Genomic DNA, 112,975 nt, shown 5'->3' on the forward strand with positions numbered 1-112,975 from the left:
AGCCAAAGTGCCGAGGATCGTCGCCAGCGTCGCCGAGACGAAACCGAGGCGGATCGAGAGCCAGGCGGCATCAAGCAGCGGCTGGTTCTGCATCAGCGCGCCGTACCAATGGGTCGAGAAGCCGCCCCAGACCGTCACCAGCCGCGAAGCGTTGAAGGAATAGGCGACGAGCGTCAGGATCGGCAGGTAGAGAAAGGCGAAGCCGACGATCAGCGCCAGGATCAATCCGGGACCGAGCCGGCTCATGCCGCCAGCTCCCGCTGCAACCGCGCGCGCTGGAGCAGGACGAGCGGCAGGACGAGCACGACGAGCAGCACCACCGCCACGGCCGAGGCCAAGGGCCAGTCACGGTTCGAGAAGAACTCGCTCCAGAGCAGCTTGCCGATCATCACGGTGTCGGGGCCGCCGAGCAGGTCGGGGATAACGAATTCACCCACCGCCGGAATGAAGACCAGCGCGGAACCCGCGAGGATGCCCGGCAGCGAGAGCGGCAGCGTCACTGTCAGGAAGGCCGTGACCGGCGTGGCGCCGAGATCGGCAGCCGCCTCCAGCAGACCGCGGTCAAGCTTCTCCAGCGCCGCGAAGAGCGGCAGCACCATGAAGGGCAGGTAGGAATACACCATGCCGAGCAGCACGGCCGTCTCGGTATTGAGCAGACGCAGGGGCTCGCCTTCGAAGCCGAGCAGGCCGAGCGTCGCATCGAGCAACCCCTCCGGCCTCAGGATGCCGATCCAGGCGTAGACGCGGATCAGGAAGGAGGTCCAGAACGGCAAGATGACGAAGACGAGCAGGAGGCCGCGCCAGCGCGCGGGAGCCGCGGCCATGGCATAGGCGAGCGGATAGCCGATCGCGAGCGCGAAGACGGTCGTCAGCGCCGCGATGCGCAAGGAATAGAGATAGCTCTGCCAGTAGAGCGGATCGTCGCCCAGCAGGCTGAAATTCGTGAGGTCGAGCTGCGAGAGAAACTCGCCGAGCCGGGCGAGGCCTTCCCAATGCGGCGCATAGGGCGGCAGAGCCATCGCAGACTGCGAGAAGGCCATGCGCAGCACGATGGCGAAGGGCGCAAGGAAAAACAGCGCCAGCCAGAGATAAGGCACGGCCACGACGAGCCGGCGAAGCCGCTGCAGCGAAGCGACCGCGCTCATGGCGGCAGCACTACGCCGGCCTCGACATCCCAGGAGAGCCAGACCTTGTCGTCCCAGGCGAAGGGGCGGGCCATCCGGCGCGTGCGGTTGGCGAGCGCGACCTTGACGAGCTGGCCACCCTCGCCGCCGAGCATGACCTGGATCATGGTGAAGTCGCCGAGATAGCCGATATCCCAGATCTCGCCCGCAACCTTGTTGACGGCCTGCCCCGGCTCGTCATGACCGATCTCGATCTTCTCGGGCCTGATGCCGACGACAAGCGGCTCACCCGGCTTCAGCGCCAGCGCCTCCTCATCGAGCTCGACGGTGCCGACATGCGGCATCTCGGCCCGGACCAGCTCGCCGTCGACGGCTGCGATCCGACCCTCGAAAATATTGATATCGCCGACGAACTCCGCGACGTGGCGGTTGGCTGGCGCCTCGTAGATCACGTCGGGCGGGCCGATCTGGACGAGCTTGCCGTGGTCCATCACCGCCATGCGGTCGGCCATGGTCATGGCCTCGTCCTGGTCGTGGGTGACGACCATGAAGGTGAGGCCGAGCTCGCTCTGCAGGTCCATCAGTTCGAACTGGGTCTGCTCGCGCAATTTCTTGTCGAGCGCCGCCATCGGCTCGTCGAGCAGCAGCAGCTTCGGGCGCTTGGCCAGCGACCGGGCCAGCGCGACGCGCTGGCGCTGGCCGCCGGAGAGCTGATGCGGCTTGCGCCCGCCAAGGCCCGAGAGCTTGACCAGCGCCAGCATCTCCTCGACGCGCCGGTCGATCTCGGCGCGCGGCAGCCCTTCCCGCTTCAGCCCATAGGCGATGTTGCCGGCCACGCTGAGATGCGGGAACAGCGCATAGGACTGGAACATCATGTTGATCGGCCGCAGATGCGGCGGAATGCCGGTGATGTCCTGCCCGTCGAGCAGGATCGTGCCGGCATCCGGCGTCTCGAAGCCGGCGAGCATGCGCATCAGCGTGGTCTTGCCGCAGCCGGAAGGCCCAAGCAGCGCGAAGAACTCTCTGCGGTAAAGCGCGAGCGAGAGATCAGCCACGGCCGTGACGTCGCCGAAGCGCCTGGTCACGCCCCGGAACTCGACCAGCGGCTTCGCCGCCGGGTCGTTCCAGGGCTGGAAGGCCCGGCGCACGCTGCCGGGCGAGGTCTTCTTCATAGTGATCGCGACCTGTCGGGAGCCGGTCACTTGCCGGTCTTGACGCGGGTCCAGAGCCGGTTCACCAGCCGCTGGGACTTCTGGTCATAGGGCGTGATCGTGTAGAGCCGCCCCATCACCTCGTCCGACGGATAGATGCCGGGATTGTCGCGCACGGCTGCCGAGAGGAACGGCTTCGAAGCAAGGTTGCCGTTGGCATACTGGATGAAGTCCGAGTTCTTTGCGGCCATCTCCGGCTTGTTGACGAAGTCGATGAACTTCATCGCTGCATCGACATTGCCGGCATCCTTCGGGATCACGAAGGAGTCGAACCACATCAGCGCGCCTTCCTTCGGGATGGAATAGGCGATCTGGACACCGTTCTTGGCCTCCTCGGCGCGCTTCTTGGCCTGAAGGATATCGCCGGAGTAGCCGACGGCCAGGCAGATATCGCCATTCGCCAGCGCGTTGATGTATTCCGAGGAATGGAACTTCTGGATATGCGGGCGGATCTTGCGCAGGAGTTCGCCGGCCTTGTTCAGATCGGCCTCCTTCTTCGAGTCGGGATCGAGCCCGAGATAGCGCAGCGCCGCCGGGAACATCTCCTCGACCGCATCGAGCACATGCACGCCGCAATTCGACAGCTTCTTGAGCTGCTCGGGCTCGAAGACGATCTTCCAGGAATCGACCACCGCATCGGGGCCGAGCCGCTCCTTCACCTTCGCGACGTTGTAGCCGATCCCGGTGGTGCCCCACATGTAGTTCACGGCGTATTTGTTGCCGGGATCGTACTTGCCGAGCCTGGTCTGGATTTCCGGCCAGATATTCCTGAGATTCGGCGCCTTGTCCTTGTCGACCGGCTGGTAGAGGCCAAGCGGAATATGGCGCGGCAGGAAGGAAGCAGTGACGACGATCAGGTCGTAGCCGGTCTTGCCGGCGAGAAGCTTGGTCTCCACCGTCTCCATCTGGTCGAAGGTGTCGTAGACGACGGTGATGCCGGTTTCCTTCTTGAAGGCGTCGAGCACCTCCGGATCGACATAGTCCGACCAGTTGAAGATGCGCAGCTGCTTGTCCTGCGCGGCCACTGGTGTGGCCAGAAGTCCCAGTCCGATCGCGCAAGCCGCAATCGCCTCGGTCAATCGCTTCGCCGTCCTACCCAATCCGCCCCTCCATCGTGTTGGCGCGCGCACGCTACCAGCTTTCCCCCCGGCATCAACCGCCAGCGGGCGCGACCGAACGCCCGCGCACAGGCAAGCTGCGCCTGACGCAAGCGTGAACGACCGCATCCTTGCCGGCTCGCGCCGCCATGCACATACCGTACCGCATGCGCCTGTTCCGCCGCTTCCTGCTGTTCTTCGCGATCGCCTTCCTGCTGCCGCTCGCGAGCCATGCGGGCTGGTGGTACTGGCAGACGCACGCGCCGGACTGGCGACGCGCCGACTGGACGAGCGCAAAGCTGCTGCCCGCGGCTTCCGTCGAGCCCGAAGCGACGGTGCATGTCTTCGCCGCCCGCGTTGGTCGCTGGCGCGGCATCTTCGCCCATCATTCCTGGATCGTAGTGAAGGAGCGCGGTGCCAGCGCCTATACGCGCTTCGACGTCGTCGGCTGGGGCGCGCCGCTCAGGGTCAATCACCGCGAGGCCGATGGCCGCTGGTTCGGTAACATGCCGGAAGCCGTCTTCGAAATCCGGGGCGAGGCAGCGGAGCGCCTGATCCCACGCATAAGGGCAGCCGTGGCGGATTACGCCTATTCCAGCCCCGGCAGCTATCTCGCCTGGCCGGGGCCGAACTCGAACAGCTTCGTCCAGCATGTCCTGGCCGAGGTGCCCGAGCTCCATCAGGCGCTGCCGCCGACAGCGCTCGGCAAGGACTGGCGCGCCGACGGCCTTTTCGCCGGGCTGACCGCCAGCCGCACCGGCATCCAGGCCTCGCTCTACGGCCTGGCCGGCGTGACCGTGGGCTGGGTCGAGGGCATCGAGATCAACCTGCTCGGCCTCGTCGCCGGGGTCGACCTGCGCAGCCCGGCACTGAAGCTGCCGGGCTGGGGACGGGTCGGGGTTTAGCGCCACGAAGCGATCAGACCGCCTCGAAGGCCTGCGCCAGATCCGAGATCAGGTCCTCGATATTCTCGATGCCGACCGAAATGCGGATCAGCGCATCGGTCAGGCCGATCTCCTCGCGCAGTTCGCGAGCGACGCCGGAATGGGTCATCGCGGCCGGGTGAGAGACCAGCGTCTCCGTGCCGCCGAGGCTGACCGCGAGCTTCATGATCTGGAGATTGTCGAGCACAGCGAAAGCCTCCTTCTCGCCGCCCTTGACGTCGAAGGCGAAGGTTGAGCCCGCCGCCGTGCACTGGCGGTCGAAGACGGCCTTGCGCGGGTCGCCGTCCTTGAGGTTGCCGAGATAATGCACCCTGGCGACCTTCGGATGGCTCTCCAGGTATTCCGCCACCAGCTTGGCGTTCTCATTGGCCCGGCTCATGCGGATGTCGAGCGTCTCCAGCGAGCGCATCAGCATCCAGCAGGAATTCGGATCGGCCTGCGTGCCGAGCGAGCCGCGCCAGGCCTTCACCTGCCGTACCAGCGCCTCCGAACCGCTGATCGAGCCACCGACGAGATCGGAATGGCCGCCGACATATTTGGTCAGCGAAAGCAGCGACAGGTCTGCACCCTGCTTCAACGGCTTCTGGTATTTCGGGCCGAGCATGGTGTTGTCGACGACGACCGGCGGGCGATGTCCCTGTGACTTCTCCAGCTCGTCCGCAATCATCTTGCAGGCGGCGAGGTCGACGAGGCCGTTGGTCGGGTTGGCCGGGGTCTCGACCAGGATCATCGCAACGCGGCCCTTGGCGGCGGCGGCGCGCGCGACCTCACGCATCTGCTCGATATCGAGACCATCGGTGAAGCCGAAGGGCGTGACGCCGAAGGCGCCCATCTGGTTCTTCAGCAGCGTCTCGGTGCCGCCATAGAGCGGGCGGGAATGCAGGATCGTGTCGCCCGGGCGCAGGAAGGCGAAGCAGGTCGTCGCGATCGCGGCCATGCCGGAGGCGAAGACGGCGCATTTCTCGGCCTCGTCCCAGATCGCCAGACGATCCTCGAGGATTTCCATGTTCGGGTGGTTGAAGCGCGAATAGACGAGGCCGGGCTTCTCGCCGGGCTTGGGCTGGCGCCGGCCGGAGGTGAAGTCGAAGAAGTCCTTGCCCTGCTGGGCGTTCTCGAAAACGAAGGTCGAGGTCAGGAAGACCGGCGGCTTCAGCGAGCCCTCCGACATGGCCGGCGAATAGCCGAAGCCCATCATCAGCGTCTCGGGATGGAGCTTGCGGTTGGCGATCCGATCCTTGTGGTAGTTGTCTGCGCTCATGGCCGTCTCCCTTGCGATCCTGCGACGCAGGCCGGTTTCTGCCACCAGATTATTCCCATCATGACGCCATTGCTTGGCCGATCAGCATCATCCTACTATGTCACGAGCAGCTTTCTGCTCAATTTCATTCCAGATGGAGCATATCATGCTCGACAGCATCGACCGCCGGATTCTCGCCGTGCTGCGCGAGGACGGGCGCATCACCAACCAGGACCTGTCACAGCGCGTCGGGCTGTCGCCGACACCGTGCCTCAGGCGGCTGAAGCGGCTGGAGGAGACCGGCGTCATCCAGGGCTACACGGCCTTGGTCGATCCGAAGGCCTATGGGCTGCCCTTCAGCGTCTTCGTCTCGGTGCGGCTGACCCAGCAGAACCAGGAGCAGATATCCGAGTTCGAAAAAGCCGTCGAAAGCTGGAGCGAAGTGGCCGAATGCTACCTCATGACCGGCTCGCAGGATTACCTGCTGCGCGTCGTCACGGACGGAATCGAGGGCTATGAGCGCTTCCTGAAGCAGAAGGCGACGCGGCTGAAATGCATCCAGTCGGTCGAATCCAATTTCGCGCTGGCGACGATCAAGAAGCGCTCCGGCCTGCCCCCGGTCTAGACGCTATCAACGGACGCCGAACAGCTCGGCTCCGGCAGCCTCGGCCATGCCGCTCTGCTGATGCGCCACGCCCGGCACGACGACCTCGCGCCAACGAAACGTCACTCCGAGGCGGCGCGCTTCGTCGCGGGCCGCGGCCATGAAGTGCTCTCCGCGCGCAAAGCGGGTCGGCCCCTGCTCCTCGGCACCGCGGGATTTGTTGAGCTGGGGATGGTCGGGATCGGTGTCACGGTCGCCAAGCATCACCAGCATCGGCTTCGACAGCGCGGCTGCGAGCGTGGCGTCCACAGCCGGGGTGCCCTTCAGCGAATAGGGATAAGCGCGCGCGCCAGCGAGAACCGGCAGCGTGTAGTAGCCGGCATTCGCCACGGCCGCCGTCGCAATCCTCGCATCCGGCATCAGCATGACCATGCGGTGGACGAACTGGGCACCGGCGGAGTGGCCGAAGATCGTGTAGCTACCTCCGGCGACGCGGCCGCTGGCGCGGGCGACATCGAACAGCCTCTCGATCAGGCCGAATGTCCATTTCGCCTTGTCGGGCTCGCCGCGCGCATTGCCTTGCTGGAAGCGGCGGCTGGAAAACTGCTCCTTGTCAAAGCGTGGGGCGAGGACGAGGAAACCGCCTCGGTCGGCAGCAGCCTTCCAGGCGTCGCGGGCGCCTCTCGCATTGCGGCCCATGCCGTGGATCGCAATCAGCAGCGGGCAGGGCTTGGCCGCGCAGGCCGGCGGCGCATAGGTCGAAACCGCGACGGTGGCCGGCAGCGGATCGGCATAGCTGCTTTCGGCCGGCCCGGTCCCGGCGAAGAGCGGCGGCGTCTCGGCAAAGGCCGAGGAGAGGCCGAAGCCCTGCGCAAGCACGACGACCGCCAATGTCCCGATCAGCCGCAGCATTCTGCGCTCCTTCAGGCGCCGCCACGGTCCATGGCGCGGCGCACGACCTGGGTGACTTCGCTGTTGGACAGGAAGAGATCGTGACGCAGCATGCTCCAGCCCCGGCCGGAGGTGTCCGCGACCCGGACGCCCAATGCTTCCAGCCGCGAGCGATCCGCGGCGCCGGCCCGCGCGACGCCGCCGGCGATGCGGGCGGAGACGGCCAGTGCCCGGTCACCGGGATCGATGATCACGGTCATGCGCTGGGCCAAGGGGCCGATTTTCTTCACCGTCTGCTCGAAAGCGTCGATATCGACATCGGGCGAGGCCAGCACGACCGAACCGATCCGGGCGTAGATTTCCCGCGAATCGCGCAGCTCGCGCAAGCCTTCCAGGGTCAGGAAGGTTCCCATGGAATGGGCAACGATGTGGATGCGGCCGACGGTCGGGTTGGCGACAAGCGCCTGCAGCGACTGGACGAAACCGTCGCGCGACCAGAGCGCGCTCTCGCGGTCGTAAGCGTAGTCGAAGAGCTTGCCGCCGGAGGGCCAGGTGAACAGGACCGTGCGACCCTGGAACTCCAGCGAATGGGACAACTGGCCGGCGCTGCGGGCGGCCGTCTCGAAGCTCTCGTTGAAGCCGTGGATGTAAAGCAGCACATCGCGCCCGTTCACGGCGTCCGAGAGTGCCCGCGTCGCGTCCGCCGTCGTTTCATGCGAAATGCCGAGCACGGCCCAGTCGCCGCTCACCGCCGAGGAGACACGCCCCGCGATGCCGCGCCCGGGCGGCGACAGTTGCGCCTCGGCGAAGGTCAGCGGGCCGCGATCGGTATTGAAATAAGGCGTCGCGCTGCCGGTCGAGCGGCGCGTCGTCATGACGAGCAGCCGCGGGTCCTTGCCGAGCGCCGAGGTATCGGCGCGTTCCGGCTCGGAGAAGGGCGACACGCTCGCCTCGCTCTGCGCGCAGGCGGCAAGCCCGAGCGGGAGGAACGCGGCGAGCGCCAGCGAACGGCATGAGAAGGCGCGCCTTGTAACGGGCATGGAGAGAGGCATCCGGTCAGAATTTGAGGGGCCGAACTGGCAGCCGCACCTCTAAAGGCAGGCCAACGCGGCCAGAATGGGGCGAGAGTGCTGCCGCCTGCACGAAGCAGCACCCGCGTTGCACCAAGGCGACATCACTGCGTGGCGCCGGAGATGATGGTGATCGGTGCGGTGACGACGAGCCCGACGGTCGATCCCACCGTGCCCATCACGCCGCCGGCGACGTCTCCCAGCCTGTCGCCGAATTGCGGCCCCGCAAAGCCGATGCCCTTGTCCTGCTGCAGCCGCTGGCCGATCATCTGCACGACCTTCGGCGAGGACGCGAATTTCGCATGGTTGAGGCTGTCGCCGGAGGAGACCTCGGAGAGGTCGATCAGCCGCACGCCAAGCTTTTCCAGCTCGGCGATCGTCTCGGTATCCTTGCTCGACACCGCGCCCAGCCGCTTCTTGTCGCCGGCGAAGCGCCGGGAGAAATCGAGCGCCCGGTCATCGGCCGAGACGAAGACCGTCACCGGCCGCCGGATTTCGCGCATCTGCGTCTTGAAGACGTCAAGATCGACGTCGGGCGCTGCGAGCATGACATCGCGCAGCTTGCCGCCAAAGGTCCCGTCGCCGCGGATTGCAGCCTGGCGGAGCGTCTCCAGCGTCAGCAATGTGCCCATTGAATGGGCGAGGATGTCCATGCGCGACGGGCCGAGATCCCGGGCGATGGCCCGCAGGTTCAGCTCGAGGAAATCGCGCGAGTAGAAGGCGCTTTCGCGATCATAGGGATAAGCAAGGAGCTGTCCGCGCGAGGGCCAGGTGAACAGCACCGGCACGCCCTTGAAGCCGGAATCATAGACGATCTGGGCGAAGCGATAGGCCGCATCGGCGAAATTCGTGTTGTAGCCGTGGACGAAGACCAGCACGTCGCGCTGGGAGGCTGGCCGCCGCGCCAGTTCCTTGCGCACGTCGGAAACGATCGGCGCGAGATCGAGCTTCTGGAGGTTGGTCGCGGTGAAATGCTTCGCCGGGTCGCCCGGTCCCGAATCGGGCAGTTCCAGCTCACCGGGCTTGTGATTACGCGGCACGGTGATGTCGAGGCGGGCGAAGGAGAGCTTCGGCCCGCGCTCGCCGCTGAAATAGACCGGCTGCGCCGAGGCCTCGCGCGTCGTCGCGACGTAAATCTGGACAGTCCCTGCGACCTCCGCCTTCGGAGCGGAGCTCAGCTCCAGCACGCGCGGCGTGCCGCAGGCTGCGAGCGCCAGCGGCAAAAGCAGGACCAACAGGAAAACACGAAGCCGCATCGCCACGCACATCATCGCCAAGTCGTCTCACTGCAACAGCGAATTCACAAGATGCGCACATGACACAGTGATGAAGCAAATGAGACGGCAGGACGCCTTGTCGCCCGCTCCCGCGACTTGCTAACTGGCGGCATGGTCGACAGCAGCAGCTCCCCATCCGACACCCTGCGCGATGCCATTCTTGCCGGCGAGCGCGCTGCGCTGGCCCGTGCGATCACGCTGGCGGAATCGCGCCGCGCCGATCATCGCGAGCAGGCGCAGACCCTGATCCAGCAGTTGCTCCCTCACACCGGCCGAGCGATTCGGGTCGGCATCACCGGCGTGCCCGGCGTCGGCAAGTCGACCACGATCGACGCGCTCGGCAGCCACCTGACCGCAGCGGGCCACAAGGTTGCCGTGCTCGCGGTCGACCCCTCGTCTTCCCGGACCGGCGGCTCGATTCTTGGCGACAAGACGCGGATGGCCCGGCTCGCGGTCGATCCCAACGCCTATATCCGCCCCTCCCCCTCCTCGGGCACGCTCGGCGGGGTCGCGGCCAAGACGCGCGAGACCATGCTGCTCTGCGAGGCGGCCGGCTTCGACGTGATCCTGGTCGAGACGGTCGGCGTCGGCCAGTCGGAGACCGCCGTCGCCGACCTCACAGACTTCTTCCTCGTGCTGATGCTGCCCAATGCCGGCGACGAATTGCAGGGCATCAAGAAGGGCATCATCGAGCTCGCCGACATGATCGCGGTCAACAAGGCGGACGGCGACGGCGCCATGGCCGCGCGCGCAGCCGCCGCGCAATACAAGGCCGCGCTCCATATCCTCTCCCCCGCCTCCCCCCTGTGGAGCACGCCGGTCGTGACGATCTCGGGGCTGACGGGGCTCGGGCTCGACAAGCTCTGGGCCAGGATCGAGGACCATCGCGCCCGCTTCGAGGCCAAGGGTCTGATCGCCGAAAAGCGCCGCCGGCAGGATGTGAAATGGATGTGGGCGATGGTGCAGGACAGGCTGCAGGCCAGGCTCCGGCACGACCCGGCCCTGAAAGCCCGCACGCCGGAGCTGGAGGCGGCCGTCGCTGCCGGAAAGCTCCCCCCGACATCCGCCGCCGACGAGATCGCGCGGGCGCTGGGGCTGTGATCCCGGCGCGGCGAACCTCGGTGCCAGATCGGCACAGGTGAAGCTGGCACAGAGCTTGATCCGCGCCGGCCGAACAGGAGCTTTCATGGTGCTGTCCCGACGCAACGTGCTGGCGATGGGCCTTTTCGGCACGGCCTCGGTCGTTCTGCCGGCCCATGCCCAATCGCGCGGCGCGACGACCGGCCCGCTCGGCCATCTTGGCCTAGATGCCGGCCAACTCGGCTTACGGCCCGGTGCCGCGGAGGATCAGTCGCGGCAACTCCAAGCTGCTCTCAAGCAAGCTGCTGCGCGCGGCGCGCCGCTTCTCCTGCCGCCCGGCCGCTACCGGATCGGCGGCGTCGCCCTGCCCGAGAACGCCCGGATGATCGGCGTGCCCGGCGAGACGCATCTCGTCACGGCCAGTGGCCAGCCCCTCCTGATCGCCCGCAATATTGGGCGGGCCGCGCTCACCGGCCTGAGCTTCGACGGGCTCGACATCCCCGCTGCCCAGCGAAGCGGGTTGCTCATGGCCGAGAACGTCGGCGAGATCACCATTTCCGGCTGCGCCTTTGCCAAGGCCGGCTCGGTCGGCCTGACGCTTGACCGCTGCGGCGGGCGCGTCACCGCGAGCCGGTTCCGCGACATGCGGGACGCAGCGCTGTTCGCGATCGATTCGAAGGGCCTCACGGTCGAGCAGAACCGGGTCGAGGATTGCGGCAATAACGGCATCCAGATCTGGCGCAGCCAGCCCGGCGACGACGGCTCGATCGTTCGCGGCAACCGTGTGCTGGGGATCAGGACCGATGGTGGCGGCAGCGGCCAGAACGGCAACGGCATCAGCGTCTTCCGCGCCGGAGGCGTGATCATCGAGGGCAACCAGCTGCGCGACTGCGCGCTGAGCTTCATCCGCAACAATTCCGGCTCCGGCGTCCAGATCCTCGGCAACCAGGGGCGGCGCTGCGGCGAGGTCGCGCTCTACAGCGAGTTCGCCTTCGAGGGCGCAATCATCGCCAACAACCATGTCGAGGACTGCGCGTCGGGCGCCTCGATGACCAATCTCGACCAGGGCGGGCGCATGGCAGTCTGCGCCAACAACATCATCCGCAAGGCGACGCGCAAGGCCGTGCCCTACAGCAAGGAGCCGACCGGAGGCTACGGCATCCATGTCGAGGCGGAAGCGGCGGTGACCGGCAATGTCATCGAGGACGCCAGCGATATCGGCATCGCGCTCGGCTGGTCATGGGGCATGCGCAATCTCGCCGCCACCGGCAACGTCATCCGCAAGACCGGGATCGGCGTCTCGGTCTCGCTGGTGCCCAAGGAACGCAACGCGCTGATCGCCAACAACGTCATTTCCGAGGCCCGCGACGGCGCCGTGATCGGCACCGAATACGGCAAACCGGTCACCGGCGACCTGACAAAGGCTCCCGACGCGAGAGCCTCCGGCATCGTGGTCGCGAACAACGCGGTGCGCTGAGGCCTCAGGCCGCCGGCGCGCGAATCCGGCCGACCTCGATGCCGTTCCAGTTCTTCAGCACGGTCTCACGCAGCGGCGCGAAGGCTGCCTGCGTGGCACCGTCCATCGGCAGGAAGCGTGCGATCAGGGCGCCAAGCGCGATCTCGGCGGCACGACCGGCGCCGTCATCGCATTTCAGGGCGATGCCGTAGCCCAGTTCCGGAAGCGCGGCGCAATACACCCCCTCCGCCCCGGTCTTGGTGAAGGCGCGCGCGCCGAGCAGGTCCATCAGGCGGGTGTCGTAGCGGCCCGTGCCGGCGACCATGAAGGGGTGGGCTGCAGCGGCCGCCCGGATGCGCGCCGCCGCCTTTGCCCGCTCCGGCCCGAAGCCACGGCCGGTGCCGAGCCGGGCGAAACCCAGCGCCAGCGCCGAAAGCGGCACGGCGTAGGACGGGATCGAGCAGCCGTCGGTTCCCATCCGCTCGGCGCTATGGACGGCCCCGGTCACGGCTTCCAGAGCGCCGCGCACGGCCTGCTGCACGGGGTGGCTCGCCTTCACATAGCCGGCAGGGTCCTCATCCATGTTGCAGGACAGGCAGACGAAGCCGGCATGCTTGCCCGAGCAATTGTTGTTGAGGGCGCTCGGCTCGGCGCCAGACTTTGCCAGGGCGCGGGAGACGACCTCGTTCGACGGCCAATGCGCGCCGCATTCGAGGCAGCCGGCATCGCGGCCGGCCTTTTTCAGCATCGCCAGCGAGGTCTGCGCATGCAGCGGCTCACCGGAATGCGAGGAGACGGCGAGCGCGATCTCGGCCTCGGTCAGCCCGTAGCGGTCGGCTGCGCCGCTCTCGATCAAGGGCAGGCCCTGGATCGCCTTGACCGCCGAACGCGGAAACACCGGGCGCTCGACATCGCCGGCCGCGAAGACCACACCGCCATCGGCATCGACGACGATCGCCGCGCCGCGATGGCGCGATTCGACGACATTGCCGCGCGTGACCTCGGCGAGAACGGGATTTTCCATGGCGACCTCCATTGCCCTTTGCGCCGGGCTTGCCGCCTTTTGGCGCTGACGCGGGGTCCTGTCAAAAGCGCTGGCGCGAAGGGCGCCGGGCTGCCACGGTGCGGCCCAGCCAACCCACGCCCTTCAGCGATGGAAGATCGATGTCGCCGGACTACGAGACCGAGTACAACAACCGCGCCCGCGTGCCGGAACATCCGGGAATCATCGCCGGCTGGCAGGCCGATGCCGCCGCCTACCGTGCCGAGGCCCTGCGCGAGCTGGACGTCTCCTATGGCGAGGGCGAGCGCCAGGCCTACGACCTGTTCAAGCCCGAGACGATCCGCGGCAACGCGCTGGTGATGTTCATCCATGGCGGCTACTGGCAGGCGCTCGACCGCAGCTATTTCTCGCATATGGCGCGCGGGCTGAACCGGCTCGGCCTGCCGGTCGCGGTCGTCGGTTACGATCTCTGCCCGCAGGTCCATCTCGGCCACATCGTCTGGGAATTGCAGCAGGCGGCTGCGGCGCTGTGGCGGCGCTTCGGCCTGCCGGTGATCGCGACCGGGCATTCCGCCGGCGGCCATCTCAGCGCCTGCACGCTTGCCACCGACTGGAAGAATGTCGACCCGGACCTGCCAGACCAGCTCGTGCCGGCAGCCTATGGCATCTCCGGCCTCTACAACCTGAAGCCCCTGACCGAGACCAGCATCAACAAGGCGCTGAATCTCGACCTGGCTGCCGCGGAACTGGAAAGCCCGCTGTTCTGGCCGGCGCCGTCGCGGCTGACCATGGATGCCGTGGTCGGCGGCGCCGAGAGCGACGAGTACCACCGGCAGAGCCGCCGCCTCACCGATGTCTGGGGGCTGGAAGGCGTGACGACGCGCTACGAGGAAATCCCCGGAGCCAACCATTTCACCGTGATCGCCGGACTGACCGATCCGGAGAATGCGATGACCCGACGGATCGCCGCGCTCGCCGGCGCTTGATCTTACCACGCAGAGGATTCTATCCAGACCCAACAGAGTTTCGGAGCGCGCGATGCAGACCTTCTTCGTCGAGATCAAATGCAGGCTCGGCAAGACCTATGAGGTCGCCAGCGAACTGGCCGATCGCGAGATCGCCTCGGAGATCTATTCGACCGCCGGCAACTACGACATCCTGGCCAAGTTCCACGTCGCGGCCGATGTCGATATCGGCCATTTCGTCGCGCAGAAAGTGCAGTCGATCCCCGAGATCGCCGACACCCATACGATCATCACCTTCAAGGCGTTCTGAACTTCGCGCCGACGGCGCTGGGGATTTATCGAATCGTTTCCGGCGCTTGCGTGCGGATTCTCGCATGCCGATTCAGCATCTTGCCAAATTGATTCAAGTTCGCAGCCGCCTCATCCTTTCCGCCCCGGCGAAACTGCTGGCGGCGCCGACGGCTTGACGGCGTGGGGGCTTTCGCGCGACCAGCATCCTTCGGACTGCAGGGATCCTCGCGCCATGAAAAGCACGCTCTCCACTGATCTGCGCTCGGGCGCGCTCGTCTATCACCGCCAGCCTCGGCCGGGTAAGCTCGAGATCCAGGCGACCAAGCCGCTCGGCAACCAGCGCGACCTGGCGCTCGCCTATTCGCCCGGCGTAGCCGCCGCCTGCGAGGCGATCGTCGACGATCCCTCGGAAGCCGCCGAGCTGACCTCGCGCCAGAATCTCGTCGCCGTCATCACCAACGGCACCGCCGTGCTGGGGCTGGGCGATATCGGTCCCCTCGCCTCCAAGCCGGTGATGGAGGGCAAGGCCGTCCTCTTCAAGAAATTCGCCGGCATCGACTGCTTCGACATCGAGGTCGAGCAGAAGAACATCGAGAAATTCGTCGAGGTCGTTGCGGCGCTGGAACCGACGTTCGGCGGCATCAATCTCGAGGACATCAAGGGGCCGGAATGCTTCGAGATCGAGGAGCAGCTCAAGGCCCGGATGCAGATCCCCGTCTTCCATGACGATCAGCACGGCACGGCGATCATCGTCTCCGCCGCGGTGCTGAACGGGCTCGACCTCGCGGGCAAGAAGATCGCCGACGTCAAGATCGTCGTCTCCGGCGCCGGCGCCGCCGCGCTCGCCTGCACCAACCTGCTGGTCGAACTCGGCGCGCAGCGCCAGAACATCTGGCTCACCGATATCGACGGCGTGGTCTACAAGGGCCGCAACACGCTGATGGACCGCTGGAAGGAGGTCTACGCGCAGGAGACCGATGCCCGGACGCTGAGCGACGTCATCGGCGGCGCCGACGTCTTCCTCGGCCTTTCCGCAGCCGGCGTGCTCAAGCCCGAGATGGCCAAGCAGATGGCGACGAAGCCGCTGATCCTGGCGCTGGCCAACCCCAACCCCGAGATCACGCCGGAAGATGCGCTCGCCGTGCGCCCCGACGCGATGATCTGCACCGGCCGCTCGGATTATCCGAACCAGGTCAATAACGTCCTGTGCTTCCCCTATATCTTCCGCGGCGCGCTCGACGTGCAGGCGACGACGATCAACGAGGCGATGAAGCTCGCGGCGGTGCGCGCCATCGCCTCGCTCGCCCGCGAGGCGACGTCCGACATCGCGGCCCGCGCCTATGGTGGCGAGGCCTCGACCTTCGGCGCGAACTCGCTGATCCCGAACCCGTTCGATCCCCGCCTGATCATGCGCATCGCGCCGGCTGTCGCCGAGGCGGCGATGGTGACCGGTGTCGCCCGCAAGCCGCTGGTCGATGTCGAGGCCTATCGCGAGCAGCTCTCGCGCTTCGTCTTCCGCTCCGGCTTCCTGATGAAGCCGCTGTTCCAGAAGGCCAAGGCCGACCCCAAGCGCGTGATCTACGCCGAGGGCGAGGACGAGCGCGTGCTGCGCGCCGCCCAGGTCGCGCTGGAGGAAGGGCTCGCCGTTCCGATCCTGATCGGCCGCCCGAGCGTGATCGAGACGCGCATCCAGCGCTTCGGTCTGTCGCTCAAGCCCGGCGTCGATTTCGAGGTGGTGAATCCCGAGGACGATCCGCGCTATCGCGACTATGTCCAGACCTATCTCGACATCGCCGGCCGGCGCGGCATCACGCCGGAGGCCGCCCGCTCGCTGGTGCGCACCAACAACACCGTGATTGCCGCGCTCGCCGTCGCCCGCGGCGAGGCCGATGCGATGATCTCGGGCCTCGAAGGCCGGTTCATGTCCCGCCTGCGGCATATCAAGGACATCATCGGCATGGCGCCCGGCGTCTGCGACCTTGCGGCGATGACCCTGATCATCACCAACAAGGGTGCCTTCTTCATGTCGGACACCCATGTGAAGCACGATCCGACGGCGGAGGAGATCGCCGACATGACCGTGCTGGCGGCGAGCCATGTCCAGCGCTTCGGCATCGACCCGAAGATCGCCCTGCTGTCGCATTCCGATTTCGGCGCGGCCGACACGCCCTCCTCGCTCAAGATGCGCAAGGCTCTGAAACTGATCCGCGAGCGGGCGCCGCATCTCGAATGCGACGGTGAGATGGAGGCCGATACCGCCCTCGTGCCCCTGATCCGCGAGCGCGTGCTGCCCTCCTCGACGCTGAAGGAGATGGCGAACGTCCTGATCTTCCCCAATCTCGACGCGGCCAACATCTCCTACCAGTTCGCCAAGGTGATGGCCGACGCATTGCCGGTCGGGCCGATCCTGATCGGCACGGCCAAGCCCGCCCATATCCTCACGGGATCGGTGACGGCGCGCGGCGTGGTCAACATGACGGCCGTCGCAGTGGTCGAAGCCCAGGAAAGCGCGGCGGAAGCGGCCAGCCGTTGAGCCTATAGCCACCCCCTGACAAACAACGAGCGAAAACCGCGGCCTCGCCGTCGTTTTCGCGCTTGGCAGACTCAATTCGACAGGGTCTACTCCCCCTGAAGTCGGGCATCGCTCGCAACGACGCCCGGCTTGAGGGAGGTTGCCATGCTCGACGTCACGCGCCGCCATGCCCCTTTGGCCTTCGCCGCCATCCTGGCCGCGACCCGCGCCGCCGCCCAGGGCCGGATTGTCTTCCACCGCGGCAATGACGGCGATCCCGAGACGCTCGATCCGCACAAGACCTCCACCGTCGCCGAAGCGCATCTGCTGCGGGACCTGCGCGAGGGCCTCGTCATCCACAATATGATGGGCGAGGTCGTACCCGGCGTCGCCGAAAGCTGGACAATGAGTCCGGACGGCAAGAGCTGGCGCTTCAAGCTGCGCGGCAACGCGAAATGGTCGAACGGTGACCCGGTCAGGGCCTCGGATTTCGTCTATTCCTTCAGGCGTATCGTCAATCCGGAAACCGGTGCGAAATACGCCAACCTGCTCTTCCCGATCCGCAATGCCCAGGCGATCCACAAGGCCGCCGCCGGCTCCTCGTTGGAAACGCTCGGCGTCACCGCTCCCGACGAGAGCACGCTGGAGATCGCACTGGAGCAGCCGACGCCCTACCTGCTCGAGCTCCTGACCCATCAGAGCGCCCTGCCCGTGCACCCACCCAGCGTAGCCAGGGCGGCGCAGGAGCCCGAGCGGCCGGAGAACTGGATCACCAACGGCCCCTATATGCTCAGGGAACTGGCGCCGAACTCGCATATCCGGCTCGACCGCAACCCGCATTTCCATGCGGCCGCCGATGTGCAGATCGATACCGTGATCTTCTATCCGGCGTCCGACCTCGCGGCGGCGGTGCGGCGCTTCCAGGCCGGCGAACTGCATCTCACCACGGACATCCCGGCCGACCAGTTCAAGAGCCTGAAGGAAAAGCTCGGCGACCAGGTCCGGATCGGCCCCTATCTCGCGACCTATTTCCTGATCATCAACAGCGCCAAGCCGCCCTTCGACGACGAGCGCGTCAGGCGGGCGCTATCGCTGCAGATCGATCGCGAATTCATCGCCGACCGGATCTGGGGCGGCACGATGCTGCCGGCCTATGGCGTGATACCTCCGCATATCGGCAATTACGGCGAGCGTGCCGAACTCGATTTCCGCCACGCTTCTGGGCTCGAACGCGAGGACGATGCCAAGCGCCTGCTCGCTTCGGCCGGCTTCGGCAGCATACCGCTTCAGGTCGAGTTCCGCTTCAACACCACCGACAACAACCGTCACACGGCCGAGGCTATCGCAGAGCAATGGCGCGCGATCGGCGTCGAGACCCGTTTCGTCCAGACCGATTTCCGCACGCATTTCGCCTATCTGCGCGATGGCGGCGATTTCGACGTCGCCCGCTATGGCTGGATCGGCGACTATTCCGACCCGCAGAACTTCCTCTTCCTGTTCGAGAGCGACAATGCCGGCTTCAACATCGGCAAGTACAGCAATCCGCAATTCGACGCGTTGATGAAGCTCGCGACCGAGGAACTCGACATCGCCCGGCGCGCCGCGATCCTGCGCGAAGCCGACAGCATCGTCATCCGCGACGAGCCGTGGATTCCGGTACTGCACTACTCGACCAAGAACCTGGTCTCGCCGAAGCTGGCCGGCTTCGAGCAGAACCTGCGCGGCGCGATCCCGACGCGGTTCCTGAGCCTGAAGGCCTGAGGCTCGGCCCTGCACCAGACGCCGGGCCGTTTCCACGCCTTGAGGCTCGCAACCGGCGCCAAGCTTCGCTAGGAAGGTCCGGCGTTCCCTTCCAATCAGCGAGTCCGCATCGATGAGCCGCATCGTCTACGTCAATGGCGCCTATCTTCCCGAGGAAGAGGCCAAGATCTCCGTTTTCGACCGCGGCTTCATTTTCGGCGACGGCATCTATGAGGTTTCGGCCGTGATCGGCGGCAAGCTCGTCGATTGCGAGGCGCATCTCGCGCGCCTCGAGCGCTCCTGCGGCGAAATCCGCCTCGACCTGCCCTGGTCGAAGGCCGAGCTCGTCGCGATCCATCAGGAGCTGATCAAGCGCAACAATCTCGATGAGGGCGGCATCTATCTGCAGGTCTCGCGCGGCGCTTCCGATCGCGATTTCCCCTTCCCGAAGGATGTCCAGCCGACGCTGGTGATGTTCACCCAGGCCCGCAACTTCGTGAATGCGCCGACAGCCAAGACCGGCATCAAGGTCGTCTCGACGCCGGACCTGCGCTGGGCCCGCCGCGACATCAAGAGCGTCAATCTGCTCGCCCCGGTGCTGGCCAAGCAGTTCGCGCTGGAAAGCGGCGCGCAGGAAGCCTGGCTCACCGAGGACGGCGTGGTGACCGAAGGCGCCTCTTCCACCGCCTGGATCGTCAAGGGCAAGACACTGATCTCGCGCCCACTCTCCAACAAGGTTCTGCCGGGCATCACCCGCAAGGCGGTGCTGGCCTATCTCGCGGAATCCGGCTTCACCTTCGAGGAGCGCGAGTTCACGCTGGAAGAGGCGCTCGACGCCGAGGAGGCCTTCATCACCTCCGCGACCAGCCTCGTCATGCCGGTGACCACGATCGACGGCCACACGATCCATAACGGCGCCCCCGGCCCGACGGCGCTGCGCCTGCGCGAGATCTATATCGACTACGCCCGCAAGGGCGGCGTGCTCGGCTGAGGCATCGGGCCCGTTCAACGGCGTCATGCTCGCCCTTGTGGCGAGCATCTACGTCTTGGACAGCGCCCTCGATAGGCGAAGGCGTGGATGGTCGGGATAAGCCCGACCATGACGGATGGCGCTAGGCGCCGCCCGGGAATGACGAACCCGCGGCCAATTCCCCCATCACATAGGTCGCGGCGACATTGCGCTCGTCGCCCAGCGTGACGAGCACGAAGAGTTCCTCCGCGAGATCGCGCACCGTCTCCATGCGATGCGCCATCGCCCGCGTCGCGCCCGTATCGAGCACGACCACATCCGCCTCGCGGCCGGGCTCGAAGCTGCCGATCAGGTGATCGAGGCCGAGTGCCACCGCATTGCCCCGCGTGATCGCATGCAGGGCGCCCAAAGCCGACAGGCTTTGCCCTTGAAGCTGCAGCACCTTGTAGGCCTCGGCCATGGTCCTGAGCATCGAATAGGAGGTGCCCCCGCCGATATCGGTCGCGACCGCGACCTTGACGGCGCGCTGCCGGGCATGCGCCCAGTCGAACAGCCCTGAGCCGAGGAAGAGATTCGAGGTCGGGCAGAACACCGCGACCGCGCCGGTGTCCGCAAAGGCCTGCCATTCATTGTGGGTCATGTGGATGCAATGGCCCATCAGGCTTTTCGCACCGAGCAGACCATAACGCCGGTAGATATCCGCATAGTCCGCAGCTTCGGGATAAAGCTCGCGGGCAAAGGCAATCTCGGCTCGGTTCTCATCGATATGGGTCTGGACATGACAGCCGGGATGCTCGGCCGCCAGCCTCCCCGCCGCCGCCATCTGCTCCGGCGTCGAGGTTATCGCGAAACGCGGGGTGATCGCATAAAGCTGGCGGCCCTTGCCGTGCCAGCGCGCGATCAGCGTCTTGGAATCGCTATAGCTGCTCTCGGCCGAGTCGGTCAGCGCTTCCGGCGCATTGCGATCCATCATCACCTTGCCGGCGATCATGCGCGTGTTGCGGCGCTCCGATTCCGTGAAGAAGGCCTCCGCCGATTGCGGATGGACCGAACAATAGACCGCCGCCGTGGTCGTGCCGTTGGCGAGCAATTCGTCGAGAAAAAAGCGCGAGAGCTTCTCGGCATGGCCCTGCTGAGCGAGCTTCTGCTCCTCGACGAAGGTATATTTGTTCAGCCACTCCATCAATTGCGCGCCATAGGAGGCGATCACCTGGGTCTGCGGCATGTGGATATGGGCGTCGATGAAGCCCGGCATGATCAGATGCGGGCGGTGGTCGACGATCTCAGCACCGGCCGGCAGCGTCCGCAGCAGGTCCCGCGCCTCGCCTGCCGCCTGGACCAACCCGCTCTCGATGACGAGCAGCCCGTCCTCGACATAACGATGCGCGGCCTCGCCCGCGGTCTCCGGATCGTCGACGAACCAGAGCAGGCGGCCGCGCAAGGCGCGCAATCGGGTGGAGGTGGTCACGTCGGGCGGCTCCGGCACAATTCCACATCACATCTGCACCAAATCGAAGCTTCCGGCCAAGGCCGGATCATGCCTAATCTGCGGGCATGATTTGGCTTTGCGAGTGGAGCGAGAGGGATGCGTGAGAGCTTGCGCTTCCTGCTCGGCGACAGACTGGTCGAGATCGACCCCTGCGATCCGACGCTCACCGTGCTCGACTGGCTGCGCCTCGACCAGCGCATGACCGGCACCAAGGAAGGCTGTGCCGAGGGCGATTGCGGCGCCTGTACCGTCGTCGTCGGGCGACTGGATCGCGGGCGGCTGCGCTACGAGGCGATCAATGCCTGCATCCGCTTCCTGCCGACGCTGGACGGCTGCCAGCTTCTCACCGTCGAGCATCTGAAAGGCGCCGACGGCAGCCTGCACCCGGTCCAGCAGGCGATGGTCGAGTGCCATGGCTCGCAATGCGGCTTCTGCACACCGGGCTTCGTGATGTCGCTGCTGGCGCTGAGGCTCAACGAGGCCGAGCCGAGCATCGGCCGCATCGAGGATGCGCTCGCCGGCAATCTCTGCCGCTGCACCGGCTACGAGCCGATCATCACCGCCGGCCGCCGCATGGACGAGATCGCGCCGCGCGAGGCGGATCGGTTCCTGCGGGAACGGGAGGCCGTTGCGACGCGGCTTGCCGCCCTGGATGATGACGAGACGCTGTCCCTGCAAGGTGGAAGCGGACGCTTCTATGCACCCACGACGGTGGAGGCGCTGGCCGATCTCGTCGCGGCGCATCCGCAGGCGACGCTGGTCGCCGGTGCCACGGATGTCGGGCTCTGGGTTACCAAGGCGATGAAGCGGATCGATCCCGTGATCTATCTCGGGCGGATCGAGGCGCTGCGCGCGATCACTGACGAAGGCAGCCATCTGCGCTTCGGTGCGATGGCTGGTCATATCGATGTCCGGACGGCGCTCGCCGCCCTCTCCCCTCAGCTCGACGAGTTGATGCGCCGTTTCGGCGGCGAGCAGGTGCGCAATGCCGGCACGATCGGCGGCAACATCGCCAATGGCTCGCCGATCGGCGACCTGCCGCCTGCCCTGATCGCGCTCGATGCCACGCTGGTCCTGGCAAGGCGCGGGGAAACCAGCCTCGAACGCCGTAGCATCCCGCTCGAAAGCTTCTTCATCGAATACCGCAAGCAGGACCGGCGGCCCGGGGAATTCGTCGAGGCTGTGCTGGTGCCAAAACTTGCGGACGGCATGCTGTTCCATGCCTCGAAGGTCTCGAAGCGCTTCGACGAGGATATTTCCGCCGTCTGCGGCGCCTTCCGGCTCGCGCTGGCCTCCGATGGCCGGGTCAGCGACGCCCGCCTCGCCTATGGCGGCATGGCCGGCATCCCGAAGCGGGCGAAGGCGGCCGAAGCCACGCTCGTCGGCCAACGTTGGGACGACAAGGCCGTCACAGCCGCCATCGCAACCCTCCCGCAGGATTTCACACCGCTCGACGACATGCGCGCCTCGGCGCATTATCGACTCAAGATCGCCGGCAACCTGCTGCTGCGCTTCCTGATCGAGACGACGGAAGCTGAGACGCGAACGCGGGTCGCCGGCCTGCTGGCGGAGGTCGCCCATGGCTGACGCACGCCGCAAGCTCGATATCGGACTGGAGAGCGGGCCGGTCGGCAGCTCCCGCACCCATGATTCCGCGCCCAAGCATGTCGCGGGCGAAGCTGTTTATATCGACGACATCGCCGCGCCCGATGGACTACTACACGCCTATCTCGGCACGAGCACGATCGCCCATGGCCGGCTGCTCTCGCTCGACCTCGATGCTGTCCGCGCCGCGCCGGGCGTCGTCGCGGTGCTGACGGCAGCGGACATCCCCGGCGCCAACGACATTTCCTCGACGCATCTCCATGACGAGCCGCTCTTCGCGACGCAGGCTATCCTGTTCCACAGCCAGCCGCTTTTCGCGGTCGTGGCTGAAACGCGCGAGCAGGCGCGCCATGCCGCGACGCTGGCGAAGGCGGATTATGCCGAGGAACCGCCGCTGATCGACATCGCTGCGGCGCGCGAAGCCGGGGGGAAACTCGTCACCGAACCGCTCAAGCTCGAACGGGGCGATGTCACTACCGCCATGACCGCGAGCCCGCACCGGCTGAAAGGCGCGATGGCGATCGGCGGGCAGGAGCATTTCTACCTCGAAAGCCAGGTCGCGCTCGCTATCCCCGGCGAGGACGAGGACATGGCCGTGCTGGTCTCGACCCAGCATCCGAGCGAGGTCCAGCACATGGTCGCGGCCGTGCTCGGGGTCGGCTCGCATGCGGTGACGGTCGAGGTCCGCCGCATGGGCGGCGGTTTCGGCGGCAAGGAGACGCAGGCCAATCTCTTCGCCTGCGTCGCGGCAGTCGCAGCCCGCAAGCTCAAGCGGCCGATCAAGCTCCGGCCCGACCGCGACGACGACATGGCGATCACCGGCAAGCGCCATGATTTCATCTGCGATTACGAAATCGGCTTCGACGACGAGGGCCGCATCCATGCGCTCGACGCCGTCTATGCGGCGCGCTGCGGCTGGAATGCCGATCTCTCCGGGCCGGTGACCGACCGCGCCCTGTTCCACATGGACAATTGCTATTTCTACCCGGCGGTGCGCGCCCGCTCGGAGCCGCTTTTCACCAACACCTGCTCGAACACCGCCTTCCGCGGCTTCGGCGGGCCACAGGGCATGGTCGGGGCCGAGCGCTTCATCGAGGAGATCGCCTACGCGACCGGTCTCGACCCGCTGGAGGTGCGCCGGCGCAATCTCTATGGCGGCGCCGGCCGCGATGTAACGCCCTATCACCAGACGGTCGAGGACAATATCGCAGCGGATGTCATCACCGAACTGGAGCGGCGCTGCGACTATCAGACCCGCAAAGCGGCGATCCGCGAGGCCAACAGGACAAGCCCGATCGTCAAGCGCGGCATCGCGCTGACACCGGTGAAGTTCGGCATCTCCTTCACCGCGACTTGGTTCAACCAGGCCGGTGCGCTGGTGCATGTCTATACGGACGGCACGGTCGCGCTGAACCATGGCGGCACCGAGATGGGGCAAGGGCTCTATATCAAGGTGGCGCAAGTGGTGGCCCATGCCTTCGGCATCGGACTCGATCAGGTGAAGATCACCGCGACGACGACCGGCAAAGTGCCGAACACATCCGCTACGGCCGCTTCCTCGGGCTCCGATCTCAACGGCATGGCGGCGCTCGACGCCTGCGAGACGATCAAGAAGCGATTGTCGGAGTTCGCCGCGAAGCATTGGCAGGTCGAGGCGGAGGATGTCGCCTTCTTGCCGGGACGCGTGAAGATCGGCACCCGCGAGATCGCCTTCAAGGAACTGATCGCCGCCGCCTATATGGCCCGCGTCCAGCTCTCGGCGACGGGCTTCTACGCGACGCCCAAAATCCACTGGGACCGCAAGGCCGGGCGCGGCCACCCGTTCTACTATTTCGCCTATGGCGCAGCGGCGGCCGAGGTCGCAATCGACACGCTGACCGGGGAGTACAAGGTCGAGCGGGTCGATATCCTCCATGATTGCGGACAGTCGCTGAACCCGGCGATCGACAAGGGCCAGATCGAGGGCGGCTTCGTGCAGGGCATGGGCTGGCTCACCACCGAGGAACTGGTCTGGGACAAGAAAGGCCGGCTCTGGACCCATGCGCCCTCGACCTACAAGATTCCCGTCGCCTCCGACCGCCCGCAGATATTCAACGTGCATCTCCTGGAAAATGTGCCGAACCGCGAGCCGACGATCCATCGCTCCAAGGCGGTGGGCGAGCCGCCTCTGATGCTGGCGATCTCGGTGCTGCACGCACTGTCGGATGCGGTGGCGAGCGTCGGCGATCATCGCTTCTGCCCGCGCCTCGATGCCCCTGCGACGCCGGAGCGCGTGCTGGATGCGGTCGAGCGGGTCAAGGCGGAGGCCACATCATGACCCTCGCCGCCTTCCTGGTAGCCCATCAGCGCGACGGCATCGTCCTGGTCCGGATCGAGGCGGCGGAAGGCTCGACGCCGCGCGAAGCCGGGGCTTGCATGGCGGTCAGCCCGAACGCCATCGCCGGAACCATCGGCGGCGGGCAGCTCGAATTCCACTGCATCGACATCGCCCGGCACATGCTCACCGAGGGCGCCGAGGATCAATTGCTCGATATCCCGCTCGGGCCGCAGATGGGGCAGTGCTGCGGTGGGCGGGTGCGTGTGTCGCTCCGCCATGCGGGAGCGGCCGAGATCGCCCTGTTCAGCGCCCGCGAGAAGGCCGAAGCCGCGACGCGGCCACCGGTGCTGATCTTCGGGGCCGGCCATACCGGCCGCGCGCTGGCAAAGGCACTGGCACCGCTGCCCCTCTCGGTCTCGCTGATCGACGATCGAGACGACGTCATGAGCGGGCTGCCGGCAGCCGTCACCTGCATCCGCATGGCCGATCCCGCCGATGCGATCGCGAGCGCTCCGGCAAAAGCCGCCTTCGTCGTGCTCTCGCATAGCCACGCGCTCGACTACCGGCTGGCGGAAGCGGCGCTGGCCCGTGGTGATGCGGCTTATGTCGGCATGATCGGCTCGGCCACGAAGCGGGCCCGCTTCGAATCCGGCTTCCTGCGCGCTGGTGGTCGGCGTGAGGCTCTGGCGCGCTTGACCTGCCCGATCGGCGGCTGCGATGTGGACGACAAGCGCCCGGAGGTGATCGCGGCCTTGACGGCAGCCGAGCTGGTGCGTTGCTTGCTTGGCCGCCGGGAACCGGCGAAAGGGAGACGGTCGCGACATGAATCAGCCGCGTGAGCAGAAGGTGCCGCCGCGGCTGGCGCTCGCCCATGTCTCGAAGAGCTTTCCCGGCGTCAAAGCCAATGAAGACATCAGCCTGAGCGTCAAGCCGGGCGAAATCCACGCGCTGCTTGGCGAGAACGGCGCCGGCAAGTCGACGCTGGTCAAGATCATCTACGGCGTCCAGCAGGCCGACGAGGGCGCCATCTCCTGGAACGGCTCGCCCGTTGCGATCCCCTCGCCCAAGGCCGCGCGCAAGCTCGGCATCGGCATGGTCTTTCAGCATTTCTCGCTGTTCGACGCGATGACGGTGATCGAGAATATCGCGCTCGGGCTCGACGAGGCGGTCGATCGCGAGGAGCTGAAGGCTCGCGTCGCCGCGATCCTGCAATCCTATTCGCTGCCGCTCGATCCGGAGCGCGAGGTTCATACGCTCTCGGTCGGCGAGCGCCAGCGCATCGAGATCGTGCGCTGCCTGCTGCAGAAGCCGAAGCTCCTGATCATGGACGAGCCGACCTCCGTCCTGACGCCGCAGGAGGTCGAGCGCCTGTTCGCGACGCTCAGGCAGATCGCGACCGAGGGCTGCTCGATCCTCTACATCTCGCACAAGCTGCACGAGATCAAAGCACTGTGCGACAGCGCCACGATCCTGCGCGGCGGGCGCGTCGTCGCGACCTGCGACCCCAAGGTCGAGACGACCAAGCGCATGGCCGAGCTGATGATCGGCGCGGAACTGCGCAAGATCGAGCACGGCAAGGCGGCTGGCTCCGGCGCCATCCGGCTGGAAGTCAAAGGACTGTCGCTGCCGGGTGAGCCCCCCTTCGGCACGGATCTGGAGAGCGTTTCCTTCGAAGCCCGGGCCGGCGAGATTCTTGGGATCGCCGGCGTCGCCGGCAATGGACAGGCGGAGTTGCTGACCGCCCTCTCGGGCGAGCAACTCGCGACCGGCTCGGAGGCAATCAAACTCGACGGCAAATCCGTTGGTCTTGAGGGCGCCGGCACACGCCGGACGCTCGGCCTCGCCTGCGTGCCCGAGGAGCGCAACGGCCACGCTGCCGTGCCGGATTTCTCGCTCGCCGATAACGGGATCCTCACGGCGCGTCACCGGCTCCCGCTGGCGCCGCATGGCTTCATCAGCCGCAGCAGCGTGAAACGCTTTGCAGATGGCGTCATCAAGCTCTTCGACGTCCGGACCACCGGCAACGCCGCGCTCGCCCGCTCGCTCTCGGGCGGCAACCTGCAGAAATTCATCATGGGCCGCGAAATCGGCCAGCAGCCGGCCGTTCTTGTCGTCTCGCAGCCGACCTGGGGCGTCGATGCCGGTGCGGCCGCCGCGATCCGACAGGAACTCGTCGACCTCGCGGCCAAGGGCTCGGCCGTGGTGGTGATCTCGCAGGATCTCGACGAATTGCTGGAGCTCGCCGACCGGCTCTGCGTCATCAACGAAGGTCGGCTCTCTGTGCCGCGCCCGGTCGCGAGCCTCGGCATCGACGAGATCGGCCTGATGATGGGCGGCGTCCATGGCGCGGAGGCAGCCCATGCTTGAATGGCGCCGCCGCCGCGAGCCCAGTCTGCTGATGCTGGGCCTGAGCCCAGTGATCGCGATCGGGCTCACCATGCTCATCGGCATGATCGTCTTCACCGCCATGGGCTATGACGGCTTCCACGCGGTCGGCAGCATCTTCCTGACCCCCTTCCTGGAGCCGCAACGCTGGGGCGATATCGGGGTCAAGGGCGCGCCGCTCGTCATGATTGCACTCGGGCTCGCCATCGGCTTCCGCGCCAATGTCTGGAATATCGGCGCCGAGGGGCAATACGTCATGGGCGCCATCGCCGGCACCGGCGTCGCCCTCCTGACCTATGACATGACGGGATGGTGGATTCTGCCCGCCATGGTGCTCGCCGGCATTCTCGGTGGTATGGCCTGGGCCGCGATCCCGGCCTTCCTGCGCGTCAAGCTGCAGGTCAGCGAGATCCTGACCAGCCTGATGCTGACCTATGTCGCGGTGCAGTTGCTGTACTTCCTCGTGCGCGGGCCGTGGAAGGACCCGGGCGGCTTCAATTTCCCGCAGACGCGGATGTTCACCGCCGATCAGACGCTGCCGACAGTGCTGGAAGGGACGCTCGTCCATCTCGGCATTCCGGCCGCGCTGGTGCTCGCGATCATCGCCTGGCTGCTGATGGAGAAGACCACGGCAGGCTACGCGATCAAGGTCGTCGGCCTGGCGCCCGCAGCCGCCCGCCATGGTGGCTTCAGCGCGGCGCGCACGACCTGGGCGACCATGCTGATCAGCGGCGCGCTGGCGGGTCTCGCCGGCCTGTTCGAGGCGGCCGGTCCGTTCGGGCAGCTCACGCCGCAATTCCCGGTCGGCTACGGCTTCACCGCGATCATCGTCGCCTTCCTCGGCCGGCTGAACCCGCTCGGCATCGTCTTCGGCGGCATCGTGCTGGCGGGAACCTATGTCGGCGGCGAGATCGCGCAATCGACGGTGAGGCTGCCGCAGGCCGCGACCGGCCTGTTCCAGGCAACGCTGTTGTTCATGCTGCTGGCAACCGACGTGCTCGTGCGTTGGCGTATCGGTTTCAAGCGGAGGGCGGCATGACCTCCGCCATGTTCATCTCCATCCTGATGACGCTGATCGCGGCTTCGACGCCGCTGCTGCTCGCATCGCTCGGCGAGCTCGTCGCAGAGAAGGCCGGCGTGCTCAATCTCGGCGTCGAGGGCATGATGTTGTGCGGCGCCGTCGCGGGCTTCGCGGTCGCCTTCTCCACCGGCAGCACCGGCATCGGGCTGGTCGCGGCGGCTTTCGCAGGCGTCGCGGCCTCGATGGTCTTCGCCGTGCTCGCGCTCTCGCTGATGGCCAACCAAGTCGCCACGGGGCTTGCGCTGACGATCTTCGGCATCGGCGCCTCCTCGCTGATCGGCGCGGGCTTCGTCGGGCGCACCGTCACGCGGCTTCAGCCGGTGTTTCCGGAAGCGCTGTCGGAACATCCGCTGCTGCGGGTGATCTTCGGACACGACATCCTCGTCTATCTCTCGCTTGCGCTCGTTGCCGCCGTGAGCTGGTTCCTGCGCCGGACGCGGCCGGGCCTGATCCTGCGCGCCGTCGGCGAGAACGACGCCTCGGCCCATGCGATCGGCTATCCCGTGATCGCCATCCGCTACGGCGCCATCGCCTTCGGTGGCGCCTTGGCAGGTCTCGGAGGCGCCTATTTCTCGCTGGCGTTGACGCCGATGTGGGCGGACCGGCTGACGGCCGGCCGCGGCTGGATCGCACTTGCGCTCGTCGTCTTCTCGGCCTGGAAGCCGGGGCGGCTCCTGCTCGGCGCCTACCTCTTCGGCGCCGTCATGACGCTCGAATTGCAGGCCAAGGCGGCCGGCGTCAGCTGGCTCGCGCCCGAGGTTCTGGCGATGGCCCCCTACCTTGCGACGATTGCGGTTCTGACCATGATGTCGCTAGGACGAAAGACCGGCCGGCTCGACGCGCCCGCCTGCCTCGGCAAATCCTTCTCGGCGTCCTGACGCCGCAACCGACAACGGGGAGTTTTAGGACATGACCAGCATCATCACCCGCCGCAAGCTGACATTCGGCGCCGCCGCCGCCTCGACCCTGCCACTGCTCGGCCGCGGCGCCTCGGCGCAGGCCCCGCTCGGCGTCGGCTTCATCTATGTCGGCCCGATCGGCGACCACGGCTATACCTGGACGCATGACCAGGGCCGGCTGGCGCTGGAGAAGGAATACGGCGCCAAGATCAAGACCAGCTTCATCGAGAACGTCGCCGAGGGTCCGGACGCCGCCCGCGCGCTGCGCCAGCTCGCCCAGGCCGGCAACCAGCTGATCTTCGCGACCTCCTTCGGCTTCATGAACCCGACGATCCAGGTCGCCAAGCAATTCCCGAAGATCAAGTTCGAGCATGCCACCGGCTATATGCGCGCCGAGAACGTCGCGACCTACGATGCGCGCTTCTACGAGGGCCGCGCCGTGATCGGCACCATCGCCGGACACATGTCGAAGACCGGACAGGCCGGCTACGTCGCCTCCTTCCCGATCCCGGAAGTCGTGATGGGCATCAATGCTTTCCATCTCGCCGCCCGCAAGGTGAACCCGAACTTCAAGACCAAGGTCGTCTGGTGCTCGACCTGGTACGACCCCGCCAAGGAGGCCGACGCCGCCAAGGCACTGATCGACCAGGGCGCCGACATGATCACCCAGCACACCGATTCCGCCGCCCCGCTCCAGGCGGCCGAGCAGCGCGGCGTCTTCGCCTTCGGCCAGGCCTCCGACATGAAATCCTTCGCGCCCAAGGCCCATCTTTCGGCCATCGTCGACGACTGGTCGGGCTACTACATCAAGCGCGTCAAGGAGGTCATGGACGGCAATTGGAAGAGCGGCGCGGTCTGGGGCGGCATCAAGGACGGCTTCGTCAAGCTCGCGCCGTATAACGATGCGATCACGCCGGCCGCCCGCGCCGCCGCAGACGAGGTCACCAAGGCCATCGTCGCCGGCACGCTCCACCCCTTCACCGGCGAGCTCAAGGACCAGAAGGGTGAAGTCCGCCTGAAGGCCGGCGAGAAGGCCAGCGACGAGATGCTTTCGAAGATGGACTGGTACGTCGACGGCATCCAGGCCTGACGATGAATTCTCGCTGCGGCGGACTGCTCGCGCCGCCGCAGCGATTCGCAGGCTCCACCCGCCTGACGCTACGTCAATCCACCCCGTCAACCTGTTTTCGTTCTCAACTGGGCCGTTACCGGCCTGAAACCGATGGAACGAAGGCGTTTCCTGTGCGTATCTACCGCCGCGGCCATCGTCTTTCCGCGGTAACCGTGGCAACTGCGTGAGTTGCGCGCCGCGAATGGCATCCATGTGTCGCGGTCGCTCGTGTCGGAAACGAGCATGAACGGCCGTCATCCAGCACGCGACGCCTGAACCACCTTCTCTAGGAGGAATTCATGACCAAGAACGAACTGATCGCCGCCATTGCCGAAGAGACCGGGAAGACCAAGGCCGACGTCTCGGCCATCCTGGCCTCTCTCGGCGCGACCGTCGCCAAGACCCTCAAAAAGGGCGACGACGTCACGCTCGGCGGCATCGGCAAGCTCTCCGCCGCCAAGCGCGAGGCCCGCGAGGCCCGCAACCCCTCGACCGGCGCGACCATCAAGGTGCCCGCCAAGACCGTCGTGAAGTTCAAGGTCACCAAGGACCTCGCCGACGCGGTGGCGTAAGGCCATCATCGGGCTCAGGCAGCGTTCGCGCATGAAACGTGGACGCTGCTTGACCCTGCGCCCCATGCCCTCACATTAGCGGCATGTTTCTCCGTCTCTTCACCGATCTGCGCGCCGCCAAGGTCCCGGTGACCTTGCGCGAGTACTTGACGCTGCTCGAAGGGGTGGAGGCCGATCTGGCCGAACACAGGGTCGACGAGTTCTACTATCTCGCCCGCGCCACTCTGGTGAAGGACGAGCGCCATCTCGACAAGTTCGACCGCGTCTTCGCCCAGGTGTTCAAGGGCATGGAGACGCTGCAGCAGGCGATCGAGGAAGCGGGCATTCCCGAGGAATGGCTGCGCAAGCTCGCCGAGAAATTCCTGACCGACGAAGAGAAAGCCCAGATCGATGCGATGGGCTGGGAGAAGCTCTGGGAGACGCTGAAACAGCGGCTCGACGAGCAGAAGGGCCGCCACCAGGGCGGCAACAAGTGGATCGGCACCGCCGGCACCTCGCCCTATGGCGCCTATGGCTACAATCCCGAAGGCATCCGCATCGGCCAGGACAAGAACCGCAATTTCCGTGCGGTGAAGGTCTGGGACAAGCGCGAGTTCAAGGATTTCGACGACACGCGCGAACTCGGCGTTCGCAACATGCGGATCGCGCTCAGGCGCCTGCGCCGTTTCGCCCGCACCGGCGCGGCCGAGGAACTCGACCTCGACAACACCATTTCCGAGACCGCCCGGCACGGCTATCTCGACGTCAAGCTTCGCCCCGAGCGCCGCAACGCCGTGAAGGTGCTGCTCTTCCTCGATGTCGGCGGGTCGATGGACTGGCATATCGAATTGGCCGAGGAGCTGTTCTCGGCGGCGCGGGCCGAGTTCAAGCATTTCGAGCATTTCTACTTCCATAACTGCCCCTATGAGCGGGTCTGGAAGGAGAACCGCCGGCGCCACGACCAGCAGATCGCGACCTGGGACGTGCTCAGGACCTATCCCTCCGACTACCGGCTCGTCTTCGTCGGCGATGCCTCGATGAGCCCCTACGAGATCGCGATGCCCGGCGGCTCCGTCGAGCACTGGAACGAGGAGGCCGGCGAGGTCTGGATGGAGCGCCTGGCGACCAAATTCCCGAAATCGGTCTGGCTCAACCCGGTGCAGCAGAACCTCTGGAACTACACCCAGTCGGTCCGCCAGATCGGCGGCTTGATGGGCGGGCGCATGTTCCCGCTGACGCTCGACGGACTGGATGGCGCGATGAAGGTTCTGGCGCGGTGACGAAAGCGATCATGGACGAGGACGACGACGGCCCTGCCCCGAGCTGGCGCCAGCGCCCCAAGCCGGTGGGCTTCGAGATCGCCTACAAGCTCGACGGCGACACGCTCGAGGTCGATCGGACGCGCCGGGTCGACAGCATCCGCCTGAGTGCGGTCGAGCAGGTCCGCTTCGTCTATGCGCCCGGCAATATCTCTTCGAAGGGCTACAAGACGCAACTCCGGCTCAGCGACGGCCGCACCGTGACCTTCGGCAACCTGTCCTGGCGCTCGCTCACCGATCTCGACCGCGACGATCCGCGCTATCGCCGCTTCGTCACCGCACTGTCGGCCGCGATCGCGCGGGCCAATCCGCGCGCGCGCTTCGTCGCCGGACGACCCAGGCCGATCTGGCTCGGCGTCGCCGCTCTCGGCGCGCTGTCGCTGCTGATGCTCGCGGCCTTCACGCTGCGCGCCTTCCAGCAGGGCGCGAACAGTGCCGGGCTGCTCGGCATCCTGCTGATCGCCGCCTCGTTCTGGCAGGTCTGGCCGCTGGTCAGTCTCAACCGGCCGCGCGAACTCGCGACCGGCGAGGTGCCCGACAGCCTCGTTCCGGGACGGACGAGCTGAGGCTCAGCGGACGACCAGCACCGAGCATTTCGCCCGGCGCACGATGGCCGAGGCGTTCGAACCGATGACATAGGCGAGCATGCCGGGCTCATGCGAGCCGATGACGATGAGATCGGCGCCGCTGGCGTCGGCCTCGGCCAGCACCTCGCCATGGACGGAGCCGATCAGGACCTTGGCCGAGACCTGCTCGGCGGGAAGATCGACCTTCGCTGCGATCTCGGCGAGCTTCGCCTCGGCATCTTCCTGCTGCTCGGAATCGAAATCAGCCGGCACGAACTCCATGTAGGTGACCGGGATGAGCGAGCGGACATAGACCAGACGCAGCCTCCCGCCCGAAGCCTTCGCGAAGGAGACGGCCGCTGCGAGCGCCGGCTGGGCAAGCTCGGCTTCGGCGAGATCTACGGGGACCATGATCGATCTGTACATCGCATCCTCCTAGGCATCGGACCGAAAAATGGGCGCCACTTTTCGGGAGTCCGGATGATATCACAAATGCCTGGGTCGCTGTTGCCGCGCCTGGTGGAATGCGCGCCGATCCAGGCGGGGTGTGCAATCATCATGGAGTTTTGCCAGCATCGGCGCCATGATCCAGCGCAAGATGCCGGATGCGGTGCGATGCCGCGCGGGTCTAGCCCTGGCGCTCGGGCGTACGGACGATCAGCCCGTCGAGATCGTCGCGGATGCGGATCTGACAGGAGAGGCGCGAATTCGGGCGAACGTCGAAGGCGAAGTCCAGCATATCCTCCTCCATCGGCTCGGCAGGGCCGACCGCCGCGGTCCAGGCATCGTCGACATAGACATGGCAGGTGGCGCAGGCGCAGGCGCCGCCGCATTCCGCCTCGATGCCAGGAACCGCGTTGCGGATCGCCGTCTCCATCACGGTCGAGCCGGTTTCGGCCTCGACGGTGCGGCTCTCTCCATGAGCGTCGATGAAGGTGATGTTAGGCATGGGAAACTCCGGCGGCGCGATCTCCGGCACCGCTTAGAGCATTTCAAAGCGGCACGGAACGGGTTTTCCCGCCGCAGCCGTGCTCAGGCGGCGCAGTCGGAGCGCGCGATCACCGCCCTCGCCTCGGCCGCCGCGAGGGAGAGCGCATCGAGAGCGCTTTCGCTCGCCTTCTGCTCCGGCCCGGCAAGACCCTCCTCGATGCGGTCGGCAGCCTCGGCGACCTGCCAGGCACCGACGGCGCGCGCCGCACCCTTCAGGCTGTGGGCGGCATCCATCCGCACCTGCCGGTCGGTGCTGCCGTGGATGGCTCGCAGATGGACGACGCATTGCTGGGCGAAGAGCACCAGCAATTCGCGCTCCAGCTCGTGGTCGCCTGCGGTCTGGCGGGAAAGATAGGCGAAATCGATGGCCTTCTCGGTCATGTCAGGAACTCTTCGACATCGGTCATCAAATGGCCGCACGGGCCGGTCTCATGCCCTTCAGGAAGCGCCCGGATGGTGAACGAGGCGTTAACGACGTTTGTGAATCGCGTGGTCAAATGGGTTTCCAAGGGTCCAGGGGTCCACTACCCTTCCAATTGGTAAATGATGGGCGCAGTGTCTCCGTTCACCCGGCCAGAGGCGGCATGGGGCGACGGTGGTCATCGTACGCGCCCATCGTCAGTAGCGTGACGAGGCGGCAACGATGAATCGACCCAAGAAGCTCCAGGACCCCACTGAAGCTGCGATGTCGGCGATCGAAGAGGCTCTTCGCCTTGACCAGTCCAAGGACGGCGCCGAGACGCCGGTCGAGACCGAGCCGCGACTGCCCTCGACCAGCGAGAACGACCTGAAGCTCGAATTGCCGCGCGTCGAGCCGGCTCCGGCGTCGCCTCCGCCGGCCCTTGCCACTCCTCCCCAGCAGCCGGCGCAGCCGCGCGCCGCGATCGCGCCCGATACCAGCCGCGTCGCCAATGACGACCGCCGCGATTCCAGCTCGCTGGTCCAGGCCTTCGCCGTGCGCCCGTCGCGCAAGCCCTACTGGTTCGCCGCGCTGTCGTCGCTGGCCTGGCTGGGAGGCGCCGCCTTCGTCCTGCTCGGCCGCTACGGCTCGTTCAGCAACGGCCTGCCCGAGCCGGTCGCCAGCTTCGGCATCGGCGAATGGACGCTGCTCGCGCTCTCGATCGGTGCGCCGGTCGTGTTCTTCTTCGTCCTGGCGGCGCTCTATCGCCGCACCCAGGAAATGCGCCTGATCTCGCGCGCTATGACCGAGGTCGCGCTGCGCCTGGCCGAGCCCGAGGTCGCCGGCGCCGATTCCGTATTGTCGCTGAGCCAGACCATCCGCCGCGAGGTCGCCGCCATGGGCGACGGCATCGAGCGCGCGGTTGCGCGGGCCGGCGAACTCGAAACCATCGTGCGCGGCGAAATCTCGACGCTGGAGCGCGCCTATGCCGATAACGAGATTCGCCTGCGTTCGCTGATCGACGAGCTCGTCACCCAGCGCGAGGCCGTGGTCGGCAATGCCGAGCGCGTCAAGCTCGCCATCAGCGGCGCCCATGACGGGCTCGCCAAGGACCTCGACAGCGCCAGCCGCGCCATCGCCGAGGCCGTCTCGCAGGCCGGCGACCGCGTCACCGGCTCGCTCGGCGCCAAGGGCGACCAGATCACCCAGGCGCTCGGCCGCGCCGGCGAGAAGATGATCGAGGAGATCAGCGGACGCAGCCACGACCTGGTCGAGCGCCTGCAGGTCACCTCCGGCGAGGTTTCCGAGCGGCTGGCCGGAGCCAGCGACAATCTCTCGACCATGCTCGACGGCCGGGCCAAGGAAATCGCCGGTTCGCTGGAGCGCACCGGCGCCGTCCTCACCGAGGGCCTGACCACCGGCGCCCAGGACGTCACCCGCGCCATCAGCGAGACCGGCAACCAGGTCGCCGAAACGCTGACCGGCCGCGTCGAGACCGTCAACGAACTGCTCAAGAACACCGGCGAGACGCTCGCCCGCGACATCTCGGCGCGTGGCACGGAAGCGGCCGAGCGCTTCGAGGTCAGCAGCCGCAGCATGGTGGCGCTGATCGAGAGCCAGAGCGAGGCCCTGCAGGCGCGTCTGGCGGAATCCGGCGAAGCGCTGCGCAGCGCGCTTTCCGACGAGGGCGAGAGCGTCACCACCCGCCTCGCCGAGGTCGGGCGCGGGGTCAACAGCCTGCTCAACCGCCAGAACGAAGCCATCGCCACCCGCCTCACCGAGGTCGGCGAGAACGTTCACGGCCTGATCGGCACGCATGGCGATACGCTGGTCAGCCGCCTCAACGAGACCGCTCGCACCGTCGACGACGTGCTGCGCGAGCGCAGCGAGGCGATCATCCTGCGCGTCAACGATGCCAGCCAGTCCCTCAGCGAGTCTGTCGCGCAGCATGGCGACGCGCTCACCGGCCGCATCACCGACGTCGCGGGCCAGGTCAACGGGCTCTTCACCGACCAGGGCAGCAAGCTCGTCGACCGCCTGAACGAAACGGGCCAGACCGTCCATACCCTGCTCGACCAGCAGGCCGAGAAGCTGGTCGGCCGCGTCTCCAGCGCCGGCAGCGAGCTCGCCGATCTCGTCGGCCAGCAGAGCGACGGCGTCGTCGAGCGCGTCGCCGAAGCCGGCCGCAACCTCGCCAGCCTGATGGGCGAGCACAGCGACGCAACGGTCTCGCGCGTCTCCAATGCCGGCGCCGATGTCGCCAAGCTATTGTCGGAGCGCAGCGAAGCTCTGGTTTCCAGCGTCTCGGGCGCCGTCAACACCGTCGAAACGCGCCTGCGCGACGAGAGCGAGCTGCTCGTCAGCCGCCTCACCCAGGCCGGCCAGGAGGTCGGCACCATCGTCGGCAACGAGAGCGAGCGCCTGATCACCGGCCTGTCCGAGACCGGCATGCGCGTCAGCGCCCTGCTCGACGAGCAGGCCGGCGCGATGACCGTCAAGGTTTCGCAGGCCGGGCTCGAGATCAAGGATCTGCTCGGCAACGAGAGCCAGGCCCTGGCCAGCCGCGTCGCCGATGTCGGCCGCTCGGTGCATGGCATCCTGTCGGAGCGCAGCAACGCCCTGATCTCCCGCCTGGCCGAGACCGGCGCCAGCATCGACCAGCAGCTGGACGAGCGCGGCGCCCATCTGGCCTCCCGCATCACCGGCAGCATCGAGGCGGCGCAGAACGCCCTCGAACAGCAGCAGACCGGCTTCCTCGCCAGCGTCAGCGACACGGCCGAGAAGGTCGGTTCCCTGCTCGGCGAGCAGCGCGAGACCATGGTGCGCGACCTCGTCAGCACCGGCCGCGAGGTCCACACCCTGCTCGGCGAGCAGAGCGAGGATCTGGCGCGCCGCATGACCGAGGCAACCCGCACGCTCACCGAGACGATCAATGTCGACGGCCGCCATGTCGCCGACCGCGTCACCGAGGCGACGCAGGGGCTGCGCGACACCTTCACCGTCCATGCCGAGGACGCCCGCACCCTGCTCGCCGGCACCGGCCGCGAGATCGTGCTGGCGCTGACCCAGCAGGGCGGACGCGTGAACGAGGCGCTCTCAGCCAATGCCGAGTCGATGCTGCGTTCGGTCGAGGGCCGGGCCCAGGCGCTCAACGAGGCGCTGGCGCTGCGCCACGACGCGCTGACCAAGCTCTTCGACGAGCGTGGACATGAGATCGAAACCGCGCTCGGCGGACGCCTCTCGGCGTTTGCGGCGCTGTTCGACACGCAGGGCCGCGACGTCGAGAATGCGCTCGCCGCGCGTCTCGGTGCCTTCGAGGACCTGATCGTCGTCCAGGGCGGCACCCTGACCGCCAAGATTTCCGGCGATGCTCAGCAGCTCACCACTGCGCTCCATGCCGGAATCGCGCAGGTCGAGAAGCTGATCTCCGAGGACGGCGTCGCGCTGGCCGACAAGGCCGGGACGCGTGCTCTCGAGGCAGCCGAGCTGCTCGCCAGCCGCACCCGCGAGGCCGCGGACGCGATGGAGAGCCAGATCAAGCTGTTCGAGGATCGCTCCGGCGCCAAGAGCGCCGAGATCGCCGGCACGCTCGACAGCCTGATCGCGCGCATCGACGGCAGCCTCGGCTCGCGCGCCACCGCCCTCAACGAGGCGCTGGTCGAGCGCACGGTCGACATCGCCCGCGTGCTGGCCGAAGGCGGACGCGAGGTGACCAAGGCGCTCGCTGCCAAGGCCGACGAGATCGGCGAGGTCGTCACCTCCAAGAGCGAGTCGCTCACCCGCACGCTCAGCGACAAGGCCGATACGATCAACGCGACGCTGGGCGGCCGGGCCCTCCAGATCGCCGACACGCTCGACCAGAGCGTCGCGCGCTTCGAGGAGCGCGTCGTCAACCGGCTCGACACCGTCTCGCATACGCTCGACACGCGCGGCGACGAGATCGCCACCACGCTGCAGGGCCGGTCCGAGGCCATCGCCTCCGTGCTCGCCGAGCGCGCGCAGGAATTGCGTGCCCTGTTCGACGACCAGGGCGGCGGCATGGTCTCGGCGCTCGCCGGCCAGAGCGAGGCCATCGCGGCCGCGCTCACCGAGCGAGCCGAGCAGTTGCGCACCCTGTTCGACGATCGCGGACTCGGCATCGTCGCGGCGCTCGGCCGCCGTGGCGACGCCATCTCCGGCGCGCTCGACCAGCGTGCCGAGCAACTGCGCGCGATCTTCGAGGGCCAGGGCGCCGGCCTCGTCACGGCGCTGGAGCGCCAGGGTGCGGCCGTGGCCTCTTCGCTGGAGGAACGGACGAGCGCCCTGCATGCAGCTTTCGACGCCAGCGGCAGCGGCCTCGTCGCTGCCCTCGGCCGCCAGGGCGAGACGATCACGCAATCGCTCGACGAGCGCGTCGATGCTCTCCACGCAGTCTTCGACGCCAAGGGCAACGGCCTTGTCGCCGCTCTCGGAGAGCAGGGTGCAACCTTCAGCCAGTCGATCGACGAGCGCATCGCGGCACTGCGCGCCGCCTTCGACGCCAAGGGCAACGGTCTCGTCGCTGCGCTTGGACAGCAGGGTGCGACGCTCACCCAGTCGATCGACGAGCGCGTCGAGACCCTCCGCGCCGTGTTCGATGCCAAGGGCAACGGTGCCGTCGAGGCGCTGAACGAGCGCGGCGAGGCCTTGGCCAACGAGTTCGCCACGGTCGGCGAGACGGTGGTGCGCGCACTCGAAAGCCGCGGCAACGCCCTCGTCGCCGGCCTGCGCGATCGCGGCACGGCCATCGCCAACGCGGTCGAGGCCTCGTCCAATGCCCTGCGCGAAACGCTGGAATCCGGCTCGAAGCAATCGGTCGACGCGCTGGTCGGCACCAACGAGCAGCTGCGCGAGGAACTCGGCGGCATGCTCGGGCGCCTCGGCGAGGCCAACAAGCTGATGCAGCAGATCGTCAACGGCGCGAACAAGAACCTCGCCGCTGTCGAGAACAGCCTGTCTACCCGCGTCGGCGAATTGCAGACCGTCATCGGCACCGTGATGGCCGAGGCCGGCTCGGCCTCGCAGCAGGTCACGACGCAGATCGCCGAGCTGAAGAGCTTCTCGGAAGGCACGCTGCGGGAGACGACCGCGCTGATCGGCCAGCTCGACGATCGCGGCACCTCGCTCAACGAGGCGACCCAGGCCAGCAGCGCGGCGCTCAACGCCGTCGCCGGCCGGCTGGAGCAGATCGAGGGCCGCGTCGGCAAGGCGCTGTCCGAGCGTCGCGAGGCGCTGGAGCAGTTGCACGGGCTCATCGCCAACCGCACCGACGATGTCGAGGCGATTACCCGCTCCTTCGCCTCGCTGATCGACGACTCCCTCAACACAGCGGAATCGCGGGCCCGTCAGATCGGCACGGTCCTGTCCGACTCGGCGGAATCGACGACGAACGCGATCGCTCAACAGTTCGAGGCGATCCGTTCCGCCACCGGCCAGGAGCGCGAGCGCACAGCGGAGGCCCTGCGTGCGGCCTATGCCCAGGTCTCGACCGAGATCGGCGGCGAGATCGCCAAGGTGACCGAGCGCTTCCAGAAGGCGGCGCAGGACATGCGCGGGATCACCGGCGACATCCAGCGCGAGCTGGAGGCGACCCGCGCCGAACTGAAGCGCGGCGTGCTCGAACTGCCGGCGGAAGCCCAGGAATCGACCTCGGCCATGCGCCGGGTCGTGGCCGAGCAGATCAAGGCGCTGAACGATCTCACCGAGATCGTGACGCGCGCCGGCCGGCGCGGCGATGTCTCGCTGCCGATCGACCATGTCGCCAACCGGCGCTCGGCCGCGACTGCGGCTGTGACCGCCGCCGTTGCCGCCCCTGCCCCGGCAGCTCCGGCCCGGCCTGCCCAGGTGCTCTCGCCTGTAACCCAGCCCGCCCCGGCCGCGGAGGAACCGCTGCTGCGGCCGTCCCTCGATGCCACGGCAAGCGAGCCCGAACAGCCCGCCACGCCGCGCGGGAGCACGCGCGCCGAGCCGGCGCCAAGCCGCACGGCTCCGATGCAGGAAGCGCCGCGCCGCCAGCCGGAGCCGGTTGCGCAGCCGCCCAAGGCGGGCTGGCTCTCGGACCTGCTCACCCGCGCCTCGCGCGAGGACAAGCAGCCGGAGCCGAGCAAGACGACGACGCATTCGATCGAGAAGCTCGATTCGCTCTCCGTCGATATCGCGCGGATGATCGACCATGACGCCGCGGTCGAGTTGTGGGACCGCTACAAGCGCGGCGAACGAAACGTCTTCACCCGCAGGCTCTACACGCTGCAGGGCCAGCAGACCTTCGACGAGATCCGCCGCAAGTATCGCCGCGATGCCGAATTCAAGGATACGGTCGACCGCTATATCGACGAGTTCGAGCGCCTGCTCGGCGAAGCCGCCAAGGACGACCGCGACTCGATGGTGGCCAAGACCTACCTGACCTCGGAGACCGGCAAGGTCTACACGATGCTGGCCCATGCCAGCGGGCGCTTCGAGTAAGCGTCCGCCTCCCCGCTAAATCGAGAAAGGCCGCCCGAGAGGGCGGCCTTTGCTTTTCCGGGGCGCGACGAAGGCGCCGAACGGCTGCCTAAGCCGCTGCCTGGAAACGTGCCTCGCCCCGGTTCACGAAACAGGTCTTGTCGAACAAGGCGAGGTCGAGCGGATTGGGCAATCGCACATCCGCGATCTCGGGAAACGGCTTGCCCGAGGCTTCATAGGTGCGGTCGATCTGCGAGATGAAGACGAGGATCAGGCCCCTCTCCCGCGCGAAGGCCTTCAGCGCCTTCACCTGAAGCGCCAGCTCCGGTGTGTCGCGGCGCTGGTCGAGCAGTTGCAGATAATCGATCACCGCCACCGTGCCGCGCGGCGCGTTGCCGAGGGCCGCGACGATATAGTCCGCGCTGATCGCATCGGAGCAATCGCAGTCGAACCGGTCCGCGAACTCACGCGGCTCGATATTGATCGCGCGCAAACGGGACAGCACATCCGCCGGCGTATATTCGAGGGTGAGGAAGACGCCCCGGCGCCCTGCCCGCATCGCCTCCGCCAGCAGGGCAAGGCTCGCCAGCGTCTTGCCCTGCCCCGGTCGCCCCGCCATCAGGACGAGATCGCCCGGTTCGAGCAGGGGCCAGAGCGCGCGGACGGATGTCATCCCGGGCTGCTTCGCCGCGAGCAGGCTCCAGCTGCGATAGCCTTCCTGAGCCGCGATGCGATCAAGCACGACGTGGAGCGGGATGCGTTCTGCGCGGCTCTGCAGCTTGGCCTTGCGCTTCAACTCATGGATCGGGGCCGACAAATTCATGACGTGAACCTCCTATCGCGAGCAGCTGGCGCAATCCCTCCTCATGCGTGATGCCCGGACAGTCGGTCAGGTCGTCGGAAATGCCCCGCATGATGATGCTGCCCCGGCTGGAGGGGGGAGGCTCGGGCCGAGCCGGAATCAGAGCCTAGCGCAGAGGCGCAGTGAAGGAAATCGCGACCTGCCGGCGAGAGGCGCTCAGCGCGCCCAGCGCACGATCTCGACCAGCACCTGCGACAGCGCCCGGTCCAGCGCCTGGGTCGCGCCCGGCCCGTCGACCGTGCCGGCGGCGACACGGGCGGAGAACAGCCGCGCCCGCTGGATCTGCCCCGTGCGGTCGCCGACGATCCGGGCGGTGATTTCGACGACAGCCGTTCCCGTTGCAGCGTCGATGTTGAAGCTGCGGATATTGGTGTTGAGCTGGACATCGGGCGAGATGCGCTGGCCGGGACCTGAGACCGACCCGACCCGGCCGGCATTCTCGAAGGTCTGGATCAGGCGGGCCTGCACCAGCGCCGGAACCCGGTCCGCCCATTGCGCGCCGCCGACGAAGGAGAGCGCGCCGCTCGAATCCTTGACGATGACGCGGTCGGAATCGAGCGCCTGGACCGCCGTCGGCTCGGCCACGACCATCGCGCCCCGCGAACCGCCGACCTTGCCGAAGCCTCCGGGCGCCGAGAGGTCGAAAGTGGTCGGGGTCGCCCCGCCGCCGCAGCCGGCAAGGAGCGCGGCCGCAGCCAGAGCCAGGGCCGGGAGGAAGCGGCGTGTCCGGCGGGCCGGAGGAAGCTGAACCTCGGTCGTCATGGGGCTAGCGGGATCCGTTGTATTGGGGGAGCGGCGGCTTGCCACCGAAAATGAACTGCTGCGGGTTGCGTTCGAAATTCCGCAAGGTGCGGTTGAGTTCCGTCAGGGTCTTCTTGCCGTCGGCAGCCAGCGACTCGACATCGCGCAGGCCCGGCCCGGTGAAGCGGCTGATGCCGGCCGTGATCTCGGCCGTGCGCTTGTCGAGGTTGTCGGCCAGCGTCCGGATCGACTTGGCGGCATCCGCGACCTCCTGGAAGGCGCTGCGACCATCGGGACCAGATCCGGATTCGAGGAAACCCTTCGCCGCCTGCAGCACGCCCTCGACCTGATCGGCCGCCTTGTCGAGCTTGGCCGAGATCGAGGCCGCGTCCTTGACCACCTTCGCGACGTCAGCGCTGGAGCCGCCGAGCGCGCCGGTGAACTTGTCGACATTGGCAATGATACTGCTGACCTTCTCGCGATCGACCGAGCGGACCACGGCGGTCAGCTCCTCGCTCAGCGATTGCAGCTTCTGCGAGAGCGGCTGGATCGTCTCGGCGATGTTGCCGAAGCCGGCCATCAGCTTGTCGAGACCCTCGGCATTGTTGCCGAGCGCCTGCGAGAACTTCTCGACATTGCGGACGGTGTTGTTGATCGGCGTGGCGTTCTGCTTGATCAACCCGTCGAGCGACGTGAGCATCCCATCGGCCCTCTGCGCAACGTTGCGGACCGTCTCGATGATATCCTGCAGTTCGGAGCGCTCGGCGATGATCGTCGGCATCGGCTCGCCGGGCTTGGCGATCAGCACCGGCGCAGATGGATCGCCGCCGATAAGCTGCAGCGCGACCACGCCGGCCAGGCCCTGAGCCTCGATGCGCGCGCGCGTGTCGTCGCGCAGCGGCGTCGTGCTGGCGACCTGGATCACCGCGTAGATGCGGCGCGGATCGTCCGGCTGCAGCTCGATACTGGTGACTTCGCCGACCCTCAAGCCGTTGAACAGCACGCTCGACCCACGGCCCAGCCCCGTCACCGTGCCCGTGAAGATGACGCGGACATTTTCCTTGCGCCCGGTTCCGCCGCTGTTGAACCAGTAGACGAAGCCGAAAGCCGCCGCGAGGACCGCGAGCGTGAACAGACCGACGAGTGCGTAGTTGGCGCGCGATTCCATCGTCTAGCTGCTTTGTCCCTGCTCTCCCGCCGGCAGCCTGGCCATGGCGCGCTCCCCGCCGAAATAGGCCTTCAACCATGGATGATCGGACGCCAGCATCGTCGCCAGCGTGCCGACCGCGATCACCTTCTTGTCCGCCAGAGCGGCGATTCGGTCGCAGGCATGATACAGGCTGTCGAGATCGTGGGTTACCATGAAGACGGTCAGCCCCAGCGTCTGCTTCAAGGTCATGATGAGGTCGTCGAATTCGGCGGCGCCGATCGGGTCCAGCCCCGATGTCGGCTCGTCCAGGAAGACGATCTCGGGATCGAGCGCCAGCGCGCGGGCCAGCGCCGCCCGCTTGATCATGCCGCCCGAGAGCTCTGACGGTGCCTTGTCGGCGGCGTCCCGCGGCAGGCCGACGAGATCGAGCTTCACCATCGCCAGCTCGTCGAGCAGATCGGGCGAAAGGTGAAGGTATTCCCGCATCGGCACCTGGATGTTCTGCTTGACCGTCAGGGCCGAGAACAGCGCGCCCTGCTGGAACATCACGCCGAAGCGCCGCTCGAGCACGCGGCGCTGCTGCAGGTTGAGATCGTCGACATCCTCGCCGAAGACCTCGATCGTCCCGCGTCGCTTGCGCACGAGGCCGAGGATCGTGCGCGTCAGCACCGACTTGCCTTGGCCGGAGCCTCCGACGAAGCCAAGGATCTCGCCGCGCAGCACGTCGAGATCGAGCCCGTCCATGATGACCTTGTCACCAAAGGCGACCTTGAGGTCGCGAACGCGAATGACGGTCTCGGACTCGCCGGGTGCCTGAATCCGATCGGGAGGAGGCATGGTTTGTTGCGCCATCGTCAGAACTCGATCGAGGCGAAGAACATGGCGAAGAGCCCGTCGACGACGATGACCATGAAGATCGCCTTCACCACCGAGGCCGTGACCTGACGGCCGAGCGATTCCGCCGAGCCCTTGACCGCGAGCCCCTCGATCGAGGCGATCAATCCGATGACGAAAGCCATGAAGGGCGCCTTGATCAGGCCGACAGCGAAATGCTTCCAGGTGATGACCGATTGCAGCCGGGCGAGGAAGGTATCGACGCCAATGCCGCCATAGAGCCAGGCCACCAGCCCGGCGCCGACCAGTCCCGACATCGCCGAGATGAAAGTCAGGATCGGCAGCGAGATGATCAGTGCGAGGATGCGTGGCACGATCAGCACCTCGATCGGGTCCAACCCCATCACGCGCAAGGCATCGATTTCCTCACGCATCTTCATCGAGCCGATCTCGGCGGTGAAAGCCGAGCCCGAACGCCCCGCGATCATGATCGAGGTCAACAGCACCGCGAGTTCGCGCAGGATCAGGATGCCGGTCAGGTTCACGACGAAGGCGGAGGCGCCGAATTGCTGGAGCTGGAAGATGCCCTGCTGCGCGACAATGCAGCCGACGAGGAACGAGATCAGCATGATGATCGGCGCGCCGTTGAAGGCGATCAGCTCGATCTGGTTGACCAGCGATGGCCCCCGGAACTTGCGCGGGCCGAGGACGACGCTGGCCGAACCGACCACGACCTCGCCGAGGAACATGGCACCGCCCACCATGTCGCGGCCGAAGCGCACCACCCCCTCGCCGATATCGACGAGGACATCGACGATCCTGAAATGCCGATGCGGCTTCGGAGGGTCGTCATCATGGACCTGGACCTCGGACAGGAGGATACCGTGCTCGGGCCTGCTGCTGACGAGCTCGACCGCTGCGCCGTCCCTCTCCTGCCGTGCCTTCAGGCGATTGAGGACATAGGCGCCGAGCGTGTCGAGCCGCGTCACCTCCGACAGGTCGATGCGGGCTCCGGGCGTTTCGTTCAGGCGCTCGGTGATCTCGCCGACCAGCTCTTCGATGCGGGGCCCGCGGTCGGCGCTCCACGAGCCCGAGAGCGCCACCGCGAGCGTGCCCGCATCATCGCGGAAGGTCGCCTGCGGTTCGGCGGTATCGAGGCTCGCCATGTCGCCGTGAGGTCCTTGTCCCTGGCCAAAACAGCCTCGTGCGACCGCGCGTCGCCGGCCGCACCATCCTCCACCCCATGCCCTGTATTGCCGTGCCGCGCCCACTTGGCAAGCATCGGGCATTCCAGCAGCTTCCGCTCCGTTGCCGAAGCCCCGGAGGCACGCGAACCGGCCGCTTCGCCGGCGGTTTGTTCCAGATCCGGGCGCGGGCAGCAATTCCTTAAGAAATCGCAAGGCAGGCTCGGGCCATCCCGTCACGACCGCCTTGCTGATTCGGCCGGTCCTTCGAAGGCAGATTCGTCATGGGCGACGCGCGCTCGCTGACACCGTTGACCGAGGCGGATTACGAGGCGATCGAAGCCGCGGTCATGGAGACGGCGCGTGGCCGCTGGTTCATGGTCGAATATGCCAAGCGCAACCGGCAGGCGGATACGCTGCAACTGCTCGGCGCGATCCAGCGGATCGAACGGGTCGTCGGGCTCGGCGTGCAGGAGACGAGCCGAGAGACCAACCTGATCGAGGCGGCCGCGCTGATCAGCGACCTGCGCACCGATCTCGAACGCATCAGCGGCAAGGCCGAGGCCCGCTCGTCCGGGCTCGCCGCCCAGATCGAGAAGGCTGCCGGCTCGGTGCTCGCCGCGACCGAGAGCATCCAGGAGGCCGCCTGGGGCCTGCGCGAGACCGGAGCGGACGACGAGGCCTGCGACGCGCTCGACCGCCGCGCCGCCGAAATCTCGACGGCGATCGGCATCGTCGACAGCGTGGTCCAGCGCATCGACAAGATCGCCGACACCATCGCCATGCTGGATTCGAGCCTGCGGGCCTTCGGTGAAGCCGCGCGCGAGAGCAGCGTGAGCTTCGAGGCGATGGCTGCCACCGCGGAAGCGATGACCGTGCCGGCTCCCTCCTCCGCGCCGCGCCATTATGAGGATATCGACGTCGCAACCGGGGGCCGCGAGCCGGTCCCGCTGGAGTTCACCGGCCGGATGGCGGCCGAAGCGCGTTTCGCCACCGTTCCGTTGCTCGACGACGATATCGTCTTCAGCGATCCGGTCGACACACAACCGGAACCCGCACGCCCGGCGGCGAGCCCCCGGGAAACCACCCTGCGCGAGATCGACGCTCTGCCGGCTGATCGCAAGCTCGCCTATTTCGTCTAGGTCCGGCTGCCAGCAGCTCAGTTCTCGCGCCGGATCGCGCTTTCGTGCCAGCGATGCAGCAGCAGGTGCGATATCAGGCTCGTGGCCAGGAAGATCGCGACGCCCGAGAGCGAGATCATCACCAGCGCCGCGAAGACGCGGGGAATCTTGAGCTGATAGCCCGCCTCCAGGATGCGATAGGCCAGCCCCGAAGCGCTGCCGCCGGTGCCGGCGACGAACTCCGCGACCACCGCGCCGATCAGCGCGAGGCCGCCTGATACCTTCAACCCCGCCAGAAAGTACGGTAGCGCCGCCGGCAGCTTGAGATAGCGCATCGTCTGCCAGCGTGAGGCGCCGTAGAGCTCGAACAGGTTGACCAGATTGTGGTCGGCCGAATTCAGCCCGAGGATGGTGTTCGACAGGATCGGGAAGAAGGCGACGATCCAGGCGCAGATCAGCAGCGACAGGTCGATATCGTTGGCCCAGATGATGATCAGTGGGGCGATGGCGACGATCGGCGTGACCTGCAGGATGACGGCATAAGGGAGCAGCGCCATTTCCAGCCATTTCGACTGGCTGAACAGCACCGCTAGCGTCACGCCGACGACGACCGCCGCGGCGAGCGCCATGAAGGTGATCTTCAGCGTGACCCAGAGCGAGCCGGAGAGCGTGCCCCAGTCCGCGACCAGCGTCTGGCCGACCAGGATCGGCCCCGGCAGGACATAATGAGGAATATCGTTCCAGCGGACCGCGAACTCCCAGAGCGCCAGCACGGCGACGCCGATCACCAGCGGGGCGAGGATACGCGGCCAGACGCTGACCGGCAGGCCGAGGATGCGGGCCCCTGCCATGGCGACGGGCAGTGCCTGCGCATCCGTGCCACCGGACCTCGGCGTTTCGACGGGCACGCTCATTGGCCGATCGCCTCCTTCAGCTTGGTGGAGGCGACGCGGCAGAGATGGGCGTATTCGCCGGAGGTCCGGAACAGGTCGTCGCGGGGATAGGCAGCATCGACCGAAAGGTCGGCCATGACCCGGCCGGGCCTGGCCGCCATCACCACGATACGCTGCGAGAGATAGACGGATTCGAAGACCGAATGCGTGACGAAGACGGCCGTGAAGCGCTCGCGCTCCCACAAAGCCAGCAGGTCGTCGTTGAGGCGATGGCGGGTGATCTCGTCGAGAGCCGCGAAGGGCTCGTCCATCAGCAGGATCTTCGGCCGCATCACCAGCGCACGCGCAATCGAGACCCGCATCTTCATGCCGCCGGATAGCTCGCGTGGGTATGACTTCTCGAAACCCTTGAGCCCCACCAGCGCCAGCATCTCGGCGGCGCGCGCCTCGGCCTCGGCGCGGGCGACGCCCTTCAGCTTGAGCGGCAGCATGACGTTGGCCAGCGCGCTGGCCCAGGGCATCAACGTCGGGTCCTGAAAGACGAAGCCGAGATCGCGTCCGCCATGGCCGGCGTTCCCTTGCGCCTCGCCGGTCTCGCCCGGCCAGGTGATCGCGCCGGTTGTCGGCGCGCCCAGCCCTGCGATCATGCGCAGCAGCGTGGACTTCCCGCAGCCGGATGGACCGAGCAGGCTTATGAACTGCCCTGCCCCGAGTTCGAGATCGACGTCGCGAACGGCAAGCGTGCCGTTCGCGAATTGCTTGGAGACATGCCGGACCGCCACCAGCGGAGTGCTCGCGGCGGATTGCGGCTTCGTCTCATCCATCGTCGCAGTCATCTTTTCAGCAGCGCTCGTCCGGCTCAGCCCTTGCCGATGCCCTTGTTGACGAAGTCGAGGCTATAGGCCTTCTTCACGTCGACGCCGGCCGGAACCACGCCGGCCTCGCTCATCGTCTTGTAGAAGCTCGCCCAGCGCGCATCGGTCATCGCGCCGATGCCGAGCGTCTTGGCGTCGCCGGAGACGACGATGCCGCGCTCGTTCATCACCTTGAGCGCGTAATCGATCTTCTCCTGATCCATGTCGGGATTGTCCTTCAGTATCCGGGCATTGGCGGCTTCGTTGCCGGGGCCGCCCTTCATGTACTCGGCCCAGCCCTCCAGCGTCGCGTCGGTGAAGCGATGCACCACGTCCTTCTTCTCCTGCACCATCTTCCGGGAGAGCGTGATCGTGGTGTTGTAGTTCTCGAAGCCGGCATCGGCGAGGAGATGCACCACCGGATCGACGCCCGCCTTGCGGATGACGAAGGGCTCGGAGGAGAGGAAGCCCTGCTGCGTCAGCTTCTTGTCGGCCAGGAACGGCGCCATGTTGAAGGTGTAGGGGCGGATCTGCTCGTCCTGGAAACCGAATTTCAGCTTCAGGAAGGGCCAGAAGCCGACGCGGGCCTGCGCCGCGATCAGGATCGGCTTGCCCTTGAGATCGGCGAGCGTGTCGTTGCCCTGGCCGGGATGCGAGATCAGGACCTGTGGGTCCTTCTGGAAGATCGAGGCGATGCAGAGGAAGGGCAGGTTCTCGTGGGCGAAGCTCAGCGCCTCCAGCGAGTTGCCCATGATCATGTCGACGCGGCCGCCGAGCAGGAGCTGGGTCGGGTTCTGCTGCGGGCCGCCGGGGCGGATCTCCACGTCGAGCCCGTATTTCTTGTAGATGCCGTTGGTGGCGGCGAGATAGAAGCCGCCATGCTCGGTCTGGGCGCGCCAGTTGGTCTGGTAGCTGACCTTGTCGAGCGTCTGCGCGTTGACGCGCGCGCCCGGCACGGGGATCAGCAGCGACGCGGTGGAGCCGCCGATCAGCCCGAGCGCGGCGCGCCGGTTCACGCGATATTTCATCGTCGTCATCTCGCTCTCTCCCCTCACGCTGCGGCCGGCCCGGCCACTGGCCCGTCTCCTTATCCCATGCGATAGGACGACGGGACAATGCAACGCCGTGCCGCCGGGTTTCTGCACAGAAACAAGGCGATCGCATCGGCTCCTGACAGGCCTGATCATGACCGCACGTTTCTGGGGCGACCTGAAGAGCTCCGACTTCGCCACGCTTTCGCCTGACCGCACCGTCGCGGTGCTGCCGCTGGCGGCGATCGAGCAGCACGGCCCGCATCTGCCGGTCTCGGTCGACACCACCGTGATGAACGGGATGCTGGAGGAGGCGATGCCGCTGGTGCCTGATGATCTCGACGTGCTCGTGCTGCCGACGCAGGCCGTCTGCAAGTCGAACGAGCATCTGCATTCGCCGGGCACGGTCACGATCGGCTGGGAAAGCGCCGTCCGCTCCTGGATCGAGATCGGCGAGAGCGTGAAGCGGGCGGGCCTGCGCAAGCTCGTGCTGATCACCTCCCATGGCGGCAATGTCGACCCGATGAAGATCACGGCACGGGAGCTGCGCGTCGACCACGGCATCCTCGCCGTCTGCACGGCCTGGATGTCCTTCGGCCTGCCGGACGGGCTCTATGGCGAACTCGACATCCGCCACGGCATCCATGGCGGCGATGTCGAGACCTCGCTGATGCTGCATTTCCGGCCGGACCTCGTCGACATGAGCCGGGCTGCGCTGTTCAAGCCGCATACGGTGACGATGGCCGAGGATGGCTATACCCATCTGCGCCCGACCGGCCCGCATGCCTTCGCCTGGATGGCGCAGGACGTGAACCGCGCCGGTGCGGCCGGCGATGCCAGCCTCGCGACCGCGGCGAAAGGCAAGGCGACGGCTGCGCTGCAGGCGAAGGGCTTCGCCCAGTTGATGGCGGATGTCGCGCGGATGCCGCTCGATACGCTCTACAAGGCGGGCTGAGCCTCACTCCGGATCGAGGAGGCGCGGCCCCGGCCCCTCCTCGGCCAGGCGGTCGAGCGGATTATGCAGCGGACAATCCCGCACCGAGAGACAGCCGCAGCCGATGCAGCCGTTGAGCTGATCGCGCAGCCGCGTCAGGCGGTCGATGCGGCGTTCCAGCTCCTGCTTCCAGGCCGACGAGAGCCGCGTCCAGTCGGCGACGGTCGGCGTGCGCTCCTGCGGCAGCGCCTTGAAGGCCTCGCGTATGGTCTTCAGCGGAATGCCGGCGCGCTGCGCCACCTTGATGATCGCGACCCGGCGCAGCACCTCGCGGGCATAGCGACGTTGATTCCCTTGCGTACGGTGGCTGCGGATCAGCCCTTCCGCCTCGTAGAAATGCAATGCCGAGACGGCGAGCCCGCTGCGGCGCGCGACATCGCCGACGCTGAGCTCGCCCGGCAAACGCGCCTGCTGGGACATCGGAAACGCCTCTTGACCTTAACCTTACTTGAGGTTCTATAAGCCCCGCTCCCGTGAAGCAAACCGGAGCGTTTCCATGCACCAGAAGGTCGATACGCGGATCAGGCTCGCCCTGATCTATGGCAGCAGCCGCGAAGGCCGCTTCTGCGACAAGGTCGCCGGCTGGGCGATCTCCCAGATCGCGGGCGACGGTCCGTTCGACCTCGCGGTCGTCGACCCCGGCGAGATCGACCTGCCCCCGCGCCATGTCAGCGGCAAGCACCCAGCGCTTGAAGAGCTCAGGAGCATCATCGGCTGGGCCGACGGCTTCGTCGTGGTGACGCCCGAGTACAACCGCGGCTATCCGGCGATCCTGAAGTTCCTGATCGACGCCGTCGGGCCGGAATGGCGCGGCAAGCCGGTCGGCTTCGTCTCCTATGGCGGGATATCGGGGGGCCTGCGCGCCGTCGAGCAGTTGCGCCTCGTCTTCGGGGAATTGCATGCCGCGCCGATCCGCGACGGCGTCGCCTTCGCCGATGTCTGGAGCCGCTTCGACGCGGAGGGCGCCTTGCGCGATGCCGACCGGGCCGAACAGGCGATGGCGACGATGCTGGCGCAACTCCACTGGTGGGCGAGCGCGCTGCGCAAGGCACGCGAAAGCGTGCCCTACGGCCAGTTCGCCGCGGCCTGATACGTCACGCGAACGTGGAAAGAGCTTCACAAATCCGAACTGGTCTCACCGTGGCGGGATGCGGAACAATGCCTGCCCCTGGGACGAGGAACGGATATGAAGCTCAAACTTCTCCGCAACGCGACGCTGAAACTCGATTTCGGCGGCAGGACCTTCCTGATCGACCCCGATTTCGGGCCGCGGCACAGCCGCCGCTCCTTCACCGGGCGGTCGCAGAACCCGATGGTCGACCTGCCCGAACCGATCGAGGATATCATCGCCGGCGTCGACACCGTGATCGTCTCGCATCTCCATGCCGACCATTTCGACGAGGTCGCCAAGGAGCGCATCCCGAAGAACCTGCCGATCATCTGCCGGCCCGGCGACGAGGCGGCGATCGCGCAGGCAGGCTTCTCCTCGATCACGGCGGTCGACTGCTATGTCAGGCTGGGACCGATCATCCTGAAGCGGCACGCGGCTCAGCATGGCACCGGCTCGGTCGTCGAGAAGATGGGGCCGGTGATGGGCCTGAGCTTCGAGGCGCCGGGCGAGCCGACGCTCTACTGGTGCGGCGACAGCGTGCTCTATCCGCCGCTGCGCGACGCCGCGACGGCGACGGGCCCCGACGTGATCGTCAGCCATTCCTGCGGGGCGATGTGGGACAACACGCTCATCGTGATGGATGACGAGCAGACCCTCGACCTCGCCGAGGCCTTCCCGCTCGCGACGATCATCGCGACGCATATGGAGGCGCTCGACCACGCCACCGTCAGCCGTGCCGCCTTGCGCAAGGCGGCGAAGGCACGCGGCGTCGACACGCGACGCCTGCGCATCCCCGCCGATGGCGAGACGATCGAACTCGGCGTGCCGGCGCTTGTTTGATCCGGCCGAGCCAGCCGTCATGCTCGGGCTCGACCCGAGCATCTCTGGAAGGAGAGGCGCCTCTTCCTGCATGAGATTCTCGGGTCGAAGCCATGCTTCGCCCGAGAATGACGTGCGGGGCCGTTACTCCCCCGCCTTGAGCTGCTTGGCGTAGATGTCCTTGTACTGCTCGCGCAGCAGGTTCTTCTGGACCTTGCCCATGGTGTTGCGCGGCAGCTCGGCGACGACGAAGACCTGCTTGGGCTGTTTGAACTTGGCGAGACGCTGCTCCAGCGCCGCGGCGATCCCCTTCGCGGTGATCTCGGCGCCGGGCTTGCAGACCACGCACGCGGTAACGCCCTCGCCGAAATCCGGATGCGGCACGCCGATGACGGCACTCTCGATCACGCCCGGCATCTCGTCGATCTCGGTCTCGACTTCCTTGGGATAGACGTTGTAGCCGCCGGTGATGATCAGGTCCTTGCCGCGCCCGACGATATGGACGTAGCCGGCGGGATCGATCTTGCCGAGATCGCCGGTGATGAAGAAGCCGTCGGCCCTAAACTCGGCGGCCGTCTTCTCGGGATTGCGCCAGTAGCCCTTGAAGACGTTGGGACCCTTGACCTCGATCATGCCGATCTCGTCGCGGGCGATCTCCCTGCCGGTCTCGGGCTCGGTGACGCGGGCCGAGACTCCCGGCAGCGGAAAGCCGACCGTGCCGGCGACGCGATCGCCCTCATAGGGGTTCGAGGTGTTCATGTTGGTTTCGGTCATGCCGTAGCGCTCGAGGATGGCGTGGCCGGTGCGGTCGCGCCATTCACGATGCGTCTCGGCCAGCAACGGCGCCGAGCCGGAGACGAAGAGGCGCATATGCCTGGTCGCCTCCTTGCTGAGGCGGGCGTCCTGAAGCAGGCGGACATAGAAGGTCGGCACGCCCATCATGCTCGTCGCCTGCGGCAGGTACTTGAAGACCTGCTCGGGATCGAACTTGGGCAGCAGGATCATCGAGGCGCCGGCAAGCAGGATCACGTTGGTCGCCACGAAGAGCCCGTGGGTATGGAAGATCGGCAAGGCGTGCAGCAGCACGTCGCCCTTCGTGAAGCGCCAGTAGTCGACCAGCGCCAGCGCGTTGGAGGACAGGTTGTCGTGGCTGAGCATCGCGCCCTTGGAGCGGCCTGTCGTGCCGGAGGTGTAGAGGATCGCGGCGAGATCGTCCGGCCCGCGCGCGACGTCGGTAAAGTCGCTCGACGCGGCATTGGCCTTGTCGAGCAGGCTGCCGTTGCCGATGCCGAGCGTCTCGAGCTTCGCGCCGGCCTTCTCGGCATAGGGGCGCAAGGGCTCGGCCTTGGCGGGATCGCAGACGAAGACCGCAGGCTCGGCGTCGCCCAGGAAATACTCGATCTCCGCCGGGGTATAGGCGGTGTTGAGCGGCAGGAAGATCGCGCCGGCCCGGACCGTGCCGAGATAGAGCATCAGCGCCTCGAAGCTCTTCTCGACCTGGACGGCGACGCGATCGCCCGGCTTAACGCCGAGCCCGACCAGCGCATCGGCGAAGCGCGCTGAGACCGCAACCATGTCGCCATAGGAGAAACGCCTGCCGTCATCGAGCAGCGCGAAGGGCGCGTCGGGCGCCGGCATGCGCGAGCGGATCAGGTCGAAGAGGTGATTGCCCATGATTTCGGGTCCTTTCAGGCGTTTCCGTATCAGCTTGTGGCCGGGCGCAGCAGCTTGCGCACACTCGACGAGGCCACCACCGTGTTGCGGGTGGCGAAGGCCTCGTGATTGGTCTCGATGTCGTCGAGGTCATAGCGGTAATTGACCATCACGCCGTGCGACTCGCGCAGGCCTCGCGCCGAGAGATTGCCGCCGACATTGATGCGCTCCAGCCGTGCGCCGTTGCCGAGATGGAAGCGCGCGACCGGATCGATCACGCGGCCAGACGCGGTGCGCGCCCGCAGCATGTACTGCGCCATCATCTGGCCGAGCAGCTTGTCGCGGCGCGCCCGTGTGGCCTCGTCGAGCGAAATCGTCTCGCCGGCCGGGCGGGCCAGTTCGGCGCGCTCTTCGTTGGTGAGAACGAGATCGCCCGGCTCTTCCGCAACACCGGCCAACCAGCGCGCGAAGCCGGGCACCGGCGAGAGCGTGACGAAGGTGTCGAGCCCCGGCAGTTCGCGCTTGAGGTCCTCGGCCACCTGCTTGATCAGGAAATTACCGAAGGAGATGCCGCGCAGGCCCTCCTGGCAGTTCGAGATCGAATAGAACACCGCCGTCGTCGCCTGCTGCGCGGGGAGGACCTCGCGCTCGGGCTCCAGAACTTCGCCGATGCTGCGCGGGATATCGCCGGTCAGCGCAACCTCGACGAAGATCAGGGGGTCGTCGACGAGCTGGGGGTGGAAGAAGGCGAAGCAGCGACGATCCGCCGGCTCCAGCCGGCGCCTCAGATCATCCCAGCCCTGGATCTCATGGACCGCCTCGTAGCGGATGATCTTCTCCAGGACGTTCGCCGGCGTGCGCCAGTCGATGCGGCGCAGGACGAGGAAGCCGCGGTTGAACCAGGAGCCGAAGAGATGGCGGAAATCCTCGTCGATGCCCTTGAGCTCCGGCTCGGCCGCAATGGCCTCGAACAGGGCCTCGCGCATCCGCACCAGCACATGGGTGCCCTCGGGGGCGAGGTTCAGGCGACGAAACAGCTCCTGCCGGCGCGGCTCGGACGCCTGATGCAGGGCAGCGACGGTCGCCGGATAGGGCTTGGCGCGATAGGCCTCGATCGCCGCGTCGAGCCGCTCGTGATCGGGACCGAAGCGCTCCCGCAGCATGGTGAAGAAGGCGAGCCGGCCAGGCTTGTCGAGGCGCTGGAAGGCTTCCAGCACGGCCTGCGCCAGCGCCATGCCCGACGCCTCGCCGCGGCCGGAGAGCAGGTCCTCGCAGAGCTTGTCGATCGGGCGCGAGCGGTTGCCGAGGAAACGCTCGAAGCCGATCAGCGCGCGGCCGCGATCCGCCACGTTGGTCAGGAGTTCGCCGAGAAATGCCATATCCATGCCGGCTCCCAGTTCGGAAGGCTGATCCTATACGAGATTCAGCGCAGGCAAATCGGGCATCAGCGCAGCAGGCTCCAGGCTTTCAGGAAGAAGTCCGGCGTGCCGAAATTGCCGGATTTCAGCGCCACGACCATCTCCGGCCCGTCGACCACGCGCGTCCAGGGCACGCCGGGATCGATTTCAGGGCCGATTTCCAGCGTGCGGATGCCAAGGCCGAGCACCGTCGCGCCCGAGGTCTCGCCGCCCGCGACGAGAAGCCGCGTCACGCCGCCCTCGGCAAGCAGCCGCGCGACCTCGGCAAAGGCGTGCTCGACGATGCTGCCGGCCTTCTCGCGGCCGAGCTTGTCCTGCACCGCCGCGACCTCGGCCGGGTCGTCGCTGGAATAGACGAGGAACGGCTTGTCGGCCGGCTGCGCCAGCGCCCAGGCGGCAAGGCCTTCCGCATTCTGGCTGCCATCGACCAGAGCGAAGGGATCGACCTTGAGCGCGGGATAGCCTGCCTCCAGCGCCGCCTTGATCTGGCCGCGCGTCGCAGTCGAGCAACTGCCGGAAATGATGCCGGCACGGCCGGCCGGCGCCCGTAGTTCCACCGGACCCGGGCGTTCCGGCAAGAGGCCAGCGCGGCGGAAATTCTGCGGCAGGCCCATCGCGATGCCGGAGCCTCCGGTCAGCAGGACATGCTCCGACACGGCGTGGCCGAGCGTCATCAGGTCCTCGTTGGTCAGGGCGTCGGTCACAGCATAGCGGACGCCGTCGGCCTGCAATTTGGCGAGGCGCGACTTCACCGCGGCGGGGCCGGCGAGTACCGTGGCGTAGTCGACGAGGCCGACATCGGTCTTCGCCTGAACCGACATCAATCGCATCAGGTTCGAATCCCGCATCGGCGTCAGCGGGTGATCCTTCATCGAGCTTTCGTGGAGCGGCACCGCGCCGACGAAAAGATAGCCCTGATAGATCGAGCGGCCATTCGCCGGGAAAGCCGGGCAGACGATGGCGAGCTTGGCGCCGAGGCGCTCCGCCAGTGCATTCGCCACCGGCCCGATATTGCCTTCCGCCGTCGAATCGAAGGTCGAGCAGTGTTTGAACAGAATCTGGCGCGCGCCGCCCTTCAGCAGCGCCTCGCAGGCGGCAAGCGAATCCGCGACGGCCTCCGCGACCGGGTTGGTCCGCGATTTCAGCGCGACGACGACGGCATCGGCCTCCGGCAGGGCGGAGCCGGCCGGAGGCACGCCGATGACCTGAACGGTGCGCATGCCCGCCCGGTTCAGCATCAGCGCGACATCGGTCGCGCCCGTCATATCGTCGGCGATCACGCCCAGCAGCATGCCCAATCTCCCCTGCCCGCGCGGGCCTTGCCTTGTCGAACGCCGTTCTAGCCTCTGCCGGCGCAGGTGACGACCGTCATGGCCGCATCGTGCACGCCCGCCCCGGACATGGAACCCCGTTTCCCGGCAAAGCCTTGCCTGCCCATGGGACAGGCAAGGCTGCCTGCGAATTGATGCGGCGCATCATCGACGGCGCGCGCGATCTGAGTCAGGTTAGTGCCACAAGGAACGAATTGAGCAGGACGACCCGCTGATGACGCGGCGGGAACGTTCGCCGACAACGTCCGGAACGAGGGGAAAAAGATGAAGCTTTTGAAGGTTGCGATCTCGGCTGCCGCACTCGCGCTCGCGATAGTGCCGGCGCTGGCACAGGCCCCGTCGACCCTGCGGATCGGGCTGCAGGAAGACCCCGACATGCTCGATCCGCACAAGGCGCGGACCTTCGTCGGCCGCATCGTCTTCATGGGGCTGTGCGACCGGCTGGTTGACATCACGCCGGAGCTGAAGCTGGTGCCGCGGCTGGCGACCGAATGGAACTTCTCCGCTGATGGCCTGACGCTGACGATGAAGCTGCGCAGCGATGCGAAGTTCCACGATGGCGAAGCCTTCAACGCCGAGGCCGCCAAGGCCAATCTCGAGCGTGCCCGTACCCTGCCCGATTCGCTGCGCAAGGCCGAACTCGCCTCGGTCGACACAATCGAGGCGCCCGATGCCACCACGCTGGTGCTGAAGCTCAAGCGCCCGGACGCCACGCTGCTCTCGCAGCTCACCGACCGCGCCGGCATGATGCTCTCGCCCAAGAGCCTCTCCGGCGACGTCGCGGCCAAGCCGATCTGCTCCGGCCCCTACAAATTCGTCGAGCGCGTCCAGAACGACCGGATCGTGCTGGAGAAGTTCAAGGAGCATTGGGAGGCCGACAAATACAGCTTCGACCGCATCCTCTACCGCGCTATTCCCGACACGACGGTCCGCCTCGCCAATCTGCGCTCGGGCGAGCTCGACATGCTGGAGCGGCTGGCCCCCACCGACGTGAAATCCGCGCAATCGGACAAGTCGCTCAAGGTCGAGAGCGTCGCCAATCTCGGCTACCAGGGCATCACCATCAACACCAATAACGGCGAGGCTGCCAACCAGCCGATGGGCAAGGACAAGCGCGTGCGTCAGGCGCTCTCGCTGTCGATCGACCGCAAGGTGCTGAGCCAGGTCGTGTTCGAGGGGCTCTATGCGCCATCGAACCAGCCCTTCAACCCCGGCAATTTCTACGTCAGCGCCGATCTGCCGATTCCGGCCCGCGACCTCGCCAAGGCGAAGGCGCTGCTCAAGGAGGCCGGACAGTCCAAGGTATCGGTCGAGCTCTTCGTCACCAACAACCCGGTCGACGCCCAGCTCGGGCAGGTGATCCAGGCGATGGCGCAGGAAGCCGGCATCGACATCCAGATCCGCTCGACCGAATTCGCCAGCCAGCTGCGCGACCAGCAGCAGGGCAAGTTCCAGATGAGCCGCGTCGGCTGGTCCGGCCGCATCGACCCCGACGGCAACATCCACCCCTTCGCCCATTCGAAGGGCAACCAGAACGACGGCAAATACGCCAATCCGGAGGTCGACAAGCTGCTCGACGAGGCCCGCACGATCTATGAGCCGGCCGAGCGGAAGAAGCGCTACGACGCCGCGCAGAAAATCCTGCAGGACGAATTGCCGATCATCTATCTCTACAATCAGACGGTGTTCTTCGCGATGCGCTCCAATATCCAGGGCTTCGCGATCAATCCGGACGGGATGATCCGGCTGGCCGGGCTGAAGCGCTCGTGAGGGCGCTCATGCCGTGACGGGTGGCCCATGGCCACGCTCATCCTCCGCCGCATCCTGATCGCGATACCGACGCTCTTCCTGGTATCGCTCTTCGTCTTCGCCCTGCAGCGCGCGCTGCCGGGCGACCCTTTCCTCGTCATCGCCGGGGAGGAGCGCGACCCCGAGGTGATCGCGCGCCTGCGCGAGATCTACCGCCTCGACGATCCCGTGATCGTCCAGTTCTTCGCCTGGCTGGGGCAGGTCGTGCAGGGCGATTTCGGCCGCTCGCTGCGCACCGGCGAGCCGGTGCTCGGGCTGATCCTGCAGAAGCTGCCGGTGACGATCCAGCTCGCCACGGCCTCGATCCTCGTCGCGATCGTCATCGGCATTCCGATCGGCATCCTCGCGGCGCGGCGCAAGGGCACGGTCGTCGACTACTCCGCCAGCGCGGTCGCGCTGTCGGGGTTGTCGATCCCGAATTTCTGGTTCGGGATCATGCTGATCCTGCTGGTCTCGGTGCACCTGAAATGGCTGCCAGCCTCGGGCTATGAATCGATCTTCGTCCACCCCTGGGAGGCGATCCAGCGGCTGATCATGCCGGCCTTCGTGCTGGGCAACGGGCTCGCCGCCTTCCTGATGCGCCATACCCGCTCGGCGATGCTGGAGGTGCTGCGCTCGGACTATGTCCGGACCGCCCGCGCCAAGGGGCTCGACGAGGATACCGTCATCCACCGCCACGCCCTGCGCAACGCGCTGATGCCGATCATCACGCTGACCACCCTGCTCTTCGGCGAATTGCTGGCGGGAGCGGTGCTGACCGAGCAGGTCTTCACCATTCCCGGCTTCGGCAAGCTGATCGTCGATGCCGTGTTCAACCGCGACTACGGCGTGGTGCAGGGCGTGGTGCTGTGCACGGCCATCGGCTTCATCCTGATGAACCTCATCGCCGATATCCTCTACGTCGTCGTCAACCCGCGTCTGAGGGCTGGCTGATGGCATCGCTCGATTCCATCTCATCGACCGGCGCCGCAAGCGGCGTCAGCGCCCGCCCCGGCGTGCTCGCCCGGCTGATCCGCAACAAATCGGCATTGATCGGCGGCAGCATCGTGCTGGCCTTCCTGCTGATGGCGGTGCTCGCGCCAGTGCTGCCCCTGGCCGATCCGTTCAAGTCGAACTTCCTCGCCATCCGCAAGCCGCCCTCGGAACTCTACTGGTTCGGCACGGACGAGCTCGGCCGCGACCAGGTCACGCGGCTGTTCTACGGCGCGCAGGCTTCGCTCCTCGCCGGCATCGTCTCGGTGCTGATCGCGGTCGCGATCGGCCTGCCCTTCGGGCTGCTGGCGGGCTGGTATGGCGGCTGGATCGACATCGTGATCTCGCGCGTCACCGAGGCCCTGCTCGCCTGCCCGTTCCTGATCCTCGCCATCGCCTTCGCGGCGGTGCTCGGCCCGTCATTGACCAATGCGATGATCGCGATCGGCCTGTCGGCGGTGCCGATCTTCATCCGGCTGATCCGCGGCCAGGTGATGAGCGTCAAGGCCGAGGATTTCGTCGAGGGGGCACGGGCGGTCGGCGCCCGCGACCTCCGGCTGATGTTCCGCCATGTCCTGCCCAACACCCTGTCCCCCATCGTGGTGCAGTCGACATTGTTCATGGCGCAGGCGATCATCCTGGAAGCAGCCCTCTCCTTCCTCGGCCTCGGCCAGCAGCCGCCGTCACCCTCCTGGGGCCAGATGCTCAACGTCGCCAAGAACTTCATGGAGCAGGCGCCGTGGATGTCGGTGGCGCCGGGCATCTGCATCTTCCTCGCCGTGCTCGGCTTCAACCTGCTCGGCGACGGCCTGCGCGACGCGCTCGATCCAAAAGAAAATTAGGCTTCAGGGATACGCCCATGTTCACCACCCGCCCCGAAATCCTCGGCACGTTCGGCGTCGTGACTTCGACGCACTGGCTCGCCACCGCATCCGGCATGGCGATGCTGGAAAAGGGCGGCAACGCCTTCGATGCCTGCTCCGCCGCCGCCTTCGTGCTGCAAGTCGTAGAGCCGCATCTCGTCGGCCCGGCCGGCGACATGCCCGCCGTGTTCTATTCGGCCGAAACCGGGAAGGTCGAGACGCTCTGCGCGCAGGGACCGGCCCCGCAGGCCGCCACCATCGCGGCCTACAAGGCACTCGGCCTCGACCTCATCCCCGGCTCCGGCCTGCTCGCCACCGTCATCCCGGGTGCCTTCGGCGGCTGGATGACGCTGCTGCGCGACCATGGCCGATTGAAGCTGCGCGACGTTCTCGAACCCGCGATCGGCTATTTCGAGAACGGCCACCCGATGCTGCCGCGCGTCTCGGATTCGATCCGGGAATTGACCGACCTCTTCACCAACGAGTGGACGACCTCGGGAGAGGTATATCTGCCCGGCGGGCATGTGCCGGAAGCCCGTAAGCTCTTCGCCAACAAGGCCGCGGCCGAGACCTACAAGCGCATCCTCTCCGAGGCGGAAGCCAAGGGCAGCGACCGGCAGGAGCAGATCCAGGGCGCCTATGACGCCTGGTACAAGGGCTTCGTCGCCGAGGCGATGGACCGCTTCTGCCGCACGACCGAGGTGATGGATTCCTCCGGCCGGCGCAACAAGGGCCTGCTGACCGCGCAGGACATGGCGAACTATAAACCGACCTACGAGACGCCGACCTCGGTCAGCTATCACGACTGGGAGGTCTTCAAGATCGGCCCTTGGGGCCAGGGCCCGGCCTTCCTGCAGACGCTGAAGATTCTCGAAGGCGTCGACCTCGCCGGGATGGGACCGGCAAGCCCGGACTTCGTGCATCACGTCGTCGAGGCGATGAAGCTCGCCTTCGCCGACCGCGAAGCCTATTACGGCGACCCGGATTTCGTGAAGGTGCCGCTGGCGACGCTGCTCTCCGACGACTACGCGGCAGGGCGGCGCGGGCTGATCGGCGAGCGCGCCTCGCTGGAGCTGCGTCCGGGCATCGTCTCCGGCTACGAGGCGCAGGTCGCGCACGCGATGAAGGCGCTCGGCGCCATCGCTCAGCCGACACAGGGCGGCGCCAGCGTCGGCGAGCCGACCATGGCCTCGATGGTCGCCGCCGGCCGCAAGGGCGACACCGTCCATATCGATGTCATCGACAAATGGGGCAACATGATCGCGGCGACGCCGTCCGGCGGCTGGCTGCAATCCTCGCCGGTCATTCCGGAACTCGGCTTCCCGCTGAATTCGCGCGCCCAGATGTTCTGGCTGGAAGAGGGCCTGCCCTCCTCGCTCGCGCCGGGCAAGCGGCCGCGCACGACGCTGACGCCTTCGATCGCCTTCGAGAGCGGCAAGCCCCGCCTCGCCTTCGGCACGCCGGGCGGCGACCAGCAGGAACAGTGGCAGCTCGGCCTGTTCCTACGCCGCGTCCATCACGGCCTCAACCTGCAGGAGGCGATCGACCTGCCGCTGTTCCACACTCAGCATTTCCCCTCCTCCTTCTACCCGCGCTCGTCGCGGCCGGGCCACATGATGATCGAGGAGAGCATCGGCACTGCGGCACTCGCCGAGCTCGAGCGCCGCGGCCATGCCGTCGAGAAGGCGCCGGCCTGGACGGTCGGGCGGCTCACTGCGGCAGAACGCGGTGATGACGGGCTCTTGCGCGCCGCCGCGACGCCGCGTCTGATGCAGGCCTATGCCGCCGGCCGCTGAAGGATAATCGCATGACCTGGTCCATCGTCGCCCGCGACGCCGCGACCGGCGCCTACGGCGTCGCCGTCTCGACCTGCGCCTTCGCCGTCGGCGCCCGCGTACCCTATGGCGGCGGGCGGATCGGGGCGATCGCGACACAGGCCTTCGTCAATCCACTCTACGGGGTCGACGGCCTCAGGCTGTTGCAGGAGGGGCGCCCAGCCGTCGAGATCATCGCGACGCTGACGGCTGCCGACGAAGGCCGCGCCCATCGCCAGCTTCATGTCATCGACCGCGACGGCAAGATCGCCTCGCACACGGGCGCCGCCTGCATCGACTGGTGCGGCGCCGTCGACGGGCCGCAGGTCTCGGTCGCCGGCAACATGCTCTCCGGGCCTGACGTCGTGCAGGAGACCTTGAAGGCCTATATCGCCTCCTCGGCGCTCGATTTCGACGAGCGCCTTCTCGTGGCGCTGGAAGCCGGCGAGAAGGCCGGCGGCGACAAGCGCGGCAAGCAGTCCGCCGCGATCCGCATCTGGGCCGGTGAACCGGTGCCGAGCATCGATATCCGCGTCGACGACCACACGGACCCGCTGAAGGAGTTGCGGCGGCTCTGGCGCGTGGCGCATCAGCGCTCGGTGCCGTTCCAGCAGGCCTCGCCCTCGCGCGGGCGCCCCGCCGGCGTCACCGACCGGGCCGAGCTCGATCGTCTCTGCACGGAATATGCGGCTGCCTGGAACGCTCGGCACCCGGAAAGCTGACCGGCCAAATGCATTCTCGACGCGCTTGGTGCGTGATAGGGTGACGCTTCGTCATCCTGTCATGCCGACGAGCGGGGAATGCGATGGCCGATCCGAACACCGAAGCCCTCCAGAAGCGCATCGCCACGCTGGAGGCGCAGGTTGCAGCCCTGCTGCAGGCGATATCGGCGGATCGCGGCGGCAATGTCGTGATCAACGCGCCGGGCTCGCTGACCATCAATTGCGGGATGGGCATTGCGCTCACCGCGGGCAGCGTGATGACGCTGACCGCGGGCGCCAACCTCGCCGTGACCGCAGGCGCCAACGCCACCATGGTCGTCGGCAACCGCCTGCGCATCAGCAGCGGTCATGAAGCCTCGTTCGAAACCCGGAGCTTCAGCGTCGCTGCGGCGGTGGGCTGCGATATCGACAGCGGGCAGAACTTCGCCATCACGACCGGCAAGGAGATGGCCATGAGCGTCGGAGCGGGCATGGCCGTCAGTGTCGGCAAGACGCTTGCGATCGAAAGTGCCGATGCTGCTTCGCTGAAAAGCGGCGATGCCAGGCTGGGCATGAAGAAGGATGGCAGCATCGAATTGCAGGGGCGCGATATCGCCCTCAAGGCTTCCGGACGCCTCGAAGCCAAGGCGTCCGGCAATGTCACGATCAAGGGATCGAAGATCCTGCAGAACTGACTCAGGTCAGCTTGCCCCGCGCCGCGACCGGCAATTCCCCGATCAGCTTGTCGCCGCGCACGGTGATCAGGCGGTCGACCATGTTGACGACGACGCAGACATGGTTCGGCACAACCCGCACGACCTCGCCGACGAGCGGGCGCTTGTTCGAGGCGGAGAGGTCGAGGAAGCCGTGCTCCTCGGCGAACTGCGCGATCCGTGCCGCGGGGTATTCGAGGATATAGCCGTGGCCGTCGAGATTGCCCTTGTCGCTGGTCAGCGTCTTCGAGCCTGAATCGAGGATGCCGCGCTCCGGGCCTGCCCGGCTCACCACCGTCGCGTAGACGGTGAGCGCGCAATCCTCGAGCGTGGCGACGCCGGCCGCGATCTGCATGCGATCGTTGAAGATCGAGGTGCCCGAGCGATGCTCGGTCGAGCCCTTCAGCTTGCCCATGTTGGGGATGTTCGGCGAGCCGCCGGTCGAGACGATATCGGCCTTGAGGCCGGCATCGCGCAGGCCGGCATTGACCGTGTCGAGGAAGGCTTGCGTCCGCTCCCAGCCATCCTCCGGCGGGTACATCAGCAAGCCGGCGAAGCGCAGGCCGGGCGAGGCCGCGACCATCTTCGCCAGCTCGATCGCCTCGTTCGGCGTCTCGACGCCGGCGCGCTTGCGGCCGGTATCGCATTCGATGACGACTTCCAGATCGCGGCCCGCGATCTCGCCGGCCCGCGGCAGGCCGGAGATGGTGACCGGGTTGTCGGCGGCGACGATCATCCGGACGCGTCTTTGCAGGGCCCCCAGGCGCCCCAGCTTTTCTTCGCCGATGATGTTGTAGCTGATCAGGATGTCGTCGATGCCGCCATCCGCCATCACCTCGGCCTCGCCGAGCTTCTGGCAGGTGATGCCGCGGGCGCCGGCCTCGATCTGGAGCCGCGCCAGCTCGGGCGATTTATGCGTCTTGATATGCGGGCGATTGGCGACGCCGGCGGCGTCGCAGGCCGCCTGGAGGCGGGCGATATTGGCATCGACCTTGTCGAGATCGATCACCACGGCGGGCGTGCCGTAGACGCGGGCGATCTCGGCCGCGAGCGGGGTGGCGGCCGGCTGGTCGACGGCCTTTGAGGTGGTCGCAGTGACGGTCATGGCAGCACCTTGATGATGACTTCGATCTCGACGGTCATGTTGTTGGGCAGCGAGCCCATGCCGACGGCCGAGCGGGCGTGGCGGCCACGGTCGCCGAGAACGGCGACGAACAGGTCCGAGCAGCCATTGATGACCTTGGGTTGATCGGCGAAATCGGGGACCGCATTGACCATGCCGAGCAGCTTGACCACCTCGACCTTGTCGAGCGAGCCGACCGCCTTCTTCATCGCCGCGAGCAGGCCGAGGCCGGTCTGGCGCGCGTGCTGGTAGGCTTCCTCGATCGTGACGTCCTTGCCGACCTTGCCGGTCGGATAGGTGCCGTCAGCCCGCTTCGGACCCTGGCCCGAGAGATAGACCAGATCACCGACCTGCTTGAAGCTGACATAGGTCGCGACCGGCGTCGGCACGTCCGGCAGGGTCAGCCCCAGTTCCTTCAGCCTGTCTTCGGCGCTCATGGCGTTTCTCTCCTCACGTCGGTCTTTTCTCGCCGATGCCTGTCGCATCAGCCATTCATATCGCGGCGCATATAGCGGGCCGCATCGTCATAGCTCGCAAGCTTGCGATCAAGCGCGGGCTCATGCACCTCGCGAAAACCCTGCCGGCGCCAGAAGCCGGTCGAATCGTTGACCGCGACCAGCGCCAGGCTCGTATAACCGGCTCCGGCAGCGTGACGGGCGATCGCGGCGACGATCGCTCCCGCCGCGCCGGCGCCGCGCCCCGCCGGCAGCAGCGCGAGGTCGTGAAGATACCAGTTGGCGACGCCAGGCGGGATGCCTCCCAGCAGGGAATTCAGGGCCGGGACAGCGCCGGCCGGCCAGGGATGGCTGACGAGATAGCCCTGCAGCGCCCCGCCTTCACCGGACAGCACATGACACCCCTCGGGCGCCAGTTTCAGCCGCTCGGCGAAGACCGCCTCGTCCTCGGGATAATCCGGATGCACGACGGCGGCGATCGCCATCACGGCCGGCAGATCGGCCGGCGCCATGCGGCGCCAGCCCGTTTCGCGTGACATGGAAGCCTACGCCGCGACCTTCGGGAACTTGCCGGTCCGCTTCGGGTGCCACCACTTGCCCTTGAGCACGACACCCTCGGAGACGAACTTCCTGTCGCCGATCAGGTGCTCGCCGACGACGTCGACATAGTCGAACTTGCCTTCCTTCACGGTCAGGATCGTCGCGTCGCCGAGCGAGCCGACCTTGAGGGAGCCGTATTCCGGGCGCTTCAGCGCCATGGCGGCGTTCACCGTCGAGGCGGCGATGACGTTGCTCAGGCTCATGCCCATGCAGAGGAACTTCGACATGGTGGTGACCTGGTCGAAGGCGGGGCCGTCGATGCAGAGCTTGTGCACGTCGGACGAGATCACGTCCGGCTCGAAGCCGTTGGCCAGCATGGCGCGGGTGGTCTTGAAGGAGAACGACCCCTTGCCGTGGCCGATATCGAAGATGACGCCGCGCTTGCGGGCGGCCAGGACCTCCGGCTTCACCGTGCCCTGCGCGGTCGCGGGCGCGTTCGGGAACGGGCGGAAGGCATGGGTCAGCACGTCGCCCGGCCGGAGCATGCCGATGACTTCCTCATAGGATGGCGGCGGATGGTCGATATGACACATCAGGGGCATCCCGACCTCGTCGGCGACCTGCAGCGCGATGTTCAGCGGCTTGGTGCCCTGGTCGCCCGAGGCATGCAGGCCGACGCGGACCTTGATGCCGACGATGTAGTCGCGGTTCTCGTCGGCGACCTTGGCGCAGTCGATCGGGTTCATCATGCGCATGTCGCCGCTCTCGCCGACCATGACGCGGTGGTCGAAGCCGTAGATGCCGGCATGCGAGACGTGGAGATAGGCGAGGATGCGGGCCTGGCTCGGCTCGATGACGTGCTTGCGGAAGCCGGCCCAGTTGCCGGGGCCGGCCGAGCCGGTATCGACCGAGGTGGTGACGCCGGAAACGCGGCAGAATTCGTCCGCGTCGATGCCGAGCGAGGTGCCGCCCCAGTAGACATGGGTGTGCAGGTCGATCAGGCCAGGCGAGACGATGTAGCCGGAGACGTCGCGGATTTCCTTGGCGCCCTTCAGGTCCTTGCCGAAGCCGGAGACCTTGCCGTCCGTGAAGGCGACATCGAGGATGCCGTCATGCTTCTGGGAGGGGTCGATGACGCGGCCGCCCTTCAGGATGAGATCGTGGGTCATGTCTAGTCCTCTGGATACGGATCAAACCGGGGAGACGGCGCCCTTGCGCTCGACGATCAGGCCGTAGGCCTGGGGCTCGCGATGCCTGGCGAAATTGAAGGTCGAGGTCTTGTAGCTCTTGCCGAGATCCATATCGCAGCGGGCGACGATGAGCTCGTCATCCTCGGTCACGGCCTGGGCCACGACCTCTCCGGTCGGCGCGATGATGCAGGAGCCGCCGATCTGGTCGACGCCGGCCTCCAGCCCCGCCTTGGCGACGCCCACGACCCAGGTGGCATTCTGGTAGGCGCCGGCCTGCATCACGAGCTGGTTGTGGAAATTGCCGAGCCGGTCATGGTCCGGGGCCGGCGGGTTGTGCTTGGGCGTGTTGTAGCCGAGCACGATCAACTCGACGTCCTGCAGGCCCATCGAGCGATAGCTCTCCGGCCAGCGGCGGTCGTTGCAGATCATCATGCCGATATTGGCGTCCATCGTCCGCCAGACCGGCCAACCGAGCTCGCCGGTCTCAAAATAGCGCTTCTCCAGGTTCTGGAAGGGTGCGGCGGGGCGGTGTTCGGGATGGCCGGGCAGATGGATCTTGCGGTACTTGCCGACGATCGCGCCCGACTTGTCGACGAGGATCGCGGTGTTGAAGCGGCGCTTGCGACCCTGCTCGAAGGCCAGTTCGCAATAACCGAGATGGAAACCGACGCCGAGGCGCTTGCTCTCCTCGAAGAGCGGCGCGGTCTCGTTCGAGGGCATCGCGCTTTCGAAATGGCTGTCGATCTCGGCTTCGCCGTCGATCCACCAATGCGGGAAGAAGGCGGTGAGCGCGGCCTCCGGATAAACCACCAGATCGGCGCCGTGGCTCTTGGCCTGCCGCATGAGTTCGATCATGCGGGCAACCGCCGAAGCCCGGCTCTCATCGCGCTGGATGGGACCGAGCTGGGCGGCGGCGACGGTGAGGATGCGGGTCACGTCAGAAGCTCCGGATGAAGATCACCCTTGAGGGCAAGGCTTCGATGTGCTGAGCCGGCGCGTCAAGCGCCGGCAATGCGGGGCGTGGGTTGTCCCAGCTGCGGGGCAAGCTCTCAGAGCGTCTTGGCGAGCCTTGGATCGAGCGAGTCGCGCAGGCCGTCGCCAAGCATGTTCACCGCGAGCACGGTGATCGAGAGGAACACGGCCGGGAACAGGATGATATGCGGCCGGACCTGCCAGAGCGCCCTGCCCTCGGCCATGATGTTGCCCCAGGACGGCGTCGCCGGCGGCACGCCGGCGCCGATGAAGGACAGGATCGCCTCGACGATCATGGCGCTGGCGCAGATATAGGTCGCCTGCACGCTCATCGGCGCGAAGGTGTTGGGCAGAATGTGGCGGAAGATGATGCGCGGTACCCGCGCGCCATTGGCCACGGCCGCCTCGACATAGGGCTGCTCGCGCAGCGACAGCACGACGCCGCGCACGAGCCGCGCAACGCGCGGGATCTCGGCAACGGTGATCGCGATGATCACGTTCTGAACCGAGCCGCGGGTCAGCGCCATCAGGGCGATGGCGAGCAGGATCGGCGGGATCGACATCATGCCGTCGATGATGCGCATGATGATGCCGTCGGACCAGCGGACGAAGCCGGCGAAGAGGCCGATGGTGAGCCCGACGATCGAGGACAGGATCGCGACGCTGAAGCCGACGAGCAGCGAGACGCGGGCGCCATACACGACGCGCGAATAGATGTCGCGGCCGAGCATGTCGGTGCCGAACCAGTAGAGCTCGGAGGGCACGCGGGTGCGCCTCGACGGCGCGATCGCGGTCGGGTCGACGGTGCCGAGCAGCGGCGCGAAGATGCCGATCAGCGCCATCAGGATGAGGAGCCCGCCGCCGATGGCGACGGAAGGATGCCGGCGCAGATAGCGACGGAAGCGGGCGGCACGGCCGAGTTCGGCCTGCACCGCTTCAGCGGCAGGAGCCGCAGTGAGCGATTGAGCGGTCAATAGCGGATCCTCGGGTCGACGAGGGTGTAGGTCAGGTCGATCAGCAGGTTCACCAGCACGTAGACCAGGCTGAACATCAGCACGACGCCCTGGATGACGGGGTAGTCACGGCGCAGGATCGCGTCGACGGTGAGCCGGCCGAGGCCGGGGATGGCGAAGACGCTCTCGGTCACGACGGCACCGCCGATCAGGAGGGCGATGCCGATGCCGATGATGGTGACGATCGGCACGGCCGCGTTCTTGAGGGAATGCAGGAAGAGCACGTCCTTCTGCGCCACGCCCTTGGCCTGGGCGGTGCGGACATAGTCCTGCTGGAGAACATCCAGCATCGTGGCGCGGGTGATGCGCGCGATCAGCGCGACATAGACCAGCCCCAGCGTCACCGTCGGCAGGATGAGATTCCGGAGCCAGGGCCAGAAGCCCTGCGAGATCGGCGTGTAGCCCTGCACCGGCAGCCAGTCGAGCTTGAGCGCGAAAAGATAGGCGAGGAGATAGCCGACGACGAAGACCGGCACGGAGAAGCCCAGCACCGCAAAGCCCATCGCCGCCTTGTCGACCCAGCTGCCCGCCTTCCAGGCCGCGACCACGCCCATCGGGACGGCGATCACGACGGCGAAGATCAGCGTCAGCACCATCAGGGAGAGCGTCGGCTCGATGCGCTGGGCGATGAGCTGCGTCACCGGCAGGTTGGTGAAGATCGAGGTGCCGAGATCGCCCTGGATCACGCGGAACGACCATTCGGCGAAGCGCACGAGATAGGGGCGGTCCAGGCCCAGGCTGGCGCGGATGCGCTCGACATCGGCAGGGGACGCCTGGTCACCGGCGATGATGGCGGCGGGATCGCCCGGCGCGATGTAGAGCAACGAAAAGACGAACAGCGCCACGAAGGCCATCACCGGGATGGTCGTGACAATGCGTCTGACGACGAAAGCAAGCATAAGGCAGTCGGACCTCGTTCACAGCGGTACCAGGGATCGCGGCCCGGACTTCTTCCGGGTCGCGACGAAGCAAGGCAACAGAGCCGGACGGCTCCGGAAGCGCGGAGCGGCGAAGCCGATCCGCGCGGGCTATCAGTCCTTCTTGACGTCCCAGAAGAACGGCAGCGGCCCGCTGACCACGCCGGTGACGTTCTTCCGCCAGGCCTGGTAGCCGAGATAGAAGCCCGTCGGCGCGAAGACGACGTTCTCGACGGCGGCCTTGTTGAGACGGCCCATCGCCGCCTTTTCCTCGGCCAGGTCCTTGGCGTTGAACCAGTTGGTGACCTCGGTCTCGACGGCGGGCACGTCGGGCCAGCCGAACCAGGCCTTGTCGCCATTGGCGCGGATCGCGGTATAGGCGGCCGGGTTGATGCAGTCGGCACCGGCATGCCAGGTGTGGAACATGCTCCAGCCGCCCTGCCCCGGAGGCGTCTTCTGGGCGCGGCGGGAGCCGACCGTGCCCCAGTCGGTCGCGACGAAATCGACGTTCATGCCGATGCTCTTGAGCAATTCCGCCGTGACGTCGCCCATCGACTTGGTCGCGGCCATGTCCTGCGCGACGACGCAGACCACGGGCTCGCCCTTGTAGCCGGCCTCGGCGAGGAGCTTCTTGGCCTCGGCGACGTTGCGCTTCTTCAGGATCTCGCCGCCCTCCTCGGTGTAGAGCGGAGTGCCCGGGGTGAAGAAGCCGGGCAGCGGCTTCCAGAGCTTGTCGTCATCGCCGACGACGGCCCGCATGTAGTCTTCCTGGTTCATGGCCGTCAGCACGGCCTGGCGCACCTTCACGTTGTTGAAGGGCGGGAACAGGTGGTTCATGCGGAAGGCGCCGACATTGCCGAGCGGATCGCCGATATCGACATTGATGTCCTTGTGGCCCTTCAGCACAGGCACGAGGTCGGCGAGCGGCGTCTCCCACCAGTCGACCTCGCCATTCTGGAGGGCGGCGGCGGCCGTCGCCGGGTCGGGCATGATCACCCATTCCACGCGGTCGACGAGGATGTTCTTGCCGCCGGCGAGCCAATCGGCCTTCTCCGAACGCGGCTTGTAGTCCGTGAATTTCGCGAACACCGCCTTGGCACCCGGCACCCATTCCTTCTGGAGGAACTTCATCGGACCGGAGCCGATATATTCGGTGATCTGGGTGAAGGGATCGGTCTTGGCGATGCGCTCGGGCATCACGAAGGAACAGGGCGCGTTGTTCTTGGCCAGCGCCAGCAGCATTTTCGGGAAGGGCTGCTTCAGCGACCATTTCCAGGTCAGTTCGTCGACCGGCGCGAGCTCCACCTGGATGGCCCGCAGCATCAGGCCCATCGGATCGCGCGCCGACCAGCGAACGAGGCTCGCGACCACGTCCTTGGAGGTGACGGGCGTGCCGTCATGGAACTTGAGGCCCGAGCGCAGCTTGAAGGTCCAGTTCAGGCCGTCCGAGGAGACCTCCTCGGCCTCGACCATCTGGCGTTGCGGCTGGAACTTGGAATCGATGCCGTAAAGCGTATCCCAGACCAGCGCCGCTGCGTTGCGGACGACGTATTGCGTCCCCCAGATCGGGTCGAAATTGGCGAGATTGGCCTGCGGTACGAAGCGTAGGGTCTTGCTTGGACTTTGCGCGAGGGCCGGCATCGCCAGCCCGCCGGTCGCGGCAGCCATGCCGGCGCCCGTCGCGGATTTCAGAAACGTCCTGCGATCCATCTTGCTCTCCCCTGGAACGGCGCCTCTAGACGGGCTGCCTTGGCGCGAGTTTGGGCAGAAAAACTCCGCCTGACAACTCGCAGCAGCACCCGACCAGGGCCACCTCGCCGCCTGCACGGTTCGTGCCAGACGGAACTTTCGGGCGGGAGCCCGCTGTTTCGGTTCCGGACGGGCCGTTTCGGGCCCGGTTACGGAAAGAATGAAAAATCGCGATTAAATCGGTTTGACCGGTTCGTCGACGCGCGCGAAGGGCCGTGCCAGCTCGAACGCCGCCGCAGCCCGCAGCACGAGCGCGTCCTTGCCGAAGGCGCCGACGATCTGGAGCCCGGCCGGCAGGCCGGCCTTCGTCAGACCGCAGGGCACCGAGATCGCCGGCTGCTCGGTGATGTTGAAGGGGTAGGTGAAGGGCGTCCAGCGCGTCCAGTCCTCGCCATAGGCGCCATGCTGGGGCGTATCGCGCCCCACAGCGAAGGCCGGCAACGGCAGTGTCGGCGTCAGCAGCAGGTCGTATGTCTGATGGAATTGCGCCATCCGATAGGCCAGCGCATTGCGCCGATTCAGCAGCGCGTCGACATAATCCGAGGCCGGGATACGCTCGCCCTGTTCCGCCACCGCGACGAGGCCGGGGTCCATCTGCTTGCGGCCAGCGGCGTCGATGCTCTTCAATGCCAGCGCCGCTCCCGAGGCCCAGAGGGTCATCAGGATCTCGATCGGATCGTCAAAGCCGGGATCGACCTCCTCCACCGTCGCACCAAGCTCGGCGAAGACCTGCGCCGCGGCGGCCGTCAGCGCCGCGATCTCGGGATCGACGGTCACGTCCTGGCCAAGGCGCGGAGACCAGGCGACGCGCAGACCCCTCAGGCCGCCCTTGAGCCCGTCGACATAATCCGGCGGGCGGTCCAGCAACGCCGTCATGTCGCGCGCATCGGGCTGGCCGATCACCTTCATGGCCAGCGCGGTGTCGGTGACGGTGCGGGTCAGCGGTCCGAGATGGGCAAGGAAGCCCATGACCGAGATCGGCCAGGCCGGGACACGGCCGTAGCTTGGCTTCAGGCCGACGACACCGGTGAAGGCTGCGGGAATGCGGATGGAACCCGCCCCGTCCGTGCCCATGTGGAGGCAACCGAGATTGAGCGCGGCACAGACGGCCGCACCCGACGAGGAGCCGCCCGGCCCGGTTCCGGTGTTCCAGGGATTGCGGGTGATGCCGGTGAGCGGCGAATCGCCGACGCCCTTCCAGCCGTATTCCGGCATGGTGGTCTTGCCGAGGAAGACCGTGCCGGCCTCGCGCAGCCGCGCGGTAATGGGGGAATCCTCGGCGAAGGGCGCATCGGAGGCGATGGCCGAGCCGCGCTGCATCGACCAGCCGGCGACGCCGAGATTGTCCTTGATGGTGACGGGCACGCCATCGAGCGGGCCGATCGCCTCGCCCTTCAGCCAGCGCCCCTGCGAGGCTTCGGCCATGGCCAGCGTCACCGCCTCATCACGGACGGCGAAGGCATTGACCGCGGGCTCGAAGCGCTCGATGCGGGCAAACGTATCCTTCGCGACTTCGACGGGAGAGAGCTGCTTGCTGGCATAGAGCGGGCCGAGCTCGGCGGCGGAAAGCGAGGCGATCGTCGTCATCTGGAGACCTCTCAGGCGTTGGCCACACGCCAGGCGGTGGTGAGCAGGATGTTCGCGCCTGCGATCATGTCGTCATCGGTGCTGAACTCGGCCGGGTTGTGCGAGAGCCCGCCGATCGAGGGGATGAACACCATCGCCGTCGGGCAGAGCCGCGCCATCATCTGCGCGTCGTGGCCGGCGCCGGAGATCATGCGCCGGACGGCCAAGCCGAATTCGCCGGCGCTGCGCTCGACCTCGGCGATGATCTCCTCGGCAAAGGGCGTCGCCGGGAAGCGGGCGAGATCGCGGAAGGAGACCTCGATGCCGTCGCGCTCGGCGAGCTCGGCACAGAAGCGGCGCACAGCTTCCTCGGCCTTTGCGAGCGGCGCATCGAGCGGGTTGCGCAGGTCGAGCGTCATCACCACGGTTTCGGGCACGACATTGACGTTGCCGGGCTGGACGCGGATTACGCCGCTATTGGCGAGCTGGTTCGGAATCGTCTTGGTCAGTTCGTTGGCGAAGATGTTGATGCGCGCGGCAGCGAGCCCCGGGTCCTTGCGATAGGCCATCGGTGTCGTGCCGGCATGGCTCGGGCGGCCCTTCAGGGTGAGTTCCAGCCAGCAGATGCCCTGGATGCCTGTGACGGCACCGAGCCCGCCGCCCTCGTTCTCGAGGATCGGCCCCTGCTCGATATGCATCTCGATATAGGCATGGGCCGGCAGGAAGCCCGGCTTCTCGGCGCCCTCGTAACCGATGCGCTTCAATTCGGCGCCGAGGCCGATGCCGTCCGAATCGACTTCCCTGTGCGCCGCCTCGACACTCATGCCCCCGGCCCAGACATAGGAGCCGAGCATGTCGGGGTGGAAGCGCGCGCCCTCCTCGTTGGTGAAGGCGATCACCGCCATGTCGCGCTTCGGCGTCAATCCGGCATCGCGCAAGGCGGCGAGAACCTCGACGCCGGCGACGACGCCGAGCGCGCCGTCGAAGCGCCCGCCGGTGCCGACCGTGTCGATATGCGAGCCCATGATGACGGCCGGACCGTCCTGCTGGCCCTTCAGGATGCCGACGATATTGCCGATGGCATCGACGCGGGTATCGAGGCCGAGCGCCTTCATCTGGGCGACGAGCCAGTCGCGCCCCTGCTTGTCCTCATCGGTCAGGGCAAGGCGCCGGCAGCCGCCTTCCGGCGTCGCGCCGATCTTCGAGAGTTCCGCGAGGCGCGAGGTCAACCTCGCGCCGTCGATCCTCAGATTGGTGCTCATCGGTTCAGGCCCTCCAGCAATTTCCGAGGCAAGATGCAGACCGCGGCGACGGTTGTCGACCCGCGTCCAGCGCATCGGCTCCGAACGGTGAAGCGCGTAGCGGCGGCTATTTCGATGCTCCGATCGGGGGTAGAAGCAGCGCCCCATGTCCGAGATCGCCGAATCCCGCCCGCATCATTCCTGGCTCGGGGAAGCCCGCGCCATGCTGGCCCTGAGCTGGCCGATGGTGCTCACCAATGTCGCGCAGACGGCGATGACGGCCACCGACGTCATCATGATGGGCCAGTTCGGCCCGGATGCGCTGGCAGCCGGCGCGCTCGGCACCAATCTCTACAATGCAACCCTGATCTTCGGCATCGGCGCGATGGGCGCGGTCTCGCCGATGATCGCGATCGAGCTCGGCCGCAACCGGCATGCGGTGCGCGACCTGCGCCGCACGGTCCGCCAGGGCTTCTGGGCCGCGGCGACCATGGTCGGGCCGATGTGGCTCTTCCTCTGGCAGGCCGAATTCATCCTGAGAGCGATGGGTCAGGACCCCGCCCTGTCGAAGGCCGCCGCGTCCTATCTCCACACGCTGCAATGGGGGCTGCTGCCCTTCTTCCTCTATCTGTGCCTGCGCGGCTTCGTCGCCGCGCTGCAGCGGCCGCGCTGGGCTTTCATCGTCGTGCTCTTCGCGGTGGCGTTCAACGCCTTCGCCAACTGGTGCCTGATGTTCGGGCGGCTCGGCTTTCCGGCGCTCGGCCTGCCCGGCTCCGGAATGGCCACGGCCTTGTCCTCAACCCTCATGTTCCTCGGCCTCGCGCTGGTGGTCATGTGGGACAGGCGTTTCCGGCGCTATCAGCTGTTCGGCCGCTTCTGGGTGCCGGACTGGCCGCGCTACCGCGCCTTCTGGCGCATGGGCCTGCCGATCTCGCTGACGCTCTCCTTCGAATCGCTGATCTTCTACGGCGCCGCCTTCATGATGGGGCTGATCGGCTCGACCGCGCTCGCGGCCCACGCCATCGCGATCCAGATCGCCTCACTCGCCTTCATGGTGCCGCTCGGCATCGGCCAGGCCGGGACCGTACGGGTCGGGCGCGCCTTCGGCTCCGGCGACAAGGAGGGCATCCGGCGCGCCGGCATGATGGCGCTCATTCTGGCGCTGAGCTTCATGTGCTTCACGGCGCTGCTGATGGCGACCGTGCCGCATTGGCTGATAGCCCCCTTCCTCGACCGCTCGAAGCCCGGTGCGGAAGCGGTGGCCCAGATCGCGGTGGCCTTCCTGTTCTACGCCGCCCTCTTCCAGATCGCGGACGGGGCGCAGGTCATCGGGTCGTCGATCCTGCGCGGCCTCGGCGACACGCGCCTGCCGATGATTCTCGCCGGCATCGGCTACTGGGGCATCGGACTGCCGCTCTCCGCGACGCTGGGTTTCCTGACCCCGCTCGCCGGCAGCGGCATCTGGATCGGGCTGGTGATCGGGCTTTCGCTCGTCGCCGTGATGATGCTCTGGCGCTGGTGGGCGCGCGAGAAGCTCGGCCTGCTCAAATGGGGATTGCGGGAAGCCACCTGAGCCGGCGAGGCGGCCATCCGCCCTGTTGCCGAACGGCAACAGCGTTGCACGGACACAATTTGGCCATCTCCTGTTCACCCCACGGCCATCTCGGCAACCTTGAACGAGGGTGAGCAACGGCGCATGGAACTCAAGGCGCCGCCCCGCCGTTCATTTCGCCCGTAACACCGAGTTGTCTGTCGATGTCCCCCGACCGCCCATCCGCCTCCCCCCTCGCCCGGCCGACCCGCCGCGTCTTCGCTGCGCTGAGCCCGCTCTTCCTTGCCGCCTGCGTCGCGAACCGACGCCCGGAGCCGTTCGAGGTCGCGCATCAGGGGCCGCATATCAGCGCCGAATATCTGGCGATGTATGGCGAGCGGCCGGATGAGCAGCACCCGCTGCCCGCGACGGACCTTTCCGAGGTCGAGCCGCAGTTCCTGCGCAGGATCGTCTCCTACCCGACCCGCGAGCAGCCCGGCACGATCGTCGTCGATACCGACAACCGCTATCTCTATCTCGTGATGGAAGGCGGCCGCGCCGTGCGTTACGGCATCGGCGTCGGCAAGCAGGGCATGTCCTGGCGCGGCCGCGCCACGGTCGCGCGCAAGGCGCAGTGGCCGCGCTGGACCCCGACCCCGGCGATGATCGCCCGCGAGCCGGAGCGGAACCGCCCCTGGGCCGGCGGTATGGCCGGCGGCCTCGAGAACCCGCTCGGCGCCCGCGCGCTCTATCTCTACCAGGGCGGCCGCGACACGCTCTATCGCATCCATGGCACCTCCGAGCCGTGGTCGATCGGCAAGTCCGTTTCCTCGGGCTGCATCCGCCTGTTCAACCAGGATATCATCGACCTCTATGGCCGCGTCCCGACCGGCACGACCGTCGTTGTGCTCAACCGCGGCACGCTGCAGGCACCGTCCGAGATAGACGAGGCGCCGCCGCCGGACGACGATTTCGGCAGCATCTGAGGCCGAACAGCCTGCCTGATGCCGCACCGGACTCCCGAAAAGTGCAATTCGCTTCTCGGTCCGATGCGGTCACGGCGCCGCCTTGATACCGTCACAGGCCGATCCCACCTCTTGAGCGCGGCGCAACCGCACCGCGCAACGAGAGGAGATGACGATGACGCCGCAGGAACGCGACGTGATCGCCGGGATTTTCGACCGCCTGAAGCAGGCGGCCAATCAGCCCCGCGACCCCGAGGCTGAGAATTTCATCGCAGAACGCCTGCGCGAGCAGCCTTATGCGCCCTATGCCATGGCCCAGGCGGTCTATGTGCAGGAGCAGGCGCTGGCCAACCTGAACCAGCAGGTCGAGAGCCTGCGGGCGCAATTGCGCGAAGCGCAGACGCGCGCCAGCGAGGCGGCCCAGCCGCAGGCCGGCGGCTTCCTGTCCGGCATCTTCGGCGGTGGGTCGGTGCCGCGCACCGGCTCGGTCCCACCCGTGCCGCAGCGCGCCGACGCAGCCGCACCCTCCGCCGCCTGGAACACGCAGCCTCAGGCGCAAGGAGCCCCCGGCCAGGCCATGCCGATGCAGCAGGCAGCGCAGCCCGGCCCGTGGAGCAACCAGCCGCAGCAGCAAGCTGGCGGCGGCGGCTTCATGGCGAGCGCGCTGACCACCGCGGCCGGTGTCGCCGGCGGCATGATGCTCGGCAATGTGCTGACCAATGCCTTCGGTGGCGGCAGCAAGCCCGCGGCCCAGACTGCGAGCGACACCGCCAGCTCCGGCAGCAACGCCGCGGCGACGCCGCAACCGTCTGCCGACCAGGCAGCCGCAGCCCAGCCTGCCACCGACCAGACCGCGCAGGATGGCGGCTACGGCCAGGGCTATGACGGCGAGGCCAGTTACCAGAACGCCGGCCATGACGACGCCGATCCCGGCTTCGACGATGGCGGCGGGGATGACGACAGCTGGGTTTGAGAGCGCCTTTCCCGTCCTGTCACCAGGATAGAATGCAAACGGCGGCCCGCGATGCGAGGCCGCCGTTTTTGTCGATCGGTGTCAGATGAGGCTGTGCCTCAGATCACCAGCACCTTGGCGCCGACGCGGACACGCTCGTAGAGATCGGTGACGTCGTCATTGGTCATGCGGATGCAGCCTGACGAGACCGCCTGCCCGATCGTGTTCGGCTCGTTGGTGCCGTGGATGCGGTAGAGCGTCGAGCCGAGATACATGGCGCGCGCGCCCATCGGGTTGTCGGGGCCGCCGGCCATGAAGCGCGGCAGGTCTGGTCGGCGCTTCAGCATCTCGGACGGAGGCGTCCAGCTCGGCCATTCCGCCTTGCGGGTGATCGTCTTCATGCCGGCCCAGGAAAAGCCCGGCCGACCGACCCCGATGCCGTAGCGCATGGCCCGGCCGCCCGGCTGCACCAGGAAGAGGAAGCGCTGCGGCGTATCGATGATGATCGTGCCCGGCTTGTGCGGCCCGTCATAGGCGACTTCCTGCTTGCGGAAGCGCGGGTCGACGATCTGCTGGATGCCCTGCTGCGGCTCGACCGGCTCGCCGAGTGCCGCCATGCGGCGCGAGGTCCGCGGCTGGCGCGCCGCCTCGAACGGGTCCGGCTCGTAGCCGCCTTGCGGCTGCATGCGCTGGCCATAGGCATAGCCGCCGGGGCGGTTATAGACCGCGCCACCGCGACCATAAGGCGTCGGATCGCGCCCGGTCATCAGCATCTCGATGAAGCCGCCGCCATAATTGCCGTGTCCGCGGCTCGCGGCCATCGGGTCGCCCGGTGCGGCATAGCCGTAGTTCTGGCGAGTGCCCTGCGCGGCAACCGGAGCGGCAACGGCCATGGCCCCGACAACGGCTAGGAGCGGGAGAAGGATCTTTCGACGCATGACGCAAGCACTCTCGACATCAACTGCCGGAAGCCTGCGGCTTGCCTTCAAAGGAATGGTGAATCGTTGACTCTCAAGCGTAGAAACCGGGCCGAAACCGCTGAATTCGCGGAATTAACCTTAGCAGGCGGTCAAGCGACAGGGTGAAGGAAACCTTGCCGCCTCACCGGCGCGCGGAGCGCCGGGCGAGCCAGCGCAGCTTCAGGCCCGTGCGCCAGCGGCCGACATCGCAGGCCAGGATCACCGCCGCATAGACCAGCCCGCCGAGCGCGACCTGGAGCGGCAGTTCGAGCGGCGCCGGCAGCGTGCCGCGCAGCGGCCAGACCGCGAGCCCCATCGCGGCGCCGGCGGCGAGGACGCATGCGATCTCGCGCCAAGGCGGCGATGCCGGAAGCGCGCGCAGCGCCACCACCGCGGTGACCAGCAGCGCCGTCAAATAGGCGGCGCTCTGCGCGATCGAGACCGTCGTCGGCGCAAGCGCGCCCGGCAGGGCGAAGATGATGGCGAGGTCGACGGCCAGCCCCGTCAGGGCAGCCAGCGCGGCAATAAGCGTACGCTTCGCCAGCAGGAAGACGGGCGCGAGCGCCGCCTGGAACAGTGCGATCGCAGCGAAGCCGGGCAGCAACAGCGCCATATGATCCGCGAAATGGCCGCGGAAGCCCTGGGGAACGAAGAGCCGCTCGAAGGCCGGCAGGATCAGCCAGAAGCCAAGCGCGACCGGCAGCACGCAGGCCATCACCACGACCATGTTGCGGGCGATGCGCTTCTGCGCGGCGATGCGCCCACGCGTCTCGTCGAGGCGGATGATCTCGCGCAGCAGCACGATCTCGAGCATCGAGGCCAGCACGGGGAAAAGCCGCAGGCCGATATCGGAGGCCAGCGAGAAATAGCCGGCCTCGGCGAAGCCGTGGCGATCGGCCAGGATGGCGCGGTTGATGAGCGGGATCGCGGCATAGACCGCATTGCCAGCGACGAGCGGCAGGGCATAGCGCGCGAAATTGCGCATCAAATCCGTCCGCGGTGCGCCCGGTGCCGGCTTCGCATCGGCCAGGCGGCCGCGGTTGGCGAGAACGGCAGCGCCCGCGCTGAGGACGCCGCCGAGCAGGACGACGGTCGGATCGCGGGTCCACCAGGCACCGCCGACCATCAGCAGCAGGGCCGCCACGCTTCTGACCAGGACGAGCCGGGCATAGGCTGCATCAAGGAAGCGGGCGCGGGCGATGGCGGCGTGATAATCGAACCAGCCGGCAGCGATACCGCCGGCAACCGCAGCCATCAGCAGCGCGGACGGCAATCCGGTATCGACCCCGGCGAGCATCGCCGCCGCCAGAAGGGCCGAGAGGGACAGAGCGACACCGGCGAAGAGCAGATCGAGCGTCGCGCGGATGCCGGGGTCGCTTTCGCGGCTCTGCAGGGAGTAGAAGCGGACGACCGAGAGCTTCAGCCAGTCGAGCAGCGCCGTGTTGACGAGCACGACGGTGGCGGCGCCGATGGCGTAGAGCCCGAAGGCCTCCGGGCCGAGGAACAAGGCGACGAGCAGCCCGAGGACGAAATTCAGCCCGGCATTGACGATGAAGGGCAAAAGAACGGTCATCGTGCTTTCGCCGCCTCGTCCCGATCTCTGCGTTGCCACGGTTGAAGCGCGCGACTCAAACCAGCCGCACCGCCCTTCGGATCGGGGGTAGCCGGACGGGGCGATATTTCCAAGGGGAAGCTGCGAAGGCGCTCCCGCCCGCCCTGCTGCCACGGCATTGCCCAACGCCGTTCCCACACCTGTACGGCGGGAGGATTTGACCCTAAGGCAGGCGTCATGACCCCGCCCATCCGGCTTGCCCATGACGACGATTCCGGTCCGCTCTCCGCCCTGATCGCGGCGAGCTTCGCGGAATATCCGGGCTGCGTTTTCGTCGAGGCGGAGCTTCCGGAGCTGCGTCGGCCCGCGACCGCTTTCGCGGCCAAAGGCGGCATGCTCTGGATCGTGGATGGACCGGACGGACGCATTGCCGGCTCCCTCGGCATCGTGCCGGTCCCCGAGCAGAACGCCGCCGAGCTTGCCAAGGTCTATGTCGACCCCGCGTTCCGGGGCGCCGGGCTGGCACAGGCCCTCTTCGCCAGGGCGATGGACTTCGCCGAACAGGGCGGCTTCGCCGAGATGACGCTCTGGTCGGACACGCGCTTCACCCGCGGTCATCGCTTCTACGAGAAGCTCGGCTTCATGCGCTGGCCGGGCGAGCGCTATCTCGGCGATGCCTCGGAAAGCTGGGAGTATCATTTCCGCAAGCGGCTGCGCCCCGGCCCATGACCTTGTCCATCGCTTTCCGGGCCGCGCTCGGCATCGCCCTGCTGACTGCCATGGATGCGGTCATCAAGGGCCAGATGCAGCAGCATTCCTTCATCGTGGCGCTGTTCATGCGCTTCCTGATGGGCGGGCTCTGTGCCCTTGCGGTGCTGGCGATCGCGCGCCCCGCACGCCCGACCCGCGCCAGCCTCATCGGCAATATCGTGCGCGTACCGATCGTCGTGCTGACGGCAGGCAGCTTCTTCTACTCGGTCTCGGTGCTGCCCTTGGCGGAAGCGCTGACGCTGTCTTTCCTCGCGCCGGTCTTCGTCGCGCTGCTCGGGGGATTGATCCTCAAGGAGAAGATCGACAGGCGCATCCTGCAGGCACTCGGCTTCGGGCTTGCCGGCATGCTGGTCATGGTCTGGCCGCGCCTGCAGGGCCATGTCAGCGGGGCCAGCCTCGGCGTCGCTGCCGCGCTGTTCTCGGCCGTCAGCTACGCCTTCAATCTGATCCTGCTCAGGCGCATCGCCGTGCGCGAGCACCCGACCGTCATCGTCGCCTTTCAGAATTGCGGGCCGGCGCTGTGCCTCGCCATTCCGGCCTGGTACGCCTTCGTGCCGATGAGCTTCGGTGACCTCGCCGCCTATCTCTTCGCGGGAGCGCTCGGCGTCGCCGGCCATCTCACGCTGACCTCGGCCTATGCCCACGCGGCCGCCTCGCGCCTGGCGCCGATCGAATACACGGCGCTGGTCTGGGCGAGCCTGCTCGGCTTCTTCGTGTTCGGCGAGGTGCCGCTCTACACGACCTATGCCGGCGCGCTGCTGATCGTCGCCGGGGCCGTCGCCGTCAGCCGGCGCTAGGGCTTAGTCTGCAAGATCAGGCAGGTCTCGGTGCCGTGCGCGAGCAGCTTTCCCCGCGCGTCGACGAGCCTGCCCTCCGTCGTCACCACCGTATTGCCGCGGTGTATCAGCCTGCCTTCGCAGCGCACCTTGCCGCTGTCCGGCATGACCGGGCGGACATAGTTCAACTTCATCTCCAGCGTGGTGTAGCCCTCGCCCGGCTTCAGCGTCGCGTGGGCGGCGCAGGCCATGGCGGAATCGAGGATCGTCGCGGTCCAGCCTCCATGGATCGTGCCCAGCGGATTGAAGAAGCGCGCCGAAGGCTGGCCGGAGAAAACCACCCTGCCCTCATCGGCCTCGACCAGCTCGAAATCCATGGCGTCGGCGAAGGGCGGCGCCGGATTGGTGCCGGCGATGATCCCGCGCAGAAAGCTCAAGCCATCGCCCGCGACCAGTTCCTCGCGAGACACCACCCCAACAGCGCGCATCGTATCGATCTCCATTCGTGTATCTGCACGATAAAGATGCGATCGAGCGCCGGTCAACCGCCAATCGCGGCTTCAGCGCTCGCCGCGCGCAGCCCGGCGCAGCGCCCTGAGACCGTCGCGGGTTTCGCGCCAGCGCTCCTCGCCGAAACCGCCCTCGATCTTGTCCTGCGCCGCGCGCCAGTACGGAATGGCGGCCTCGATCGCGGCCCTGCCCTTTTCGGTCACGGCGTAGACCGAGGCCCGCCCCCGGCACTCGACCGGCTCGACCATGCCCTCAGTCGCCAGAAGCTGGAGGTTGCGCGTCAGCGAGGTCCGCTCCAGCGCGAAGCGTTCCGCCAGCTCCGTGACCGATTTCCATTGCCCCGTGCTGAGCGCCGAGAGCAGCACGAACTGGGTGATCTTGAGGCCGCTCGGACGCATCGCCTCGTCATAGGCCCGCGTCACGGCGCGTGCGGTCATGCGCACATGCAGTGCGACGCAGGAGCGGGCGATGGCGTCGAGGCGCGGGTCGGGCGAGGGCGTCGTCATTCCGCCATGTTAGCGTGTTCAAGCGCTGCTGCCAGCAGGCCTGCTGCGACCTGCGACATCGCATCCGCCGGCGTTCACTTTATCGCAGGGCGCTTCCTTGACTCTCCGGACGCCCGCGCCTATCTCCCCGCCATCTGTTAGCACTCCCATCAGGTGACTGCTAACAGCCTCCCCCGGGAGCCCTTCAGCGGCACCCGAAACGAATAAGACCGAGAGGAAGACAGAACCATGAAGTTCCGTCCTTTGCATGACCGCGTCGTGGTCCGTCGCCTGGATGGCGAAGAGAAGACCAAGGGTGGCATCATCATTCCCGAGACCGCCAAGGAAAAGCCCCAGGAGGGCGAGGTCATCGCCGTCGGTTCCGGCGCGCGTGACGAGGCCGGCAAGCTCGTTGCCCTCGACGTCAAGAAGGGCGACCGCGTCCTGTTCGGCAAGTGGTCGGGCACCGAGGTCAAGATCGATGGTCAGGACCTCCTGATCATGAAGGAATCCGACATCATGGGCGTCGTCGGCTGATAGCCGCCTGACCGCTCTCTTCCGTTTCCAGTTCAAGGAGTAGCTCTCATGGCTGCTAAAGACGTCAAGTTCGGCACCGATGCCCGCGACAAGATGCTGCGCGGCGTGGATATCCTCGCCAACGCCGTGAAGGTCACGCTGGGTCCGAAGGGCCGCAACGTCGTGATCGAGAAGTCGTTCGGCGCCCCGCGCATCACCAAGGACGGCGTCACCGTCGCCAAGGAAATCGAGCTTTCCGACAAGTTCGAGAACATGGGCGCCCAGATGGTCCGCGAAGTCGCTTCGCGCCAGAACGACCATGCCGGCGACGGCACCACCACCGCCACCGTTCTCGCCCAGGCGATCGTCCGTGAAGGCGCCAAGTCGGTTGCGGCCGGCATGAACCCGATGGACCTGAAGCGCGGCATCGACCTGGCCGTCGAGGCCATCGTCGCCGACCTCAAGAAGAACTCCAAGAAGGTCACGTCGAACGCGGAAGTCGCGCAGGTCGGCACGATCTCGGCCAACGGCGACGAGTCGGTCGGCAAGATGATCTCGACCGCCATGCAGAAGGTCGGCAACGAGGGTGTCATCACCGTCGAGGAAGCCAAGACCGCCGAGACCGAACTCGACGTCGTCGAGGGCATGCAGTTCGACCGCGGCTATCTCTCGCCGTACTTCATCACCAACTCGGAGAAGATGGTCGCCGAGCTGGAAGACCCCTACATCCTGATCTTCGAGAAGAAGCTGTCCTCGCTCCAGGCGATGCTGCCGATCCTCGAGGCCGTCGTGCAGACCGGCAAGCCGCTGCTCATCATCGCCGAGGACGTCGAGGGCGAGGCCCTGGCCACGCTCGTCGTCAACAAGCTCCGTGGCGGCCTGAAGGTCGCGGCCGTCAAGGCTCCGGGCTTCGGTGATCGCCGCAAGGCCATGCTCGAGGACATCTCGATCCTGACCGCCGGCCAGATGATCTCGGAAGACCTCGGCATCAAGCTCGAGACCGTGACGCTCAACATGCTCGGCCGCGCCAAGAAGGTGCGCATCGAGAAGGAGAACACCACGATCATCGACGGCGCCGGCAAGAAGAAGGACATCGAGGCTCGCGTCGGCCAGATCAAGGCCCAGATCGAGGAGACCTCCTCGGACTACGACCGTGAGAAGCTCCAGGAGCGTCTGGCCAAGCTCGCCGGCGGCGTCGCGGTCATCCGCGTCGGCGGCGCGACCGAGGTCGAGGTCAAGGAGAAGAAGGACCGCGTCGACGACGCCCTGAACGCGACCCGCGCTGCGGTCGAAGAAGGTATCCTTCCCGGCGGTGGCGTCGCGCTCCTGCGCGCCCTGTCCTCGGTCAAGGGCATCAAGACCCAGAACGACGACCAGAAGACCGGTGTCGAGATCGTCCGCAAGGCGATCGCCGCTCCGGCCCGCCAGATCGTCGACAACGCCGGCGATGACGGCGCGGTCGTGATCGGCAAGCTGCTCGAGGCCAAGGACTACTCCTACGGCTACAATGCCCAGACCGGCGAGTACGGCGATCTGGTCAAGGCCGGCATCATCGACCCGACCAAGGTCGTGCGTACGGCGATCCAGGACGCGGCTTCGATCGCTGGCCTGCTGATCACCACCGAGGCGATGGTTGCCGAGCAGCCGAAGAAGGACGCCCCGATGCCCCCGATGGGCGGCGGCGGCATGGGCGGCATGGACTTCTGATCCATCCACCTACCGAGACTACGGAAGGCCCGGCGCAAGCCGGGCCTTTTTCATTTCACGACACTGTCATCCGCCGGCCATCCGGCTGTCGTCGCGGGCGCGCATCGAGGCGCCTTCAACTTCACCGCGACAGAGATGATCATGCCCACACGCCGCCTCGTCCTCGCCGGCCTCGCCGCCAGCAGCGTCGCTCCCGCCTTCGCTCAAGGCTCGGACTGGCGCCAGAGCATCAAGGAGGTGCGCTTCGGCGTCTCATCCGCCGAGAACGAGGCCGGCGCCATCGCCCGCACCCAGCCGATGGTGGATTACCTGTCGCAGCGCCTCGGCGTGCCCGTGCGCTTCTTCCGGGTCGCCGACTATGCCGGCCTGGTCGAGGCGATGCGCGCCGACCAGGTCGATTTCGCCCGCTTCGGCCCCGCGGTCTACGCGCTCGGCCGCCGCGTGCTCGGCGACAAGCTCCAGCCGCTGCTGCGCGATGTCGATAACCACGGGCAGGAAGGCTATTACTCCGTGCTGCTGGTGCGGTCGGAGAGCCCCTACCAGAACCTCGCCGATCTCAAGGGCAAGGTGATGGCCTTCGCTGATCCGAACTCGACCTCCGGCTACGCCTTCCCCTCCTATTTCCTGCGCAAGCAGGGCATCGATCCGAAGACCCATTTCAGCGGCACGGTCTTCTCCGGCGGCCACGACAATTCGGTTCTGGCGCTGGTGCGCGGCCAGTTCGATATCGTCGCGACCCACCAGACCAATACAGAGCACGGCGTCGCGCAAAGGCTCGCCGATCGCGGGATGATCCCGGCCGGCTCGACCCGGGTGATCTGGACCTCGCCGCTGATCCCGGCGAGCCCGTTCTCGACCCGTGCCAACCTGCCGCAGGGGCTGAAGGACGATTTCGTCGCCGCCATGAACGGGATGAAGGAGGCGGCTCCCGAGGCCTGGAAGAGCTTCACCGACGGCCATGTCTCGCACTATGCGCCGGCCCGGCACGAGGATTATCTCGACGTGATCGCCGTTACAGAGGAGCTGGAAGCCCAGCGCAAGGCGCGCAGCGGCTGAGCGCGGGCGGGGCCTTTTCCAGCCTCGCGATGCCGCCTGCCGCACCGCCATGCATTTCCCGACAGGACTGATGAAAGCTTGGGCAGTGCCTTCCGCCGGCTTCCTGGCTTATACAGGCGGCAAGCGATCCCTGTCGGGCTCGCGCGCCAAAGTTGCATGCCGTAGGGAGATGCAGATGAAAAAGTCACAACTTCTGTCCGGCGCCGCGCTCGCTGCCGCGCTGTTCCTCTCCGCCCAGGCCGCGCAGGCTGACATCACCATCGGCCTCGTCGCGCCGCTGACCGGCCCGGTCGCCGCCTATGGCGACCAGGTCAAGAACGGCGCCCAGACCGCCGTCGACGTGATCAACAAGAATGGCGGCGTGCTCGGCGAGAAGCTCGTGCTGAAGCTCGCCGACGATGCCGGCGATCCGAAGCAGGGCGTCTCCTCCGCCAACCTGCTCGTCGGCGACAAGGTCAAGTTCGTGGTCGGCCCGGTGACCTCCGGCGTCGCCATGGCGGTCTCGGACGTGTTCTCCGAAAGCGGCGTGCTGATGGTGACGCCGACCGCGACCTCGCCGGCGCTGACCACCCGCGGCCTGACCAATGTCTTCCGCACCTGCGGCCGCGACGACCAGCAGGCCGACATCGCCGCCGCTTACGTCCTGAAGAACTTCAAGGACGCGAAGATCGCGATCGTCCATGACAAGGGCACCTACGGCAAGGGCCTCGCCGACGCCTTCCAGAAGGGCATCAATGCCGGCGGGCTCAAGGAAGTGATCGCCCTGACGGTCAATCCCGGCGACAAGGACCTCTCGGCCGTCGTGACGCGCCTGAAGGCTGCGAATGTCGACGCCATCTATTTCGGCGGCTACCATCCCGAGGGCGGCCTGCTCGCGCGCCAGCTCGCCGACGCCGGCGTGAAGGCGACGATCATCGGTGGCGAAGGCCTCTCCAACACGGAGTTCGCGGCGATTGGCGGCGACCGTGCCACCGGCACGCTCTTCACCAACGCGACAGACGCGCTGAAGAACCCCGACTCGGCCCAGGCCGTCGCAGCGCTGAAGGAGAAGGGCATCCCGCCGGAGGCCTTCACGCTCAACGCCTACGCCGCGGTCGAGGTGCTCAAGGCCGCGATCGAGAAGGCCGGCAAGCCGGGCGATGCCAATGGCGCCGCCAAGGCCCTGCATTCCGGCATGCCGGTCAAGACCGCGATCGGCACGCTGACCTATGGCAAGACCGGCGACCTGAGCTCGCCGAGCTTCTCGATGTACAAGTGGGACGCCGGCAAGATCGTCGCCGCCGAGTGATCGGCCGGCGGTCGAACCGCCCGTCTTTTCGAGCTTCGCGCCCCGGACGAGCCCTGCTCGTCCGGGGCGTTTCGCTTCAGGGTCCGCTGGATCGCGGACGGCTCGCCGCGACCTCTCCGGCAGATGACAATTTGCTCATCCGGGCGCGTCGCCATTGAAAGGCCACTCCCGCTGCGACATGGTCCGAATCGTGGCTTTCACCGTCTCCCGCCAGGATCCCCGTCTATGCGCTTGTTGAGCATCCTCGTCGCCGTGCTGGCGGCGGCCACGCTGATCGTCGGCCAGCAAGCCGGCTCGGCTGCCCTTATCGGAATGGGTGTCGTCGGCCTGCTGCTGGCGGTCGTGACCTTTCGCTCGCCGGCCCTGCCCTTCTTCCTGCGGATATTCTCGGGCGTCTTCGCCATCGAGTACCTGGTGTTCGGCGCGGCCGCGATCGCGGCCCATCTCGGCTGGTGGCCTGCGACGCTTGGCGTTCCACCGATACCGACCAGCCTGCCGACGACGGTCGGCGTCTTCGCGATCCTGATCTACGCGATCTCCTTCGTGCCGGTGATCGCGCGCATCGCACGCATCGCCTCGCCCTATTTCGAATCCGACCAGATCACCACCGCCAATCTCTGGCCGATCGGCCCGTTCAAGATCAGGCTCGGCACGCTGGCAGTCTCGCTCTTCGTCTTCCTGATCGTCCTCAACCAGATTCAGGTCGGCATCACGCTGCGCCTCTCCTTCTTCAACCGCGACATGTACGACGCGCTGCAGAACAAGGATGCGACGGCGTTCTGGTACCAGCTCTTCTACGTCTTCTGCGTCTGGGCGGTGCTCTGGGTCGCCTCGAACCTGATCGAGCTGTTCGCCAACTACACGATCCTGATCCGCTGGCGGCAGTTCATGGCGAACGAGTACACGCGGCGCTGGCTCGACCACGCGACGCACTATCGGATCGCGCTTGCCGGCAGCGTCGACAACCCCGACCAGCGTATCGCCGAGGACACGCGCTCCTTCGTCAACTCGACCTACGGCTTCGCGCTGCCCCTGCTTTCGCAGGTCTCCACGCTGGTCTCGTTCTCGATCATCCTCTGGAACATCCAGGTCAGCTTCACCCTGCCCGGCACCTCGGTTGCGATCCCCGGCTATATCTTCTGGGTGGCGTTCTTCTATGCGGTGGCGGCTACCTGGCTCACCCATGTGATCGGCCGCCCGCTGATCCGGCTCGAATTCGAGCAGGAGAAGCGCGAGGCGAATTTCCGCTTCTCGCTGGCGCGCCTGCGCGAATATTCCGAGCAGATCGCGCTGATGGTCGGCGAACCGACCGAGCGCAGCCATCTCGCCCAGCGCTTCCGCGATATCGTCGAGAACTTCTACCGACTGGTCTGGCGCCGGCTGAAGCTGACCAGTTTCACCCTGTCCTACAACCAGCTCAGCGTCGTCTTGCCCTACATCATTCTTGCTCCGTACTATTTCGCGGGCACGATCACGCTGGGCATCATGATGCAGGTCGCCGGAGCCTTCGACCGGGTGCAGACGGCCCTCTCCTTCATCATCAACAGCTACTCCTCGATCGCCTCCTATCTCGCCTCGATCAACCGCCTGACCTCCTTCGAGACCGCCGTCGAAGAAGCGCAGCACGGCGCGATCAGCGAGGAGGCGCTCGGCCGCGAGACCTCTGATGACGAGAGCCTGCATCTCCGCGACGCCACGCTCCTCCTGCCCAACGGCAAGCCGATCGTGAAGCTCGGCGCGCTCGATCTCGGCAAGACACGCTCGACGCTGCTGATCGGCCCCTCCGGCTCGGGCAAGTCGACGCTGTTCCGCGCCATTGCCGGCATCTGGCCGTTCGGCGACGGCAAGGTCGGGATTCCCGCGGAGGCGCAGATCATGCTGCTGCCGCAGCGCCCTTATCTGCCGCAGGGTTCGCTGAGAGCAGCGCTCGCCTATCCGGCCGAGGAAGGTGCCTATGACGACGCCGCGACCCGAACGGCCATGGAGAAGGTCAAGCTCGGCCACCTCGCTGACAAGCTCGACGAGGTCGACCTCTGGGGCCAGCGCCTCTCGGGCGGCGAGCAGCAGCGCCTGGCCGTGGCGCGCGCCCTTCTGACCAAGCCGGACTGGCTCTTCCTGGACGAGGCGACCGCCTCGCTCGACGAGAAGCTGGAAGGCGAGATCTATAACACGATCGACCGCGAGCTGCCGCAGACCCGGATCGTCTCGATCGGCCATCGCGCGACGCTGCGCAGCATGCACGACGCGATTGTCACCATGGAGCCCAATGCGGACGGCACCTTCACGCCGACGCCCACCGCGAAAACGCCGGCGGCCTGACGCCGGCGCGCCCTCCTCTTGCCGAAACGAAAAGGGTCGCTCGCGCGACCCTTTTCCGATTCATCTGCTGCGCAGCAGCCTTCTCCCCTCAAAGGGAAGAAAGCGCCTCGGTCAAAGCGACCGGCTCAGCGTCAACTCGCCCGCCCCGCCCTTCAGCACGAGGCGGCCGTTGACGAGATCCCATTTGTTCGTCGCGCGCAGCGCCGTCAGGAACGCCTTCTCGAAATCGAGCGTGCCCTTGTCGCAACTGCGCTTGGTGATGGCGATCGGGCCGACCGCGAAGCCCTGCTGGCGCAGCGGATAGGCGGACGCGGAGAAGGTGTTGCAGCCGCCGAAGCCGGTGCCCCGCAGATTCTGGTCGACGATCAGGGTCGCGCGACGGTCCTGGACCGGCTTGCCGTTCATCGCCACGACGCTCCAGCTCGCGCCGAGCGGAAAGGTCTTCTCCTGCTGCGGCAACGGAATCGCCGTCGTCCCGCCGCCGAGTTCCTCTCGAGACGGCATCTGCTGGCGGCGCTGCGCCATCGCTTCGCCCGGCATCAGCATCGGCACGGCCAGGGTCGCAAGAACGGCCGCAAGGCCAAGGCGTCGGATCATGATCGTCTTACCCGCATTCATCACTCGCACGGCAACGCGACGTGCCGCCAAACCGGTTAACACGCCTAGAGGCCAATTGGTTCGGGATCAAGGCTGAACCGCTGTCGACCGCGTCATTCCGATGCGGCCGCGCAGCATCAGATGCGGGCGTTCAACCGTTCCAGCAAACGGTTCGCGCGGCGAAAGACATAGGCCGGAGCGCTGACGGTGATGTCGTCGGCGCCAAGCCCGTCGAGGTGTTCGACCAGCGCGAAGACCGCCTTTTCCGGACAATGCAGCGTCAGCGGCGCACCCGTTACCGGCGCCCCGAATGGCAAGCGGGCGCCGAAGCGCTCTTCCAGTACGGCCAGTGCATCGGCGGCAAGGTCGAGCCTGGCGCGGACCTCGCGGAGCGTGCGCCCTTCCTCCTCGGCCGCGATCCGCGACAGGATGGTCTTCGCCGCCGCCTTCGCCCGCGCGCCCCAGGGCGCCTGCATCGAGGCGACGAGATTGGCCTCAGACGCCAGCATCACGCCGTCGTCGAGCACTTTCAACGCATTGGCAGAGAGCGTCGCGCCGGTGGTGGTGATATCGACCACGATCTCGGCGGTGCCGGCAGCCGGCGCGCCTTCGGTCGCGCCGAGGCTTTCGACGATGCGGTAATCAGCGAGACCGTGCTCGGCGAAGAAGCGACGGGTCAAGTTCACATATTTCGTCGCGACGCGCAGCTTCTTGCCATGGCGCGCCCGCATCACCGATGCGACATCGTCGAGATCGGCCATGCTGCGCACGTCGATCCAGGCCTGCGGCACGGCGACCACGACATTGGCATGGCCGAAGCCGAGCGGCGTCAACATCTCGACCGCCGCATCGGCATCCGAGAGCTGCTCGCGGACGAGGTCCTCGCCGGTGATGCCGATATGGGCGGCGCCGGAGGAGAGCTGCGCCACGATCTCGGAGGCCGAGAGGAATGCGACCTCAGCCCCATCGACGCCGGCAATGGCGCCGCGATAGTCGCGCTCGCCGCGCGACTTGACGAATTTCAGACCTGCGCGGCCGAAGAAGGCCGTGGCGTTCTCCTGCAGCCGGCCCTTGGAGGGCACGGCAAGGACGAGCGGAGCGTCGTTATCCGGCATCTGGCTCATGCGGCGTCTCCCGTCAGGCGGTCGAGCCAGAGTGAAGCGCCGACAGCAGGAAGTGGCTGGCGCGCGCCGAGACGGCCGAGGACATTGTCATAGCGGCCGCCGCCGGCCACGGGCTTGCCGTCGCCGCGGGCCGTGTCGTGAAGCTCGAAGATGAAGCCGGTGTAGTAGTCGAGGTTGCGGGCGAAACCGGCCGAGAAGCGGATCGCGCCGATATCGACGCCGCGCGCGGCGAGGAAGCCGGTGCGCTCGTCGAAGGCGTCGAGCTGGCGGCCGATATCGAGCGAGGCCTGATCGGCGAGCCCACGCAGCGAGGCGGAAGCCGCATCGGGATCGCCGGAGACGGCGAGCACCTGCGCCAGCAGCGCCTTGACGTCGCCATTCACCGGGTTCTCGCGCTCGGCGGCGCGCGCCAGGAAGCGCTCGGCGATATCGGCGGCGGAACGCCCACCGACGGTCGAGATGCCGGCGATGGAGAGCACGTCCTCGACGAAGGCGCGGGCGGCCTTGGGGTCCTGCCCGTCGAGCGCCTTGAGCAGCCCGGCATGAGCGGCATCGCCCTCGGCGGCGGGCGGATCGAGCGCGTCGACCGCGTCCGCGCCCTTGCCCTGCACCACGGCACGGACAAGACGGCGGCGAGCGCCCTGCGGCACGTTCAGTCCGTCGAGCAATGCGCCGAGCACGGCGACATCGCCCATGACGATGCGCGGCTCGGCGAGGCCGAGCATGGCTGTCGCGTCGATGGTCAGAGCCATGATCTCGGCATCGGCGGCCGTGAAATCATCCCGGCCGAAGGATTCGAGGCCGGCTTGCAGGAACTCGCCCGGCTCACTGGCCCGCATGCGGAAGACGGGGCCGGCATAGGCATAGGCCGCCGGCTCGGTCTTGCCCGAAGCGATGTGATCGAGCGCGACGGGGATGGTGTATTCGGGACGCAGGCACCAGTCGCGGCCATCGGCATCCTGCGTCATGAAGATGCGGCGGCGGATATCCTCGCCGGAGAGATCGAGGAAAACGTCGGCCGGCTGGAGGATCGCCGGCTCGGCATGCGCATAGCCCTCGCCGGCGAAGAGCGCGATCACGGTCTCGATGCTGGCGCGGCTTGCGGGCACGGCTCGTCCTGTCCTGTTGCGAGCGCCGTCCTAGCAGCGATGCGGCGCATTTTCGAGGGATTTGAGGGAAATGGGTGAACGGGAATCGAAAGGCGCCGCCATCGTCATGGTCGGGCTTGTCCCGACCATCCACGTCTTCACCAGGCAGAGGCCGTGTTCAAGACGTGGATGCTCGCCACAAGGGCGAGCATGACGGCAGTGCCTCACGAATGTCGCGCCAGAACCCGCTTCACGCCCTCGACCAGTTCCGCGACCGGCACGGCGAACTGGGCCTCGGCCTGCTTGGCCTTGTGCTCGGCGGAATCCTTGACGTCGCGGCTGGCGGCGGCGAGCTCGGCGCCGAGGATCAGGTCCTTGATGACGACCGTTCCGGCCTCACGCTCGGACGAGCCTTGAATGATCGCGCAGGTCGCGCCGCGGCGGTCGGCATATTTCATCTGGGCGTTGAAGCCGGAACTACCCAGATAGAGATCGGCGCGCAGCAGCGGCTTGCCGTTGGCGTCCTTGGCCTGACGCAGGGCCGAGACCATCGCCTGATAGCCGGGCATGAATTCCGGCGACTTGTTGTCCATTGCCGTGACGACGACGAGCGGCAGCTCATTCTTCGTATCGACGATCGGCGACTTCACCGCCTTCAGAGCCGAGAAGAGCCGTGAGACGCCGATAGAGAAGCCGGTCGCCGGCACCGGCTCGGGCCGGAAGCGGCCCACAAGGCCGTCATAGCGCCCGCCGCCCGCAACCGAGCCGAAGCGCACCACCTGCCCCTCGTCGTTGGTGACCGGGAAGGTCAGCTCCACCTCGTAGACCGGGCCCGTGTAGTATTCGAGACCGCGAACGACGGAAGGGTCGATGATGATGCGGCCGAGATAGCCGGCAGCCGTAATCAGCTCGCGGATCTGCTCCAGTTCCGCGATCCCGGCCTGACCGTTCTCTGCGCCTTCGACGAGGCCGCTGAGATCGGTGAGCGCAGCAGCCGAGAGCTTGGCGGAGCCTTCGTTGTCCTGAGCATTCGTCTTGCCCAGCTCGGCGAGCTTCTGGCCGAGTTCGAGATAGCGCAGGATGCGGTCGGACTGCGCGTCGGAGAGACCGGCGCCCTTGGTGAAGTCGCCGCTTTCGTCCTTGCGGCCTTCGCCGAGGAGCTTGCGGACCTCTTCGAGCGGGAACTTGTCGGCCTTGTCGATCGCGCGCAGCACGGTGAGGCGCGCGACGGGGTCGATGCCAGCCACGTCCATCACGCCGTCGAGCACCTTGCGGTTGTTGACCTTCACGACATAGTCGCCGCGCTTGATGCCGAGCTTCTCCATCGTGTCGGCGGCGAGCATGCAGATCTCCGCATCGCCCGCGACCGTGCCGCTGCCCACGATATCGGCATCGAACTGCATGAACTGGCGGAAGCGGCCCGGGCCCGGCTTCTCGTTGCGGAAGACATAGCCGACGCGATAGCTGCGATAGGGCTTCGGCAGCGCGTCGAAATTCTCGGCGACATAGCGGGCGAGCGGCGCCGTCAGGTCGTAGCGCAGCGAGAGCCACTGCTCGTCATCGTCCTGGAAGGAAAAGACGCCCTCGTTCGGCCGGTCCTGATCCGGCAGGAACTTGCCGAGCGCGTCGGTGTACTCGACGAAGGGTGTCTCGACCGGATCGAAGCCATAGACCGAGAAGCTCTCACGGATGACAGAGAGCATGCGCTCGGTGGCGGCGACATCGGCCGGGCCACGATCGACGAAGCCGCGCGGCTGGCGGGCCTTCAGCTTGGCAGGGGCGGTCTTGTCGGCGGACATGGGCAATTCGTTTCGTACTGTCGGATGGTGTCGGCTTTTGTCGGTCGCGAAACCGGACACGGCCGTTCGGTAGACCGCCGTGACGCAGGGAGCAAGTCACGAGGCGTCATTCTCGGGCGAAGCGAAGCGCAGACCCGAGAATCTCATGACGAGAAGGCACTGGTTTCCGAGATGCTCGGGTCAAGCCCGAGCATGACGCGCTGCTTGGCTACTCTGCCGCCGCCAGCGTTTGTGCCCTGAGCGGCCGATCCTCGATCCCCGCCCGCGCCAGCTTCTCCGGCAGCGGACCACCGGTCGCCCAATCCAGCAGTTCGGCGGTATGCACCACCGGCGTCGTCGCGCCTTTATCCGAAAAACCCTTCGCGAGCTGGGTCATGCAGCCGATATTGCCGGTCGCGACCAGCACCGGCTTGGTCCGTTCGATATTGCCGATCTTGCGCTCGCGCAGCCTCCCCGCGATCTCGGGCTGGAGGATGTTGTAGACGCCGGCCGAGCCGCAGCAGATGTGCCCCTCCGGTACCTCCTTCACCTTGAAGCCGGCGCCCGACAACAGGCGCTTCGGCCCGTCCTTGAGCTGCTGGCCATGCTGCATCGAGCAAGCGGAGTGATAGGCGATCGGCATCGCGACATCGCGAACCGGGGCAAGCTCAATCGTCTCCAGGAACTCGGTGACGTCCTTCGCCAGCGCGGAGACCTTCGCCGCCTTCTGGGCATAATCAGGCTCGTTGCGGAACATGAAGCCGTAATCCTTGATCGTCGTGCCGCAGCCGGAGGCCGTGATCAGGATGGCGTCGAGCCCCTCGCCATCGACCTCCGCCATCCAGGCGTCGATGTTCTTGCGGGCGAAGGCGAGCGCATCGTGTTCCTGGCCCATGTGGTGGACGAGCGCGCCGCAGCAGCCCTCCCCCTTCGGCAGCACGACCTCGACGCCGTGGCGGTTTAGCAGGCGGATCGTCGCCTCGTTGATGGCGGGATCGAGGACCGGCTGGGCGCAGCCGGAGAGCAAGGCGACGCGGCGCTTGCGCTCGACCGGCGGCGGGAAATTCTGCGGGCCTTCCATGGCAGAGCGCGTCGGCAGGCGCGCGGGCGCCAGCGCCAGCATCGCCTTCAGGCGCGAGCCGACGACCGGGAGAACGCCCAGCACCGGCGCGAAGGGTTTTCCGATGAGCGCCATCAGCATCGCCGCGCGGAAGCGCCCGGGATAGGGCAGGATCGCCGCCAGTACCTTGCGCAGCAAACGATCATGCAGGGAGCGCGTATAGGTCTCCTCGATATGGGCGCGGGCGTGGTCGACAAGGTGCATGTAATGCACGCCCGAGGGACAGGTCGTCATGCAGGAGAGGCAGGAGAGGCAGCGGTCGACATGCTTGACCACCTCGGGGGTGGCGGGCTTGCCGTTCTCGAGCATGTCCTTGATCAGGTAGATGCGCCCGCGCGGCGAATCGAGCTCGTCGCCGAGCAGCAGATAGGTCGGGCAGGTCGCGGTGCAGAAGCCGCAATGCACGCAGGTGCGCAGGATCTTCTCCGAGGCCGGCATGCGCGGATCGGAGGCGAGGCGCTCGGGAGTGAAATTGGTCTGCATTGTTCAGGCCCCGCCCTGCCAGGCTTTGATCCAGTCCATCGGCCAGAGCAGCATGATGACGTTGAGGGTGAGGTTGTCGCGGATCAGCCAGCCGACGATCAGCTCCATCGCCAGCGCGCTGGTGACAGTCAGCCACACCGGCGCGAGGCGGGCGATCAGGAAACCCAGCACCATCGAGAGGATGTCGCTGACCGAGTTCAGGACGCTGTCGCCGTAATAGTCGAGCGAGATCGTCGCCGAGCGGTAGTGCTCGATCACGCCATTGGTGTTCTCCGTGATCTCCCAGGCGCCTTCGAGCAGGATCGAGAGCAGGAGCGCGAGGCCGAAGGAGATCGGCAGGCCGGTGATGCGGCGGATCAGCCAGAACAGGCCGTAGAACAGGAAGCCGTGGATGATGTGCGAGAAGCTGTACCAGTCGGCGATGTGCTGGGAGTTCTCGGAGGAGACCACCGTGCCCTGCCAGAACTTGATCGTGCCGCATTTGCAGATCGGCTCGCGGCCCATCCAGAGCAGGATCGCGGCGACGCCCGCGATCAGCAGTGCGGCGACAAGCACGAGCGTCATGGGGCCGAGCCGGTTGGGTGCCCAGCTGGTGCGACTATCGCGGGTTTCGGCGGAAAGCGTGTCAGCGAGCGTCATCAGATCCCCGCATAGATCCGGCCGGGCTCGAAAATGCCGGCAGGATCGAAGCTTTTCTTGATGCCGGCGGTGACCCGCATCAGCGGTTCGGCCAGCGGTTGAAAGACATCGACGGCGGCGCGCACCGCGTCGGGCGCCCGCACCAGCGTGGCATGGCCGCCGAGCGGCTTCAGCGCGGCGCGGATCGCGGCAGCGCCGGCATCGCTGTCGGCCGGAACCGCGAGCCAGACCAACCCGCCGCCCCAATCGTAGAAGCAGCGGGCGCCTGGGACCATGCGGGCGATCGCGGCGGCGGCCTTCGGACCGCTGGTCGGCGCGAGCGAGAGGCGCCAGACCGCCTCATCGCTCCCGGCAAAGAAAGCGGCATCGCGGATATCGCGCCAGAGCTCGGTGGGTGTCGTTCCTTCGAGGCGCTCCGGCACGCCATATTCGCCCAGCAGCAAGGCGAGTTCACTGGCACGGTACTCAATCGAGTCCGAGAAATTCTCCAGGCGAAGCAGGGTCCGCGCCGTGTCACCCGCGAGCCCTGCGGGAAGATGCGCAGTCGCCATCGGCTCGAAGGGCGAGCCCAGTGCCTTCGACAGGAGCGCGACGCCGTCGCTGTCGGACAGGCCGCTCCATTGCAGCGTGACGAGGCGCTCCGGCCGGGGCAGCACGCGGAAGGTGACTTCGGTGAGGAAGCCGAGCGTGCCATGGCTGCCGCTGAGCAGCTTCACCAGATCGAGGCCGGTGACGTTCTTCATCACCCGTCCGCCAGACTTGATCATCTCGCCGCGGCCATTGACGAGGCGGACGCCGATCAGGGAATCGCGGGCGGCACCGGCATTGATCCTGCGCGGGCCGGAGATGTTGCAGGCGGCCACGGCCCCGATCGTCGGCTCGCCTTCGCTGCCATAGAGGGCGCGATGGTCCATCGGCTCGAAGGGCAGCATCTGGCCGCGCTCGGCGAGGGTTTCCTGAACGAGCGCCAGCGGCGTTCCGGCGCGGGCGGCGATGACCATCTCGGCGGGTTCGTAGAGGGTGATGCCGGTGAGACCGGCGCTGGAGAGCGTGCTCGCGGCCTGTGCCGGGCGGCCGAGGCCGGCGCGCGTGCCACCCCCGCGCAAGGTGAGCGGCGTGGCGCTGTCGACGACCGACTTCACGACGGCGCAGGCCTGCGCCTCGGTGGTGGGGGTATGGACGATCATGCTTCACCCTTTGTCATTCCGGGGCTTCGCGCAGCGAAGAACCCGGAACCCACGACTGGGTAAATCCGTTCAAGCCAGCCCGTCATAGAGATCCGTCCATTCGGGATTGATGTCCTCAATCAATTTGATCTTCCAGGCGCGGCGCCATTTCTTCAGTGCCTTCTCCCGATCGATGGCGTCGTGAACCCATTCGAATTCTTCGTACCAGACGAGCCGATCGACATCGTATCGAGAGGTAAAGCCGGCATTCTGCTTCGCCTTGTGCTCTTGAACGCGTCTCGCGAGATCATTGGTGATGCCCAGATAGAGCGTGCCATCCTTCTTTCGGGCGAGAAGATAGACGAAATACGGCATCCCTCTCACCCAGTCGTGGGTTCCGGGTTCTCGCTACGCGAGCCCCGGAATGACAAAGCTCACGCTGCCACCCTGCCTTCCAGCGGGAAGACCTTCGCCGGGTTGAGCAGCCAGCGCTCGTCGAAAACCGCCCTTACCCGCATCTGCTGGGCGAGGTCCTCGGGATTGAACTGGAAGGTCATCAGGTCGCGCTTCTCGATGCCGACGCCGTGCTCGCCGGTGAGGCAGCCGCCGACCTCGACGCAGAGCTTGAGGATGTCCATGCCGGCATCCTCGGCCTTCTGCGCCTCCACGGGATCGTTGCAATTGTAGAGGATCAGCGGATGGAGATTGCCGTCGCCGGCATGGAAGACATTGGCGACGCGCAGGCCATAGCCCTTCACGATCTCGTCCATGCGCTTGAGCACATAGGGCAACTGCCCGGTCGGGATCGTGCCATCCATGCAGATATAATCGGCGATGCGGCCGGTGGCGCCGAAGGCGGATTTACGGCCCTTCCAGATCGCTGCCGCCTCCATCGCCGATTTCGATTCCTTGACCGTCGAGACACCGTGCTCCCTGGCGATCGCGACGATGCGGGCAAGCTGGGCGTCCATCTCGTCGTCCGAGCCTTCGACTTCGATGATCAATAGCGCCTCGACATCCATCGGATAGCCGGCCTTGGCGAAGGCCTCGCAGATCTCGATCGCCGGCTTGTCCATGAACTCCATCGCCACCGGGATGATGCCGGCGCCGATGATGGCGGCGACCGCCGCGCCCGCCTGCTCGCTGGTCGGGAAGCCGAAGAGCACGGGCCGCGCGCCTTCTGCCGTGCGCAGGATGCGTACCGTCGCCTCGGTGATGATGCCGAGCTGGCCTTCCGAGCCGTTGATCAGGCCGAGCAGGTCGTACCCGGGCGAATCGAGATGGGAGCCGCCGATCTCGACGATGCTGCCATCGAGCATGACCATCGTGACGCCGAGCACGTTGTTGGTGGTGACGCCGTATTTCAGGCAATGGGCTCCACCCGAATTCATGCCGATATTGCCGCCGATCGAGCAGGCGAGCTGCGAGGACGGATCAGGCGCATAGAAGAAGCCCTCGGCCGAGACCGCGCCGGTGACCGCGAGATTGGTCACGCCGGCTTCGACCCGCGCGACGCGGTTGGCATAATCGATCTCGAGGATGCGGTTCATCTTGGAGACGCCGATCACGACCGCGTCCTCCTGCGGGATCGCGCCGCCAGCGAGCGAGGTGCCCGAGCCGCGCGGCACCACCGGCACGCCCTCCTCCCGGCAATAGCGCAGGACGGCCGCGACCTCCTGCGTGGTCGAGGGCAGCACGACGGCGAGCGGCATGCGGCGATAGGCGGTCAGCGCATCGGTCTCATAAGGGCGGCGCTCGTCGTCGCTGGTGATCAGCGCCTGCGGCGGGACGAGGCGCGCAAGGCCGGCGATGATCGATTCGCGACGGGCGAGAATGCCGGCATCCGGCACCGGAAAGGCTATCGCGCTCATCTCTCCCTCCACTCTCGACGACTCATCCACACCACTGACAGGGCATTTGTCTGCGCGGCAGATTAGATCAATTCAATGGCACTTGCAGCGCGGCCAAAGCCAGCCATTATTTCCAGATTGGAAAAGGTGGCGTGCCAATGGACCGGTTCGGCGATCTCGACGTGTTCGCACATGTGGTGACGACCAAGAGCATGTCGGCGGCCGGCCGGCAGCTCAACCTGTCGCCGGCCGTGATCTCGAAGCGCATCCGCCGGCTGGAGGAGCGGCTCGGCGTGCGCCTGCTCCAGCGCACGACGCGGCAGCTTGCCCTCACCGAGGCCGGGCAGGGCTTCTACGAGCGCGTCGTCTCGATCCTGTCCTCGATCGAGGAGGCCGAATCCTGGGTGTCGAGCGGGGCCGGACAGGTGCGCGGCACGCTCAGGGTCTCGGCGCCGACCTCCTTCGGCCGGATGCATGTCGCGCCGCATCTCAAGCGCTTCCTCGATGCCAATCCGCTGGTCACGGTCGAGCTCGTGCTGAGCGACGCCTTCGTCGACGTGGTCGGCGAAGGCTTCGACCTGGCGATCCGGATCGCCGACCTGCAGGATTCGAGCCTGGTCGCCAAACGGCTCGCCCCCAACCACCGTGTGCTCTGCGCGACGCCGGGCTATCTGGCGGAGCATGGCATGCCGGCCGATATCGCCGAATTGTCACGCCACACCCTGATCGCCCATAACGCCGACCACTGGCGGCTTGACGGGCCGGAGGGACCGGTCTCGGTCCGGGTCAACGGTCCGCTCCGGACCAATTCGAGCGAAGTCGTGCGCGAGGCGCTGCTCGGCGGCGTCGGTATCGCCCTGCGCTCGACCTGGGATGTCGGGCCGGAACTCAAGTCCGGCGCTCTGCAACGGGTCCTGCCGGCCTATGCCGTCGGCTCGCGCGTCGCGATCTATGCGGTCTATCCGAGCCGCCGGCACATGGAGCAGAAGGTCCGCGCCTTCGTCGACTATCTCGGCGAGCTCTATGGCGCCACGCCTTATTGGGATGCGGGGCTTGCATTGTAAGGCATTGCCCTGCCCCGTGCGGGCGGGGATGCTCCAGACGAAGCTTCAGGGAGATTTGGCATGTTCGGCGTGCTCGAAGGCACGGGGGTTACGGTCCTCGACCCGCGGTTTCATCGCGTCATTCCCGGCTCGGCACGTGTCGAGCGGCTGTGGACCGGCGCGCGCTGGTCGGAAGGGCCGGCCTGGTTCCCGGCCCATAACACGCTGGTCTGGTCGGATATCCCCAACGACCGTATGCTGCGCTACGACGCGCTGAGCGGTCAGGTCGGCACGTTCCGCCAGCCGGCGCGCAATTCCAACGGCAACACGGTCGACCGCGAGGGGCGGCTCGTCACCTGCGAGCATGGCGGACGACAGGTGACGCGGACCGAGCATGACGGGTCAATCACCGTGCTGGCGAGCCATTTCGGCGGCAAGCGCCTGAATTCACCGAACGACGCCGTGGTGAAGTCGGATGGCTCGATCTGGTTCACCGATCCCGATTACGGCATCCTCAGCGACTACGAAGGTGACAAGTCCGCCGGGGAGATCGGCGCCTGCAACGTCTACCGGATCGATGGGCGGACCGGCGAGATCGCGATCGTCGCCGATGATTTCGTCAAGCCCAACGGCCTGGCTTTCTCGCCGGACGAGAGCGTTCTCTACATCGCCGATACCGGCGCGAGCCACGATCCCGAGAACGGCCCGCGGCATATCCGCAGCTTCCGGATGGGGCGGGACGGCATCGCTCTCGGCGAGTCGAAGGTGTTCGCGACCTGCACGGCCGGGCTGTTCGATGGCTTTCGCCTCGACATCGAAGGCCGGATCTGGACCAGCGCCTCCGACGGCGTCCACATCTACCACCCGGACGGAACGCTGGTCGGCAAGCTCGCGATCCCGGAAATCGTCGCGAACGTCTGCTGGGGCGGCCCCAAGCTCAACCGCCTGTTCATCTGCGGCACGACCTCGCTGTATTCGGTGATGACGCATACAAACGGGGCGGTGCGGCCGTCCTAGGGCGTCTCTTCAGACATCCTGCCCGACATAGCTGGCGACGTCGCTCATGCGCTTCAGCGTGCGCCAGTAGATGTCCTCCATCAGGAGATGGGCGAACTCGCCGTTGCGGCCGATGCTGTAGAGACCTGCGACGCCGGTCCTCTCGGCGAAATCCTGACGGCGCTTCTCGTAGCGCGCGAGATAGACCGGATAGGCCAAGGGCGTCTTCAGCATGCCGCCGGCGCCGATATAGCGCCCACGCAGATGCGGGTAGATCCGGCACAGGCCGTCGAGGCAGGCCTGCGCCAGCTTTTCGTCCGACATGGTCCACCAGGCATCGCCGACCTCGCAGCCGATATCGAAGGTCAGTTGCGTGCGCCCCTCCGGCGCGAGCCAGGGCATGGAGAACGGCGCTTCGGTGACACGGAAGAAGGGCTGCGAGCGATCGGGCACCCAGAGCATCGTATCCGGCAGGAGGTTGCGCCCCTCGAAGCGCAGGTTGACGAAGATCATCGGGCGGTAGCGGAAGCCGCCGAGTTCCTCGAGCGCATCGGTGCCCTCGACGAGCCTGGGCAGGACATGGACCGGCGCCGTGCTGATCACGGCGGAGACGCCGATCTCGCGGCCGTTGACCTTGACGGCCGCGACCTTGCCGTTCTCGACGAAGATGCGCTCGACCTTCGATTCCAGCGCGATGCTGTCGCCGAGGCGTGCCACCGTCGGCTCGAGCAGTTTGGCGACGCCGCCTTCCGGATAGACATGGTAGACGCGCGGGCTCTCCGGCATCTCGTGCGAGTAGCCGTTGCAGACCGCGCGGCCCGACAGGCGCGACGCCGCCTTCAGGAGAAAGGTCTTCATCACCCCGGCCGCGAGCTTGTTGCCGACGGCAGGCGAAAGCTCGCTCGCCGGCGCGCCCGACCAGGCCTCGGCGAGCGGGATCGCGACATCCTCGGCGAGCGCCTCGCCATAGGCGTTGCGGAACCAGTCGGCGGCGTTCGCGACCGGCTGCGGTTTCAGGCGCGCGGACACTGCGCTCGCCGCATAACGCGGCGAGAGCGCGAGGCCGAAGGGATAGCTGTAGCTTTTCTGCCCCAGTGCGACCGCCTCGCCGTAATGGCGGACGGTGCGCGAGATCGCGCTCGCTCCCATGGCATCGGCCAGGCGATTGCTGACGAAATGCGCCCCGAAATCGTAGGTGTAACCCTCGGCATCCTTGAAGGAGGAGGCCATGCCGCCGACGGCGCGGCCGCTTTCGAAGACCGTGGCGCGCAAGCCCCGGCGCTCGATGTCGAGGGCGGCGGTCAGGCCGGCAATGCCGGCGCCGACAATCGCGACGGGCTTGGCGAAGCGGCGCCAGACGTTCGGAGCCTGCACGGCGGTGGTCATGGCGGTCGCTCCGCGTCCATCGACCTATGTCGACGGCTCAATATATATCAGGAGCGAATGAATTCGGATTTGCGGAAAAGCCGCAATCGTCGAGCCCGAACATAAGGGATCGTTAAGCCCAGCCCGGCCGCAGATCAGCGCGGCGGCACATTCTTCATGCGGCCCAGGACCAGCGGCATCGCCAGGCCGATGATGACGAAGCGCACGAGGTGATGCGCGCCGACATAGAGCGTATCCAAGCCCATCGCGAAGGCGAGCATCGCCATCGCCTCCAGGCCGCCGGGCGCAAAGGCCGCCATGCCGCTGGCATAGGAGACGCCGGCAAGCCAGGCTGCCGGCCAGGCGAACAGGAAGGCCACGATGATCGAGACGGCGAAGCCGCCGATAGCGAGCGGAAACAGTCCCTTCAGCTCGTTGCGTGGGATATGCGCGATGCGCCCGCCCATGGTCGTGCCGAGCAGGACCTGCACGGCGATCTGGATCGGCATGGGCAACGCGCCCTCAACGAGGCCGCTGCCATGCAGGGCGGCGCTGGCGAAAGTGGCACCGAACATCAGCGGGGCGGAGAGGCCGAGCCGTTCGAAGACCAACCCGAGCGTCAGTCCCGCCATCGTCACGCCGAACATCGTGCCCGCATCGACTTCCTGGACGGCGGGTGTCGGCATGCCGGTGGCGGCGCCGCTCAATTGCATCACGCTGGGCAGAAGCGCGACCAGCACGAGCAGGCGGAAGAGCTGGACGACCGAGATCCGGCCGATATTGGCGCCCTTCGCCTGTGCCACGGCGAGCACGGTCGACAAGGCGCCCGGCGCCGCGGCCAGCAAGGCATCGATCCAGGGCCAGCGCGCGACATGGCGCAGATAGGCGCCGGTCGCGAGCATGATCACCGCGACGCCGACGAGGAGAATGACGAGGGAGGCGGGATAACGCGCCGCCGCCGCCAGCGCCTCGGGCGTCGCCGCCGAGCCGAGGATCGCGCCGGACAGGACCATGGTCGAATCGAACCAGGGCCGGCGCAGGTTCGGCAATGGGCGAATCAGCGCCACCACCGCGCTCAGCAGCATCGAACCGGAGAGCCAGGCGGCGGGCATGCCGAGCAGGGCGAAGGCCCCGCCCCCGACCGCCGCCAGGGCGATGACCAGAATTTCCCGCCAGAGCAGCGTCAGCCGGTTCGAAGGATAGCCGAACGCTTTCATCGCCTTCCCGCCGCGCCGAGGACAGGAGGCGCCGGGCGTTCATGGCGATGGTCCGACGGCGGGTCAACCGACCCGCTGCCCGCCGGGCGCAGGGCGGCGTTGCGCCACCCGCTTCGAGATCAGAGGACGGCGAGGGCCTTCTGCAGGCGCGCCACGGCCTCGACCAGATCGGCGGAGTTACGGGCGAAGCAGAGGCGCAGTCCGGTCTCGCCGCCGGGGCCGAAGGCGGTGCCGGGAGCGAGGCCGACATTGGCGCTGTCGACCAGATCGAGCGCGAGCTTGCGCGAATCCTCGCGGCCATCGACCGAGAAGAACTGGTAGAACGCGCCGACCGGCGCCGAGAGCGTGACGCGGTTCGTCGCCTTCAGCCCCTCGAACACGATCCGGCGGCCTTCGGCAGCGCGCGCGATCTGCTCGGCGACGAAGCCTTCGCCCTCGTCGAGAGCCGCGATGGCGCCGCGCTGGACGAAGACCGGCGAGCCGGAGGTCGAGTACTGGATGAGGTTCTCGACGATCTGCCCGAAGGCGACGGGCACCTCGATCCAGCCGATGCGCCAGCCGGTCATCGCCCAGTTCTTCGAGAAGGTCTGGACGAAGATGACGCGGTCCTCGGCCTCCATGAAGTCGTGGAAGGAGGAAGCGCGCTCCGAGCCGTCATAGACGAAGCGGCCGTAGATCTCGTCGGCGACGATCCAGATGCCATGCTTGCGCGAGAGCGCGAGCAGCGCCTCCTGCTCGGCCCTGGTCGCGGTCCAGCCGGTGGGGTTCGACGGCGAGTTCACCAGGATGCCGCGGGTACGCGGGGTGATCGCCTTCGCGAGCCGATCGAGATCGAGGGTGAAGCGGCCCTGCGCGTAATCCATCGGGACGCAGACGGTCGCCGCGCCGCTGACGCCGACGGCGGCGCCGAAATTCGGCCAGGCCGGCGTCGGGATGAGTATCTCGTCGCCGGGGCCGGCGATCATCCGCACCGCGATCTGGACGGACTGCATGCCTGAGCCGGTGACGTAGAAGCTCTCGGGCGAGAAGGCACGGCCGTAGAGGCGCTGGTGGTAGCGGGCGAGCGCCTCACGCAGTTCCGGGATGCCGCGCTGCCAGGTGTAGAAGGTCTCGCCGGCCGCGAGCGAACGCGCCGCAGCGTCCGCGATGAACGAGGGGGTCGAGAGATCGCCCTCCCCGACCCAGAGCGGGATCAGGCCCTGCTTGAGCCTGCCGTGGTTGACCACCTCGACGATGCCGCTTTCCGGCGCATTCCGGGCTTCGGGGCGAAGCTCGGCAAGCAGGGTGCTGCCCGGCAAGATGGCGGTGTTCATCGGGATCGACCTCGCGAAAATCAGTGCTCCACCTTTAGCCGATTGCGGCGCGGCGAGACATGAAATCGCGAGATCGGGTCGATCGGCGGCCGTGATGAATCACGACCGCGCGGATAGCGGGATCAGGCCTGCTTCTGCTTGAGCAGGTCGCGGATTTCGCCGAGGAGGACAACATCTTCCGCCTTGGGCGCGGGGGCTTCGTCCACCGGCGCCGGCTTCTTCTGAAGCTTGTTGATGCCCTTGACCACGAGGAAGAGAACGAAGGCGATGATCAGGAAGTTGATCGCGACCGTAACGAAGTTGCCATAGGCCAGCACGGCGCCCTGTTTCCGGGCTTCCGAGAGGATCGGCGAGGTGACGCCGCTGTTGAGGCCGAAGAAATAGTTCGAAAAATCGACGCCGCCGAGCGCGCCGATGAAAGGCATGATGATATCGGTGACGAGAGAGTCGACGATCCTGCCGAACGCCGCACCGATGATGACACCGATGGCGAGATCGACGACATTGCCCTTCAGGGCGAATTTCTTGAATTCTTCCAACATGCTGCACCCCTTGAGAATCGGCAAGGCTACCCCAACAGCCTGAGCCGGACGCTAAACCAGCCGCACAGAGCAGGGAAAGCCCGAAAGCGCGCTAAAGCCAGCCCAACGGCGCGTGAAATGCAAAGAGTTGGGGATGAATCCGCCATCAAGGCTTGCGCCAATGGCCTATGGCGAGCGGACGGGCGGTCCGATACTCTACGGAAAATCCGGAAACCGAGTTCTATGGCGCCTGCACTCCGGCCCACTTCGCACACGGCCTCCATGAGGGCGGCATGATCCCCGCCTGGTCCGTGGTGCTGGTCGCGCTCGCCTATCTGTGCGGGCTCTTCGCCGTTGCGCATGTCGCCGACACATCCGGGCGCAGGCTGATGACCGGGCGGGCGCGGACGACGATCTATGCGCTGGCGCTTGGCGTCTACTGCACCTCCTGGACCTTCTACGGCTCGGTCGGCTTCGCCAATCGCGCCGGCTTCGACTTCCTCGGCATCTATGTCGGGCCGATCCTCGTCATCGGGCTGGGCAACCGCTTCGTCGGCCGCATCGTCGGCATCGCCAAGTCGCAGAACATCACCTCGATCGCCGATTTCGTCGGCGCCCGCTATGGCAAGAGCGAGCGCGTGGCGGCGCTGGTCTGCATCGTCGCGGTAATCGGGGCTCTGCCCTATATCTCGCTGCAGCTGAAGGCGGTCGCCAATTCGCTCTCGGTCTTCCTGGCGGCGACCGGCGGCCATGCGCCGACGCCGGACGTGCCGGTGCTGAGCGACCTGCCCTTCCTGGTCGCGATCGTGCTCGCCGGCTTCGCCTGCGCCTTCGGTACCCGCCATATCGACGCGACCGAGCACCAGGACGGGCTCGTGCTGGCGATCGCGGTCGAATCCCTGATCAAGCTGGTCGCCTTCCTCGTGCTCGGCTTCTTCATCGTCTACGGGCTGTTCGGCGGCCCCGGCGACCTGCTCGCCCAGGCGGCGAAACCCGCCGACGGCGCCCTGCCGATCTGGGAGCGCACATCGAGCTGGCCGAATTTCCTCACGCTGACGTTACTGTCGAGCTGCGCGTCACTGCTGCTGGCGCGGCAGTTCCACATGACGATCGTCGAGAACCGCGATGTCCGCGACGTGCGCCGCGCGGCCTGGATGTTCCCGCTCTATCTCGTGCTGATCAACCTGTTCGTGCTGCCCCTGGCGGCGGCCGGCGAGATCCTGATCCCCGGCAGCGGCGTCGACCGCGACATGACCGTGCTGCTGCTGCCCCTGCAGCGCGAGGCCGGGGTGATCGCCCTCTTCGTCTTCGTCGGCGGACTCTCGGCCGCGACGGCGATGGTGATCGTCGCCTCGGTCGCGCTGGCGATCATGATCTCGAACCATCTCGTGATGCCGCTGCTGCTGCGTGGCCGGCGCGGCCTCAGCGACCCTGGCCGCGCGGTCAGGCTGTTCGGCGGACGCAGCGCGGGCGACAGCAATCTCGGCGGCGATCTCGGCTCCCAGGTGGTGATCATCCGGCGGCTGAGCATCTTCCTCGTGATCCTGCTCGGCTATGTCTATTATCGCGCCTCCGGCGAGGCGGCCCTGGTCTCGATCGGCCTGTTGTCCTTCGCGGCAACGGCGCAGATCGCGCCCGCCTTCTTCGGGGGCCTGTTCTGGCGGCGCGGCACGGCGCTCGGCGCCGCCGCCGGGCTGACGATAGGCACGCTGGTCTGGGCCTATACGCTGCTGATGCCGAGCCTGGCGCTGCCCGGCGGCTGGTGGAGCAGCGTCGTCGCATCAGGCCCGTTCGGAGCCGGCATCTTGAGGCCCGAAGCCCTGTTCGGAGTGGAATGGCCGTCGCTGCCGCATGGCGTGTTCTGGAGCCTCGGGCTCAACATCCTCGCCTATATCGGTTTCTCGCTGCTGCGACCGGCCAATGCGATGGAGCGCTTGCAGGCCAATGCCTTCGTCGAGTCCCAGCCGGCGACGATGGCGCAGTCCTTCTCGCTGTGGCGCACCACGATCACCGAGGGCGAGCTGCAATCGACGATCGCGCGCTATCTCGGAGCGGAGCGCACGCAGCGTGCCTTCGAGAGCTTCAACAGCGGCCGCGGCGAGGCTTCCGAAAGCGGCCGCCAGGCCGATATCCACCTGTTGCGCTTCGGCGAACACCTGCTCTCCTCGGCGATCGGCGCAGCCTCCTCGCGCCTCGTGCTGTCGCTCCTGCTGAAGCGGCGGAACCTCTCGACCGAGGCCGCCTTCAAGCTGCTCGATGACGCCTCGGCCGCGCTCCAGTACAACCGCGACATCCTCCAGCACGGGCTCGACCATGCCGGCCAGGGGATCACCGTGCTCGACCGGGATCTCCGGCTGCTCGCCTGGAACCAGGCCTTCATCCAGCTCTACGACCTGCCGGCCTCGCTGGTGCGTTTCGGCACCGGCCTCGACGAGATCGTGCGCTACAACGCGGCGCGCGGCGCCTATGGCACCGGCGCACGCGACGAGCTGATGGCGGCACGGCTGGAAAGCTTCATCAACGACCGCGAGCCGGTGCGCCTGAAGCTCTACCCGTCGAAGAAGGTCATCGAGGTCCGCACCAACGCCCTGCCGGACGGCGGTTTCGTCACGACCTATACCGACATCACCGACACGGTCGCGGGCGAGGAGGAGCTCGAACGCGCGAACGAGGGCCTCGAACGGCGCGTCGCTGAGCGCACCGAGGAATTGCTGCACGTCAATGCCGAGCTCCAGCGCGCCAAGGCCGAGGCAGAATCCGCCAACGCCTCGAAGACGCGCTTCCTCGCTGCCGCCAGCCACGACATTCTGCAGCCGCTCAATGCCGCGCGCCTCTACGCGACCTCGCTGGTCGAGCGCGACCGAGGCAGTGGCCAGCCCGAACTCGCGGAGAATATCGACGCTTCGCTCGACGCCGTCGAGGAGATCCTGACCGCGCTTCTGGAGATATCGCGGCTCGATGGCGGCGCGCTCAAGCCGGAGCTGTCCTCCTTCCGGCTCGACGAGCTGATGCGTCAGCTCCAGCGCGAATTCGAGCCGAGCGCCCAGGAAAAGGGCCTGAAGCTGGTGTTCATGCCGACCAGCCTGACGCTGCGCTCGGACCGGCGGCTGCTGCGGCGTCTGCTGCAGAACCTGATCTCCAACGCGATCAAGTACACGCCGGGCGGCAAGGTGCTGATCGGCTGCCGGCGCCGCGGCAGCCAGGTCGCGGTCGAGGTGATCGATACTGGGCTCGGCATTCCCCAGAGCAAGCAGAAGACCGTGTTCCGCGAGTTCCAGCGGCTCGACCAGGGCGCCAAGGTGGCGCGCGGCCTCGGCCTGGGCCTCTCGATCGTGCAGCGCATCGCGCGGGCGCTCGACCACGGACTGACGCTCGATTCGGCGCCGGGCCGCGGCACGCGCTTCTCGGTCTCCGTCCCGCGCGCCGCACCGCTGCCGGCGATGACGACGGCGACAGCGGCGCGCAGCGCGCCTGCCGGGCAGCTCGCCGGCATGCGACTTCTCGTCATCGACAACGAGCCCGCCATCCTCGACGGCATGAAGCGCCTGCTCGAAGGCTGGGGCTGCCGGGTCACGATCGCCGCCAGCCTCGAAGAGGCGCTGCCGCATGTCGGCAGCAAGGGCGAGGCGGATGTCCTGATCGCCGACTACCATCTCGACCATGGCAACGGCCTGACCGCGATCAGTGCGCTCCGGGCCCGCGCGCGCACGCCGATGCCAGCGATCCTGCTCACCGCCGACCGGACGCAGCATGTGCGCGAAGCCGCGAACGCGCTCGACGTGCACCTGCTCAACAAGCCGCTGAAGCCCGCTGCCCTTCGCGCGCTGCTGGCACAATGGCGGGCGACGCGGCTGGCGGCGGAGTAACTGCTTAGCCTGCGGCCGAAGCGGCGCTGCGCATGGCGTCCTCGGAGGCAAGGAAAGCCGCGACTTCCGGGCTCGGCTCCGGGCTCTCGGCAGTGACGCCGATCTCGCCGAGCAAACGCGCCACCGGGACATAGGCCCGCGCCTTCTTGTCGTAGAGCGCCGCCCGGACGAGCGCGACCGCCGCGACGATCTCGGTGCCATCGCGGCCCGCCATCAGCATGCGGTGCTGCATCACCAGCCAGGTCTCGCTCCAGCACAGGATTTTCGTCTCGACTCGGAACGGGCGGAACAGGCGCATCTCGCGGCGGAAGCGGATCGTGCCCGCATTGACCACCGGCAGCCAGCGATGCCGCAGCACCGCCCGCCACAGGCCGCTGCGCAGCATCAGGTCGAGCCGGCCGAGATCCATCAGCGACCAGTAGCGGCCATTGTTCATGTGCAGGCTGGTGTCGAGATCGTGGAACCAGACACGGAACGGCAGGACCGAGGCCTCGCCCGGCAGGTCGAGCCGCGGGCGCAAGCGCGTCGTCAGCAGGAGCCAGATCAGGCGGAACCAGAGATTCATGGGGAGCTTTTCGGCGCTGGATCGATCGGGGCTCCCGCCTCCATGTCATGGAGATGCCGACGATGTCGATCATGCTATCGTCTGCCCGTCCCAACTGTTTCGCCGCAGGCTTCGGAGCCAGCCCTTGCCCACCCTTCACGTTTCCCCGCTGTCGCGGCTCGGCGAGACCGTCGCGGCCGTCCGAGCCCAACATCTCGTGACGCTGATCAATGCCGGCACGACAGTTCCCCGCCCGGCCGGAATCGCGCCGGAGCGGCATCTCTTCCTGGGGATGTCCGATATCAACCAGGCGTTGGACGGACATGTCCTCGCCGGCCAGGAGCATATGGCGCGGCTCCTCGCGTTCTTTCGCGATTGGGACCGCGCCGCGCCGATGGTCGTCCATTGCTGGGCCGGGATCAGCCGCTCGACGGCGGCGGCCTATATCGCAGCCTGCGCGCTTGGCCCCGAGCGTGACGAAGACGAGGTAGCGGACGTGCTGCGCAGCGTCGCGCCTTCCGCCACGCCGAATCCCCGGCTCGTCGCCCTGGCCGATACGACGCTGGGGCGGCGCGGCCGGATGGTCCGCGCGATCGAACGAATCGGGCGCGGCGCCGACGCCTTCGAAGGCACGCCTTTCGCCATGCCGCTCGCCTAAGTTCCCGCCTCAGGCCGCGCAGCTTCCTGCAGGCTTTCGCCGCCTGTGCTGTGAAAACGACGACACTTGCACCGGATCGCTGCAGAAGATTGCTTGCCTCGGGCGAATTTTGCGACGATGCATCGCGCGGGAGGCCTTCACCGTGACCATGACGATCGAGCTCGATTCGCGCGACCGCTCCATCCTGCGGATTCTCCAGCAGGACGGGCGCATCACCAATTCGGACCTTGCCGAGAGGGTGCATCTGTCGCCCTCAGCCTGCCTCAGGCGCGTGCGCCAGCTTGAGGACAGCGGCCTGATCCGCGGCTATGCAATGATGCTCGACGACAAGATCGCGGGCTTCCCCGGCACGGCCTTCGTCTTCGTCACGCTCGACCAGCAGGGCCGCGCCTCGCTGGAGAGCTTCGAACAGGCCGTGCAGAGCCTGCCCGAGATCCTCGAATGTCACCTGCTCGCCGGCGCGCATGATTATCTGATGCGGGTGATCTACCGCGACAGCGCCGATTTCGAGCGCATCCACACCGATATTCTCACCCAGTTGCCAGGCGTGACCCGCGTGCAGTCGACGCTGACGCTGCGCACGATCAAGAAGACCTCCGCCCTGCCGGTCTGAGTCAGCAGCGCCGCGAAGCGGGTTGCGGCCGGGCTCGCTCCAGCCGATAAGCTCAGCGCAAAGAGGAATCAGGCCTGTGAGCGAAGAGAAGACCAACACTGATGTCGCCACCCTGCCCTTCGAGGCAGCGATGAAGGAGCTCGAAGGCATCGTTGCGCGGCTGGAGCGCGGTGACGTCCCGCTCGAGGAATCGATCGCGATCTACACACGCGGCGAGGCCTTGAAGGCGCGTTGCGATGCACTGCTGAAGCAGGCGGAAGCCCGCATCGAGCGCATCACGCTCGGCGCCGACGGCAAGCCGACGGGTGCTGCCCCGCTCGACGTCGAGAACTGAACCGATCCCGGCGGCGCCTTTAGCGCCTCGCAAGATCAATACGCAATGCCGCGGCGCCCCTAGTGTCGCGGCATTGCATTTCTGCCAGCGACCGGTTGCGAGCCGGCGCTTGCTTGCGCGCTTCCAGGGGGCCAGATTCGGCCTCAACCAAGGAGGCCATCATGTCGCAACTCCCCGCCGACGATCCAGTCCTGGGCGATGCCCGCTCCTGCGAGGCGATCGAGAAGGTGATCGTGCCCCGCTCCCACGACCTCGGCGGCTTCCAGGTCCGCCGGGCGCTGCCGGCCATCGGCCAGCGCATGGTCGGTCCCTTCATCTTCTTCGACCAGATGGGCCCGGCCGAATTCCATCTCGGCGAGGGGCTGGACGTGCGCCCGCATCCGCATATCGGGCTCTCGACCGTGACCTACCTGTTCGATGGCGAGATCATGCATCGCGACTCGCTCGGCACGGCGCTCGCGATCAAGCCGGGCGCGGTCAACCTGATGACGGCCGGCCGCGGCATCGTCCATTCCGAGCGCACCGGCATGGAAGCCCGCGCCAGCGGCCCGAAGCTCTACGGCATCCAAGCCTGGCTCGCCCTGCCGAAGACGCATGAGGAGGTCGCGCCCGAGTTCAAGCATCACGGCGCCGGCGATCTGCCGCGCATCGTCGAGGGCGGCAAGCGCATCAGCCTGATCATGGGTTCGGCCTATGGCCAGACCTCGCCGGTCAAATTCCCCTGGGACGCGCTCTATGCCGAGGCGGTGCTTTCGCCCGGCGCGATCCTGCCGCTCGACCCCGACTATGACGAGCGCGCGATCTACATCGTCTCCGGCAAGGTCGATATCGCCGGCGACGAGTTCGGCGCCGGCCAGCTCCTCGTCTTCAAGCCCGGCGACCGCATCTCGATCCTCGCCATCGACCAGGCCCGTGTGATGATCGTCGGCGGCGAGCCGATGGACGGCCCGCGCAACATCTGGTGGAACTTCGTCTCGTCCTCGAAGGAGCGGATC

Annotated in this window: 100 protein-coding genes (2 of these 100 only partly in view); 47 read left to right on the top strand and 53 right to left on the bottom strand. The window is 66.9% G+C overall.

The genetic code is table 11. The features are described from left to right. The 4 genes in view from AC1RLU_RS09855 to AC1RLU_RS09870 are tightly spaced (at most 26 nt apart) and all read right to left on the bottom strand, a layout consistent with a single transcriptional unit that may run on beyond the window. Window positions 1-246 carry the beginning of an ABC transporter permease gene (locus tag AC1RLU_RS09855; RefSeq protein ID WP_492795322.1) on the bottom strand. Its footprint begins 543 nt before the window's first position, so the window shows 246 of its 789 coding nt (coding positions 1-246); its start codon is at window positions 244-246; its stop codon lies beyond the left edge, outside the window. Further along, window positions 243-1,145 carry an ABC transporter permease gene (locus AC1RLU_RS09860; RefSeq protein WP_492795324.1) on the bottom strand — a complete coding sequence of 301 codons (903 nt, stop codon included), beginning with the start codon at window positions 1,143-1,145 and terminating at the stop codon, window positions 243-245. Before AC1RLU_RS09860 ends, AC1RLU_RS09855 begins: the two co-directional genes overlap by 4 nt. Continuing rightward, complete coding sequence (locus tag AC1RLU_RS09865) at window positions 1,142-2,296, bottom strand: ABC transporter ATP-binding protein (protein WP_492796195.1); 1,155 nt, start codon at window positions 2,294-2,296, stop codon at window positions 1,142-1,144. Before AC1RLU_RS09865 ends, AC1RLU_RS09860 begins: the two co-directional genes overlap by 4 nt. A 26-nt stretch (window positions 2,297-2,322) precedes the next feature. Continuing rightward, the gene (locus AC1RLU_RS09870) at window positions 2,323-3,435 is read right to left on the bottom strand and encodes a polyamine ABC transporter substrate-binding protein (RefSeq protein WP_282568655.1); all 1,113 of its coding nucleotides are present in this window, start codon (window positions 3,433-3,435) and stop codon (window positions 2,323-2,325) included. A 146-nt stretch (window positions 3,436-3,581) separates the two neighbouring features. Between AC1RLU_RS09870 and AC1RLU_RS09875 the strand changes: the two genes are divergently transcribed. Next, window positions 3,582-4,337 (top strand): DUF3750 domain-containing protein, encoded by a 756-nt coding sequence (locus AC1RLU_RS09875; protein WP_492795326.1) that lies wholly within the window; start codon window positions 3,582-3,584, stop codon window positions 4,335-4,337. Between the two features lie 13 nt (window positions 4,338-4,350). Here AC1RLU_RS09875 and AC1RLU_RS09880 read toward each other — a convergent pair whose 3' ends face one another. Beyond that, entirely contained in the window at window positions 4,351-5,634 is a 1,284-nt protein-coding gene (locus AC1RLU_RS09880; protein ID WP_492795327.1) for a cystathionine gamma-synthase family protein, read from the bottom strand. A 133-nt stretch (window positions 5,635-5,767) separates the two neighbouring features. On the opposite strand from AC1RLU_RS09880, the gene AC1RLU_RS09885 reads away from it, so the two are divergent. Then, window positions 5,768-6,238 carry an Lrp/AsnC family transcriptional regulator gene (locus AC1RLU_RS09885; protein ID WP_492795328.1) on the top strand — a complete coding sequence of 157 codons (471 nt, stop codon included), beginning with the start codon at window positions 5,768-5,770 and terminating at the stop codon, window positions 6,236-6,238. A gap of 6 nt (window positions 6,239-6,244) precedes the next feature. Here the strand turns inward: AC1RLU_RS09885 and AC1RLU_RS09890 are convergent, their stop codons facing one another. From AC1RLU_RS09890 to AC1RLU_RS09900, 3 genes are all read right to left on the bottom strand, one after another. Beyond that, complete coding sequence (locus AC1RLU_RS09890; RefSeq protein ID WP_492795330.1) at window positions 6,245-7,129, bottom strand: alpha/beta hydrolase family protein; 885 nt, start codon at window positions 7,127-7,129, stop codon at window positions 6,245-6,247. An 11-nt stretch (window positions 7,130-7,140) separates the two neighbouring features. Continuing rightward, a complete protein-coding gene (locus AC1RLU_RS09895; RefSeq protein ID WP_492795332.1) occupies window positions 7,141-8,148 on the bottom strand; it encodes an alpha/beta hydrolase in 1,008 nt (335 codons plus the stop codon). 134 nt (window positions 8,149-8,282) lie between these two features. Beyond that, entirely contained in the window at window positions 8,283-9,434 is a 1,152-nt protein-coding gene (locus AC1RLU_RS09900) for an alpha/beta hydrolase (RefSeq protein ID WP_162260057.1), read from the bottom strand. Window positions 9,435-9,566: 132 nt separating this feature from the next. On the opposite strand from AC1RLU_RS09900, the gene meaB reads away from it, so the two are divergent. Beyond that, entirely contained in the window at window positions 9,567-10,556 is a 990-nt protein-coding gene (gene meaB / locus AC1RLU_RS09905) for a methylmalonyl Co-A mutase-associated GTPase MeaB (RefSeq protein ID WP_492795334.1), read from the top strand. An 85-nt stretch (window positions 10,557-10,641) separates the two neighbouring features. Continuing rightward, window positions 10,642-12,012, top strand: coding sequence for a TIGR03808 family TAT-translocated repetitive protein (locus tag AC1RLU_RS09910; RefSeq protein WP_492795336.1), 1,371 nt, complete (start codon window positions 10,642-10,644; stop codon window positions 12,010-12,012). 4 nt (window positions 12,013-12,016) lie between these two features. Here AC1RLU_RS09910 and AC1RLU_RS09915 read toward each other — a convergent pair whose 3' ends face one another. Beyond that, window positions 12,017-13,015 (bottom strand): asparaginase, encoded by a 999-nt coding sequence (locus AC1RLU_RS09915; RefSeq protein WP_492795337.1) that lies wholly within the window; start codon window positions 13,013-13,015, stop codon window positions 12,017-12,019. Window positions 13,016-13,155: 140 nt separating this feature from the next. On the opposite strand from AC1RLU_RS09915, the gene AC1RLU_RS09920 reads away from it, so the two are divergent. The 5 genes from AC1RLU_RS09920 to AC1RLU_RS09940 all read left to right on the top strand — a co-directional run bounded on the left by AC1RLU_RS09920 (window position 13,156) and on the right by AC1RLU_RS09940 (window position 19,493). After that, the gene (locus AC1RLU_RS09920) at window positions 13,156-13,980 is read left to right on the top strand and encodes an alpha/beta hydrolase (protein WP_061964494.1); all 825 of its coding nucleotides are present in this window, start codon (window positions 13,156-13,158) and stop codon (window positions 13,978-13,980) included. A gap of 52 nt (window positions 13,981-14,032) precedes the next feature. Beyond that, complete coding sequence (locus tag AC1RLU_RS09925; protein WP_061964496.1) at window positions 14,033-14,269, top strand: Lrp/AsnC ligand binding domain-containing protein; 237 nt, start codon at window positions 14,033-14,035, stop codon at window positions 14,267-14,269. Between the two features lie 213 nt (window positions 14,270-14,482). After that, window positions 14,483-16,783 carry an NADP-dependent malic enzyme gene (locus AC1RLU_RS09930; RefSeq protein WP_061964498.1) on the top strand — a complete coding sequence of 767 codons (2,301 nt, stop codon included), beginning with the start codon at window positions 14,483-14,485 and terminating at the stop codon, window positions 16,781-16,783. Window positions 16,784-16,927: 144 nt separating this feature from the next. Continuing rightward, entirely contained in the window at window positions 16,928-18,523 is a 1,596-nt protein-coding gene (locus tag AC1RLU_RS09935) for a peptide ABC transporter substrate-binding protein (RefSeq protein ID WP_492795340.1), read from the top strand. Window positions 18,524-18,635: 112 nt separating this feature from the next. Next, a complete protein-coding gene (locus AC1RLU_RS09940; RefSeq protein WP_492795341.1) occupies window positions 18,636-19,493 on the top strand; it encodes a D-amino-acid transaminase in 858 nt (285 codons plus the stop codon). Window positions 19,494-19,614: 121 nt separating this feature from the next. Here AC1RLU_RS09940 and guaD read toward each other — a convergent pair whose 3' ends face one another. Continuing rightward, the gene (guaD, locus tag AC1RLU_RS09945) at window positions 19,615-20,940 is read right to left on the bottom strand and encodes a guanine deaminase (protein ID WP_492795342.1); all 1,326 of its coding nucleotides are present in this window, start codon (window positions 20,938-20,940) and stop codon (window positions 19,615-19,617) included. 117 nt (window positions 20,941-21,057) lie between these two features. Between guaD and xdhA the strand changes: the two genes are divergently transcribed. From xdhA to AC1RLU_RS09995, 10 genes are all read left to right on the top strand, one after another. After that, window positions 21,058-22,548 (top strand): xanthine dehydrogenase small subunit, encoded by a 1,491-nt coding sequence (gene xdhA, locus AC1RLU_RS09950; RefSeq protein WP_492795344.1) that lies wholly within the window; start codon window positions 21,058-21,060, stop codon window positions 22,546-22,548. Beyond that, entirely contained in the window at window positions 22,541-24,883 is a 2,343-nt protein-coding gene (xdhB, locus tag AC1RLU_RS09955) for a xanthine dehydrogenase molybdopterin binding subunit (RefSeq protein WP_492795345.1), read from the top strand. The genes xdhA and xdhB overlap by 8 nt, the downstream gene beginning before the upstream one ends. Beyond that, window positions 24,880-25,722 (top strand): xanthine dehydrogenase accessory protein XdhC, encoded by an 843-nt coding sequence (gene xdhC, locus AC1RLU_RS09960; RefSeq protein ID WP_492795346.1) that lies wholly within the window; start codon window positions 24,880-24,882, stop codon window positions 25,720-25,722. Before xdhB ends, xdhC begins: the two co-directional genes overlap by 4 nt. Further along, window positions 25,706-27,250 (top strand): ABC transporter ATP-binding protein, encoded by a 1,545-nt coding sequence (locus AC1RLU_RS09965; RefSeq protein ID WP_492795348.1) that lies wholly within the window; start codon window positions 25,706-25,708, stop codon window positions 27,248-27,250. Before xdhC ends, AC1RLU_RS09965 begins: the two co-directional genes overlap by 17 nt. Then, window positions 27,243-28,307: an ABC transporter permease gene (locus AC1RLU_RS09970; protein ID WP_142115050.1), complete on the top strand. Its 1,065-nt coding sequence runs from the start codon at window positions 27,243-27,245 to the stop codon at window positions 28,305-28,307. The genes AC1RLU_RS09965 and AC1RLU_RS09970 overlap by 8 nt, the downstream gene beginning before the upstream one ends. Next, window positions 28,304-29,227, top strand: coding sequence for an ABC transporter permease (locus tag AC1RLU_RS09975; protein ID WP_492795350.1), 924 nt, complete (start codon window positions 28,304-28,306; stop codon window positions 29,225-29,227). Before AC1RLU_RS09970 ends, AC1RLU_RS09975 begins: the two co-directional genes overlap by 4 nt. A gap of 31 nt (window positions 29,228-29,258) precedes the next feature. Further along, the gene (locus AC1RLU_RS09980) at window positions 29,259-30,338 is read left to right on the top strand and encodes a BMP family ABC transporter substrate-binding protein (RefSeq protein ID WP_082617050.1); all 1,080 of its coding nucleotides are present in this window, start codon (window positions 29,259-29,261) and stop codon (window positions 30,336-30,338) included. Between the two features lie 320 nt (window positions 30,339-30,658). Beyond that, on the top strand, window positions 30,659-30,931 hold the full coding sequence (locus AC1RLU_RS09985; RefSeq protein ID WP_047582325.1) for an HU family DNA-binding protein: 273 nt from the start codon (window positions 30,659-30,661) through the stop codon (window positions 30,929-30,931). A gap of 83 nt (window positions 30,932-31,014) precedes the next feature. Then, the gene (locus tag AC1RLU_RS09990; RefSeq protein WP_492795351.1) at window positions 31,015-32,190 is read left to right on the top strand and encodes a vWA domain-containing protein; all 1,176 of its coding nucleotides are present in this window, start codon (window positions 31,015-31,017) and stop codon (window positions 32,188-32,190) included. A gap of 11 nt (window positions 32,191-32,201) precedes the next feature. Further along, entirely contained in the window at window positions 32,202-32,795 is a 594-nt protein-coding gene (locus AC1RLU_RS09995; RefSeq protein ID WP_492795353.1) for a hypothetical protein, read from the top strand. Between the two features lie 3 nt (window positions 32,796-32,798). Here the strand turns inward: AC1RLU_RS09995 and AC1RLU_RS10000 are convergent, their stop codons facing one another. From AC1RLU_RS10000 to AC1RLU_RS10010, 3 genes are all read right to left on the bottom strand, one after another. Further along, on the bottom strand, window positions 32,799-33,221 hold the full coding sequence (locus tag AC1RLU_RS10000; RefSeq protein WP_061964521.1) for a universal stress protein: 423 nt from the start codon (window positions 33,219-33,221) through the stop codon (window positions 32,799-32,801). Between the two features lie 202 nt (window positions 33,222-33,423). Then, on the bottom strand, window positions 33,424-33,744 hold the full coding sequence (locus tag AC1RLU_RS10005) for a 2Fe-2S iron-sulfur cluster-binding protein (protein WP_061965556.1): 321 nt from the start codon (window positions 33,742-33,744) through the stop codon (window positions 33,424-33,426). An 83-nt stretch (window positions 33,745-33,827) separates the two neighbouring features. Then, on the bottom strand, window positions 33,828-34,166 hold the full coding sequence (locus tag AC1RLU_RS10010) for an Hpt domain-containing protein (RefSeq protein ID WP_492795354.1): 339 nt from the start codon (window positions 34,164-34,166) through the stop codon (window positions 33,828-33,830). Between the two features lie 262 nt (window positions 34,167-34,428). Here AC1RLU_RS10010 and AC1RLU_RS10015 point away from each other — a divergent pair, with 262 nt between their 5' ends. Continuing rightward, on the top strand, window positions 34,429-40,665 hold the full coding sequence (locus AC1RLU_RS10015) for an apolipoprotein A-IV repeat region-like domain-containing protein (protein WP_492795355.1): 6,237 nt from the start codon (window positions 34,429-34,431) through the stop codon (window positions 40,663-40,665). An 88-nt stretch (window positions 40,666-40,753) separates the two neighbouring features. On the opposite strand, the gene AC1RLU_RS10020 is transcribed toward AC1RLU_RS10015, so the two are convergent. From AC1RLU_RS10020 to AC1RLU_RS10040, 5 genes are all read right to left on the bottom strand, one after another. Then, entirely contained in the window at window positions 40,754-41,467 is a 714-nt protein-coding gene (locus AC1RLU_RS10020; protein WP_492795356.1) for a DNA helicase, read from the bottom strand. A 195-nt stretch (window positions 41,468-41,662) separates the two neighbouring features. Next, a complete protein-coding gene (locus tag AC1RLU_RS10025; RefSeq protein WP_492795358.1) occupies window positions 41,663-42,268 on the bottom strand; it encodes an ABC-type transport auxiliary lipoprotein family protein in 606 nt (201 codons plus the stop codon). A 4-nt stretch (window positions 42,269-42,272) separates the two neighbouring features. After that, window positions 42,273-43,415 carry an MlaD family protein gene (locus AC1RLU_RS10030; protein WP_492795360.1) on the bottom strand — a complete coding sequence of 381 codons (1,143 nt, stop codon included), beginning with the start codon at window positions 43,413-43,415 and terminating at the stop codon, window positions 42,273-42,275. Window positions 43,416-43,418: 3 nt separating this feature from the next. Next, window positions 43,419-44,234 (bottom strand): ABC transporter ATP-binding protein, encoded by an 816-nt coding sequence (locus AC1RLU_RS10035; protein ID WP_492795362.1) that lies wholly within the window; start codon window positions 44,232-44,234, stop codon window positions 43,419-43,421. Between the two features lie 17 nt (window positions 44,235-44,251). Beyond that, window positions 44,252-45,397: an ABC transporter permease gene (locus AC1RLU_RS10040; protein ID WP_061964535.1), complete on the bottom strand. Its 1,146-nt coding sequence runs from the start codon at window positions 45,395-45,397 to the stop codon at window positions 44,252-44,254. A gap of 302 nt (window positions 45,398-45,699) precedes the next feature. On the opposite strand from AC1RLU_RS10040, the gene AC1RLU_RS10045 reads away from it, so the two are divergent. Continuing rightward, a complete protein-coding gene (locus AC1RLU_RS10045; RefSeq protein WP_492795363.1) occupies window positions 45,700-46,557 on the top strand; it encodes a hypothetical protein in 858 nt (285 codons plus the stop codon). A gap of 17 nt (window positions 46,558-46,574) precedes the next feature. On the opposite strand, the gene AC1RLU_RS10050 is transcribed toward AC1RLU_RS10045, so the two are convergent. Genes AC1RLU_RS10050 through AC1RLU_RS10060 form a run of 3 tightly spaced genes read right to left on the bottom strand, consistent with a single transcriptional unit; the run spans window position 46,575 to window position 49,320 of the window. Next, the gene (locus tag AC1RLU_RS10050; RefSeq protein WP_492796197.1) at window positions 46,575-47,387 is read right to left on the bottom strand and encodes an ABC transporter permease; all 813 of its coding nucleotides are present in this window, start codon (window positions 47,385-47,387) and stop codon (window positions 46,575-46,577) included. Window positions 47,388-47,446: 59 nt separating this feature from the next. After that, window positions 47,447-48,253 carry an ABC transporter ATP-binding protein gene (locus AC1RLU_RS10055; protein ID WP_492795364.1) on the bottom strand — a complete coding sequence of 269 codons (807 nt, stop codon included), beginning with the start codon at window positions 48,251-48,253 and terminating at the stop codon, window positions 47,447-47,449. A 35-nt stretch (window positions 48,254-48,288) separates the two neighbouring features. After that, the gene (locus AC1RLU_RS10060) at window positions 48,289-49,320 is read right to left on the bottom strand and encodes an ABC transporter substrate-binding protein (RefSeq protein WP_492795366.1); all 1,032 of its coding nucleotides are present in this window, start codon (window positions 49,318-49,320) and stop codon (window positions 48,289-48,291) included. A gap of 148 nt (window positions 49,321-49,468) precedes the next feature. On the opposite strand from AC1RLU_RS10060, the gene AC1RLU_RS10065 reads away from it, so the two are divergent. Beyond that, window positions 49,469-50,269, top strand: coding sequence for a creatininase family protein (locus tag AC1RLU_RS10065; protein ID WP_492795367.1), 801 nt, complete (start codon window positions 49,469-49,471; stop codon window positions 50,267-50,269). A gap of 3 nt (window positions 50,270-50,272) precedes the next feature. On the opposite strand, the gene soxR is transcribed toward AC1RLU_RS10065, so the two are convergent. Continuing rightward, window positions 50,273-50,728 (bottom strand): redox-sensitive transcriptional activator SoxR, encoded by a 456-nt coding sequence (gene soxR / locus AC1RLU_RS10070; RefSeq protein ID WP_492795368.1) that lies wholly within the window; start codon window positions 50,726-50,728, stop codon window positions 50,273-50,275. 76 nt (window positions 50,729-50,804) lie between these two features. Between soxR and AC1RLU_RS10075 the strand changes: the two genes are divergently transcribed. Continuing rightward, window positions 50,805-51,398 (top strand): NADPH-dependent FMN reductase, encoded by a 594-nt coding sequence (locus tag AC1RLU_RS10075; RefSeq protein WP_061964548.1) that lies wholly within the window; start codon window positions 50,805-50,807, stop codon window positions 51,396-51,398. Between the two features lie 96 nt (window positions 51,399-51,494). Next, complete coding sequence (locus AC1RLU_RS10080) at window positions 51,495-52,259, top strand: MBL fold metallo-hydrolase (RefSeq protein WP_061964549.1); 765 nt, start codon at window positions 51,495-51,497, stop codon at window positions 52,257-52,259. A 123-nt stretch (window positions 52,260-52,382) separates the two neighbouring features. On the opposite strand, the gene AC1RLU_RS10085 is transcribed toward AC1RLU_RS10080, so the two are convergent. From AC1RLU_RS10085 to otnK, 3 genes are read right to left on the bottom strand one after another with little or no spacing between them, the layout of a single operon-like run. Continuing rightward, window positions 52,383-53,912 carry a malonate--CoA ligase gene (locus AC1RLU_RS10085; RefSeq protein ID WP_492795370.1) on the bottom strand — a complete coding sequence of 510 codons (1,530 nt, stop codon included), beginning with the start codon at window positions 53,910-53,912 and terminating at the stop codon, window positions 52,383-52,385. 29 nt (window positions 53,913-53,941) lie between these two features. Then, window positions 53,942-55,276 carry a malonyl-CoA decarboxylase gene (locus AC1RLU_RS10090; RefSeq protein WP_091855775.1) on the bottom strand — a complete coding sequence of 445 codons (1,335 nt, stop codon included), beginning with the start codon at window positions 55,274-55,276 and terminating at the stop codon, window positions 53,942-53,944. Window positions 55,277-55,335: 59 nt separating this feature from the next. After that, a complete protein-coding gene (gene otnK / locus AC1RLU_RS10095; RefSeq protein WP_492795371.1) occupies window positions 55,336-56,601 on the bottom strand; it encodes a 3-oxo-tetronate kinase in 1,266 nt (421 codons plus the stop codon). A 303-nt stretch (window positions 56,602-56,904) separates the two neighbouring features. On the opposite strand from otnK, the gene AC1RLU_RS10100 reads away from it, so the two are divergent. The 6 genes from AC1RLU_RS10100 to AC1RLU_RS10125 all read left to right on the top strand — a co-directional run bounded on the left by AC1RLU_RS10100 (window position 56,905) and on the right by AC1RLU_RS10125 (window position 63,494). Beyond that, a complete protein-coding gene (locus tag AC1RLU_RS10100; RefSeq protein WP_492795372.1) occupies window positions 56,905-58,410 on the top strand; it encodes an ABC transporter substrate-binding protein in 1,506 nt (501 codons plus the stop codon). A gap of 27 nt (window positions 58,411-58,437) precedes the next feature. After that, entirely contained in the window at window positions 58,438-59,382 is a 945-nt protein-coding gene (locus tag AC1RLU_RS10105) for an ABC transporter permease (RefSeq protein ID WP_492795374.1), read from the top strand. Next, window positions 59,382-60,263 (top strand): ABC transporter permease, encoded by an 882-nt coding sequence (locus tag AC1RLU_RS10110; protein WP_061964559.1) that lies wholly within the window; start codon window positions 59,382-59,384, stop codon window positions 60,261-60,263. The genes AC1RLU_RS10105 and AC1RLU_RS10110 overlap by 1 nt, the downstream gene beginning before the upstream one ends. Before the next feature lie 17 nt (window positions 60,264-60,280). Next, a complete protein-coding gene (locus AC1RLU_RS10115) occupies window positions 60,281-62,080 on the top strand; it encodes a gamma-glutamyltransferase family protein (RefSeq protein WP_492795376.1) in 1,800 nt (599 codons plus the stop codon). 11 nt (window positions 62,081-62,091) lie between these two features. Continuing rightward, window positions 62,092-62,820 carry a DUF1028 domain-containing protein gene (locus AC1RLU_RS10120; RefSeq protein WP_492795378.1) on the top strand — a complete coding sequence of 243 codons (729 nt, stop codon included), beginning with the start codon at window positions 62,092-62,094 and terminating at the stop codon, window positions 62,818-62,820. 83 nt (window positions 62,821-62,903) lie between these two features. Further along, window positions 62,904-63,494 carry a hypothetical protein gene (locus AC1RLU_RS10125; RefSeq protein WP_492795380.1) on the top strand — a complete coding sequence of 197 codons (591 nt, stop codon included), beginning with the start codon at window positions 62,904-62,906 and terminating at the stop codon, window positions 63,492-63,494. A gap of 1 nt (window position 63,495) precedes the next feature. On the opposite strand, the gene AC1RLU_RS10130 is transcribed toward AC1RLU_RS10125, so the two are convergent. The 10 genes from AC1RLU_RS10130 to AC1RLU_RS10175 form a co-directional block, all read right to left on the bottom strand. After that, complete coding sequence (locus AC1RLU_RS10130; protein WP_061964566.1) at window positions 63,496-64,617, bottom strand: alanine racemase; 1,122 nt, start codon at window positions 64,615-64,617, stop codon at window positions 63,496-63,498. Then, window positions 64,614-65,072 carry a RidA family protein gene (locus tag AC1RLU_RS10135; RefSeq protein ID WP_061964568.1) on the bottom strand — a complete coding sequence of 153 codons (459 nt, stop codon included), beginning with the start codon at window positions 65,070-65,072 and terminating at the stop codon, window positions 64,614-64,616. Before AC1RLU_RS10135 ends, AC1RLU_RS10130 begins: the two co-directional genes overlap by 4 nt. 47 nt (window positions 65,073-65,119) lie before the next feature. Beyond that, window positions 65,120-65,629 carry a GNAT family N-acetyltransferase gene (locus tag AC1RLU_RS10140; RefSeq protein WP_492795382.1) on the bottom strand — a complete coding sequence of 170 codons (510 nt, stop codon included), beginning with the start codon at window positions 65,627-65,629 and terminating at the stop codon, window positions 65,120-65,122. 6 nt (window positions 65,630-65,635) lie between these two features. After that, window positions 65,636-66,799, bottom strand: a complete 1,164-nt coding sequence (locus AC1RLU_RS10145) for an amidohydrolase/deacetylase family metallohydrolase (protein ID WP_113585936.1) — start codon at window positions 66,797-66,799, stop codon at window positions 65,636-65,638. Window positions 66,800-66,820: 21 nt separating this feature from the next. Then, window positions 66,821-67,756, bottom strand: a complete 936-nt coding sequence (locus tag AC1RLU_RS10150) for an N-carbamoyl-D-amino-acid hydrolase (protein WP_142115025.1) — start codon at window positions 67,754-67,756, stop codon at window positions 66,821-66,823. Window positions 67,757-67,869: 113 nt separating this feature from the next. Beyond that, window positions 67,870-68,724, bottom strand: a complete 855-nt coding sequence (locus AC1RLU_RS10155; RefSeq protein WP_244492723.1) for an ABC transporter permease — start codon at window positions 68,722-68,724, stop codon at window positions 67,870-67,872. Window positions 68,725-68,762: 38 nt separating this feature from the next. Further along, window positions 68,763-69,704 carry an ABC transporter permease gene (locus AC1RLU_RS10160; RefSeq protein WP_061964578.1) on the bottom strand — a complete coding sequence of 314 codons (942 nt, stop codon included), beginning with the start codon at window positions 69,702-69,704 and terminating at the stop codon, window positions 68,763-68,765. Between the two features lie 132 nt (window positions 69,705-69,836). After that, window positions 69,837-71,432, bottom strand: a complete 1,596-nt coding sequence (locus AC1RLU_RS10165) for an ABC transporter substrate-binding protein (RefSeq protein ID WP_492795384.1) — start codon at window positions 71,430-71,432, stop codon at window positions 69,837-69,839. A 213-nt stretch (window positions 71,433-71,645) separates the two neighbouring features. Next, a complete protein-coding gene (locus AC1RLU_RS10170; RefSeq protein ID WP_492795385.1) occupies window positions 71,646-73,058 on the bottom strand; it encodes an amidase in 1,413 nt (470 codons plus the stop codon). Window positions 73,059-73,069: 11 nt separating this feature from the next. Continuing rightward, complete coding sequence (locus AC1RLU_RS10175) at window positions 73,070-74,299, bottom strand: M20 family metallo-hydrolase (RefSeq protein ID WP_492795387.1); 1,230 nt, start codon at window positions 74,297-74,299, stop codon at window positions 73,070-73,072. 145 nt (window positions 74,300-74,444) lie between these two features. On the opposite strand from AC1RLU_RS10175, the gene AC1RLU_RS10180 reads away from it, so the two are divergent. The 3 genes from AC1RLU_RS10180 to AC1RLU_RS10190 all read left to right on the top strand — a co-directional run bounded on the left by AC1RLU_RS10180 (window position 74,445) and on the right by AC1RLU_RS10190 (window position 77,747). After that, window positions 74,445-75,851 (top strand): MATE family efflux transporter, encoded by a 1,407-nt coding sequence (locus AC1RLU_RS10180; protein ID WP_492795389.1) that lies wholly within the window; start codon window positions 74,445-74,447, stop codon window positions 75,849-75,851. A gap of 182 nt (window positions 75,852-76,033) precedes the next feature. After that, on the top strand, window positions 76,034-76,795 hold the full coding sequence (locus AC1RLU_RS10185) for a L,D-transpeptidase (RefSeq protein ID WP_061964587.1): 762 nt from the start codon (window positions 76,034-76,036) through the stop codon (window positions 76,793-76,795). 154 nt (window positions 76,796-76,949) lie between these two features. Then, on the top strand, window positions 76,950-77,747 hold the full coding sequence (locus AC1RLU_RS10190; protein ID WP_492795391.1) for a DUF2076 domain-containing protein: 798 nt from the start codon (window positions 76,950-76,952) through the stop codon (window positions 77,745-77,747). 98 nt (window positions 77,748-77,845) lie between these two features. On the opposite strand, the gene AC1RLU_RS10195 is transcribed toward AC1RLU_RS10190, so the two are convergent. Both AC1RLU_RS10195 and AC1RLU_RS10200 read right to left on the bottom strand, forming a co-directional pair. After that, complete coding sequence (locus AC1RLU_RS10195; protein ID WP_492795393.1) at window positions 77,846-78,619, bottom strand: L,D-transpeptidase; 774 nt, start codon at window positions 78,617-78,619, stop codon at window positions 77,846-77,848. Between the two features lie 208 nt (window positions 78,620-78,827). Then, complete coding sequence (locus AC1RLU_RS10200; protein ID WP_492795395.1) at window positions 78,828-80,258, bottom strand: lipopolysaccharide biosynthesis protein; 1,431 nt, start codon at window positions 80,256-80,258, stop codon at window positions 78,828-78,830. 216 nt (window positions 80,259-80,474) lie between these two features. Between AC1RLU_RS10200 and AC1RLU_RS10205 the strand changes: the two genes are divergently transcribed. After that, the gene (locus tag AC1RLU_RS10205; protein ID WP_091855791.1) at window positions 80,475-80,966 is read left to right on the top strand and encodes a GNAT family N-acetyltransferase; all 492 of its coding nucleotides are present in this window, start codon (window positions 80,475-80,477) and stop codon (window positions 80,964-80,966) included. Beyond that, window positions 80,963-81,805 carry a DMT family transporter gene (locus AC1RLU_RS10210; RefSeq protein ID WP_244511884.1) on the top strand — a complete coding sequence of 281 codons (843 nt, stop codon included), beginning with the start codon at window positions 80,963-80,965 and terminating at the stop codon, window positions 81,803-81,805. Before AC1RLU_RS10205 ends, AC1RLU_RS10210 begins: the two co-directional genes overlap by 4 nt. On the opposite strand, the gene AC1RLU_RS10215 is transcribed toward AC1RLU_RS10210, so the two are convergent. Beyond that, the gene (locus AC1RLU_RS10215) at window positions 81,802-82,272 is read right to left on the bottom strand and encodes a PaaI family thioesterase (protein WP_113585928.1); all 471 of its coding nucleotides are present in this window, start codon (window positions 82,270-82,272) and stop codon (window positions 81,802-81,804) included. The two genes, AC1RLU_RS10210 and AC1RLU_RS10215, sit on opposite strands and share 4 nt — an antisense overlap. 72 nt (window positions 82,273-82,344) lie before the next feature. Next, complete coding sequence (locus AC1RLU_RS10220; RefSeq protein ID WP_061964601.1) at window positions 82,345-82,800, bottom strand: MarR family winged helix-turn-helix transcriptional regulator; 456 nt, start codon at window positions 82,798-82,800, stop codon at window positions 82,345-82,347. 228 nt (window positions 82,801-83,028) lie between these two features. Between AC1RLU_RS10220 and groES the strand changes: the two genes are divergently transcribed. The 5 genes from groES (at window position 83,029) to AC1RLU_RS10245 (ending at window position 89,665) form a co-directional block, all read left to right on the top strand. Beyond that, entirely contained in the window at window positions 83,029-83,316 is a 288-nt protein-coding gene (gene groES / locus AC1RLU_RS10225; protein ID WP_061964603.1) for a co-chaperone GroES, read from the top strand. Window positions 83,317-83,364: 48 nt separating this feature from the next. Continuing rightward, the gene (groL, locus tag AC1RLU_RS10230; RefSeq protein ID WP_061964605.1) at window positions 83,365-85,002 is read left to right on the top strand and encodes a chaperonin GroEL; all 1,638 of its coding nucleotides are present in this window, start codon (window positions 83,365-83,367) and stop codon (window positions 85,000-85,002) included. Between the two features lie 141 nt (window positions 85,003-85,143). Next, complete coding sequence (gene phnD / locus AC1RLU_RS10235; protein WP_492795397.1) at window positions 85,144-86,058, top strand: phosphate/phosphite/phosphonate ABC transporter substrate-binding protein; 915 nt, start codon at window positions 85,144-85,146, stop codon at window positions 86,056-86,058. A 175-nt stretch (window positions 86,059-86,233) separates the two neighbouring features. Continuing rightward, window positions 86,234-87,346 carry a branched-chain amino acid ABC transporter substrate-binding protein gene (locus tag AC1RLU_RS10240; RefSeq protein WP_492795398.1) on the top strand — a complete coding sequence of 371 codons (1,113 nt, stop codon included), beginning with the start codon at window positions 86,234-86,236 and terminating at the stop codon, window positions 87,344-87,346. Between the two features lie 225 nt (window positions 87,347-87,571). Then, complete coding sequence (locus AC1RLU_RS10245; protein ID WP_492795399.1) at window positions 87,572-89,665, top strand: ABC transporter ATP-binding protein/permease; 2,094 nt, start codon at window positions 87,572-87,574, stop codon at window positions 89,663-89,665. A 111-nt stretch (window positions 89,666-89,776) separates the two neighbouring features. Here AC1RLU_RS10245 and AC1RLU_RS10250 read toward each other — a convergent pair whose 3' ends face one another. The 9 genes from AC1RLU_RS10250 to AC1RLU_RS10290 all read right to left on the bottom strand — a co-directional run bounded on the left by AC1RLU_RS10250 (window position 89,777) and on the right by AC1RLU_RS10290 (window position 99,531). Then, on the bottom strand, window positions 89,777-90,262 hold the full coding sequence (locus AC1RLU_RS10250) for an META domain-containing protein (RefSeq protein ID WP_185745223.1): 486 nt from the start codon (window positions 90,260-90,262) through the stop codon (window positions 89,777-89,779). A 137-nt stretch (window positions 90,263-90,399) separates the two neighbouring features. Then, complete coding sequence (gene hisG, locus AC1RLU_RS10255; protein WP_492796199.1) at window positions 90,400-91,377, bottom strand: ATP phosphoribosyltransferase; 978 nt, start codon at window positions 91,375-91,377, stop codon at window positions 90,400-90,402. A gap of 5 nt (window positions 91,378-91,382) precedes the next feature. Then, window positions 91,383-92,495 (bottom strand): ATP phosphoribosyltransferase regulatory subunit, encoded by a 1,113-nt coding sequence (locus AC1RLU_RS10260; RefSeq protein WP_492795401.1) that lies wholly within the window; start codon window positions 92,493-92,495, stop codon window positions 91,383-91,385. Window positions 92,496-92,698: 203 nt separating this feature from the next. After that, the gene (gene hisS / locus AC1RLU_RS10265; RefSeq protein ID WP_492795403.1) at window positions 92,699-94,273 is read right to left on the bottom strand and encodes a histidine--tRNA ligase; all 1,575 of its coding nucleotides are present in this window, start codon (window positions 94,271-94,273) and stop codon (window positions 92,699-92,701) included. Between the two features lie 208 nt (window positions 94,274-94,481). After that, a complete protein-coding gene (gene glcF / locus AC1RLU_RS10270) occupies window positions 94,482-95,855 on the bottom strand; it encodes a glycolate oxidase subunit GlcF (protein WP_492795405.1) in 1,374 nt (457 codons plus the stop codon). Window positions 95,856-95,858: 3 nt separating this feature from the next. Then, window positions 95,859-96,494, bottom strand: coding sequence for a DUF2585 domain-containing protein (locus AC1RLU_RS10275; RefSeq protein WP_492795407.1), 636 nt, complete (start codon window positions 96,492-96,494; stop codon window positions 95,859-95,861). Then, window positions 96,494-97,681: a glycolate oxidase subunit GlcE gene (glcE, locus tag AC1RLU_RS10280; RefSeq protein ID WP_113585876.1), complete on the bottom strand. Its 1,188-nt coding sequence runs from the start codon at window positions 97,679-97,681 to the stop codon at window positions 96,494-96,496. Before glcE ends, AC1RLU_RS10275 begins: the two co-directional genes overlap by 1 nt. A 69-nt stretch (window positions 97,682-97,750) precedes the next feature. Continuing rightward, window positions 97,751-98,035, bottom strand: a complete 285-nt coding sequence (locus AC1RLU_RS10285) for a GIY-YIG nuclease family protein (RefSeq protein ID WP_492795409.1) — start codon at window positions 98,033-98,035, stop codon at window positions 97,751-97,753. A gap of 59 nt (window positions 98,036-98,094) precedes the next feature. Beyond that, on the bottom strand, window positions 98,095-99,531 hold the full coding sequence (locus AC1RLU_RS10290) for an FAD-binding oxidoreductase (protein ID WP_492795411.1): 1,437 nt from the start codon (window positions 99,529-99,531) through the stop codon (window positions 98,095-98,097). Window positions 99,532-99,668: 137 nt separating this feature from the next. On the opposite strand from AC1RLU_RS10290, the gene AC1RLU_RS10295 reads away from it, so the two are divergent. Together AC1RLU_RS10295 and AC1RLU_RS10300 are read left to right on the top strand one after the other, a co-directional pair. Next, entirely contained in the window at window positions 99,669-100,574 is a 906-nt protein-coding gene (locus tag AC1RLU_RS10295) for a LysR family transcriptional regulator (protein ID WP_061964624.1), read from the top strand. 60 nt (window positions 100,575-100,634) lie between these two features. Next, window positions 100,635-101,570: an SMP-30/gluconolactonase/LRE family protein gene (locus AC1RLU_RS10300; protein ID WP_492795413.1), complete on the top strand. Its 936-nt coding sequence runs from the start codon at window positions 100,635-100,637 to the stop codon at window positions 101,568-101,570. A 9-nt stretch (window positions 101,571-101,579) separates the two neighbouring features. Here AC1RLU_RS10300 and AC1RLU_RS10305 read toward each other — a convergent pair whose 3' ends face one another. The 4 genes from AC1RLU_RS10305 to mscL all read right to left on the bottom strand — a co-directional run bounded on the left by AC1RLU_RS10305 (window position 101,580) and on the right by mscL (window position 105,986). Continuing rightward, window positions 101,580-102,935, bottom strand: a complete 1,356-nt coding sequence (locus AC1RLU_RS10305; RefSeq protein ID WP_492795414.1) for a protoporphyrinogen/coproporphyrinogen oxidase — start codon at window positions 102,933-102,935, stop codon at window positions 101,580-101,582. A gap of 134 nt (window positions 102,936-103,069) precedes the next feature. Continuing rightward, complete coding sequence (locus AC1RLU_RS10310; protein ID WP_492795416.1) at window positions 103,070-104,131, bottom strand: AbrB family transcriptional regulator; 1,062 nt, start codon at window positions 104,129-104,131, stop codon at window positions 103,070-103,072. Between the two features lie 119 nt (window positions 104,132-104,250). Further along, window positions 104,251-105,444 (bottom strand): pyridoxal phosphate-dependent aminotransferase, encoded by a 1,194-nt coding sequence (locus AC1RLU_RS10315; RefSeq protein ID WP_492795418.1) that lies wholly within the window; start codon window positions 105,442-105,444, stop codon window positions 104,251-104,253. A 122-nt stretch (window positions 105,445-105,566) separates the two neighbouring features. Beyond that, window positions 105,567-105,986 (bottom strand): large conductance mechanosensitive channel protein MscL, encoded by a 420-nt coding sequence (gene mscL, locus AC1RLU_RS10320; protein WP_061964634.1) that lies wholly within the window; start codon window positions 105,984-105,986, stop codon window positions 105,567-105,569. 272 nt (window positions 105,987-106,258) lie between these two features. Here mscL and AC1RLU_RS10325 point away from each other — a divergent pair, with 272 nt between their 5' ends. After that, the gene (locus tag AC1RLU_RS10325) at window positions 106,259-109,831 is read left to right on the top strand and encodes a PAS domain-containing hybrid sensor histidine kinase/response regulator (protein WP_492795420.1); all 3,573 of its coding nucleotides are present in this window, start codon (window positions 106,259-106,261) and stop codon (window positions 109,829-109,831) included. Between the two features lie 4 nt (window positions 109,832-109,835). Here AC1RLU_RS10325 and AC1RLU_RS10330 read toward each other — a convergent pair whose 3' ends face one another. Further along, the gene (locus tag AC1RLU_RS10330; protein WP_492795421.1) at window positions 109,836-110,396 is read right to left on the bottom strand and encodes a thioesterase family protein; all 561 of its coding nucleotides are present in this window, start codon (window positions 110,394-110,396) and stop codon (window positions 109,836-109,838) included. 124 nt (window positions 110,397-110,520) lie between these two features. On the opposite strand from AC1RLU_RS10330, the gene AC1RLU_RS10335 reads away from it, so the two are divergent. From AC1RLU_RS10335 to AC1RLU_RS10350, 4 genes are all read left to right on the top strand, one after another. Then, window positions 110,521-111,033, top strand: coding sequence for a tyrosine phosphatase family protein (locus AC1RLU_RS10335; RefSeq protein WP_492795423.1), 513 nt, complete (start codon window positions 110,521-110,523; stop codon window positions 111,031-111,033). Window positions 111,034-111,181: 148 nt separating this feature from the next. After that, window positions 111,182-111,646 (top strand): Lrp/AsnC family transcriptional regulator, encoded by a 465-nt coding sequence (locus AC1RLU_RS10340; RefSeq protein WP_185745280.1) that lies wholly within the window; start codon window positions 111,182-111,184, stop codon window positions 111,644-111,646. 76 nt (window positions 111,647-111,722) lie between these two features. Then, a complete protein-coding gene (locus AC1RLU_RS10345) occupies window positions 111,723-111,980 on the top strand; it encodes an exodeoxyribonuclease VII small subunit (protein WP_082617056.1) in 258 nt (85 codons plus the stop codon). Between the two features lie 161 nt (window positions 111,981-112,141). Next, window positions 112,142-112,975: the 5' portion of a pirin family protein gene (locus tag AC1RLU_RS10350; protein WP_492795425.1), read on the top strand. It continues 87 nt past the right edge of the window; the window shows 834 of its 921 coding nt (coding positions 1-834); its start codon is at window positions 112,142-112,144; its stop codon lies off the right edge, out of view.

The organism is Allobosea sp. GW822-FHT05A11, assembly GCF_058800455.1.

Bases quoted from the DNA above. Each gene is read 5' to 3' on its own strand.
- AC1RLU_RS09860 (WP_492795324.1), bottom strand. From the start codon at position 1,145: ATGAGCGCGGTCGCTTCGCTGCAGCGGCTTCGCCGGCTCGTCGTGGCC.
- AC1RLU_RS09865 (WP_492796195.1), bottom strand. From the start codon at position 2,296: ATGAAGAAGACCTCGCCCGGCAGCGTGCGCCGGGCCTTCCAGCCCTGG.
- AC1RLU_RS09875 (WP_492795326.1), top strand. From the start codon at position 3,582: ATGCACATACCGTACCGCATGCGCCTGTTCCGCCGCTTCCTGCTGTTC.
- AC1RLU_RS09880 (WP_492795327.1), bottom strand. From the start codon at position 5,634: ATGAGCGCAGACAACTACCACAAGGATCGGATCGCCAACCGCAAGCTC.
- AC1RLU_RS09885 (WP_492795328.1), top strand. From the start codon at position 5,768: ATGGAGCATATCATGCTCGACAGCATCGACCGCCGGATTCTCGCCGTG.
- AC1RLU_RS09890 (WP_492795330.1), bottom strand. From the start codon at position 7,129: ATGCTGCGGCTGATCGGGACATTGGCGGTCGTCGTGCTTGCGCAGGGC.
- AC1RLU_RS09895 (WP_492795332.1), bottom strand. From the start codon at position 8,148: ATGCCCGTTACAAGGCGCGCCTTCTCATGCCGTTCGCTGGCGCTCGCC.
- AC1RLU_RS09900 (WP_162260057.1), bottom strand. From the start codon at position 9,434: ATGCGGCTTCGTGTTTTCCTGTTGGTCCTGCTTTTGCCGCTGGCGCTC.
- meaB (WP_492795334.1), top strand. From the start codon at position 9,567: ATGGTCGACAGCAGCAGCTCCCCATCCGACACCCTGCGCGATGCCATT.
- AC1RLU_RS09910 (WP_492795336.1), top strand. From the start codon at position 10,642: ATGGTGCTGTCCCGACGCAACGTGCTGGCGATGGGCCTTTTCGGCACG.
- AC1RLU_RS09915 (WP_492795337.1), bottom strand. From the start codon at position 13,015: ATGGAAAATCCCGTTCTCGCCGAGGTCACGCGCGGCAATGTCGTCGAA.
- AC1RLU_RS09920 (WP_061964494.1), top strand. From the start codon at position 13,156: ATGTCGCCGGACTACGAGACCGAGTACAACAACCGCGCCCGCGTGCCG.
- AC1RLU_RS09925 (WP_061964496.1), top strand. From the start codon at position 14,033: ATGCAGACCTTCTTCGTCGAGATCAAATGCAGGCTCGGCAAGACCTAT.
- AC1RLU_RS09930 (WP_061964498.1), top strand. From the start codon at position 14,483: ATGAAAAGCACGCTCTCCACTGATCTGCGCTCGGGCGCGCTCGTCTAT.
- AC1RLU_RS09935 (WP_492795340.1), top strand. From the start codon at position 16,928: ATGCTCGACGTCACGCGCCGCCATGCCCCTTTGGCCTTCGCCGCCATC.
- AC1RLU_RS09940 (WP_492795341.1), top strand. From the start codon at position 18,636: ATGAGCCGCATCGTCTACGTCAATGGCGCCTATCTTCCCGAGGAAGAG.
- xdhA (WP_492795344.1), top strand. From the start codon at position 21,058: ATGCGTGAGAGCTTGCGCTTCCTGCTCGGCGACAGACTGGTCGAGATC.
- xdhB (WP_492795345.1), top strand. From the start codon at position 22,541: ATGGCTGACGCACGCCGCAAGCTCGATATCGGACTGGAGAGCGGGCCG.
- xdhC (WP_492795346.1), top strand. From the start codon at position 24,880: ATGACCCTCGCCGCCTTCCTGGTAGCCCATCAGCGCGACGGCATCGTC.
- AC1RLU_RS09965 (WP_492795348.1), top strand. From the start codon at position 25,706: ATGAATCAGCCGCGTGAGCAGAAGGTGCCGCCGCGGCTGGCGCTCGCC.
- AC1RLU_RS09970 (WP_142115050.1), top strand. From the start codon at position 27,243: ATGCTTGAATGGCGCCGCCGCCGCGAGCCCAGTCTGCTGATGCTGGGC.
- AC1RLU_RS09975 (WP_492795350.1), top strand. From the start codon at position 28,304: ATGACCTCCGCCATGTTCATCTCCATCCTGATGACGCTGATCGCGGCT.
- AC1RLU_RS09980 (WP_082617050.1), top strand. From the start codon at position 29,259: ATGACCAGCATCATCACCCGCCGCAAGCTGACATTCGGCGCCGCCGCC.
- AC1RLU_RS09985 (WP_047582325.1), top strand. From the start codon at position 30,659: ATGACCAAGAACGAACTGATCGCCGCCATTGCCGAAGAGACCGGGAAG.
- AC1RLU_RS09990 (WP_492795351.1), top strand. From the start codon at position 31,015: ATGTTTCTCCGTCTCTTCACCGATCTGCGCGCCGCCAAGGTCCCGGTG.
- AC1RLU_RS09995 (WP_492795353.1), top strand. From the start codon at position 32,202: ATGGACGAGGACGACGACGGCCCTGCCCCGAGCTGGCGCCAGCGCCCC.
- AC1RLU_RS10000 (WP_061964521.1), bottom strand. From the start codon at position 33,221: ATGTACAGATCGATCATGGTCCCCGTAGATCTCGCCGAAGCCGAGCTT.
- AC1RLU_RS10005 (WP_061965556.1), bottom strand. From the start codon at position 33,744: ATGCCTAACATCACCTTCATCGACGCTCATGGAGAGAGCCGCACCGTC.
- AC1RLU_RS10010 (WP_492795354.1), bottom strand. From the start codon at position 34,166: ATGACCGAGAAGGCCATCGATTTCGCCTATCTTTCCCGCCAGACCGCA.
- AC1RLU_RS10015 (WP_492795355.1), top strand. From the start codon at position 34,429: ATGAATCGACCCAAGAAGCTCCAGGACCCCACTGAAGCTGCGATGTCG.
- AC1RLU_RS10020 (WP_492795356.1), bottom strand. From the start codon at position 41,467: ATGAATTTGTCGGCCCCGATCCATGAGTTGAAGCGCAAGGCCAAGCTG.
- AC1RLU_RS10025 (WP_492795358.1), bottom strand. From the start codon at position 42,268: ATGACGACCGAGGTTCAGCTTCCTCCGGCCCGCCGGACACGCCGCTTC.
- AC1RLU_RS10030 (WP_492795360.1), bottom strand. From the start codon at position 43,415: ATGGAATCGCGCGCCAACTACGCACTCGTCGGTCTGTTCACGCTCGCG.
- AC1RLU_RS10035 (WP_492795362.1), bottom strand. From the start codon at position 44,234: ATGCCTCCTCCCGATCGGATTCAGGCACCCGGCGAGTCCGAGACCGTC.
- AC1RLU_RS10040 (WP_061964535.1), bottom strand. From the start codon at position 45,397: ATGGCGAGCCTCGATACCGCCGAACCGCAGGCGACCTTCCGCGATGAT.
- AC1RLU_RS10045 (WP_492795363.1), top strand. From the start codon at position 45,700: ATGGGCGACGCGCGCTCGCTGACACCGTTGACCGAGGCGGATTACGAG.
- AC1RLU_RS10050 (WP_492796197.1), bottom strand. From the start codon at position 47,387: ATGGCAGGGGCCCGCATCCTCGGCCTGCCGGTCAGCGTCTGGCCGCGT.
- AC1RLU_RS10055 (WP_492795364.1), bottom strand. From the start codon at position 48,253: ATGGATGAGACGAAGCCGCAATCCGCCGCGAGCACTCCGCTGGTGGCG.
- AC1RLU_RS10060 (WP_492795366.1), bottom strand. From the start codon at position 49,320: ATGACGACGATGAAATATCGCGTGAACCGGCGCGCCGCGCTCGGGCTG.
- AC1RLU_RS10065 (WP_492795367.1), top strand. From the start codon at position 49,469: ATGACCGCACGTTTCTGGGGCGACCTGAAGAGCTCCGACTTCGCCACG.
- soxR (WP_492795368.1), bottom strand. From the start codon at position 50,728: ATGTCCCAGCAGGCGCGTTTGCCGGGCGAGCTCAGCGTCGGCGATGTC.
- AC1RLU_RS10075 (WP_061964548.1), top strand. From the start codon at position 50,805: ATGCACCAGAAGGTCGATACGCGGATCAGGCTCGCCCTGATCTATGGC.
- AC1RLU_RS10080 (WP_061964549.1), top strand. From the start codon at position 51,495: ATGAAGCTCAAACTTCTCCGCAACGCGACGCTGAAACTCGATTTCGGC.
- AC1RLU_RS10085 (WP_492795370.1), bottom strand. From the start codon at position 53,912: ATGGGCAATCACCTCTTCGACCTGATCCGCTCGCGCATGCCGGCGCCC.
- AC1RLU_RS10090 (WP_091855775.1), bottom strand. From the start codon at position 55,276: ATGGATATGGCATTTCTCGGCGAACTCCTGACCAACGTGGCGGATCGC.
- otnK (WP_492795371.1), bottom strand. From the start codon at position 56,601: ATGCTGCTGGGCGTGATCGCCGACGATATGACGGGCGCGACCGATGTC.
- AC1RLU_RS10100 (WP_492795372.1), top strand. From the start codon at position 56,905: ATGAAGCTTTTGAAGGTTGCGATCTCGGCTGCCGCACTCGCGCTCGCG.
- AC1RLU_RS10105 (WP_492795374.1), top strand. From the start codon at position 58,438: ATGGCCACGCTCATCCTCCGCCGCATCCTGATCGCGATACCGACGCTC.
- AC1RLU_RS10110 (WP_061964559.1), top strand. From the start codon at position 59,382: ATGGCATCGCTCGATTCCATCTCATCGACCGGCGCCGCAAGCGGCGTC.
- AC1RLU_RS10115 (WP_492795376.1), top strand. From the start codon at position 60,281: ATGTTCACCACCCGCCCCGAAATCCTCGGCACGTTCGGCGTCGTGACT.
- AC1RLU_RS10120 (WP_492795378.1), top strand. From the start codon at position 62,092: ATGACCTGGTCCATCGTCGCCCGCGACGCCGCGACCGGCGCCTACGGC.
- AC1RLU_RS10125 (WP_492795380.1), top strand. From the start codon at position 62,904: ATGGCCGATCCGAACACCGAAGCCCTCCAGAAGCGCATCGCCACGCTG.
- AC1RLU_RS10130 (WP_061964566.1), bottom strand. From the start codon at position 64,617: ATGACCGTCACTGCGACCACCTCAAAGGCCGTCGACCAGCCGGCCGCC.
- AC1RLU_RS10135 (WP_061964568.1), bottom strand. From the start codon at position 65,072: ATGAGCGCCGAAGACAGGCTGAAGGAACTGGGGCTGACCCTGCCGGAC.
- AC1RLU_RS10140 (WP_492795382.1), bottom strand. From the start codon at position 65,629: ATGTCACGCGAAACGGGCTGGCGCCGCATGGCGCCGGCCGATCTGCCG.
- AC1RLU_RS10145 (WP_113585936.1), bottom strand. From the start codon at position 66,799: ATGACCCACGATCTCATCCTGAAGGGCGGCCGCGTCATCGACCCCTCC.
- AC1RLU_RS10160 (WP_061964578.1), bottom strand. From the start codon at position 69,704: ATGCTTGCTTTCGTCGTCAGACGCATTGTCACGACCATCCCGGTGATG.
- AC1RLU_RS10165 (WP_492795384.1), bottom strand. From the start codon at position 71,432: ATGGATCGCAGGACGTTTCTGAAATCCGCGACGGGCGCCGGCATGGCT.
- AC1RLU_RS10170 (WP_492795385.1), bottom strand. From the start codon at position 73,058: ATGACGACGATCGCCTCGCTTTCCGCCGCCGAGCTCGGCCCGCTCTAT.
- AC1RLU_RS10175 (WP_492795387.1), bottom strand. From the start codon at position 74,299: ATGAGCACCAATCTGAGGATCGACGGCGCGAGGTTGACCTCGCGCCTC.
- AC1RLU_RS10180 (WP_492795389.1), top strand. From the start codon at position 74,445: ATGTCCGAGATCGCCGAATCCCGCCCGCATCATTCCTGGCTCGGGGAA.
- AC1RLU_RS10185 (WP_061964587.1), top strand. From the start codon at position 76,034: ATGTCCCCCGACCGCCCATCCGCCTCCCCCCTCGCCCGGCCGACCCGC.
- AC1RLU_RS10190 (WP_492795391.1), top strand. From the start codon at position 76,950: ATGACGCCGCAGGAACGCGACGTGATCGCCGGGATTTTCGACCGCCTG.
- AC1RLU_RS10195 (WP_492795393.1), bottom strand. From the start codon at position 78,619: ATGGCCGTTGCCGCTCCGGTTGCCGCGCAGGGCACTCGCCAGAACTAC.
- AC1RLU_RS10200 (WP_492795395.1), bottom strand. From the start codon at position 80,258: ATGACCGTTCTTTTGCCCTTCATCGTCAATGCCGGGCTGAATTTCGTC.
- AC1RLU_RS10205 (WP_091855791.1), top strand. From the start codon at position 80,475: ATGACCCCGCCCATCCGGCTTGCCCATGACGACGATTCCGGTCCGCTC.
- AC1RLU_RS10210 (WP_244511884.1), top strand. From the start codon at position 80,963: ATGACCTTGTCCATCGCTTTCCGGGCCGCGCTCGGCATCGCCCTGCTG.
- AC1RLU_RS10215 (WP_113585928.1), bottom strand. From the start codon at position 82,272: ATGCGCGCTGTTGGGGTGGTGTCTCGCGAGGAACTGGTCGCGGGCGAT.
- AC1RLU_RS10220 (WP_061964601.1), bottom strand. From the start codon at position 82,800: ATGACGACGCCCTCGCCCGACCCGCGCCTCGACGCCATCGCCCGCTCC.
- groES (WP_061964603.1), top strand. From the start codon at position 83,029: ATGAAGTTCCGTCCTTTGCATGACCGCGTCGTGGTCCGTCGCCTGGAT.
- groL (WP_061964605.1), top strand. From the start codon at position 83,365: ATGGCTGCTAAAGACGTCAAGTTCGGCACCGATGCCCGCGACAAGATG.
- phnD (WP_492795397.1), top strand. From the start codon at position 85,144: ATGCCCACACGCCGCCTCGTCCTCGCCGGCCTCGCCGCCAGCAGCGTC.
- AC1RLU_RS10240 (WP_492795398.1), top strand. From the start codon at position 86,234: ATGAAAAAGTCACAACTTCTGTCCGGCGCCGCGCTCGCTGCCGCGCTG.
- AC1RLU_RS10245 (WP_492795399.1), top strand. From the start codon at position 87,572: ATGCGCTTGTTGAGCATCCTCGTCGCCGTGCTGGCGGCGGCCACGCTG.
- AC1RLU_RS10250 (WP_185745223.1), bottom strand. From the start codon at position 90,262: ATGATCCGACGCCTTGGCCTTGCGGCCGTTCTTGCGACCCTGGCCGTG.
- hisG (WP_492796199.1), bottom strand. From the start codon at position 91,377: ATGCCGGATAACGACGCTCCGCTCGTCCTTGCCGTGCCCTCCAAGGGC.
- hisS (WP_492795403.1), bottom strand. From the start codon at position 94,273: ATGTCCGCCGACAAGACCGCCCCTGCCAAGCTGAAGGCCCGCCAGCCG.
- glcF (WP_492795405.1), bottom strand. From the start codon at position 95,855: ATGCAGACCAATTTCACTCCCGAGCGCCTCGCCTCCGATCCGCGCATG.
- AC1RLU_RS10275 (WP_492795407.1), bottom strand. From the start codon at position 96,494: ATGACGCTCGCTGACACGCTTTCCGCCGAAACCCGCGATAGTCGCACC.
- glcE (WP_113585876.1), bottom strand. From the start codon at position 97,681: ATGATCGTCCATACCCCCACCACCGAGGCGCAGGCCTGCGCCGTCGTG.
- AC1RLU_RS10285 (WP_492795409.1), bottom strand. From the start codon at position 98,035: ATGCCGTATTTCGTCTATCTTCTCGCCCGAAAGAAGGATGGCACGCTC.
- AC1RLU_RS10290 (WP_492795411.1), bottom strand. From the start codon at position 99,531: ATGAGCGCGATAGCCTTTCCGGTGCCGGATGCCGGCATTCTCGCCCGT.
- AC1RLU_RS10295 (WP_061964624.1), top strand. From the start codon at position 99,669: ATGGACCGGTTCGGCGATCTCGACGTGTTCGCACATGTGGTGACGACC.
- AC1RLU_RS10300 (WP_492795413.1), top strand. From the start codon at position 100,635: ATGTTCGGCGTGCTCGAAGGCACGGGGGTTACGGTCCTCGACCCGCGG.
- AC1RLU_RS10305 (WP_492795414.1), bottom strand. From the start codon at position 102,935: ATGACCACCGCCGTGCAGGCTCCGAACGTCTGGCGCCGCTTCGCCAAG.
- AC1RLU_RS10310 (WP_492795416.1), bottom strand. From the start codon at position 104,131: ATGAAAGCGTTCGGCTATCCTTCGAACCGGCTGACGCTGCTCTGGCGG.
- AC1RLU_RS10315 (WP_492795418.1), bottom strand. From the start codon at position 105,444: ATGAACACCGCCATCTTGCCGGGCAGCACCCTGCTTGCCGAGCTTCGC.
- mscL (WP_061964634.1), bottom strand. From the start codon at position 105,986: ATGTTGGAAGAATTCAAGAAATTCGCCCTGAAGGGCAATGTCGTCGAT.
- AC1RLU_RS10325 (WP_492795420.1), top strand. From the start codon at position 106,259: ATGATCCCCGCCTGGTCCGTGGTGCTGGTCGCGCTCGCCTATCTGTGC.
- AC1RLU_RS10330 (WP_492795421.1), bottom strand. From the start codon at position 110,396: ATGAATCTCTGGTTCCGCCTGATCTGGCTCCTGCTGACGACGCGCTTG.
- AC1RLU_RS10340 (WP_185745280.1), top strand. From the start codon at position 111,182: ATGACGATCGAGCTCGATTCGCGCGACCGCTCCATCCTGCGGATTCTC.